Below are 93,570 nucleotides of genomic sequence, written 5' to 3' on the forward strand. Positions count from 1 at the left end.
GGAGCAACGCCCCAGGTCAGCAGCAATTTTTCAATTTGATATGCATTTTACCGCGAAGTTCACTATGGGTCATCGTTTACTTTGCAGTGCCATGCACCGTAGTATGACGGTTTGTTTTCGGGTTGTTAGCGCGAGATTATGCGATTTTCCAGATTTATCATCGGATTGACTACCAGTTTAACGTTCGCCGCCCAGGCCGCGAACGTTGATGAGTACATTAATCAGCTCCCCGCAGGCGCGAACCTCGCCCTGGTGGTGCAGAAGGTTGGCGCGCCGGCTCCGGAGATTGACTATCACAGTCAACAGATGGCGCTGCCTGCCAGTACCCAAAAGGTGATCACTGCCCTCGCCGCCCTGCTCCAGCTCGGGCCCGACTTCCGCTTTACGACCACGCTCGAAACCAAAGGTAACGTCGAGGCTGGCGAACTGAAAGGCGATCTTATCGCCCGTTTTGGCGGCGATCCGACCTTTAAGCGCCAGGATATCCGCAACATGGTTGCGGTGCTGAAAAAATCTGGCGTACAGAAAATCGATGGTAACGTGCTGATCGATACCTCCATTTTTGCCAGCCACGATAAAGCGCCCGGCTGGCCGTGGAACGACATGACCCAGTGCTTTAGCGCCCCGCCCGCCGCCGCGATTGTTGACCGTAACTGCTTCTCGGTTTCGCTTTACAGCGCGCCAAAGCCCGATGATTTAGCGTTTATCCGCATCGCGTCCTACTATCCGGTGACCATGTTTAGCCAGGTTCGCACGCTGGCGAAAGGATCCCCGGATGCGCAGTACTGTGAGCTGGACGTTGTGCCAGGCGATCTTAACCGCTTCACGCTTACCGGCTGCCTGACGCAGCGCGCCGATCCCCTGCCGCTGGCCTTTGCAATACAGGATGGTGCAAGCTATGCGGGCGCCATTCTGAAGGATGAACTGAAACAAGCGGGCATCACCTACACCGGCACGCTGCTTCGTCAGACGCAGGTCAACCAGCCCGGTACGGTCATCGCCAGCAAACAGTCTCCTCCGCTGCACGACCTGCTGCGAATCATGCTGAAAAAGTCAGACAACATGATTGCCGACACGGTGTTCCGCATGATTGGTCACGCCCGTTTCGGCGTGCCGGGCACCTGGCGCGCGGGGTCAGACGCGGTTCGTCAGATCCTCCGCCAGCAGGCGGGGATCGATCTGGGGAATACCATCGCCGTCGATGGCTCCGGCCTGTCGCGCCATAACTTGATCTCTCCGGCCACGATGATGCAGGTACTTCAGTACATTGCACAGCATGACACTGAGCTAAACTTTATTTCGATGCTGCCGCTGGCCGGGCATGACGGCACACTGCAGTACCGCGCCGGGCTTCACGCTGCCGGCGTGGACGGCAAAGTATCCGCTAAAACAGGCTCACTGCAGGGGGTCTATAACCTTGCAGGCTTCATCACCACCGCCAGCGGACAGCGCATGGCATTCGTGCAGTATCTTTCCGGCTATGCCGTCGAACCGACCGACCAGCGCAATCGTCGTATTCCGCTTGTTCGCTTCGAAAGCAGGCTTTATAAGGACATCTACCAGAATAACTAGCGATGAAACTACTTATAGTTGAAGACGATCTGTTATTGCAGGAAGGGCTGGCGCTGGGGCTGGCGAACGAAGGGTACGCCCTCGACTGTGCCGGCACCGCAGCAGAGGCGGACGCCCTGATTCAGAGCGGCGAATACAGTCTGGTGATCCTCGATTTGGGCTTGCCGGATAAAGACGGAGCCACGCTGCTCAGCCAGTGGCGACGCCGCGGTATCGCCAATCCGGTCTTGATCCTGACGGCGCGCGATGCCATTGAAGATCGTATCACCGGCCTCGACGCAGGCGCAGATGATTACCTGGTGAAGCCTTTTGCGCTCGCGGAGCTGCAGGCTCGGGTGCGAGCGTTAATTCGCCGCTATCAGGGGCATAGTGATAACTTACTGACCGACGGCGATATTACCCTGAATCTGCAAACCCAGCAGGTCTTGCGTCAGGATCAGGCCGTAGAGGTGACGCCAAAAGAGTTCGCCTTGCTTACGCGTCTGATCATGCGCAGCGGACAAACGGTGCATAGAGAGACGCTCCAGCAGGATATCTACTCCTGGCAGGACGATCCCGGCTCAAATACCCTTGAGGTCCATATCCACAACCTGCGGCGTAAGCTCGGCAAGGACAGGATCAAAACCGTTCGCGGCGTCGGCTATCGTCTGGAGAGCCAGAAATGAACAGCATGCGTCGGCGTCTGATGGTGCTGCTGGCGGTCATTCTGTTATTTTTCCAGCTGATAAGCGTCATCTGGCTATGGCATGAAAGCCGCGAGCAGATTAGTTTTCTGGTCAGTGAAACGCTGTCGGCGAAAGCCCGCAATAACCATGTTGAGAAAGAGATCCGCGAGGCAATCGCCTCTCTTCTGGTCCCTTCTCTGGTGATGGTCGGCTTCACCCTGCTCTTCTCCTTCTGGGCGGTCACCTGGATAACCCGGCCGCTGAATAAACTCCGCGACAGCCTCGCTAACCGTTCGGCCGATAACTTAACGCCGCTGCCGATGTATTCCGACATGGAGGAAATCGGCGCGGTGACGACCTCCCTGAACCAGCTTCTCGCCCGGCTGGACAATACCATTCAACAGGAGCGTCTCTTCACCGCAGACGCCGCGCACGAGCTCCGAACGCCTCTTGCCGGTATCCGGCTCCATCTTGAGCTGATGGCGCAGTCGGGCGCGCCACAGGCCGCAACGCTGATTAGCCGTATCGATCAGCTCATGCATACCGTTGAGCAACTGCTGATGCTGGCCCGTGCGGGGCAGGCAATGGCCAGCGGCCACTACGAAACCGTTAACTGGACGGAAAATATCATTGAACCGCTCGGCCTGGGGCATGAAGCCAAAGAGCATACGGTGATTTGGCCCGCTAAAAGCGCCCTCACGGTTCAGGGAGACGCCGTGCTCCTGCGCCTGATGCTGCGCAATCTGCTGGAGAATGCCGGACGCTACAGTCCGGCAGGGACAACAATTACGGTGACATTAACCGAGGTCGACGGGGGAACGCAGATTAGCGTTATCGATCAGGGGCCGGGGATTGATGAAGCGCACAGACAGTCAATTACCGAGCCGTTCCGCCGTCTTGACCAGCGCTACGGCGGCAGCGGTCTGGGCCTGAGCATCGTGCAGCGCATCGTGCAGCTTCACCGCGGCAGGCTGACGCTTGAGAATGGCGCTGAAGGCGGTTTAATCGCCAGCTGCTGGCTTCCCGCAACGCTGGAATAAAAAAGCCCCCATGATGGGGGCCTGGACAGCTGTTAGTGCTTGTAGATGAACTCGACGCCTTCTTCGTCGTCTTCATCCCAGTCATCGTCCCAGTCTTCATCGTCTTCTTCCGCTTCCAGCTCTTCGAGCTGCTGGCGGTGGTAGTCATCCCACATGAATTCGACTTTTTCAGGCTGTTTAGCTTCTTCCGCCTGAACGATTGGGTTCTCGATGATGAAGGTCATCACATCCCAGCAGAGATCTTTCACGCCAACCTGGCTTGCCGCAGAGATCAGGTAGTACTTATCTTCCCAACCCATCGCTTCAGCAATCGCTTTCGCTTTGGCTTCCGCTTCGGCTTTGTCCATCAGGTCGATCTTGTTGAAGACCAGCCAGCGTGGTTTATTCGCCAGTTTTTCGCTGTATTTTTCCAGCTCACCGACGATGATGCGCGCGTTTTCAACCGGATCGGAACCGTCGATAGGATCGATATCGATGAGGTGCAGCAGCACGCGGCAACGCTCAAGGTGTTTCAGGAAGCGAATACCCAGACCCGCGCCTTCCGCAGCGCCTTCAATCAGGCCCGGAATATCGGCGACCACAAAGCTCTTCTCGTTATCCATACGGACAACGCCCAGGCTTGGTACCAGCGTGGTAAACGGATAGTCCGCCACTTTTGGTTTCGCCGCAGAGACGGCGCGAATGAACGTCGATTTACCGGCGTTTGGCATACCCAGCATGCCCACGTCAGCCAGAAGCATCAGCTCCAGCTGCAGGTCGCGCTTATCGCCCGGCGTACCCATCGTTTTCTGACGCGGGGTACGGTTAACGGAAGATTTGAAACGGCTGTTACCCAGACCGTGCCAGCCGCCTTTCGCCACCATCAGGCGCTGACCGTGCTTGGTCATGTCACCCATGGTTTCACCGGTGCCCTGGTCAATCACGCGCGTACCGACCGGAACCTTAATGGTGACGTCTTTACCGCGTTTACCGGTACAGTCACGGCTCTGGCCGTTCTGGCCACGTTCAGCGCGGAAAGATTTTTCGAAACGGTAGTCGATCAGCGTGTTGAGGTTCTCATCCGCCTCCAGCCACACGTCACCACCATCCCCGCCGTCGCCGCCATCAGGGCCGCCACGAGGGATATACTTTTCACGGCGGAAGCTCACGCAACCATTGCCGCCATCACCAGCCACGACCAGGATCGTCGCTTCATCAACAAACTTCATTTTACTCTCCGTAACTCATTCGCCTGAGCGGGGGACTACTACAACCGCTTCATTTTTGCGCCAACGTCCCCAAAGACGATGACCAATGGCGGAATACATCGCGCCCGCAACCACGACAAACGCACCGAGATAGCCCAACAGGTTGAGCATCGGTCTGACGAAGACATCGGGCCAGGCCATTGATAACAAATCTGAAAATAACAGCGTAAACAGCGGGGTAAGCGTGATTAACGCGCTCACCTGAGCTGCCTGCCAGCGCGCCATCGCCTCGGCCAGCGCGCCATAGCCAACCAGCGTGTTGAGCCCACAAAAAATGAGGCACGCCAGCTGCCAGTCGCTAAGCTGGGCAATCACACCCGGCTTCGCTAACGGCAGCAACGCTATTGTACACAAAGTGTACAGCAAAAAGAGGATCTGCTGTGAGGCAAGTCGGCGCAATAACACCTTTTGTGCGACGCCATAGCTCACCCAGACCGTTGCTGCCCCCACACCAAAAATTACACCCCATGTGTAATCCGTCAGGCGGGTAAAAATTTCTATCAGACTGGTGTTGAAGAACATCACCAGACCGCACAACAGCATGCTCGCCCCGATAATCTGGGTACCGCGCATCTTCTCCTTGAGGATAAAGACGCTGGCAACCATCATGCCCACCGGTGAAAGCTGACCTATCACCTGCGACGCCGTGGGGCTGAGATATTGCAGGGAAGAGCTGAACAGGATGAAGTTACCGAACAGACCGCCCGTCGCGATAGCCAGCAACACCAGCCAGCGCGGTTTACGGAAGAGCCGCAGGGGAGGAAGCTTACCTTTGACGGCCAGAATGGCCCCGAGGCCGATGCTTGCCATCAGAAAGCGATAAAAGACCACCGTAGGCGGCTCCATCACTTCCAGTACCTGCTTCATTGCAATTGGCAGCGCACCCCAGCACATTGCCGTAGTGAGCGCCAAAAGAATTCCTATGCCGGCCTGCTGCTTCATGCCCGTTTTCCCTACAGAAAAAATTACCGGGTTTCCAATGTAAAAAGCCCCGCAACAGGTTGCGGGGCTTTAATCCGTTACCGGACCGAGAAAACCTTACTCAGCAACGATGCTGATGTATTTACGGTTGTTCGGGCCTTTAACTTCAAATTTCACTTTACCGTCTGCTTTAGCAAACAGAGTGTGGTCACGACCGCAACCTACGTTGTTGCCAGCGTGGAATTTGGTACCACGTTGACGAACGATGATGCTACCCGCCAGAACGGATTCGCCACCGAAACGCTTAACGCCCAGGCGTTTAGCTTCTGAATCGCGACCGTTACGTGTGGAGCCGCCAGCCTTTTTATGTGCCATTTAAATCTCTCCTCAGGTCTTAGGCGCTGATGCCAGTAATTTTCACATCAGTGAACCACTGACGGTGGCCCTGCTGCTTACGGTAGTGCTTACGACGACGAAACTTAACGATTTTAACTTTCTCGCCACGACCGTGTGCAACAACTTCAGCTTTGATAACGCCGCCATCAACGAAAGGAACGCCGATTTTGACTTCTTCACCGTTTGCGATCATCAGAACTTCTGCGAACTCAACAGATTCGCCAGTTGCGATGTCCAGCTTTTCCAGGCGAACGGTCTGACCTTCGCTTACTCGGTGTTGTTTACCACCACTTTGGAAAACCGCGTACATATAAACTCCGCTTCCGCGCACGTCCTCGTATGAATCAGAGTGCGCTATAAATATTCACAATAGGGCGCGAATATTACGCAAAACGCGAGCCTTTGACAAGTGCTACCGTCAATACATGAAGAAAAAAAACACAACACGTACGGTAACGTTTATCTGAGCCGTTTTTTCAGTACAATCAGCGCTACTATTGATAAACCGAAACCCTTCGTTACCCCATTGAAGATGGGAACAACAGGATAAAAAGCCCGGCTTTTGCGATGAATCTAGAAAAAATCAACGAGTTAACCGCGCAAGATATGGCGGGTGTGAATGCAGCAATCCTGGAGCAACTCAACTCTGACGTTCAGCTGATTAATCAGTTGGGCTATTACATTGTCAGCGGCGGTGGTAAACGCATTCGTCCGATGATCGCCATACTGGCTGCCAGAGCCGTTGGTTATCAGGGAAATGCCCACATCACGATTGCAGCGCTCATCGAATTTATTCACACGGCAACGCTTCTGCATGACGATGTGGTGGATGAATCGGATATGCGTCGTGGCAAAGCCACGGCAAACGCCGCGTTCGGCAACGCAGCCAGCGTCCTGGTGGGGGATTTTATCTATACCCGCGCCTTCCAGATGATGACCAGCCTGGGTTCTCTGAAAGTGCTGGAAGTGATGTCCGAAGCCGTAAACGTGATTGCTGAAGGCGAAGTGCTGCAGCTGATGAACGTCAACGACCCAGACATTACCGAAGAAAACTACATGCGCGTTATTTACAGCAAAACCGCGCGCCTGTTTGAAGCGGCGGCCCAGTGTTCCGGCATTCTGGCTGACTGTACCGAAGCACAGGAAAAAGGCCTGCAGGACTATGGCCGCTATCTGGGTACGGCCTTCCAGCTGATTGATGATTTGCTGGACTACAGTGCCGACGGCGAGACGCTCGGCAAAAACGTCGGCGACGACCTCAACGAAGGCAAGCCGACCCTGCCGCTGCTCCATGCGATGCGCAACGGAACGGCGGAACAGGCGAAAATGATCCGTGAAGCGATCGAGCAGGGAAATGGCCGCCATCTCCTGGAACCTGTACTGGAAACCATGGCTATCTGCGGATCGCTGGAGTGGACGCGTCAGCGTGCTGAAGAAGAAGCCGATAAAGCCATCGAAGCTCTCCAGGTTATTCCCGACAGCCCGTGGCGCGACGCACTGATTGGTCTTGCCCACATCGCCGTTCAGCGCGACCGTTAATCCCTCCTTGCTTCTCCCCGCAACCACGCCGGGGAGAAGCGAGTACACTCCAGTAAATTCCGCATTCATGTAAATTCATCGGTTTAGAGACCGCATGAATAAAGCCGTGTCTTATTCTGAATATCCCGTCAAGTAACGCGAACTTTTTAGAACAAAAGTTTGAAATGGGTATAGTAAACCCCGTCGTTTCAGAAGAAACGGCGTAGGTGAATCCGAACTTAAGGACAGCGTTATGGATACGAAGTTTATCGACTGGCACACGGCTGATATTATTGCCGCACTGCGCAAAAGAGGCACGTCACTGGCAGCAGAGTCCCGCCGCCATGGACTGAGTTCTTCAACTCTGGCAAATGCCCTTACCCGCCCCTGGCCCAAGGGAGAATTAATTATCGCGACGGCGCTGGATACGCATCCGTGGATAATTTGGCCTTCGCGCTACCACGATCCCATTACCCATGAATTTATCGACAGATCGCGCATGATTCGTCAGAGAAAAGTAAAAAAAGAACCGCAGGAATAACGCATTTTTGACAGGAACAGCAACCCCCCGGTCATCTCTGGCAGGGGGCTGCCGGAACGATTACTCGCCCTTCACACGCTCGATGTTGGCACCCAGCGCGCGCAGTTTATCTTCGATACGCTCATAACCGCGATCGATGTGATAGATACGATCCACGATCGTTGTGCCTTCCGCGATACAACCCGCCAGCACCAGGCTTGCAGACGCACGCAGATCGGTTGCCATCACCTGAGCACCTGACAGTTTCTCCACGCCATGGCAAATCACGGTATTACTTTCGATCTCAGCATGCGCGCCCATACGGATCAGCTCCGGTACGTGCATAAAGCGGTTTTCGAAAATGGTTTCTGTGATGAAGCCGGTACCTTCGGCGACCAGGTTCAGCAAGGTGAACTGCGCCTGCATATCGGTCGGGAACGCCGGATGCGGCGCCGTACGGACATTGACCGCTTTTGGACGCTGGCCGTGCATATCAAGGCTGATCCAGTCTTCACCGATTTCGATATCTGCACCCGCATCACGCAGCTTCGCCAGCACCGCATCCAGCGTATCTGGCTGTGCGTTACGACAAACAATCTTGCCGCCAGAGATCGCCGCGGCAACCAGGAAGGTACCGGTTTCGATACGGTCCGGCAGCACGCGGTAAACACCACCGCCCAGGCGCTCAACGCCCTCGATAGTGATACGGTCGGTACCCTGACCGGTGATCTTCGCACCCAGCGCCACGAGGAAGTTGGCGGTATCCACAATTTCCGGTTCGCGCGCGGCGTTTTCGATGATAGTGGTGCCTTCTGCCAGCGTCGCCGCAGACATAATGGTCACCGTTGCGCCCACGCTCACTTTGTCCATGACAATGTGCGCGCCTTTCAGACGGCCATTAACGGACGCTTTAACGTAACCTTCTTCCAGCTTGATCTCTGCGCCCAGTTTCTCCAGACCAAAGATGTGCAGGTCAACCGGACGCGCACCGATGGCGCAGCCGCCCGGCAGAGAGACCTGCCCCTGACCAAAACGCGCCACCAGCGGCCCAAGCGCCCAGATGGATGCACGCATGGTTTTCACCAGATCGTAAGGGGCAGAGAAGTTGTTCACCTTGCTGGCGTCGATCCAGACGGAACCGTTACGCTCAACTTTCGTGCCCAGCTGGGTGAGCAGCTTCATGGTGGTGTCGATATCTTTCAGCTTCGGTACGTTCTGAATTTCTACCGGCTCTTCCGCGAGCAGCGCAGCGAAGAGGATTGGCAGCGCGGCGTTTTTCGCGCCAGAAATTGTGACTTCGCCCTGGAGACGCGTTGGCCCCTGTACACGAAATTTATCCATTGTGTGCTCTCTTATAAATTCAACCGTGCTGCGGGCCTGTCGCCCTCAGCTCAAAAACCGTTTAGTTTGCGATCGCGTGCCCACTCTTGCGGGGTGAACGCTTTAATCGACAGGGCGTGGATGCGGTTATCCGCAATATATTCCATCAGCGGCGCGTACACAGCCTGCTGCTTCTTCACACGGCTCATACCGTCGAACATCTCACCCACAGCAATAACCTGGAAGTGACTGCCATCGCCAGTGACGTGGGCTTCCTGAAGGGAGAGTGCGTTCATCAGCACTGTCTGGATTTCATGATTTTCCATGGGCTCTTAATCATCTGATAGTGAAAACAAGCCAAACATCTTAGAGCAAAGTGGCGCGGTCATAAACAAGCAAAAAGCCCCGACGATGAAACTGTCAGGGCTTTAGGAAGTAACGCACTGAAAATATTAACGAGGCAGGACGTCCTGAGGCAGATTGTAGAGCTGCGCAAGGGTGACGACATTATCGCTCGCGCCGTGAAGCGTGACGCGAGCCCCCTGCTTTTTCCCTACCGCAACCAGATGGGCAAGCAGCGCCACACCCGCCGTATCCACCCGCGAGACGTCGGTTAAATCAATAATCGTCACGCCCTGCATCGCTTCATGGCGTTTGTCCCACAGTGGGTTCAGCAGATCCTGATCCAGCTCACCGGACAGCTTTAACGTCTCGCCTTCACGCGACCAGCTGAGTTGCTGTGACATTACTTCTTCTCGTCCAGGGTAATTTTCTGACGAGCAATGGACTGCAGCTGCGCGGTCAGGCCATCAATGCCTTTGGTACGCAGCAGGTCGCTCCATTCGTTCTGTTTAGTGGTGATCATGCTTACCCCTTCGGCAATCATGTCATACGCCTGCCAGTGACCGGTCTGGCTGTTTTTACGCCACTGGAAATCCAGACGCACCGGCGGACGACCGTTTGGATCGCTGATTGTCACGCGGATAGGGATGATAGTCGCATCGCCCAGCGGCTGCTCAGGCGCAATCTGATAGGTCTGACCGTGGTACATCGCCAGCGCCTGACCATACGCCTGCTTCAGGTATTCACGGAACGCGGCAAAGTACGCATCACGCTGCGCAGGGGTGGCGTCTTTGTAATAGCGGCCCAGCACCAGCGCACCCGCGTACTTAATCTGCACATACGGCAGCAGCTCCTGGTCAACGACGTCACGCAGATAATCAGGATTAGCACGAATTTTAGGCTGTTCGTTTTTAAGACGATCGAAGGTCTTCTTCGCCGCTTCGTCCATCAGTTTGTACGGGTTACTCTGATCCGCAGCATGAGCCGCGGTGAGAGGAGCGATAACCAGCATGGCAACCATTAACAGTCGTTTAAACATGAATGACTTCTCCTGATATTAATTCGCCGCACCTGGGGTCGGTGCCGCATTGGTATGGTCTTCACTCTGCGCAGGGGCATTGTCAGACTTTTTATCATCCCCTTTACTGTTGTAAAGGAACTGACCAATCATATCTTCCAGCACCATGGCGGACTTGGTGTCCTGGATAACGCTACCGTCTTTAAGGATAGTCGTTCCCAGCTCGGGGTCTTCAAAGCCGACGTTAAGCGCCAGATATTGTTCGCCCAGCAGCCCGGAAGTACGGATAGAAAGAGAGCTGGTGTCCGGAATGTGGTTATAACGCTCTTCGATATCCATCGCGACGCGCGGCAGATAGGTTTTCTCATCAAGCGTAATGTCAGTTACGCGTCCGATCACCACGCCGCCGATGCGGACCGGTGAACGCGCCTTCAGCCCGCCGATGTTATCGAAGGTGGCATAGATGCGATACGTCGGTTCGGTGCGCACTGAGGTGATATCCGCCGCTCTCAGGCAGATAAACAGCGCGGCCAGCAGCGCCAGCAGCAGGAATACACCGACCCAAATTTCATTTTTTCTCGTTTGCATGAACTCAATTCCCAAACATCAGTGCGGTGAGCACAAAATCCAGGCCCAGTACGGCCAGCGACGAATGTACGACTGTACGTGTAGTTGCGCGGCTAATGCCCGCCGACGTTGGGATTGCATCGTAACCGTTGAACAATGCAATCCAGGTGACCGTAATGGCAAAGACTACGCTTTTAATCAGGCAGTTAACCAGATCCATTCGCAGGTCAATGGCGTCCTGCATCGCGGACCAGAAGAAACCGGCATCAATGCCTTTCCAGTGCACGCCAACCAGCGAACCGCCCCAGATACCCACCGCGACGAACAGAATCGTTAACAGCGGTAAAGAGATGACCCCCGCCCAGAAACGCGGCGAGATGACGCGACGCAGCGGATCGACCGCCATCATCTCCATGCTGGAGAGCTGCTCGGTCGCTCGCATCAGGCCAATTTCAGCCGTTAATGCCGACCCCGCACGCCCGGCGAACAGCAGCGCCGCCACAACCGGGCCCAGTTCACGCAGCAGCGAGAGCGCCACCAGCATCCCGAGGCTGGTTTCTGCACTGTAGGTTGTCAGAACCAGATAGCCCTGCAGCCCAAGCACCATACCGATAAACAGACCGGAGACAATGATGATGAGCATCGACAGCACGCCGACATTATAAAGCTGCCGCACCAGCAGCGGCGCGTGCTTGCGGAATTCCGGCTTGCCGACCAGCGCGTTGAATAACATCAATCCGGCGCGCCCGAACGTCCTGATGGTTTTTATGCCACGGTGTCCGAGAGCGGCCAACGCATTTAGCAGCATGAGTGGCTTAACTCCCTATTCCCAGTAAATCGTCACGATAGTCGCCCGCCGGGTAGCGGAACGGCACGGGGCCATCTGCAATACCGTCAAGGAACTGCCGCACGCGCGGATCGCAATTTTCCTGCAGCGCCTGGGCGCTGCCGTGTGCGACGATCTTTTTGTCCGCCACAATATAGGCGTAATCGGCAATGCTCAATACTTCCGGTACATCGTGAGAGACCACAATGCAGGTGACGCCAAGCGCGCTGTTCAGTTCAGAAATGAGCTTCACCAGCACGCCCATCGTGATGGGATCCTGTCCAACAAACGGTTCGTCGAACATGATGAGATCGGGTTCTAATGCAATCGCGCGTGCCAGCGCGGCGCGACGCGCCATCCCGCCGGACAGTTCGGAAGGCATCAGCTTCGCGGCGCCCCGCAAACCGACGGCTTCGAGCTTCATCATTACCGTGCTTTTCAGCAGTTCAGGCGGCAGGCTGGTATGCTCGCGCAGCGGATAGGCCACGTTATCAAAGACGTTCATGTCGGTGAATAAGGCGCCCGACTGAAAGAGCATGCTCATGCGTTTGCGGACAGTATACAGGCGCGAGCGCGACATCTCCGGGATGTTTTCGCCATCAAAGAGGATTTCACCGCTATCCGGTGGGATCTGCCCACCAATAAGGCGCAGCAGGGTCGTTTTACCGATCCCGGACGGCCCCATGATGGCAGTGATCTTGCCACGCGGTACGGTCAACGAAATATCGTCAAATATCAATCTGTTGGCGCGAGAAAAGCTCACACCGCGAACATCGACTAAATTCGCCATCGTTTGGCTCATTTATGGTTCCTTTATTACCCTGCTCACGTTAAGGCATGCCGACTGAATCAGCCCTCAACTGCGCATTTTTACAGAATAATAGCCGTTGAGGTTAGCGAAAGCTGGCATTTGTTTTACTTTTCCGGCGCATAAAGTCAAAATTAGGAATTCGTTACGCCTCAGACTGTATGCAGTCCAGCCATTCCCGCGCGATGGACCGACGAGTATACCTGAAGAAAGGACTTTTGATGCTTTTAGCAACAGCACTGTTAATAATTGGTTTACTTTTGGTGGTCTACAGTGCTGACCGTTTAGTGTTTGCTGCATCTATCTTCTGTCGTCTGACGGGCGTACCGCCTGTCGTCATCGGGATGACCGTGGTCAGCGTGGGAACGTCACTTCCGGAAATCATCGTCTCCGTTACGGCTTCGCTGCATGGTCAGCTAGACCTCGCGGTAGGCACCGCGATTGGCTCTAATATCGTCAATATACTCTTGATTTTAGGCCTGGCCGCCCTGCTCCATCCATTTCGCGTGCATTCTGATGTTCTGCGCCGTGAATTGCCGCTAATGTTAATTGTAAGCCTGCTGGCAGGCTGCGTATTTTACGATGGGGTACTGAGCTACAGCGACGGCATTTTCCTGCTGGCGCTGGCCGTCATTTGGCTGCTGTATAGTGTTAAAATCGCCCGTCTGGCTGAGAAGCAGGGCCAGGACAGCCTCACGCGCGAGCAGGTTGCCGAACTGCCGCGGGAAGGCACGCTGCCTGTCGCCCTGCTCTGGCTTGGCGTTGCGCTGATCATCATGCCGATGGCCACGCGCATGGTCGTGGATAACGCGACGGTGCTGGCGAACTATTTCGCCATCAGTGAACTGACCATTGGGCTGACGGTGATTGCCATCGGTACAAGCCTGCCGGAACTGGCCACGGCCATTGCCGGAGCGCGTAAAGGTGAGGATGACATTGCCATTGGTAATATCATCGGTTCTAACATTTTTAATATCGCCATTGTGATGGGTCTGCCGGCCCTGATTACGCCAGGGCACTTTAATCCTCTGGCGTTCTCACGCGACTACGGCGTGATGTTATTGGTCAGCGTGATATTTGCCCTGCTCTGCTGGCGGCGGCAACGACAGATCGGCAAAGGCGCAGGCGCGCTGCTGACGGGTGGATTTATCGTATGGATGGCGATGCTGTACTGGCTCTCGCCTCTTCTCTCTGGGTAAACGGAAACGCATTATGTCGCAAATAGAATTGCAGCCGGGTTTTGACTTTCAGAAGGCAGGCAAAGAGGTTCTGGAGATTGAACGTGAAGGTCTGGCGCAGTTAGATCAGTACATTAATCAGGATTTTAGTCTGGCTTGTGAGAAGATGTTCTACTGTGCCGGCAAAGTCGTGGTGATGGGGATGGGCAAGTCCGGCCACATTGGGCGCAAAATGGCGGCCACGTTTGCCAGCACCGGAACCTCCTCCTTCTTTGTCCATCCGGGGGAAGCCGCGCACGGCGACCTGGGTATGGTCACGCCGCAGGATATCGTCATCGCGCTGTCCAACTCCGGTGAGTCCAATGAAATTCTGGCGCTGATCCCGGTGCTGAAGCGACTGCAGGTACCGCTTATTTGCATGACCAGCCGTCCAGAAAGTAGCATGGCGCGTGCAGCCGATATTCACCTGTGCGTGAAAGTGCCCAAGGAGGCCTGTCCGCTCGGCCTGGCACCGACGTCGAGCACCACCGCCGCGCTGGTAATGGGGGATGCGCTTGCCGTCGCGCTGCTGGAAGCCCGCGGTTTTACGCCGGAAGATTTCGCGCTTTCCCACCCGGGCGGTGCGCTGGGGCGCAAGCTGCTGCTGCGGGTAAACGATATTATGCACACCGGGGATGAGATCCCTCACGTCAGTAAAGAGGCCTCCCTGCGTGATGCGCTGCTGGAGATCACCCGCAAGAATTTGGGTATGACGGTGGTGTGCGACGATCTCATGAAAATTCAGGGGATCTTCACCGATGGCGACCTGCGTCGCGTGTTTGACATGGGTGTCGATGTCCGCACGCTCGGCATTGCCGATGTGATGACGCCGGGCGGTATCCGCGTGCGTCCGGGTACGCTGGCAGTGGATGTGCTGAACCTGATGCAGTCCCGCCATATCACCTCCGTTATGGTTGCCGATGGCGACCAGTTGCTGGGTGTGGTACATATGCATGATCTGCTGCGCGCAGGCGTAGTGTAATGAAGGATAAGACAATGAGTAATGCGGGTGCATCCCTTGCAACCTGTTATGGCCCGGTGAGTACCCAAATGATGGCAAAGGCGGAAAACATTCGTCTGCTCATCCTGGATGTGGACGGGGTACTCTCCGACGGCCTGATCTACATGGGCAATAACGGTGAAGAGCTGAAAGCGTTTAACGTTCGCGACGGCTACGGTATCCGCTGTGCGCTCACCTCCGGTATTGAGGTGGCGATCATCACCGGACGAAACGCTAAACTGGTAGAAGATCGCTGTGAAACCTTAGGCATTACCCATCTTTATCAGGGGCAATCCGATAAAATGGCGGCGTTTAGGGATTTACTGGGTAAACTGGCTATCGCACCGGAAAACGTGGCCTACGTCGGGGACGATCTCATTGACTGGCCGGTGATGGCTGAAGTCGGGCTGAGTATCGCCGTTGCGGATGCGCATCCGCTGCTGATCCCGCGCGCGGACTACGTTACCCACATTAACGGTGGCCGCGGTGCCGTCCGTGAAGTCTGCGATCTGCTTCTGCTGGCGCAGGGCAAGCTTGATGAGGCCAAAGGGCAATCGATATGAGTAAAACCAGACGTTGGATTATCATTTTGCTTGCGCTTGTCGCCCTGGTATTGATTGGCGTGAACCTTGCCGATCGCGACGAAACGCAAACGGAAGCGATCAACAATAACGATCCAACCTATAAAAGCGATCACAGCGACACCGTGGTCTATAGCCCGGAAGGCGCTCTGAACTATCGCCTGATTGCTCAGCATGTTGAATATTTTTCAGATGACGGTGTTTCATGGTTTACCCAGCCCGTCATGACCACATTTGATAAAGACAAAGTGCCGACGTGGTCAATTAAGTCAGATCGGGCAAAACTGACAAATGACCGTATGCTTTATCTGTATGGCCACGTTGAAGTCAACGCCCTGACCGCTGACTCGCAACTGCGAAAAATTACGACGGATAATGCTCAGATCAACCTGGTTACCCAAGACGTGACCTCGCAGGATCTGGTCACACTGTATGGCACAACATTTAATTCCAGCGGTTTGAGAATGCGCGGGAACTTACGCAGCAAAAACGCCGAGCTGATTGAAAAGGTTAGAACCTCCTATGAAATTCAAAACAAACAAACTCAGCCTTAAAGTAATTATCGCCAGCGCGATGCTGGCGACCAGTCTCCCCGCGCTTGCTGTAACGGGCGATACCGACCAGCCGATCCATATCGAGTCTGACACTCAGTCTCTCGATATGCAGGGGAACGTTGTTACCTTCACGGGTAACGTCGTCATGACCCAGGGGACGATCAAAATTAACGCCGATAAAGTGGTCGTGACCCGTCCGGGTGGCGAGCAGGGCAAAGAGATCATTGATGGTTACGGCAACCCGGCCACCTTCTACCAGATGCAGGACAACGGCAAGCCGGTGAAAGGCCACGCCTCGCATATGCACTATGAGCTGGCGAAGGACCTGGTCATCCTGACCGGAAATGCGTATCTGGAACAGCTGGACAGCAACATTACCGGCGACCAGATCACCTATCTGGTGAAAGAGCAAAAAATGCAGGCCTCGAGCGAGAAAGGCAAACGCGTTACGACCGTACTGGTTCCGTCGCAGCTGCAGGACAAAGGCAAAGGCCAGGCCCCGGCACAGAAGAAGAGTAACTAATTCGTTATGGCAACATTAACTGCAAAAAATCTCGCGAAGGCCTATAAGGGCCGCCGTGTCGTGGAAGATGTCAGTCTGACCGTCAACTCCGGCGAAATTGTAGGGCTGCTTGGCCCTAACGGTGCGGGTAAAACCACCACCTTCTACATGGTCGTTGGGATTGTGCCGCGCGATGCCGGCAACATTATCATTGACGATGAAGACATCAGCCTGCTGCCGCTGCACGCGCGCGCGCGTCGCGGGATCGGCTATCTGCCGCAGGAAGCGTCCATTTTCCGTCGTCTCAGCGTTTACGATAACCTGATGGCGGTCCTGCAAATTCGTAACGATCTGACCAGCGAACAGCGTCAGGATCGTGCCAACGAGCTGATGGAAGAGTTCCACATTGAGCATCTGCGTGACAGCCTCGGCCAGGCGCTCTCCGGGGGGGAACGTCGTCGCGTCGAGATTGCTCGCGCGCTGGCCGCCAACCCGAAATTTATCCTGCTGGATGAACCGTTTGCGGGCGTTGACCCGATCTCCGTTATCGACATTAAACGCATCATTGAACACCTGCGCGACAGCGGGCTTGGCGTACTGATCACCGACCACAACGTCCGTGAAACGCTGGCCGTGTGTGAACGCGCGTATATTGTGAGCCAGGGCAATTTGATCGCCCACGGTACGCCGCAGCAGATCCTCGAAGACGATCATGTTAAGCGCGTCTATCTTGGGGAAGACTTCAGACTCTGATAGGGTAGAGGTAACGTAACGCCGAACCGGAGAAAAATGCTCTGAACATGAAGCAAGGTTTGCAATTAAGGCTCAGCCAACAACTGGCGATGACGCCGCAGCTACAGCAGGCAATTCGCCTGTTGCAACTGTCCACGTTAGAACTTCAGCAGGAGCTCCAGCAGGCGCTGGACAGCAACCCCCTGCTGGAACAAACCGATCTTCATGACGAGGTAGACACCCAGCAATCGCAGGATACAGAAGCGCTCGACACCGCGGATGCACTCGAACAAAAAGAGATGCCCGACGAGCTTCCGCTGGATGCCAGCTGGGATGAAATCTACACCGCCGGAACCCCTTCCGGTACGCGTGCGGACTACCAGGACGATGAGCTACCGGTCTATCAGGGAGAAACCACCCAGTCGCTACAGGATTACCTGATGTGGCAGGTGGAGCTCACCCCTTTCTCCGACACCGATCGCGCGATTGCCACCTCCATTGTCGATGCCGTTGACGACACCGGCTATCTGACCGTCACCCTGGACGATATTCTGGAAAGCATGGGCGACGACGATATCGAGCTTGAGGAAGTTGAAGCCGTTTTGAAGCGCATCCAGCGTTTCGATCCGGTAGGCGTAGCCGCAAAAGATCTGCGCGACTGCCTGCTGATCCAGCTCTCTCAGTTCAGCAAAGAGACGCCATGGCTCGACGAGGCGCGCTTAATCATCAGCGATCATCTGGATCTGCTGGCAAACCACGATTTCCGCTCCCTGATGCGCGTTACGCGTCTGAAGGAAGAGGTGCTCAAAGAAGCGGTGAATCTGATCCAGTCGCTCGATCCGCGCCCGGGGCAGTCGATCCAGACCAGCGAGCCGGAATACGTGATCCCGGATGTGCTGGTCAGGAAACACAACGGCCGCTGGGTCGTTGAACTGAATTCAGACAGCATCCCTCGGCTGCAAATCAACCAGCAGTATGCCTCCATGTGCACCAGCGTGCGTAACGACTCCGACAATCAATATATTCGCAGCAATCTTCAGGAAGCGCGATGGCTGATCAAAAGTCTGGAGAGTCGAAATGATACGCTGCTGCGCGTCAGCCGCTGTATTGTCGAACAGCAGCAGGCTTTTTTTGAGCAGGGCGAAGAGTATATGAAACCGATGGTGCTGGCGGATATCGCCCAGGCCGTCGAGATGCATGAATCAACCATTTCCCGTGTCACCACGCAGAAGTATCTGCACAGTCCACGCGGTATTTTTGAGCTTAAGTATTTCTTCTCCAGCCATGTGAATACCGAGGGCGGCGGCGAAGCGTCGTCAACGGCCATTCGCGCGCTGGTGAAGAAGTTGATCGCCGCGGAGAACCCCGCGAAGCCGCTAAGCGACAGTAAGTTAACCACCCTGCTGTCCGATCAGGGTATTATGGTGGCGCGCCGTACTGTTGCGAAGTATCGAGAGTCTTTATCCATTCCGCCGTCCAACCAGCGTAAACAGCTGGTCTGACACAACCGATAAGGAAGACACTATGCAGCTCAACATCACTGGACAAAACGTCGAAATTACTGAGGCTTTACGCGACTTCGTAAACGCGAAGTTTGCAAAACTCGAACAGTATTTCGAAAGGATCAATCAGGTCTATATTGTGTTGAAAGTGGAGAAAGTGACTCATATCTCGGATGCCACCCTGCATGTTAACGGGGGTGAACTGCATGCCAGTGCGGAAGGGCAAGACATGTACGCTGCTATCGACGGCTTGATTGATAAGCTTGCGCGACAGCTCAATAAACATAAAGATAAACTGAAACAACACTAATTGTCCGGGCAGTTAACGGGTGCAGGACGGCCTGTTGTGAAACACAACAGGCCATTTGTACAGTTAGCGCTTAGGTGAAATTATGATGAACAACGATTCCGCTCTTCAACTGAGCAATGTCCTTAACCAGGAATGTACCCGCAGTGCGGTTCACTGCCAGAGCAAAAAACGTGCGCTGGAGATCATCAGTGAACTGGCCGCAAAACAGCTGGGCCTGCCGCCGCAGGTGGTTTTCGAAGCGATTCTGACCCGTGAAAAAATGGGCAGTACCGGTATCGGCAACGGCATCGCGATCCCGCACGGCAAACTGGAAGAGGATACCCTGCGTGCCGTGGGGGTGTTTGTGCAGCTTGAAACACCCATCGCTTTTGATGCTATTGATAACCAGCCCGTCGATCTCCTCTTCGCGCTGCTGGTGCCTGCCGATCAGACGAAAACCCACCTGCATACGCTGTCGCTGGTCGCTAAGCGTCTGGCCGATAAAACCATTTGCCGTCGACTGCGCTCGGCCCAAAGTGATGAAGAGCTGTATCAAATTATCACCGAAGCAGAAGGCAATCAGGATGATGCATAACCAGGAGATGGCCTTCACATCTGTTGTCCTGAGGAGAAACGGAACATGGTGCTGATGATTGTCAGCGGTCGTTCAGGGTCGGGGAAATCCGTTGCTCTGCGCGCCCTGGAAGACATGGGTTTTTACTGTGTCGATAACCTGCCGGTCGTGCTATTGCCTGACCTGGCCCGCACGCTTGCAGAGCGACAAACCTCTGCCGCCGTCAGTATCGACGTCCGTAACATGCCGGAATCGCCAGAGATCTTCGAACAGGCCATGAGCAACCTGCCTGACGCGTTCTCGCCTCAGCTGCTGTTCCTCGATGCCGATCGCAATACGCTGATTCGCCGCTACAGCGATACCCGTCGTTTGCACCCGCTTTCCAGTAAGAATCTCTCTCTGGAGAGCGCGATCGATGAAGAGAGCGACCTGCTGGAGCCGCTGCGCTCTCGTGCCGACCTGATTGTCGACACCTCTGAGATGTCCGTTCACGAGCTGGCGGAAATGCTGCGTACCCGGCTGCTGGGCAAGCGAGAGCGTGAACTGACGATGGTGTTCGAATCCTTCGGCTTTAAGCACGGTATTCCGATCGACGCGGATTATGTTTTCGACGTGCGCTTCCTGCCCAACCCGCACTGGGATCCAAAGCTGCGTCCCATGACCGGCCTGGATAAACCCGTCGCGGCCTTCCTCGACCGGCACACAGAAGTTCACAATTTTATCTACCAGACGCGAAGCTACCTTGAGCTATGGTTACCTATGCTGGAGACAAACAATCGTAGCTACCTGACGGTGGCGATTGGCTGTACCGGCGGTAAACATCGTTCGGTTTACATCGCCGAACAGCTGGCCGACTATTTCCGCTCGCGCGGAAAGAACGTTCAGTCCCGTCATCGCACGCTGGAAAAACGTAAAACATGACCGTAAAACAAACCGTTGAGATCACCAACAAGCTGGGTATGCACGCGCGCCCGGCGATGAAGCTGTTTGAGCTGATGCAGGGTTTCGATGCAGAGGTTCTGTTGCGCAATGACGAAGGCACCGAGGCGGAGGCGAACAGCGTTATCGCGCTGCTGATGCTGGACTCTGCCAAAGGGCGCCAGATTGAAGTCGAAGCCACCGGCCCTCAGGAAGAGGAAGCGCTGGCGGCGGTGATTGCCCTGTTTAACGCCGGGTTTGACGAAGACTAACGCTCGCCACGTCGGCGGGTGGCGCTGCGCTTACCCGCCCTACATTAAGTTGTTACGCTGCATAAACCCTTCTCCGCCCAGCTGATTCATCTGGCGCATGATCCACGCCTGCCGGCTTCGCACGTATCCCGATGGGGCACTGGCTTTAAAGCGGATGGGATTCGGTAAAACCGCCGCCAATAGCGCGGCTTCTGACATGCTCAGACGGCTGGCGGGCTTATTGAAATACCGCTGGGCGGCAGCTTCGACACCAAAAATACCGTCGCCAAACTCAGCGACGTTGAGATAGACGGTCAGGATCCTTTTTTTGCTCCAGATCGTTTCCATCCCCAGGGTTAACCCCGCTTCCAGCCCTTTACGCACCCAGCTTCGACCATCCCACAAAAACAGATTTTTGGCCGTCTGCTGCGACAAGGTTGACGCACCGCGCACGCGATTTTCATGGCGTTCGTTGTGGGCCAGCGCCTTCTCAATGGCCGCAACGTCAAACCCCCAGTGCTCCGGGAATTTCTGGTCCTCCGCCGCAATGACCGCCAGCCCCATAAACGGAGAAATCTCGTTCATGCTCACCCAGTCAGAGTGGGCAACATAGCCGAAATCGCCGCTGAACCAGGCGCCGAGCTGACGCTCAACCATCACGGCAGAGAACGGCACGGGCAAAATGCTGAACACCGCCAGTCCGCCGCCCCAGAACACCGCCAGCACGAGCACGATGCGCAAAAGAAGGTATTTCACCCATTTTCCAGCGGAAGCGTGTCGCCTCATTCCGTCAGCACCAGCACGCGGGCCACCAGCTTTTCAATACCGGTGGCAGCCTCAGCGATGTTACTCGCCAGCATATAGGCTGGCGTGGTGACAATTTTGTTATCTTCATCAACCACAATGTCATCAACCGGGCACGGGACGTGTTCGCCCCCCATTTCCTCGACGATCTCTGCGGTATCAATATCCGTCCCGATCGTCAGGCGCAGCGGGAAATCAAAAATCCTCGGCAGCATGGCCGGCGCGATGCAGATAAAGCCCAGCGGTTTTCCTGCCGCATGCATGGCCTGCGAAAGCGCTTTAAGATGAGGATCGATCTGGCACTCCGCCCCCTGCGCGGCAAAGGTACTGAGATTTTTGGCCGCGCCAAACCCGCCCGGCACAATGAGCGCATCAAGCTCAGTAGGGTCTGCCTGAATAAGAGGATGGATATCGCCGCGCGCAATACGCGCGGCCTCAATCAGTACATTACGGGTTTCCGCCATCGGCTCGCCGGTCAGGTGATTAATCACATCCGCCTGATTTTTATCAGGCGCAAAACAGATCGCCTCTGCCCCCTGCTTAGCCAGGGCCAGCAGCGTAATGACGGCTTCATGTATCTCAGAACCATCGTAAACACCGCATCCGCTCAGCACGACACCAATCTTTTTCATCATGACAATCCTTTTCTGCAACTTGCTGAAGCACATTAATAGTTTTGATTAAAACGCTATGCTTCACACATTTCACTGATTCATGTAACAAACCATTTAAGATTTGCTATCTTATCTGCGTGCGGCCTAAATTTTTCAGGCAGCGCCCTTTCGAAAATAACGTTTAAAAACAGGCGCAGCCACGATTTCCCTGGTGTTGGCGCAGTATTCGCGCACCCCGGTCTAGCCGGGGTCATTTTTTTCTGGCGTCGACCCAGGCTTTAAGCACCGCAACATCGTTTTGCCACTCTTGCTTCATCTCTTCAACCCAATCACCCACGTTATCTTCCCATGCAGGTAAATCAGGCGACTGAATCTGTTGACCCAGCTGCTGCAGATGGCGTAACCCAACCGAGCCGGCAGCACCTTTAATTTTATGGCCTTCTTCCACGATGCCCTTCTGGTCACGCGCCGTCAGGTTTGATTCCAGCACGCTCAGATAGCCCGGCATCATTTTTTCGAACACCGCCAGGCCGTCGGTAATCAGTTTCGGACCCACCAGATCGATGTACTGCTCCAGCATCGCGGTATCGAGTATCGTTTGGGCTTTTGCGCTATCAACAGACGTCATGGTGCTCTCCTCTTCATCGTGGGTATCCCAGAACTTTTTGATCATAGCGGTCAGAGCAGGCACCGCCAGCGGCTTGCTGAGTACATCGTCCATACCGGCATCGAGATACTCTTTTTTATCTTTCAGTACGTTCGCCGTCAACGCCACCAGCGGCGGCAGTTCGTCGGCCGCATACTGACGCGTCAGCTCACGCGAGATATCCAGCCCGGTCATATCGGGCAGCTGAATATCCAGCAGGACAAGATCGTATTCGCCCGGTTTAAACATTTCGAGCGCGGCCTTTCCGGTCATCGCGACATCCACGCTATTGCCCAGTTTTTCCAGCACGGAGCGCGCCACGATCACGTTCAGCTCAATGTCTTCCACCAGCAGGACGTGCAGGGCAGGCAGCGGCATATCGTCGTTTTCAAAGGTATCCTCTACCTCTTCCGCCACCGCTGGTGCGTGCACCGTCAGGGTGAAGGTTGAGCCTTTGCCCGGCAGGCTGGTCACGGTGATATCGCCCCCCATGCTCTTCGCCAGCCGTTTAGACACCGCCAGGCCAATGCCCGTCCCGGTCGCTGGTTTCCCGCCGTTGCTGTCCTTCACCTGGTAATACATGGCAAAGATTTTGTCCTGCTCCTCCTGCGGAATACCAATCCCGGAGTCCTCCACCTCGAAGTGCAGCATGTCACCTTCGTCATAGCGGATGCGCACCGCGACCTGTCCCTTCTGGGTAAATTTCACCGCGTTGCTGATCAGGTTCCACAGGATCTGGCGCAGACGCGTGCCGTCAGTCACCACTTTATGCGGCAGCGGCAGGTTGGGCTGCATCACAAAACTCAGCCCCTTCTGCTGCGCCTGCAGGCCGGACAGGTTTTCCAGATCGGCAAGGAAGCTGGTGAAATCAACAGGCTGGTTATCAAGCTGAACCTTACGGCGCTCCATCTTATCCATATCAATAATATCGTTGAAGATATTACCCAGCGTGACCGCTGAGACGTGGATAGTCTTGAGGTATTTTTCCTGCTCTGCGGTCAGGTCGGTATCCAGCAGAATACGGCTCAGCCCGACAATGCCGTTAAGCGGCGTACGCAGCTCGTGGCTGATGGTCGAGATGAAGGTGGTCTTGTCGCGGCTCGCGCGCTCCAGGGCATCCTGATAGCGCTTACGTTCGGTGATATCGCGGCCAAAGCCCATCAGGCCGTGGCGTTTCCCCACGCGGTCATAATAGGGCACCTTACGGATCTCAAAGCAGGCTTTGCGTCCGTCCGGGTAGTCCAGCCACTGTTCATAGGTCAGCGAGACGTTATGGCGGAAGACTTTTTCATCCGTCTCCATGACCTTGGCCGCCGCCTCTTCTGAGTAAACGTCCTGCGGCTTCAGGTGAATCAGCTGCTTCTCGCTTTTGCCGGTGAGCAGCTCCATCGCCCGGTTACAGCCGGAAAACTCTTTATCTTCGTTACGGTAGAAAACCAGATCCGGCGACGCATCGAGGAACGAGCGCAGGAAAGAGGATTGCTGCTCAAGCTGGATCTGCGTCACCTCGCGCTCTTTCATTTCGATTTTCAGCTGCTCCAGCGTGGCCTGACGCTCGGCCTCCGCCTTCTCGCGGTCTGAGATCTCCTGGTTCAGCTGCGCAATATTGTCCTTGAGCTGGACGTTGAGCTTCAGGTCGCGATCGCGCATCTCCTCCAGCTTATCGACCAGCTTCGACAGGCGCTGGCGGGACTCTTCCAGCTGTTCCACCACCACGGAAAGGAAATAGACCGCCCAGGGCGTAATAAGCAAGCCAAAGAAGATGGAGCGGATGACGTCGATACTCTCGACCTGGCCATGCAGAACCATGGTAACGGCCATTTGCACGACAATGGCCAGAACGACCAGCGCCAGCGCAAGCAGCATGGAAAAACGCACCAGCCCAAGCTTCATCATCAGGTCGACGTAATACTGGGCGAGCATTCGAATTTGCTTCATAGAGGATCCCTTCACGACGTTATCGCTCAATAATACTCAAATTCAGGGCGAGGCGTTGAAGGTTGTGAGAAAAAGTGCGGGGTGAAACAGGAGATTAGCCTCGCTCCCGGCGAACCGGAAGCGAGGAGAGGTCAATCAGGATCGCTTCAGCAGCAGCCAGAGGCTGATCAGGAGGAAGCTGGCGCTTGGCAGCAGCGCGCCAATCATCGGCGGAATGCCATACACCAGCGTCAGCGGACCGAAGATCTGGTCGAGCACGTAGAACACGAAGCCGAAGCTGATGCCGGTCACGACGCGCACGCCCATCGGCACGCTGCGCAGTGGGCCGAAGATAAACGACAGCGCCATCAGCATCATTACCGCCACGGACATCGGCTGGAAGATTTTGCTCCACATATTGAGCTGATAACGCCCCGCATCCTGTCCGCTCGACTTCAGGTATTTCACATAGTTGTGTAACCCGCTGATGGAAAGCGCGTCAGGATCCAGCGCCACAACGCCGAGCTTATCGGGGGTCAGGTTGGTCTTCCACGTACCGGTTACCGTCTGGGAACCGGCGATCTGTTTCGGATCGGTCAGGTCAGATTCATCCACCTGGGACAGCCGCCACTGCTTATGCTCGGCGTCAAACTTCGCCGACGAGGCGTGGCGTACGGACTGCAGGCGACGCTGGTCATCGAAAGCGTAAATGCTCACGCCACCCAGCTCGTCATTCCCCTTAACCCGTTCGATGTAGACGAAGTTTTTACCGTCTTTCGCCCATAAACCTTGCTGAGTCGAGAGCAGCGAACCGCCGTACATGGCCTGAGCACGATAGTTACGCGCCATCTGTTCACCCTGAGGCGCAACCCACTCGCCAATCGCCATGGTCAACAGCACCAGGGGGATCGCGGTTTTCATTACCGACAATGCAACCTGCATGCGGGTAAAGCCTGAGGCCTGCATAACGACCAGCTCGCTGCGCTGCGCCAGCATTCCCAGTCCCAGCAGCGCGCCCAGCAGGGCCGCCATCGGGAAGAAGATCTGCACATCTTTCGGCACGCTGAGCAGGGTATACATCCCCGCGCCCAGCGCGTCATAGCTCCCCTGCCCGGCTTTTTTCAGCTGATCGACAAATTTGATAATGCCGGAGAGCGACACCAGCATGAACAACGTCATCATGATGGTGGTAAAAATGGTTTTACCGATATAGCGATCGAGAACGCCAAACGCCTGCATTAGATGGCTCCTTTACGCGAGAATCGGGCACGTATGCGGCGCACAGGCACCGTATCCCACAGGTTTAATCCCAGCGCCAGTAAGATGTACAGGCTGTTGACGAACCATGTCCAGACCATCGGGTCCAGCTTGCCCTTCGCGCCGTTAGAACGAATCGAGGTTTGCAGCAGGAAATAGATCAGATAAAGCAGCATCGCCGGCAGCATAGAGAGCACGCGTCCCTGGCGCGGGTTCACCACGCTCAGAGGGACGACAATCAGCGCCATCATAAACACGGTGAAGACAAGCGTTATGCGCCAGTGGAGCTCAGCGCGCGCTCTGTCTGTATCGGTATTCCACAGGGTACGCATGTCCATTTGCTCGGTATCCGTGGGATCGAGCGCCACCGCCTGGTGGCCGATAATGGCCTGATAGTTCTGGAAATCCGTGATACGGAAGTCGCGCAGCATCGCGGTGCCTTCGAACCGGGTGCCTTTGTTCAGCGTCACGATCTGAGAACCATCTTTGCGCTGAGCAAGCTGACCGGAGTCTGCAACCACCACCGAAGGACGTGCGTTACCTTTCGGACGCAGCTGCGCCAGGAATACGTCGTTGAATTTACTGCCGTCAACGCTCTCGATAAACAGCACGGAGTTGCCGTCGGTCGCCTGCTGGAACTGCCCCTGGGCTAGCGCCGCCATGCCGGGGTTGGCTTTCGCTTCGGCCAGCACTTCGTCCTGATGACGGGAAGACATAGGGCCCGCCCACATCACATTGACCGCCGCAACGATACCCGTGAACAGCGCCAGTATCATGGCCGCTTTCACCAGGACGGCTTTGCTCAGGCCGCAGGCATGCATCACCGTGATTTCACTCTCGGTGTAAAGTTTCCCAAGCGTCATGAGCAGGCCAAGGAAAAGACTTAGCGGCAGGATGAGCTGCGCCATTTCCGGGATCCCTAAACCAAGCAGGGAAAGCACCAGATTTGTTGGAATTTCGCCGTCAACGGCCGCACCGAGGATCTTAACCAGCTTCTGACAGAAAAAAATCAGCAGCAGGATGAAGAGGATCGCCAGTTGGCTTTTGAGCGTCTCCCGCACCAGATATCTTATGATTATCACTTTAAATACGCCCGTAAAAACCCGTCTCTTTGCAGGAATTTCGCTTGTTTCATGGCTTAAACGTCATTTATTCTCTTGAGTCGTCGAAATCATCGCTAAGATTAAAACATCCAGCGGATTCACGCTTCAGGACTTTTTCTGACGTGTCGAAACCGTAGTAACGTAAGATTAACACGAAGTCACCACAACAGCGGACATGAGTTACGAAAGGTTTCAATTCTATCCGTAGCAGCCGCCGTTGTCTTTAAGATTCAGGAGCGTAGTGCATGGAGTTCAGTGTAAAAAGTGGTAGCCCGGAGAAACAGCGGAGTGCCTGCATCGTTGTGGGCGTCTTTGAACCACGCCGACTCTCCCCGATCGCCGAACAACTCGATAAAATCAGTGACGGCTATATTAGCGCCCTGCTGCGCCGCGGCGAACTGGAAGGCAAACCTGGGCAGACGCTGTTACTGCACCATGTTCCGAACGTACTGTCAGAGCGTATTCTGCTGATTGGCTGCGGCAAAGAACGCGAGCTGGATGAACGTCAGTATAAGCAGGTGATTCAGAAAACAATCAATACGCTGAATGATACCGGCTCAATGGAAGCCGTCTGCTTCCTGACCGAGCTGCACGTCAAAGGGCGTAACACCTACTGGAAAGTGCGTCAGGCGGTCGAAACCGCAAAAGAGAGCCTCTACAGCTTCGATCAGCTGAAAACCAACAAAAGCGAGCCGCGTCGTCCGCTGCGTAAAATGGTCTTTAACGTGCCAACCCGTCGCGAGCTGACCAGCGGCGAACGCGCGATCCAGCACGGTCTGGCAATCGCTGCCGGCATTAAAGCGGCGAAAGATCTCGGCAACATGCCGCCTAACATCTGTAACGCGGCGTACCTGGCCTCTCAGGCGCGCCAGCTGGCCGACGCCTACAGCAAAAACGTCATTACCCGCGTCATCGGCGAACAGCAGATGAAAGAGCTGGGCATGCACTCTTACCTGGCGGTCGGTAACGGCTCGCAGAATGAATCCCTGATGTCGGTCATTGAGTACAAAGGCAATCCATCCGAAGACGCGCGTCCTGTCGTGCTCGTCGGTAAAGGCCTGACCTTCGACTCCGGCGGTATCTCCATCAAGCCAGCCGAAGGCATGGACGAGATGAAATACGACATGTGCGGTGCGGCGGCGGTTTACGGCGTCATGCGCATGGTCGCGGAACTTCAGCTGCCCATCAACGTGATTGGCGTCCTGGCGGGCTGCGAAAACATGCCTGGCGGCCGCGCCTATCGTCCGGGTGACGTCCTGACCACCATGTCCGGCCAGACCGTTGAAGTGCTGAACACCGACGCCGAAGGCCGTCTGGTGCTGTGTGACGTGCTGACCTACGTTGAGCGCTTCGAGCCTGAAGCGGTGATTGACGTCGCGACCCTCACCGGTGCCTGCGTGATTGCGCTGGGCCACCACATTACCGGCCTGATGTCGAACCACAACCCGCTGGCGCACGAGCTGATTGGTGCCTCAGAGCAGGCCGGGGACCGCGCATGGCGTCTGCCGCTGGGTGACGAGTACCAGGATCAGCTGGAGTCTAACTTTGCGGATATGGCGAACATTGGCGGACGTCCTGGCGGTGCAATTACCGCAGGCTGCTTCCTGGCGCGCTTCACCCGCAAGTACAACTGGGCGCACCTGGATATCGCGGGCACCGCATGGCGCTCCGGTAAGGCCAAAGGCGCAACCGGTCGTCCAGTGGCGCTGCTGTCGCAGTTCCTGCTGAACCGTGCGGGTTTTAACGGCGACGAGTAATGTAAAACGCCGGGTGGCGGCTTCGCCTTACCCGGCCTACCATGCCACTCAACCGTAGGCCGGGTAAGCGTAGCGCCACCCGGCTTTGCATTTGAATCCGAATACAAGAAGCCCCATATATGAAGAATGCAACGTTCTACCTTCTGGACAACGACACCCATCAGGATGGCCTAAGCGCCGTTGAACAGCTGGTGTGTGAGATTGCCGCAGAACGTTGGCGCGCGGGCAAGCGCGTTCTGATTGCCTGCGAAGATGAACAGCAGGCCATTCGCCTGGATGAAGCGCTGTGGGCGCGCCCGCCGGAGAGTTTTGTGCCGCATAACCTGTCGGGCGAAGGCCCGCGCGGTGGCGCACCGGTTGAAATTGCCTGGCCGCAAAAGCGCAACAGCAGCGCGCGCGATATTCTGATTAGCCTGCGGATAGATTTTGCAGATTTTGCCACCGCTTTCACAGAAGTGGTAGACTTTGTCCCCTACGAAGAATCTTTGAAACAACTGGCGCGCGAACGCTATAAAGCGTACCGCCTGGCTGGTTTTAACCTGAATACGGCAACCTGGAAATAATGGAAAAGACATATAACCCACGCGATATCGAACAGCCGCTTTACGAGCACTGGGAACAGCAGGGCTATTTCAAGCCTAACGGCGACGAAAGCAAAGAGTCCTTCTGCATCATGATCCCGCCGCCGAACGTCACCGGCAGTTTGCATATGGGTCATGCTTTCCAGCAGACCATCATGGACACCATGATCCGCTACCAGCGCATGCAGGGTAAAAACACCCTGTGGCAGGCGGGGACGGACCACGCGGGTATCGCAACCCAGATGGTGGTTGAGCGTAAGATTGCCGCTGAAGAAGGTAAAACCCGCCACGACTATGGTCGCGACGCGTTCATCGACAAAATCTGGCAGTGGAAAGCGGAATCCGGCGGCACCATTACCCGTCAGATGCGCCGCCTCGGCAACTCCGTGGACTGGGAGCGCGAGCGCTTCACCATGGACGAAGGCCTGTCCAATGCCGTAAAAGAAGTTTTCGTGCGCCTGTACAAAGAAGACCTGATTTACCGTGGCAAACGCCTGGTCAACTGGGATCCAAAACTGCGCACCGCCATCTCTGACCTGGAAGTGGAAAACCGCGAGTCTAAAGGCTCCATGTGGCACATCCGCTATCCGCTGGCCGACGGCGCAAAAACCGCAGACGGTAAAGATTATCTGGTGGTCGCGACCACCCGTCCGGAAACCCTGCTGGGCGATACCGGCGTGGCCGTTAACCCGGAAGATCCGCGCTATAAAGATCTGATCGGCAAATTCGTGGTGCTGCCGCTGGTAAACCGCCGTATTCCGATTGTGGGCGACGAACACGCCGACATGGAAAAAGGCACCGGCTGCGTGAAAATCACCCCGGCGCACGACTTCAACGACTATGAAGTGGGTCGTCGTCACGCCCTGCCGATGATCAACATTCTGACCTTCGACGGCGATATCCGCGAAAGCGCAGAAGTGTACGACACCAAAGGCAACGAATCCGACGTTTACTCCAGCGACATCCCGGCGGAGTTCCAGAAGCTGGAGCGCTTTGCCGCGCGTAAAGCCATCGTGGCTGCCGTTGACGCCCTCGGCCTGCTGGAAGAGATTAAACCTCACGATCTGACCGTGCCGTACGGCGATCGTGGTGGCGTAGTGATCGAGCCAATGCTGACCGACCAGTGGTACGTCCGTGCCGACGTGCTGGCAAAACCGGCGGTGGAAGCCGTTGAAAACGGCAGCATTCAGTTCGTGCCGAAGCAGTACGAAAACATGTACTTCTCCTGGATGCGCGATATTCAGGACTGGTGTATCTCCCGCCAGCTGTGGTGGGGCCACCGTATCCCGGCCTGGTACGACAACGAAGGCAACGTTTATGTTGGCCGCAGCGAAGACGAAGTGCGTCAGGAAAACAACCTGAGCGCGGACGTTGCGCTGCGTCAGGATGAAGACGTCCTGGACACCTGGTTCTCCTCCGCGCTGTGGACCTTCTCCACCCTCGGCTGGCCTGAGAACACCGACGCGCTGCGTCAGTTCCACCCGACCAGCGTGATGGTGTCCGGTTTCGACATTATCTTCTTCTGGATCGCCCGCATGATCATGATGACCATGCACTTCATCAAAGACGAAGACGGCAAGCCGCAGGTTCCATTCCATACCGTCTACATGACCGGTCTGATCCGCGACGATGAAGGCCAGAAGATGTCCAAATCCAAGGGTAACGTTATCGACCCGCTGGACATGGTTGACGGTATCTCGCTGGAAGAGCTGCTGGAAAAACGTACCGGCAACATGATGCAGCCGCAGCTGGCTGAAAAAATCCGCAAGCGCACCGAGAAGCAGTTCCCGAACGGGATCGAGTCTCACGGTACCGACGCCCTGCGCTTCACCCTGGCGGCGCTGGCCTCCACCGGCCGCGACATCAACTGGGACATGAAGCGTCTGGAAGGTTACCGTAACTTCTGTAACAAGCTGTGGAACGCCAGCCGCTTCGTGCTGATGAACACCGAAGATCAGGATTGCGGCTTCAGCGGCGGTGAAATGACCCTGTCTCTGGCAGACCGCTGGATCCTGGCGGAATTCAACCAGACGGTGAAAGCGTTCCGCGAGGCGCTGGACAGCTACCGCTTCGATATCGCGGCGGGCATCCTGTATGAATTCACCTGGAACCAGTTCTGCGACTGGTATCTGGAGCTGGCTAAGCCGGTGATGAACGGCGGTACTGAGTCGGAACTGCGCGGCACGCGCAACACGCTGATTACCGTTCTGGAAGGCCTGCTGCGCCTGGCGCATCCGGTCATTCCATTCATCACCGAAACCATCTGGCAGCGCGTGAAGGTGATTGCCGGCATCAACGCCGACACCATCATGCTCCAGCCGTTCCCGGAATTCGATGCGGCGAAAGTGGATGAAGCAGCGTCAGCGGATACCGAGTGGCTGAAGCAGGCGATCGTGGCGGTACGTAACATCCGTGCTGAAATGAACATCGCCCCTGGCAAACCGCTGGAGCTGCTGCTGCGCGGCTGCAGCGAAGCGGCCGTTCGTCGCGTCACCGAGAACAACACCTTCCTCAAGACCATGGCGCGTCTGGAAAGCATCACCGTGCTGCCTGCGGATGACAAAGGTCCGGTTTCCGTGACCAAAATCATCGACGGTGCCGAGCTGCTGATCCCGATGGCGGGCCTGATCGACAAAGACGCCGAGCTGGCGCGTCTGGCGAAAGAAGTGGCGAAAGTCGACGTGGAAATTGGCAAAATCGAAAGCAAGCTGGCGAACGAAGGCTTTGTTGCCCGCGCGCCGGAAGCGGTCATTGCCAAAGAGCGTGAGCGTCTGGTTGCCTTCGCCGATGCGAAGACCAAGCTGATTGAGCAGCAGGCGGTTATCGCTGCCCTGTAATGCTTTACCCCTTACGCTTCAGGGCGTAAGGGGTACCCTTCCTGAAAACTCCTCGCTTGCACTCCCCTTTCTGCGGTGCTATTAACAGCAGTTATGTGTCAATTTTTGTAATGAGTAATGCTATGAGCGTGATTACCCCCGTCGCGACGACGATGCGCCGAATCGCTGAGCAGGATAACCCGGCTATCGCCGCCGTTATTCGCACCGTTTCTGCCGAATATGGCCTGACGGCTGACAAAGGCTACACGGTTGCTGACCCGAACCTGGACGCGCTTTTCCAGCTCTACAGCCAGCCTGGGCATGCCTACTGGGTCATCGAGCAGAATGGCCAGGTTGTCGGCGGCGGCGGCGTGGCGCCCCTCAGCTGCAGCGAGCCGGATATCTGCGAACTGCAGAAAATGTATTTCCTGCCAGCGGCGCGCGGGCAAGGACTGGCGAAAAAGCTGGCGCTGATCGCACTGGACCACGCGCGCAAGCAGGGTTTTACCCGCTGCTACCTTGAAACAACCGCCTTCCTCAAAGAGGCCATTGGCCTGTATGAACATCTGGGCTTTGAGCACATTGACGCGCCGCTGGGCTGTACCGGCCACGTTGACTGCGAAGTCAGAATGCTGAAAAGTCTGTAACTTTCGTTCCTGCCCTCTTCTGTTAAGCGACCGTAAACTGAATGCTCTACACTCTCAGTTCACACCATAACGGGGGAAACACGATGTCGAAGATAAAAAGCTACGCCGCACCGCAGGCGGGTGCAGAACTTGAGCTTTACGAGTACGATGCGGGCGAACTAAAAGCAGAAGACGTCGAAGTGCAGGTGGATTACTGCGGGATCTGCCACTCGGATCTCTCAATGATCGACAACGAATGGGGCTTCTCCAGCTATCCGCTGGTTGCCGGACACGAGGTCATCGGTCGCGTCGTGGCGCTCGGTAGCGCCGCGCAGGACAAAGGGCTGAAGATCGGCCAGCGCGTGGGCATTGGCTGGACGGCACGCAGCTGCGGTCATTGTGACGCCTGCATCAGCGGTAATCAGATCAACTGCCTCGAAGGCGCCGTTCCCACCATTCTGAACAAAGGCGGTTTCGCCGACAAACTGCGCGCCGACTGGCAATGGGTCATCCCGCTGCCGGACAGCATTGATATCGAATCCGCCGGTCCACTGCTGTGCGGCGGTATCACCGTCTTCAAACCGCTGCTGATGCACCACGTCACCGCCACCAGCCGCGTAGGCGTCATCGGTATTGGTGGTCTGGGCCACATCGCCATCAAGCTGCTTCACGCGATGGGCTGTGAGGTCACGGCGTTCAGCTCGAACCCGGCGAAAGAGCAAGAAGTGCTGGCGATGGGTGCAGACAAGGTGGTGAACAGCCGCGATCCGGACGCCCTGAACGCGCTGGCCGGGCAGTTTGACCTGATCATCAACACCGTGAACGTGGATCTCAACTGGCAGCCGTACTTTGAAGCGCTGGCCTACGGCGGTAACTTCCACACCGTCGGTGCGGTGATGAAGCCGCTGCCGGTTCCGGCGTTTACCCTGATCGGCGGGGATCGCAGCGTGTCGGGCTCCGCGACCGGTACGCCGTACGAGTTGCGCAAGCTGATGAAATTCGCCGGACGCACCAAAGTGGCGCCGACCACCGAACTGTATCCGATGTCGAAAATCAACGAAGCAATCCAGCACGTGCGCGACGGCAAAGCCCGCTACCGCGTGGTGTTGAAAGCGGATTTTTGATATGACAGTGCCGGGTGGCGGCTTCGCCTTACCCGGCCTACTTTCACTGCTTCGCCAATACGTTAAATACTTCCGCTACCGCGACCGCTCCCGGATCCATCACCCCATCCAGGTTTTCTTTATTCACATACGACGAACGCCCTGCCCCCGCTTTTTCCATCTTCGCCGTCGCGTCAGCACCTGCCTGCGCCGCCTTTGCCACTGCCTTAAGATCGCCTTTTCGCAGCGCCTCCAGCGCCGGCTGCAGCGCGTCGATCAGCGTGCGATCGCCGAGATCCGCGCCGCCATACTGCTTCATCTGCGCCAGCCCGCTGAGCAAGGCCTCGGGTAGCGGCTGACCATCGTGAAGCTTTTGCCCGGCCGCGGTGAAGAAGATCGACATCAGCACCCCGCTCGACCCGCCCATCACCGTCGCCAGCCGCTCGCCCACCAGCAGCAGAAGCTTAGAGACATCATCAAGCGGGAGCCCGTTCTCCTCCAGACGCTGCGCAATATCCCGCGCGCCTTGCGCAAACGTCGAGCCGGTATCGCCATCCCCCACTTTGGCATCCAGCGCGTTCAGTCGATTTTCCAGCTGGATCAGCGTGTTGGTCACCGAGGAGACATATTCCCTTACCCGCTGATTGTTCGACGGGGTATATTCCACGCGATCGTGAATGGCGCTATGCGCCACGGTGCGCAGCGGCGCAAACGCGACGGGCTTCTGCCAGCCCAGCGTCTCGACCTCAGCGTGAATCGCCTTTTCAAAGAAATCGTTGAGCTTCAGCAGCGTGAGCGAAAAGCCCTTCATGTCCAGCGCGCTCACCAGCGGCGCAGGGCCAATCAGGTAAGCGATATTCGCTTTCAGCGCCGAGTGCGCCAGCTCTTTGGTCAACAGCGCCATCTCCAGCGCCGATACGCCGCCGAGATTGTTAATCAATACCGCAAAACGCCCCTCTCCCGCCTGAGCGCGTAACGGCGTCACCAGCGTGTCGATAATGGCTTTGCTGTTCTGCGTATCCACGACGGATGCCCCCGGCTCGCCGTGAATGCCCAGCCCCAGCTCGACATGGCCTTGCCTGATACGCCCCTCTTCATCATCGCTGCCCGGCAGGTTGCACGTTTGCATCGCCACGCCCAAGCTCCAGAGGCTGTCGCAGGCCTGTTGCGCAATATCCCGCACTTCACTCAACGATTTTCCCTGCTCCGCCGCATAGCCCGCGATCTTGTGCACCAGTGCCGTACCGGCAATACCGCGCGGCTGTTTGTTATCCGGCAGGGCGATATCGTCCGCCACAATCACCATCTCCACCTTCAGGCCGTAGCGTTTGGCCTTTTCAGCCGCCAGGCCGAAGTTCAGGCGGTCGCCGGTGTAGTTTTTGACGATCAGCAGACAGCCGCGATCGCCCGTGACCGCGACGATGGCATTCAACACCGCATCCACGCTCGGCGAGGCAAACAGATCGCCACACACTGCCGCCGTCAGCATCCCTTTGCCGACAAACCCGGCGTGTGCGGGCTCGTGACCGGAGCCGCCGCCGGAGATCACCGCCACGCGGCTTTTGTCCCAGTCACCGCGTGCGACGATCCTGATGGCCGGATCGATATCAAGCTTGACGAGATTGGCGTGTGGCGCAGAAAGCAGTATGCCTTCAATGGCATCGTTGACCAGCTGTTTGCGGTCGTTAAAGAAGAATCTGGACATAGTTTCCCACTATTTTGTGAACCGTATGCAAAAGCATAGTCCGCGCTGGATAATGCGCCGCAAAGTCAGGAATTTACTCAACCAATTTGCCATCAGGTTGCCTATACTCCACCCAGGACTAAGAGAGGAAGCGCATCATGAGTACACCACTGTTAATTGCCCGGACGCTGGAAAAAGAGCTGTATCTACTGCCCGGGATGGCGAACCGCCACGGCCTGATCACCGGCGCGACCGGGACGGGGAAAACCGTCACCCTGCAAAAGCTGGCGGAGTCGCTTTCGGAGATCGGCGTGCCGGTCTTTATGGCGGACGTAAAAGGCGATTTAACCGGTGTGGCTCAGGAGGGGACGGCCTCTGAAAAACTGCTCGAACGGCTGAAGAATATCGGCATCACGGACTGGACGCCGCACGGTAACCCGGTCGTGGTGTGGGACATCTTCGGTGAAAAAGGCCACCCGGTGCGCGCCACCGTTTCCGATCTCGGCCCGCTGCTGCTGGCCCGTCTGCTTAACCTCAACGACGTGCAGTCCGGGGTGCTGAATATTATCTTCCGCATTGCCGATGATCAGGGGCTGCTGCTGCTTGATTTCAAAGATCTGCGCGCCATTACGCAGTACATCGGCGATAACGCTAAATCCTTCCAGAACCAGTACGGCAATATCAGCAGCGCCTCGGTGGGCGCCATTCAGCGTGGGTTATTGACCCTGGAGCAGCAAGGGGCCGAGCACTTCTTCGGCGAGCCGATGCTGGATATCAAAGACTGGATGCGCACCGACAGCAGCGGCAAAGGCATTATCAACATTCTGAGTGCGGAAAAGCTCTACCAGATGCCGAAACTCTACGCCGCCAGCCTGCTGTGGATGCTCTCCGAGCTCTACGAACAGCTACCCGAAGCAGGCGATCTGGAAAAACCGAAGCTGGTATTCTTCTTTGACGAAGCGCACCTGCTGTTTAACGATGCGCCGCAGGTCCTGCTGGATAAGATTGAACAGGTCATCCGCCTGATCCGCTCCAAAGGCGTCGGCGTCTGGTTTGTCTCGCAAAACCCGTCGGATATCCCTGACAACGTGCTCGGCCAGCTCGGCAACCGCGTGCAGCATGCCCTGCGCGCCTTTACGCCGAAAGATCAGAAGGCGGTAAAAGCCGCCGCGCAAACCATGCGCGCCAATCCTGCCTTTGACACCGAAGCGGCGATTCAGGCGTTAGGCACCGGTGAAGCGCTGATCTCATTCCTGGATGCGAAGGGCAGCCCGTCCGTGGTGGAACGCGCCATGGTGATCGCGCCCAGCTCGCGGATGGGGCCGGTGACCGACGATGAGCGCAACGGCCTGATTAACCACTCTCCGGTTTACGGCAAGTACGAAGACGAGGTGGACCGCGAGTCGGCGTTCGAGATCCTGCAAAAAGGGGTCCAGGCGACAACAGAATCCCAGGATGCACCTGCCGCTAAAGGGCAGTCTGTCGCGGTGGATGACGGCATTCTGGGCGGGCTCAAAGACATTCTGTTCGGCAGCACCGGTCCTCGCGGCGGCAAGCGTGATGGCGTGGTGCAGACCATGGCCAAAAGCGCTGCGCGACAGGTCACCAATCAGATCGTGCGCGGTATGCTGGGAAGTCTGTTAGGCGGTCGTCGCCGCTAAACGAGGAACCCACGGGCGGCCCAGCGCCGAACCCTGAACGCCGTTCTCCTGCAGATAGCGGTCGATTTCCACCATCCCCGTCCAGCGGTTCTCACACCACAGCGGTGCCAGAAGCGTTGGACGGCGTGCACTTGCCGAGATGCGGTGGTAAACCACTTCCGGCGGCGTGTGGCGAATCATCTCCCCTGCCGTGACCGTATAGTCTTCAAGTTCGATACCGCCTAAACGCCCGGCCTCCCAGGCTTTCGCCATGATGCTGCCCTTCACGATGTGCAGCGGGTGAAGCTTGATGCCGTCCACGCCGGTTTCAACTACCCTTTCCAGCGTTTCCAGACCATGCTGCTGGCCTTCCCCGGGCAGACCGACAATCAGATGGGAACAGACCTTCAGCCCGCGCTCGCGGGCCAGCCGCGTCGTGCGCTGGTAGCAGGCAAAATCATGGCCGCGGTTGATGCGGTGCAGGGTTTTGTCATGCGCGGTCTGCAGGCCCAGCTCCAGCCAGATCTCGTAGCCCTGCTCCTTATACTCGCTGAGCAGGTCCAGCACCGCTTTCGGCACGCAGTCCGGGCGCGTGCCCACGCACAGCCCGACAATATTGGCCTGGCTGACCGCCTGCTGGTACATGGAGCGCAGCACCTGCACTTCCGCCCAGGTGCTGGTGTAGGCCTGAAAATAGGCCAGATACTGCTTCGCGCGGTTCACCAGGCTGGCCTGGTGGGCGAGCTGCTCTGCAATCGAGTTATGCTGCTGGGCTTCGTCGGCAAAGGAGGCGACGTTACAGAAGGTGCAGCCGCCGCGCCCGATGGTACCGTCGCGATTCGGGCAGCTAAAACCGCCGTGCAGCGTCAGCTTGTGAACCTTTTGCCCGTACCGCTGCAAAAGATCCCCACCAAACATATTGACTAATTTCTGTAACTGCATAATCTGATAGACCGTCCCGAAGAAAGGGGACAAGCCTGCCACTTTTAGCCTCTGTCGGCGATGACCTGGATCAATCGCCCTGGACGGCCTTTATCTATATGAATAAATACTCAGGATTACTGCAATTTCATTCACGCCGTGCGTGATTACTTTTCCTTATGTTCTGATTGTTTTTTTTATTTATAGCGCCACCGCCGAAAAACAGTGGGTTTATGCGGGTTTGCAGCCAATGCCAGATTATTATTCTGCTCTAAAAAGGCTATTCAGCACGCTACATTGATAATACCGCTTTCATATAGTGAGTCAGATCACACTCCCCGGTGCGCTTCACGGCCTTTCAATCAATGTAAAATTAGTTAAATACCTTTTATATACAATTAGATAAGCCTGCTTTAGCACATTTTTGTATAAATAAGATTGCCATTTGACCTGTGTACCAATTCCCGATAAGTTGGAAATCCGCTGGAAGCTTTCTGGATGAGCGGCCTGCTCATCATATTTATGCAGTAATTGAGATTCCCTCTGAAGCAAGTCCTCAAACTTGTTTACCTGCGCGAAAGGATGAAAAAGAGGGCGAATGCGAGGTCCGCGTATGAAACGCAAACCCCGTCGCCATGCTCTTTCTGCGCCTGTGCGCCACGGTAAAGTTCAGAGAGAAGCCCGACGAGCCTGGGGAGGTTCACTGATATGTTGTACGATAAATCCCTTGAGAAGGATAACTGTGGTTTCGGCCTGATCGCCCACATAGAAGGCGAACCTAGCCACAAGGTAGTGCGTACTGCTATTCACGCACTGGCCCGAATGCAGCACCGTGGCGCTATTCTTGCCGATGGTAAAACCGGCGACGGTTGCGGCCTGCTGCTGCAAAAACCGGATCGTTTCTTCCGCATCGTGGCGGAAGAGCGCGGCTGGCGTTTAGCCAAAAACTACGCTGTCGGCATGCTGTTCCTGAACCAGGATCCTGAAAAGGCTGCCGCCTCACGCCGCATCGTCGAAGAAGAACTTCAGCGTGAGACCCTGTCGATTGTCGGCTGGCGCAATGTGCCAACCAACGAAGGGGTGCTCGGTGAAATCGCCCTCTCCTCGCTGCCTCGTATTGAACAGATTTTCGTTAATGCGCCTGCGGGCTGGCGTCCGCGTGATATGGAACGCCGCCTGTTTATTGCTCGCCGCCGCATTGAAAAACGCCTCCAGGACGATAAAGAGTTCTACGTCTGTAGCCTCTCTAACCTGGTGAACATCTATAAAGGTCTGTGTATGCCGGCTGACCTGCCGCGCTTCTACCTGGACCTGGCGGACCTGCGTCTGGAATCGGCCATTTGCCTGTTCCACCAGCGCTTCTCCACCAACACCGTGCCGCGCTGGCCGCTGGCGCAGCCGTTCCGCTACCTGGCGCACAACGGCGAGATCAACACCATTACCGGTAACCGCCAGTGGGCCCGCGCCCGTACCTATAAGTTCCAGACGCCGCTGATCCCTGACCTGCACGATGCCGCGCCGTTCGTCAACGAAACCGGCTCGGACTCCAGTTCCATGGACAACATGCTGGAACTGCTGCTGGCAGGCGGGATGGACATCGTGCGCGCCATGCGTCTGCTGGTTCCACCGGCATGGCAGAACAACCCGGATATGGATCCTGAGCTGCGCGCGTTCTTCGACTTTAACTCCATGCACATGGAGCCGTGGGACGGCCCGGCGGGCATCGTCATGTCCGACGGCCGTTTTGCCGCCTGTAACCTGGACCGTAACGGCCTGCGTCCGGCGCGCTACGTCATCACCAAAGACAAGCTCATCACCTGCGCCTCTGAAGTCGGCATCTGGGATTACCAGCCTGATGAAGTGGTCGAAAAAGGCCGCGTAGGGCCGGGCGAGCTGATGGTTATCGACACTCGCGTTGGGCGCATCCTCCACTCTGCCGAAACCGACCACGACCTGAAGAGCCGCCATCCGTACAAAGAGTGGATGGAGAAAAACGTCCGTCGTCTGGTGCCGTTTGAAGATCTGTCGGACGAAGAGGTGGGCAGCCGCGAGCTGGACGACAATACCCTCGCCAGCTACCAGAAACAGTTTAACTACAGCGCGGAAGAGCTGGACTCCGTCATCCGCGTGCTCGGTGAGAACGGCCAGGAAGCGGTCGGCTCGATGGGGGACGATACCCCGTTTGCCGTGCTCTCCAGCCAGCCGCGCATCATCTATGACTACTTCCGTCAGCAGTTCGCGCAGGTGACTAACCCGCCAATCGATCCGCTGCGTGAAGCACACGTGATGTCGCTGGCTACCAGCATCGGTCGCGAGATGAACGTCTTCTGCGAGGCCGAAGGACAGGCGCACCGTCTGACCTTTAAGTCGCCGATCCTACTGTACTCCGACTTCAAACAGCTCACCACCATGAAAGAGGAGCACTACCGCGCCGACACGCTCGACATTACCTTCGACGTGAACGAGGCGAGCCTCGAAGAGACGGTGAATGCGCTGTGTGACAAAGCCGAACAGATGGTGCGTAACGGCACCGTGCTGCTGGTATTGTCCGACCGCAACATCGCGAAAAACCGTCTGCCGGTACCGGCCCCGATGGCGGTAGGTGCAATCCAGACGCGTCTGGTGGACAAGAGCCTGCGCTGCGACGCCAACATCATTGTGGAAACCGCCAGCGCGCGCGATCCGCACCACTTTGCCGTGCTGTTAGGCTTTGGCGCGACGGCAATCTACCCGTACCTTGCCTACGAAACGCTGGCCCGTCTGGTAGACACCCGCGCGATCGATAAAGATTACCGCGCGGTGATGCTGAACTACCGCAACGGCATAAACAAAGGTCTGTACAAGATCATGTCCAAAATGGGCATCTCGACCATTGCCTCTTACCGCTGCTCGAAGCTGTTTGAAGCGGTCGGCCTGCATGACGAGGTCGCCAATCTCTGCTTCCAGGGCGTGGTCAGCCGCATCGGCGGCGCAGCTTTTGCTGACTTCCAGCAGGATCTGGTGAACCTCTCCAAACGTGCCTGGCTGGCACGTAAGCCGCTGGATCAGGGCGGGCTGCTGAAGTACGTTCACGGCGGCGAATACCACGCCTACAACCCGGACGTGGTGCGCACGCTGCAGCAGGCGGTTCAGAGCGGCGAATACAGCGATTATCAGCAGTACGCTGAGCTGGTGAACAACCGTCCGGCGGCAACGCTGCGCGACCTCATTGCCCTGAACCCGGGTGATGAAGCGGTCAGCATTGACGACGTTGAGCCTGCATCCGAACTGTTCAAACGCTTCGATACCGCGGCGATGTCCATCGGCGCGCTGAGCCCGGAAGCCCACGAAGCGCTGGCGGAAGCCATGAACAGCATCGGCGGCAACTCGAACTCCGGCGAAGGCGGTGAAGATCCGGCGCGTTACGGCACCAACAAAGTGTCTCGTATCAAGCAGGTGGCATCCGGTCGCTTTGGCGTGACGCCAGCGTACCTGGTCAACGCCGACGTGATTCAGATTAAAGTCGCTCAGGGTGCAAAACCGGGCGAAGGCGGTCAGCTGCCGGGGGATAAAGTTACCCCGTACATCGCCAAACTGCGCTACTCGGTACCGGGCGTGACGCTGATCTCCCCGCCGCCGCACCACGATATCTACTCTATCGAGGACCTGGCGCAGCTGATTTTTGACCTGAAGCAGGTCAACCCGAAGGCGATGATCTCCGTGAAGCTGGTGTCCGAACCGGGCGTTGGCACCATCGCCACCGGCGTGGCGAAAGCCTATGCGGACCTCATTACCATTGCCGGCTACGACGGCGGTACCGGCGCCAGCCCTCTCTCCTCCGTGAAGTACGCGGGCTGCCCGTGGGAGCTTGGCCTGGTGGAAACCCAGCAGGCGCTGGTGGCTAACGGTCTGCGTCACAAGATCCGCCTGCAGGTGGACGGCGGCCTGAAAACCGGCCTCGACATCATTAAGGCAGCTATTCTGGGCGCGGAAAGCTTCGGCTTCGGTACCGGCCCGATGGTGGCGCTCGGCTGCAAATACCTGCGTATTTGCCACCTGAACAACTGCGCAACGGGCGTTGCGACCCAGGACGAGAAGCTGCGTAAGAACCACTATCACGGTCTGCCGTTCAAGGTAACTAACTACTTTGACTTCATCGCCCGCGAAACCCGCGAGCTGATGGCGCAGCTGGGCGTGAAGCGTCTGGTGGATCTGATTGGCCGTACCGACCTGCTGAAAGAGCTGGAAGGCTTCACGGCGAAGCAGCAGAAGCTGGAACTGTCTAAGCTGCTGGAAACCGCGCAGCCGCATCCTGGCAAAGCGGTTTACTGCACCGAGAATAACCCGCCGTTCGATAACGGCGTGCTGAACGCACAGCTGCTGCAGCAGGCGAAGCCGTACGTGGACGAGAAGCAGAGCAAAACGTTCTGGTTTGATATCCGCAACACCGACCGCTCCGTGGGTGCCTCCCTCTCCGGTTATATCGCGCAGACGCACGGTGACCAGGGGCTGGCGGCGGATCCGATTACCGCCCACTTCAGCGGTACCGCGGGTCAGAGCTTCGGCGTGTGGAACGCGGGCGGCGTTGAGCTTATCCTTACCGGCGATGCCAACGACTACGTCGGCAAAGGCATGGCGGGCGGTCTGCTGGCGGTGCGTCCTCCGGTCGGCTCCGCCTTCCGCAGCCACGAAGCGAGCATCATCGGTAACACCTGCCTGTACGGCGCGACCGGCGGTCGCCTGTTCGCCGCGGGCCGTGCGGGCGAGCGTTTTGCGGTGCGTAACTCCGGTGCCATCACCGTGGTGGAAGGCATCGGCGATAACGGCTGTGAGTATATGACGGGCGGGATTGTGTGCGTTCTGGGTAAAACCGGCGTGAACTTCGGCGCAGGCATGACGGGCGGTTTCGCCTACGTCCTGGATGAAGACGGTGAGTTCCGCAAACGCGTGAACCCGGAGCTGGTGGAAGTGCTGGACGTTGATACGCTGGCTATCCATGAAGAACACCTGCGCGGTTTGATTACCGAACACGTGCAGCATACCGGTTCTTCGCGCGGCGAAGAGATCCTGGCGAACTGGCCGGCGTTCTCTGCGAAATTCGCGCTGGTTAAGCCGAAGTCCAGCGATGTTAAAGCCCTGTTGGGTCACCGTAGTCGTAGCGCAGCAGAGCTGCGCGTGCAGGCGCAGTAAGGAATTCAGATGAGCCAGAACGTATACCAGTTTATCGACCTGCAGCGTGTTGATCCGCCAAAGAAACCGCTGAAGATCCGCAAAATTGAATTTGTTGAGATTTACGAGCCGTTTTCAGAAGGCCAGGCCAAAGCGCAGGCGGACCGCTGCCTGTCCTGCGGTAACCCTTACTGCGAATGGAAATGCCCGGTACACAACTACATCCCGAACTGGCTGAAGCTGGCCAACGAGGGGCGTATTTTTGAAGCCGCCGAGCTGTCTCACCAGACTAACACCCTGCCGGAAGTGTGCGGCCGCGTGTGTCCTCAGGACCGTCTGTGCGAAGGCTCCTGCACGCTGAACGACGAGTTTGGCGCGGTGACCATCGGCAACATCGAGCGATACATCAACGATAAAGCGTTTGAGATGGGCTGGCGTCCGGACATGACCGGCGTGCGTCAAACCGACAAGCGCGTGGCGATCATCGGCGCGGGCCCGGCGGGCCTGGCCTGTGCGGACGTCCTGACCCGCAACGGCGTGAAGGCGGTGGTCTTTGACCGCCATCCGGAAATCGGCGGCCTGCTGACCTTCGGTATCCCGGCCTTCAAGCTGGAGAAAGAGGTTATGACCCGTCGCCGTGAAATCTTCACCGGCATGGGCATTGAGTTCAAACTGAACGTGGAAGTGGGCCGCGACGTGCAGCTCGACGACCTGCTGAAGGATTACGACGCCGTGTTCCTCGGCGTGGGCACCTACCAGTCCATGCGCGGGGGCCTGGAGAATGAGGATGCGCCGGGCGTCTACGACGCGCTGCCGTTCCTGATTGCCAACACCAAACAGATCATGGGCTACGGTGAAACCGCCGACGAGCCGTTCGTCAGCATGGAAGGCAAACGCGTGGTAGTGCTGGGCGGCGGTGATACCGCGATGGACTGCGTGCGTACCTCTATTCGTCAGAATGCGGCACACGTGATCTGCGCCTACCGTCGTGACGAAGAGAACATGCCGGGCTCTAAGCGCGAAGTGAAAAACGCGCGTGAAGAGGGCGTGGAGTTCCAGTTCAACATCCAGCCACTGGGTATTGAAGTGAATGCCAACGGAAAAGTCAGCGGCGTGAAGATGGCGCGCACCGAGATGGGCGCGCCGGATGCGAAAGGCCGCCGTCGCGCGGAGATCGTCGCGGGCTCCGAGCACGTGATCCCGGCCGATGCCGTGGTGATGGCGTTCGGTTTCCGTCCCCACAGCATGGAGTGGCTGGCGAAGCACAGCGTTGAGCTGGATTCACAGGGCCGTATTATCGCACCAGAAGGCAGCGATAACGCGTTCCAGACCAGCAACCCGAAAATCTTCGCGGGTGGCGATATCGTTCGCGGCTCTGACCTGGTGGTCACGGCGATTGCCGAAGGGCGCAAGGCGGCTGACGGGATCATGAACTTCCTGGAAGTGTAATACCGGCTGAACATGCGGTTTATCATCACCGCATGTTCACCTCCTCTTATTTTTCCCTCATTTAATCTCAGACTGATTCCTTCAGGCTGAGATTTATTACGCCCCATTAAATGGCGAGCCTTTATCAACGGTCCGTGATTACCTTTAAATCGTGAACGCAATCGTATATCCACAATAAAAATATAATTAAGTGTTGAAGCATAAGTTCATATAACGGAGTAATAGAAGAGCGGCGTAATATCTGCGCCGTAAACAAAAGGGATTTAAAATAATGGCTAAAAAACATGCCTATGTAGAATATCGCCCTAAATCAACGAGTGAGGATGAAGAAGTTATCCATCATGTGGTGATTGTTGACGGCGACGAGATACATACAGAGAAAACGCAGGAAAAGGCTGCCGATTGGGCTTTGGAAAAGGGTTATGCGGTCCATGTCGCCCGCGAGCGCCATCTTAAGGACTTAGATCAACCGCCACTGTTCCGTGTATATCCCTAGGGAAATGAGATGTGCTTTGTAATACTCCTTGGGATGAAAGCCTCAATGTGCGCTATTTAAAAGCCCTTCGGGGCTTTTTATTCTGCTTCTGAACATGAATGACTTTGAGAGAGCAAATACAACCGCATAGGTGAGATTTATGTCCGTCTATACCGACAATAACATTCACCGCCTTTATATATATTCAAAATAATATTCAAATTTGATATAGCTGCATTCTCTAATACGAAACGACAATAATCTTATTTAACTATATTGTGCGATCCTGCATCGGCACCTCTTTGCCGCTGATAGATTGATACTACATACGGAAATGAAGTTATGAAATTCGATAAAATCGTCACCGGGCTACTCTTTGCTATTTTGTTTTTCAGCGTCGGTAATGCTGTCGCCAAAACCAACATACTCTCCGATGCTCAGGTTAAGGATAAAATTATTGCGGAGTCTATCGCTGATTATCCCGGCGTCTGCGCCTGCCCTTTTAATCAGGCACGAAATGGCAGTTCCTGCGGGCGTCGCAGTGCATGGAGTAAAGCTGGCGGCTATTCACCCATTTGTTACCAGAATGAAGTCACTGCTGAAATGATAAAAGAGTGGCGGGAACGTAACAGCTAACCGCTATAAGCAGAAAGCAAAACAGGCCCCATGGGCCTGTTTGATTATTTAACAACGCGTAATGCGGGGCGACCACCGCGGGGCGGCGGCGGATCGTCATCCGGATCGTTGTCATCAGCATGATCCGGTTTATCTCCATCGATAATGGACATCACCGTCTCACTTTCAGTACCTGATGGCGACTCGTCATCATTCAGGCTGGCGACATCTTCATCATACGCCGCTTCCGGCTCGAACATGGTACCTGCACCGTTTTCACGGGCGTAGATCGCCAGCACCGCTGCCAGCGGCACGGAGACCACGCGCGGTACGCCACCGAAACGCGCGTTGAAGCGCACTTCGTCGTTTGCCAGCTCAAGGTTACCCACCGCACGCGGGGCGATGTTCAGTACGATTTGGCCGTCACGCGCGTATTCCATAGGAACCTGCACGCCCGGCAACGTCACATCCACAACCAGGTGCGGCGTGAGCTGGTTATCCAGCAGCCATTCATAGAAGGCGCGCAGCAGATACGGACGGCGTGGGGTCAGTTGTGACATTTCCACAGTCATTAGCCTCGGCCGAGACGCATTTCACGTTCCGGTTCAGTTAAGGATGCCAGGAAAGAGTCGCGCTCAAAGACGCGAGTCATATAGCCCTTCAGCTCTTTCGCGCCAGGACCGCTGAACTCTACGCCCAGGGTTGGCAAACGCCACAGCAGCGGAGCCAGGTAGCAATCCACCAGGCTGAACTCATCGCTCAGGAAGAACGGTTTCTGACCAAACACCGGTGCAATGGCCAGCAGCTCTTCACGCAGTTGCTTACGTGCAGCGTCAGCTTCAGAAGCGGAACCGCTGGTAATCACGTTCATCAGCGAATACCAGTCTTTTTCGATGCGCTGCATGTACAGGCGGCTTTCACCACGCGCAACAGGGTAAACAGGCATCAGCGGCGGATGCGGGAAACGCTCATCCAGATATTCCATAATGATACGGGATTCCCACAGGGTCAGCTCGCGATCCACCAGCGTCGGTACGCTTTGGCTCGGGTTGAGATCGATCAGATCCTGAGGCGGGTTATCCTTTTCCACATGCTCGATCTCAAAACTGACACCCTTCTCGGCCAGCACGATACGAACCTGATGGCTATAAATGTCAGTAGGACCAGAAAACAGCGTCATTACCGAACGTTTGTTGGCAGCGACAGCCATGAAAACCTCCAGGTATATTCAGAATTTTTACTGCTACCAGCCCAACAGGGGCCAGCCAGATGTTGTATCGCCCATCCCAGAGAAGACACATTGTTCAAGAAACGAACAAAAATCGAGTATTCACCGATATTTGGGCAGAAAATTGGATGATAGTTTACCAGATTTTGATGGCTTTGTGGTGAGGGGATTCTGGAAATGTGGAAAAAGAGAAGATATATGCATGGATATTGTGGATAACCTGCGCATTATCCATAAAAAAACCCGCCGAAGCGGGTTTTTCGCCAATCGTTCTGCGTAAGCAGAATGGATTAACGTTTGGAGAACTGTGGACGACGACGTGCTTTACGCAGACCCACTTTCTTACGTTCAACCTGACGCGCGTCACGAGTAACGAAGCCAGCTTTACGCAGTTCAGAACGCAGGGATTCGTCGTACTCCATCAGAGCGCGGGTGATACCGTGACGGATCGCACCAGCCTGACCGGAGATACCACCACCTTTAACGGTGATGTACAGATCCAGTTTTTCTACCATGTCAACCAGTTCCAGCGGCTGGCGAACTACCATGCGGGCAGTTTCGCGACCGAAGTACTGTTCCAGAGAACGCTGGTTGATTACGATTTTACCACTGCCCGGTTTGATGAAAACGCGAGCTGCGGAACTTTTGCGGCGACCAGTGCCGTAGTATTGATTTTCAGCCATTGCCTATAATCCCGATTAGATGTCAAGAACTTGCGGTTGCTGTGCCGCGTGGTTGTGCTCGTTGCCTGCGTAAACTTTCAGTTTACGGAACATAGCACGACCCAGCGGGCCTTTTGGCAGCATGCCTTTAACCGCGATTTCAATCACACGCTCAGGACGGCGGGCAATCATCTCTTCAAAGGTCGCTTGTTTGATACCACCGATGTGGCCGGTGTGGTGATAGTACACTTTGTCAGTACGCTTGTTGCCGGTAACAGCAACTTTGTCAGCGTTCAGAACGATGATGTAATCACCGGTATCTACGTGCGGAGTGTATTCCGCTTTGTGCTTACCGCGCAGGCGACGAGCCAGTTCAGTAGCCAGACGGCCCAGAGTTTTACCGGTCGCGTCAACAACATACCAGTCGCGCTGTACGGTTTCTGGTTTAGCTGTAAAAGTTTTCATTAAAAGCTTACCCAAATAATAAGTTACACGTTGGTGAACACCCAAACGTTTAGTCAGTTGAGGTTCACACGACAAAGTCCGGCAAACCTACCCCTTCGAATAGCTCATGCCGACACATAGAAAGTTTCGGGAAAAAAACCTTCTCGTAACGTGGGGTCGCAAGATTATAGAGAAGTTGAGGTCAAAGATCGACCCTTAAATGTGATTTGGAATGGGTTTTTCGGGGCGGTGGAAAATGCCGGGTGGCGGCTGCGCCTTACCCGGCCTACAAGGCTCCCTTCTCAGGGAGAGGGTGGCATTTATGGCATATGCTCCAGCTTCAGGTATTCCTCGCTCTGCATCTCCTGCAGGCGCGACAGGCAGCGCTGGAACTCAAACTTCAGCCGCTCGCCCTGGTAAATCTCATATAAAGGTTCCTCGGCGCTGACCACCAGCTTGACGTGACGCTCATAAAACTCGTCCACCAGCGCAATGAAGCGGCGGGCCTCGTTCTCCATCAGCTTCGTCATCACCGGCACATCCAGCACCATCACGGTGTGGAACAGACGCGACAGCGCGATGTAGTCGTGCTGGCTGCGGGCATCCACGCAGAGCGTCGTAAAGGAGACCGCCAGCGTTTGGTTTTCAACGCCGAGCGTCGGCAGCGGACGATGGTTAATCTCGAGCGCCGGGGCGTGCTCGCGTTTTGCCCCCGCCAGCGCCAGCCACAGTTTATCCATCTCGCGGGTGGTCTCAGCATTGAGCGGTGAAAGCCACAGGTGCGCCTGGGTCAGCGTGCGCAGGCGATAATCGACGCCGGCATCGACGTTCATAATGTCACAATGCTGCTTGATGGCGTCGATGGCAGGCAGGAAGCGTGCGCGCTGCAGGCCGTTGCGGTACAGCTCGTCCGGCGGGATATTTGACGTGGCCACCAGCGTGATACCGCGCGCAAACAGCGCCTTCATCAGGCCGCCTAACAGCATGGCATCGGTGATGTCAGACACAAAAAACTCATCGAAGCAGAGCACGTCCGTCTCCGCCTTGAACCTGTCCGCCACAATCTCCAGCGGATCGCTTTTACCCTGCAGCGCGGTCAGCTCTTCATGCACCCGCAGCATAAAGCGGTGGAAGTGCAGACGCTGTTTACGTGCGCCAGGCAGGCTCAGATAGAACATGTCCATTAGCCAGGTCTTACCGCGACCGACTCCGCCCCACATATATAAACCGCGCGCAGGCGCGTGAGCCACTGCCGCTTTTTTACCGAGCAGCCGCCCAAATGCCGCCTTTAGCCCGCCGTTCTGTTCGGCCTCCGCGGGTTTGGCCGTGAGTTCCTGATAAATCATCTCCAGACGGTTTACCGCCTCACGTTGAACGTCATCAGGCTGATGGGTGCCCTCGTTAAGGGCCAGTTGATATCGCGATGCAGGGGACAGGTTTTGCATAATCTTATTGTTATTCCTTCAATTAACGCTCACCAGCAGACGTGACTGATGAAAAAAAGGCCGTTCTACACTACGCGATGATACGTCAGGATTCCACTTCTGCAGAAATAGCGGTTATAGTGGCATTATCAGGCACAGGCAGGAGCCGAGCCAACACCCTACGGAACAACAAGACAACGGGAGAAGTTCATGACCTGGGAATATGCGCTAATCGGTTTAGTCGTCGGCATCGTCATCGGTGCTGTGGCCATGCGTTTCGGTAATCGCAAATTGCGTCAGCAGCAGTCACTGCAGTACGAACTGGAAAAGAACAAAGCCGAGCTGGAAGAGTATCGTGAAGAGCTGGTCAGCCACTTTGCCCGTAGCGCCGAGCTGCTGGACAACATGGCGACCGACTATCGTCAGCTGTATCAACATATGGCAAAAAGCTCCAGCAGCCTGCTGCCGGAAATGACCGCGGAAACCAACCCGTTCCGCAACCGTCTGGCTGACTCTGAAGCCGGTAACGATCAGGCGCCCGTTCAGATGCCTCGCGACTATTCCGATGGCGCGTCCGGCCTGCTGCGCGGCGGTGTAAAACGCGATTAATCGCACAACCTGAATTTATTTTGCGGGCGCAACGGTTGCGCCCGTCCTTTCTTGATGACCCCAGCTATCATTTAGTTAAACACCTCATTGTTCAGCGGTTTAAAATTCAATAACATCAACGTGTTTTTGGGGCCGTTTTTCCTTTATTCCAGGTTACGAGAGTCAACATCGATGAAGAAAAAAAACCAGCTGTTGAGCGCTATTGCGTTAAGTGTCGGGTTATCTCTCTCGGCGTCCGTCCCTGTCTTCGCCGCCATTCCCACCCAGGTGCCCGGCCAGGCGGCCATTCCAAGCCTTGCACCCATGCTGGAAAAAGTGTTGCCTGCGGTCGTCAGCGTTCAGGTTGAAGGCACGGCGGTACAAAGCCAACGCGTCCCTGAAGAACTGAAAAAATATTTTGGCGATGAGTCGCCCGAGCAGCAGGCACAGCCGTTTGAAGGCCTGGGTTCTGGCGTCATTATTGATGCGGCGAAAGGCTATATCCTGACCAACAACCATGTCATCAGCCAGGCCGATAAAATCAGCGTCCAGCTAAACGATGGCCGCGAATTTGATGCCAAACTGATTGGCGGCGATGACCAGAGCGACATCGCGCTGCTGCAGGTGCAAAACCCGAGCAACCTGACCCAGATTGCCATCGCGGATTCCGACAAACTGCGCGTCGGCGACTTTGCCGTTGCCGTGGGCAACCCCTTTGGCTTAGGGCAAACCGCCACCTCCGGGATCGTCTCCGCGCTGGGGCGCAGCGGCCTCAACCTGGAAGGGCTGGAAAACTTTATCCAGACCGATGCCTCAATCAACCGCGGGAACTCCGGCGGGGCATTGCTTAACCTTAACGGCGAGCTGATTGGGATCAACACGGCGATTCTGGCCCCGGGCGGCGGCAGCATCGGGATCGGCTTTGCTATCCCCAGCAATATGGCCAAAACGCTAGCACAGCAGCTGATCCAGTTCGGTGAAATCAAGCGCGGGCTGCTGGGTATTAAAGGGATGGAGATGAGCGCGGATATTGCAAAAGCGTTCAACATCAACGTACAGCGCGGGGCGTTTGTCAGTGAAGTGCTGCCTAACTCCGGCTCGGCAAAAGCGGGGATCAAATCGGGCGACGTGATCGTCAGCCTGAACGACAAACCGCTTAGCAGCTTTGCAGAACTGCGTTCGCGGATTGCCACAACCGAACCTGGCGCCAAGGTGAAGCTGGGGCTGATCCGTGACGGCAAGCCGCTGGACGTGGAAGTGACGCTGGACAAGAGCACCTCCTCCTCGGCCAGTGCGGAGCTTATCGCCCCGGCGCTGCAGGGGGCGACGCTGAGCGATGGGCAGCTGAAAGACGGTACGAAGGGCATTAGCGTCGACACCGTCGAGAAGAGCAGCCCCGCTGCCCAGGCGGGATTGCATCAGGATGACGTGATCATTGGCGTAAACCGCAACCGCGTGCAGTCTATTGCCGAACTGCGCAAGGTGCTGGAGAGTAAACCGGCGGTGATTGCCCTGCAGGTCATGCGTGGCAATGAATCCATCTATATTTTGTTGCGCTAAGCATTTGCGACCCGGACATCACCGCTGCGTGTGATGTCCGGATAACTCATGTTATGCTGCAAATCGTTCCTTTTTTAACGACACGCGCATCATGCTTTTAAAGCTCTTACGTTCTATTGTCATCGGTTTGATTGTCGCTGGCCTTCTGCTGCTGGCGCTGCCGTCATTACGTCAGTTCAATAAACTGTCGGCTCCCAGGTTCGATAGCACGGATGAAACGCCGGCCACCTATAACCAGGCCGTTCGCCGCGCCGCACCTGCCGTGGTTAACGTTTATAACCGTGGCCTGAACACCTCCGCCCATAATCAGCTTGAGATCCGCACCCTCGGCTCCGGCGTGATCATGGACGAGCGCGGCTACATTATTACCAACAAGCACGTCATTAACGATGCCGACCAGATCATCGTCGCCCTGCAGGATGGCCGCGTGTTTGAGGCCTTGCTCGTTGGGTCTGACAGCCTGACCGACCTGGCCGTCCTGAAAATTAACGCCACGGGCGGTTTGCCGGTCATTCCGATCAACCGTAAACGTACCCCGCACATCGGTGACGTCGTCCTGGCTATCGGCAACCCCTACAACCTGGGCCAGACCATCACCCAGGGGATTATCAGCGCGACCGGTCGTATCGGTTTGAACCCCTCCGGGCGGCAGAACTTCCTGCAAACCGATGCCTCCATCAACCACGGTAACTCCGGGGGGGCGCTGGTCAACTCGCTGGGCGAGCTGATGGGTATCAATACCCTCTCGTTCGATAAAAGTAACGACGGCGAGACGCCGGAAGGGATTGGCTTTGCCATTCCGTTCCAGCTGGCAACCAAGATTATGGACAAGCTTATCCGCGACGGACGCGTGATCCGCGGCTATATCGGTATCGGCGGACGCGAAATCGCTCCGATGCATACCCAGGGCGGCGGTATCGATCAAATCCAGGGCATCGTGGTTAACGAGGTGTCGCCAGGGGGGCCGGCGGCCAACGCGGGGATTCAGGTGAATGACGTCATTGTGTCGGTCAACGGCACGCCAGCGGTCTCTGCGCTGGAGACGATGGATCAGGTGGCAGAAATTCGCCCGGGCTCTATCATCCCGGTTGAAGTCATGCGCAACGATAAGAAACTGACGCTGCAGGTCACCATTCAGGAATACCCGGCAACGAACTGACAGGCATAAAAAAACGGAGCGATAAGCTCCGTTTTTTGCCGGGAGACGGTGCGTTTTACTTGTTAACGAACTCTTCGCCCAGGGTGATATCTTTCTTCAGCGTATCCAGCATGCCTTCCATCGCGTGTTGTTCAAACGCGCTCAGCGAGCCAATAGACTTACGCTCTTCGATACCGTTTTTACCCAGCAGCAGCGGCTGAGAGAAGAAGCGGGCGTGTTCGCCATCGCCTTCAACGTAAGCGCATTCAACAACGCCTTTCTCGCCCTGCAGCGCGCGAACCAGTGACAGACCGAAACGTGCAGCCGCCTGGCCCATAGACAGGGTTGCAGAACCGCCACCCGCCTTCGCTTCCACCACTTCGGTGCCCGCGTTCTGGATGCGCTTAGTCAGGTCAGCCACTTCCTGCTCGGTGAAGCTCACGCCTGGGATCTGCGACAGCAGAGGCAGGATGGTGACGCCAGAGTGACCGCCAATAACCGGCACTTCCACTTCTGTTGGCTGTTTGCCTTTCAGCTCAGCAACGAAGGTGTTGGAACGGATGATATCCAGCGTGGTCACGCCGAACAGTTTGTTTTTGTCGTAAACGCCCGCTTTCTTCAGCACTTCTGCCGCGATAGCCACGGTGGTGTTCACCGGGTTGGTGATGATCCCGATGCACGCTTTCGGGCAGACTTCTGCAATCTGCTGCACCAGGTTTTTCACGATGCCCGCGTTGACGTTGAACAGGTCTGAACGATCCATGCCTGGCTTACGCGCCACGCCTGCAGAAATCAGCACCACGTCGGCACCCTGCAGGGCAGGACGTGCATCTTCACCGGAGAAGCCTTTGATTTTAACAGCGGTCGGGATGTGGCTCAGGTCAACCGCCACACCTGGGGTTACCGGGGCAATATCGTACAGGGAGAGTTCTGAGCCTGAAGGCAGTTGGGTTTTCAGTAGTAGGGCAAGCGCCTGGCCGATACCACCAGCAGCGCCGAGGACTGCGACTTTCATCCTAAACTCCTTATTATGGTTAACTTAAGTATCTGTAAATCCGTTGCGGCGACCATAATTCAGCAGGTAAATAATTACAATTTTCGTAGCTAAAGAATTTGAGGTCACGCGACTTTATCTCTCACCAGAAGACTATCTGACGACAGAGGGCAACGCTTTAAGAGGTGGTTACAATACACCCTGCCCCGCCACCAAAACAACATCATTTTGATAACATTTAATTTACTTTTAAGCTTATTTGCGCGGCGTGACCCAGGCATGTTTTCTGATAACGAAATCTGATAAAATCACTCCCTTTCATAACATTATTTCAGCCTACCGCTCGGTAGATAATTTGCATAAAAATTCATCCACATGCATAATAATGTTGTTTCTATCGTCATATTCCGGGTGACTTATGCGAAGCTCGTCTAAGCAAGAAGAATTAGTAAAGGCGTTTAAGGCGCTACTCAAAGAAGAAAAATTCAGTTCTCAGGGAGAAATCGTTCAGGCGCTGCAGGAACAAGGCTTCGATAACATCAATCAGTCGAAAGTCTCCCGCATGTTAACCAAGTTTGGCGCGGTGCGTACCCGTAACGCCAAGATGGAGATGGTCTATTGCCTGCCGGCAGAACTTGGCGTGCCGACCACCTCCAGCCCGCTCAAAAATCTGGTTCTGGATATCGATCATAACGACGCCGTTGTGGTAATCCACACAAGCCCCGGTGCGGCACAGCTGATTGCCCGCATGCTGGACTCGTTGGGTAAAACGGAAGGTATCCTCGGCACTATCGCCGGAGATGACACCATCTTTACCACACCGGCCAGCGGTTTCTCGGTGAAAGATCTCCACGAAGCGATTCTGGTTCTGTTCGAACAGGAACTCTAAACCCCTCTCCCCGTAGCGCCGCTGCGGGGATCGTTCTACTTCCGCTGCATTTCCCCCTCTTTTCTGCTGCCCTTCACTTTAACAAATAGTGCTTTTTACCGCCCATTAACATTCATCTGGTGAATGCTAAATCAAAAAATCGCACAAAAAATCAAAAGCAGATATCCATATGATTTAATTAGATATAACCTTCAATTAAGTACAAAAAACACCCAATATTATGCAAATTGGTTATAAAAAACCGCGCAGTTAACACGTAATAACAATAGAAACCATTAGTCTGGTATTAATTTTTGCCGTTATTAGTGTATACTTGATTTTGTGATGAGGGTCACGAAACAAGACCCCACTAAAAAATTCGACGAGGTAAGAATCATGAAAATCAAAACAACTGTAGCGGCGCTGAGCGTCCTGTCTGTCCTGTCATTCGGTGCTTTCGCGGCTGACGCCATTAATGCTGACCAGGCGCAATCCCGCCAGTCCATCGGTACGGTTTCTGTCGGTGCGGTAGGCACATCACCAATGGACATGCATGAGATGCTGAACAAAAAAGCGGAAGAAAAGGGTGCGTCATCCTATCGCATCATCGAAGCGCGTTCGGGCGACCACTGGCACGCCACCGCTGAGCTGTACAAATAAGTTTTAGTAATAACTGAAAACGTAAATCTTCACTCAACGGCACCAGGCATAAAAATAGCGGTTCAACCCTTCTCGCCGTTGAGTCAAAAACCCTATTCAGGAGTAAAGACTATGAAAACTCAATTGATCATCGCAACCCTCGGTCTGGCTTCCGTTCTCTCTTTCGGTGCGAGCGCAGCCGTACAGCAGGTAAATGCCGAACAGGCACAGAATCTCCAGCGTATGGGCAGCGTCTCCGTCACGTCTGTCACCGGTTCACCGATGGATATTCGTCACGAACTTGCCGCCAAAGCTGAAAAAGCAGGCGCCAGCAGCTATCGCGTCACCGAACTGAATCAGGGTGACCACTGGCATGCCACGGCAGAACTGTATAAATAAACCCTCGTCGTATCTCATCATACGACTTGCCCCTGGCCTCATGGTCAGGGGCTTTTTTCATTCAATGCCGCGCGTTAAAGCGCAGCTGTCCTTCCAGCTCTTCTTCCGCTTCATCGAACAGCAATATCAGCGCGCCAAAGCGTCTGCGCAGCTTATCGGGCAAATGGATGAACTCAATTTCCAGCGGTAGCGGCAACTGGCTGCCGGTGACCACGTCCCACAGCGTATCCAGATTCGTCACGCTCTCCCGTTCAAGCTCAAACACCCGAATAAATTCACGGTAGAAGTCTTCCTGACTGTCAATCTCGTCAAAATCAAACGTATAGGTTTTCATTGCCAGCTACCCTGTCCAGGCGAGCGGCAGATGCCGCCCTGTTTATTATAATCCCCCGATATGCAGGGTTTTCACTTCCAGATACTCTTCCAGCCCCAGCACGGAGCCCTCGCGTCCAAGACCTGACTCTTTTACGCCGCCAAAGGGACCCAGTTCCGTGGAAACGGCGCACTCGTTAATGCCGATCATCCCACTCTCGATGGCCTGCGAAACGCGGAAGACCCGCGAGAGATTTTGGGTATAGAAGTAAGCCGCCAGCCCGTAGGGCGTGTTATTGGCGCGCTGGATGACTTCATCTTCAGAGGTGAAGCGGAAGCACGCCGCAACCGGGCCAAACGTCTCTTCTTCAGCCAGCTTCATGCCTTCATGGCAGTCGCCCAGCACGGTTGGCATCCAGAAGTTCCCGCCAAGCGGATGGGGCTTACCGCCTGCCAGCACGGTTGCGCCTCGGGCGACGGCATCGTCGACATGCTCCCGCACCTTATCGAGCGCAGAAGATTCAATTAGCGGCCCGACGACGACGCCGTCCTCAAGACCATTACCCACCTTCAGCGCCTTCACGGCATCGGCAAGTTTATTCACAAACCTGTCGTAGACGGTTTCCTGAATGTAAAAACGGTTAACGCTGACGCAGACCTGCCCGGCATTGCGGAACTTGTTGGCAATCGCTCCCTTAACCGCCGCATCAATGTCCGCATCCTCAAAAACGATATACGGCGCATTGCCCCCCAGCTCCATCGAGACCTTCTTCATGGTTTCGGCGGCGTTGCGCACCAGCGTTTTGCCGACAGAGGTTGAACCGGTAAAGGAGATTTTACGCACGTCACGGCTGGCCATGATCGCATCGCTGATCTCATGCGTATTCCCGGCCACGGCGTTGAGCACGCCGTCGGGGACACCGGCCTGTTTAGCCAGCGCAAGCAGCGCAAAGGCACTGAGCGGGGTGTTATTGGCCGGTTTGATCACCCCGGTACACCCTGCCGCCAGCGCCGGGCCTAATTTGCGGGTGAGCATGGCCATCGGGAAGTTCCACGGCGTTATCGCCGCGACCACGCCAATGGGTTCGCGGGTTGCCAGAATGCGCGAGCCGGGTTTGATTGGTGGAATAATTTCGCCGTTCGCGCGCTTGGCCTCTTCAGCAAACCACTGGATAAAGCTGGCGGCGTACTCGACTTCCCCCTCCGCCTCTTTCAGCGGCTTACCCTGCTCGGTGGTCATTAGTCGCCCGAGCCAGCTTTTATTCTCAATAATCAGTTCGTACCAGCGGTACAGAATGGCCGAGCGTTCTTTCGCGGTTTTGGCACGCCAGGCCGGGAAGGCTTTGGTCGCCGCAGCGATTGCCTCTTCGGTTTGCGCTTTACCCGCTTTTGCAACTTTAGCAATGACCTCACCGGTCGCGGGGTTCAGCACATCAAACGTCGTGTCCAGCGTTTTCCAAATGCCGTTGACCAGATAACCGGTCTGAAAAAGGATATGGTCCTGAAGCGCCTGGGTCGTCATGTGTCCTCCCTTCCTGAAATGTAAGAACGTGCTGGAATAAGTATAGCCACAAAAAAACCGACGCTTTTGGCGTCGGTTTTTTTACTTCAGTCAGTTATCCGTGAGGGCATTCTGGTAGCGATGCAGCATAAACACCAGCCGTCCTACCGGCTCGGTCACCTGAGGCGGCGCCTCCCAGTGCTTGAGCTTCTCCTGGTAGATGTCGAGCTCTTCAAGCAGCTGCGTAAAGTAACGACGCCGTTTGTCATCGCTGCTGGCAGAAAGCACATGATCGGCGGTACGACGCAGCTGGCGGTGCCAGGCCGACAGATCGTCGTTTATCGGCACGGGCGCGTTACGCAGGCGCTGGTGTGCGATGATCATGGTTAACGCCAGGCGGAACTTCGCGATATCGCCCGGGAACTTGTTCAGCAGTAAAAACAGCTGCTGATAGAGCGCGGGAAGGTGGTTCTCTTTACGGCGCGCGGTATTGGTTGTCATCGACGACACGGCCGCCGACACAAACTGATTCAACAACACGCGCCCCGTCCTTGCCTGCGAATTATCGCGAACCAGCAGAATCACCATCATTGCCAGGAAGCAGCCCACCAGCTGACCTAACGCGCTGTCGAGGAACTGGCTGAAATGGAAGGTCATCGGGTTATCCAGCACGATGATGTTAATCGTACTCGCCAGCGCCCCCAGCGATCCCAGCCGCCGCTTTTGCACCTCAATGCCGATAAAGAACGCCATCACCGCCAGGCTAATACAGAGCAGCAGCATGCTCTGCTGCGTCGACGGGATGATGACCAGGAAATAGAGCGCGCCAATCGGCAGCGCGGCAATGGTGCCGTACAGAAAATCAATGGCGACCATACGCGGGTTAGGCAGACGCATCGCCAGCGCGGTTACGACAGCAATCATCACCATTGCGCCGCTGCCGGACGTCCAGCCCGTCCACAGCCAGAACAGCGTGCCGAGCATGCAGGCGAGCGTGGTGCGCCAGAAGTTGACCATGGCGTGATGACGCTCGGCGGATTCCGCCTTGATCACCACTTCTCCCTGCAGCACCTCTTCTTCCGCCGCGCTGATTTTGGTGTTGCCGATCACGCCGCGTTTCAGGAGCAGATAGCGCGTCGCGGCGCCGACCCAGGTGTAGATGGTTACCGGCGTGTCGCGCTCCCCGGTCCAGGCAATCACCCGGCGCATGCGCTTAAGCTGCTTATGCACGTCCTGCACGGTTTCTACCGGCTCGGCAAACAGTTCGCGGAACGTATCGGTGACCGCTTCCGGCCGGGTGTTCTGAATCAGGTAGGTTTCGCATGCCTGGGTAATCAGCGTCAGAGAGACGGTGTTGAGGGCTTTCAGGCGACGATTCGCGCGGGCCCAGCGTGACGACTCCATGTTAAGGTTGCTGCGCATCCCTTCCAGCGCCTGGGTGCGGCGAACCAGCCCGCTCCAGGCTTTATCCACCTCTTCGCTGTCGCCATGCTTAATGCAGAGCTGCATCAGCTGGTACTGGGCGACAATCAGGGCATCAAGCTCACGGTCGACTTCCTGCTTGATGGAGCGCGGGGAGAACAGCAGGTCCGCGACAATCGCACTGACAATACCAATCACAATTTCGCTGCAGCGCTCTACCGCAAACTGAGGAGCGAGCAGCGGCTCGGACTGGATGGTGATGATAATAATCAGCGCGGTATAGCCCGCCAGACCCCAGGCGTAGGAGTTCTCCACCTTCACCAGAGACGAGATCCAGGTACAAAAACCCGCCCAGATGCAGCAGACCATCAGCATCAGCAGCGGGGTGCGGATCATCAGAATAATAATGGTGAGCGCCGCAAAACAGCCGATGAACGTCCCGATGATACGCAGCATCCCGCGATAGCGGATCGCACCAGAGTAAGGCTCTCCACCCGCGGCGAAGGCCGGACCCGCCGCAACAATGGCGGCCGTCAGCACTGCCCAGCGAGGCGTTTCAAGCTGGAAGTGGAAGCCGACAAACAGCGCCAGCACAATGGCGCACGCCAGCTTCACGGCGAAGCGAATGTGCTGGCTGGCGATGGAAAAAATGCCCATAGCGATTAACCAAACTCGCGCAGGCGGTGGGCAATTTTACGGAAGAACGAGTCCTGGCTGGCATCCCTGTCTTTTTCACCGGTAATCACCACCGTCGCCGTGGTCCCCGCAGGCCACAGGTTGCCCTGCTGTTCGTCCAGATGGATACGCACCGGCACCCGCTGGGCCAGACGCACCCACTCCAGGTTGGAATCCACCGTTGCCATCCCTTTGGCATCGTTCGAGCTGCTGGAGTTAGTCACCCCTGCCGCGACGCTGTCGACGGTACCTTTAAAGACGCGGTTGCTGCCCAGCGGCGTGATTTCGGCCCGATAGCCCGGACGCACGCCTTCCAGCTTGGTCTCTTCCATATAGGCAAGCACGTAGAAGGAGTTCTGCTTAACCAGCGCCACGGCGGTTGAACCACGGGTAATGAATTCCCCGGCATAGACGTTCAGGTTGGTTACCCAACCATCCGACGGGGCGCGGATCACGGTGCGCTCCAGATCGAGCTTAGCGAGATCGCGCGTGGCTTGCGCTTTCGCCAGCTGGTGCAGCACGGTTTGCAGCACGTTGTTGGACTGATCGATCTCTTCGCGGGACATGGCCTGAACGCCCAGCTGATTGCGGCGGCCTGCCTCGCGGCGTTTCTCCGAAGCCAGCGCCTGGTAATAGGCCACGTCGGCTTCCGCCTCTTCCAGCGCTTTCTGATAACGAGGCTGGTCAATGGTGAACAGCACCTGATCTTTCTTCACCAGCTGGTTATCGTGAACGTTGACCGCCGTGATAAGACCGGCCACGTCAGGAGCAATGGCCACCACATCGGCGCTGAAGCGTGCATCACGCGTCCACGGCGATTCGGTGTAATAAACCCAGGCGCGGAAAATAGCGATGAAGGCGAGGATAACCAGCGCCATGGTGATGGCAGTGCGGGAGATTTTTCTTGTTAGCGTTTTCACATCAACCTCAGACAAACATGCGCGATATCAGGTAAAACAGGCAGCAATACAGCGCGGTATTGAACAATGCAGGGTGCCAGACGAAATCGTAGATCCCGGTAGGGACCAGCACCTTACGCACCAGCCAGAAGATCGCCAGTGATAAAAGAAGCTCGAAAAATATCGGTGGGAACGACAGACCGAACACCACGATAACGGGAAACAGACTCATGTTGACCTTGATAAGAGAGAGTGCAGGCTTCAGAATTTTTTAGCGTGCGCCTTCGCAGGAGGGCAAGAAACGCCGGGCGAGAATGGCGCAGCCGTTATGTAATAAATAATATATTAACGTAACTGTTATGCTGTTATCTATAATATGTGATCTAAATCACTTTTAAGCCAGAGTGAACAATGGAACGTTTAAAACGCATGTCGGTCTTTGCCAAAGTGGTTGAACTGGGTTCGTTTACCGCCGCGGCACGCCAGCTTCAGATGAGCGTCTCATCCATCAGCCAGACGGTGTCTAAACTGGAAGATGAGCTTCAGGTCAAGCTGCTCAACCGCAGTACCCGCAGCATTGGGCTGACGGAAGCGGGTAAAATTTACTATCAGGGTTGCCGACGCATGATGCACGAAGTGCAGGACGTCCACGAACAGCTCTACGCCTTCAACAACACCCCCATTGGTACGCTGCGCATCGGGTGTTCTTCAACTATGGCACAAAATGTTCTCGCTGCCATGACTGCGGATATGCTGAAGGAGTACCCCGGGCTGACCGTCAATCTGGTGACGGGTATCCCGGCGCCGGATCTGATTGCCGACGGGCTGGATGTGGTGATCCGCGTCGGCGCGCTGCAGGATTCCAGCCTGTTCTCGCGTCGACTGGGGAGCATGCCGATGGTCGTCTGCGCCTCGAAGAGCTATCTGGCGCAGTACGGTGTTCCGGAAAAGCCTGCCGATCTCACCAACCACTCGTGGCTGGAGTACAGCGTGCGGCCCGACAATGAATTTGAGCTGATTGCCCCGGAAGGGATCTCCACCAGGCTGCTGCCGGAAGGGCGGTTTGTCACTAACGATCCGATGACCATTTCGCGCTGGCTGGTGGCCGGGGCCGGGATCGCCTACGTACCGTTGATGTGGGTGATCAACGAGATCAACAGCGGCGTGCTGGAGATCCTCTTCCCACGCTATCAGTCCGATCCGCGTCCGGTGTACGCCCTGTATACCGAAAAAGACAAACTCCCTCTCAAGGTACAGGTGTGTATTAACTATCTGACCGAGTATTTTGTGGACGTGGCGGAGCTGTTTCAGGGCATGCGCGGAAGAAGAAAGGAATAATTGATTTATCCGTGAAAGTATATGAGCGATGAATATTTCCAGGATGAATCACATCCGCATTCTGGAATATTCCCTCGTTACTATCAGGAATAGCTAATTGACACTCCTGCCGCCCGCCCATTACTTTATATGCAGTCTGTTCATCAGGCTGTTATTAATTTGTTACTGATATGAATAATAAAATGTATTCCGCAGGATGACGTTAAACAAGGAAAAGAAATGAATCTCTTTGAACAAACACCGCCTTCACGCAGGCGCTATGGGCTCGCCGCGTTCATCGGTTTAATTGCAGGTATTGTCTCCGCCTTTGTCAAATGGGGAGCCGAAGTGCCGCTTCCGCCCCGCAGCCCCACCGATTTATTCACCGGCGCATGTGGACCTGAGGAATTAATAAGGGCCGCAAGCCAGATTGACTGCTCACGTAATTTTTTAAACCCTCCCTATGTATTTTTACGCGACTGGCTGGGCGTTGTTGACCCTAACGCGGCAGTTTATACATTTGCCGGACATATATTTAACTGGGTCGGCGTGACGCATATTATTTTCTCAATCGTCTTCGCCGTAGGCTATTGTGTAGTGGCAGAAGTCTTCCCGAAAATTAAACTCTGGCAGGGTTTGCTGGCGGGTGCGTTAGCTCAGCTTTTTGTTCATATGATCTCCTTCCCGCTGATGGGGCTGACGCCACCGCTGTTCGAGCTGCCGTGGTATGAACACGTGTCAGAGATCGTGGGCCATCTGGTCTGGTTCTGGTCGATCGAAATCATTCGTCGTGACTTGCGTAACCGCATCACTCACGAGCCGGATCCGGAGATACCGCTGGGTAACTTACGTTAAAAAAAAAAAGGCGCTACATCGGTAGCGCCATTTTTTTATGCTTGGTCAGGTCAGGCGGTACCGCCCACCGTCAGGTTGTCCACCTTCAGCGTTGGCTGGCCCACGCCCACCGGCAGGCTCTGGCCCTCTTTGCCGCAGACGCCTACGCCGTTATCCAGCTTGAGATCGTTGCCGACCATCGAGATCTGCTGCATGGCTTCAATACCGGAGCCAATCAGGGTTGCACCTTTCACCGCTTTGGTCACTTTACCTTTCTCGATCAGATACGCTTCTGACGTGGAGAAAACAAACTTACCGGAGGTGATGTCCACCTGGCCGCCGCCAAAGTTAGGCGCAAAGATACCGTAATCAACGGATTCGATAATTTCCTGCGGCGTAGATTTTCCCGGCAGCATGTAAGTATTGGTCATGCGCGGCATCGGCAGGTGTGCGTAAGATTCACGGCGGCCGTTGCCCGTCGGCGCAACGCCCATCAGGCGCGCGTTGAGTTTGTCCTGCATGTAGCCTTTCAGCACGCCGTTTTCGATCAGCACATTGTACTGGCCCGGAGTGCCTTCATCGTCGATAGCCACCGAGCCGCGACGATCGCGCATGGTGCCGTCATCCACTACGGTGCACAGCTCAGAGGAGACGAGCTGTCCGATCTGACCGCTGAACACGGACGTTCCGCGACGGTTAAAGTCGCCTTCCAGACCGTGACCCACCGCCTCATGCAGCAGCACGCCCGGCCAGCCGGCGCCAAGCACTACCGGGAATGACCCCGCCGGCGCCGCGACGGCATTCAGATTCACCAGCGCCATGCGAACGGCTTCTTTTGCCCACGCGTCAGCGCGCGCTTCACCGTCGACATCGGCCAGGAACCAGTCATAGCCGAAACGACCGCCGCCGCCGCTTGAGCCGCGCTCGCGCTTGCCGTCGTCATCGACCTGCACGCTAATGGAGAGACGCACCAGCGGGCGGACATCCGCCGCGAGGGTACCGTCCGTTGCGGCCACCAGAATCAACTCATACACGCCGCTCAGGCTGGCAGAGACTTCCTGCACGCGTTTATCCGCAGCACGGGCGACCTTGTCCACGCGGCGCAGGATGTCCAGCTTCTCTTCACGGCTCATGCTCTGGAGCGGATCGATGCTGGTATAGAGCGCAGAGTGCTGCACTTCTCCCAGGGTTTTCACACGACCGTCACCGGTATCGCGCACGATGGTGCGCGCGGCCTGCGCGCTCTGCTCAAGTGCGGCAAGGCTAATCTGGTCGGCATAGGCAAAACCGGTTTTTTCCCCGCTGACGGCACGGACGCCGACGCCCTGGTCGATGTTGTAAGAGCCATCTTTAATGATGCTGTCTTCTAAAACCCAGGATTCGTGATAGCTCGACTGGAAATAGAGATCGCCGTAGTCGAGACGGCGTTCGGTCAGTTGACCAAGAATGGAGAACAGGTCCTGATGGCTCAGGCCGTTCGCTGCGAGCAAATGTTCACTTACCAGGTTCAGACTCATCGTATTGCTACTCGTTCGTTGCCGCCCGTGGCGGTAAAAAGATCGTATTTATTGAGAGTGAGGCAATTACCTGCCCACGTCAAATCATTGCTGTGCATCTTTGCGCGGCTGGCGCAGCACCTCGTTAATCTGCGGTTTATCGACCGGACCGGTAATACGGTAGCGCAGAATGGAGACCTTGCTCCACAGTGGCCCCAGCACCTTGCTGGCGGCAAATACCGCCGCACCGACAATCGGGTTCACCACAAAGGCCGCCGCAACGCCCACGCTCGCGGAAATTTCCGGCGCTACGACGGCTTCCATATCCAGCTCGCGGCGCACGAGGTTAACGGAGCCTTTCATGGCGATATCCGCCTCCAGGCCGTCCACCAGCGTGTCATCGGTATGCAGAACGCCGTCTTTGATCCAGGCCGTGCTGCGGATGGAATCGTAGTAGAAACCTTCGCTGAAGGTATCGCTGAAGTCGAAACGCAGCTTGCGCAGCAGCGCATCAAAACTCAGCAGGCGCAGGATCTGTCCGGCGCGCCCCGTGCTCACGTCGGCGATTTCACCTTTGCCGAAGCGGGTTTTCAGAATGCCGTTCAGCGAGGCTTCATCAGGCCTCCACGGGGCATCCCGCCAGTGAAGATCGTAATCGACGTCAAATGACGAGCCGCGCAGCGGCGTGGTGATGCCAAAGAAATTGGCTGCCGCATCCAGCTTGTTGCCTTTAATATCGCCCTTCAGGGACGTTCGCTGCTCGCCCGGCTTATTGACCCATTCCCCGGCGGCCGTCATGCGGCCAAAACCGGTATCAACCAGGCCGCCGGAAAGCGTAAGCGTGTTTGCCCGGATAGCGAAATCACCGTCGATACGACCGTATTTTTGCCCCCACAGCCAGCACTCCGCGCAGCGCAGCTGGAGATCGGGCCAGCCGCTAAAATCGATGCGGGAGGTTTGACCCAGCGGCGACGTGGCTGCCGGTTTGTCTTTCCCGCTCGCGGCGCTCGCCGGATTGTAGTAGAGGTAGCGGATTGCCGCCTGCCACGGCGCGCGATCGCGCATGGTCAGCGTACCGTTGATCTCTCTGCCCTGGGCCTCCACCTTCGTGCCGTTAACGACAGGCTGCGAAACAATACTCAGGTTGTTCCACTGCTGTCCGCCCAGCATCAGCGACGGTGTGCGTACGGTAATGGTTTGCGGGAACTGAGCGGTTTGATCGACATTTTGCCCAACGCCTTTCTGGAACAACGCCAGCCACTCTGCACCGTCCATCGGCGGGAGATTCAGCTCAATGCCCGCCTGCTCCGGCAGCGGCGGCGTGGAGCGGCTATCCGTTGTCCAGATGGCTTTGTCGAGAGTGAGCTTTTTGTTAAGCAGCCAGCGGCTGTTGAAGTGGTTTGTCCCGCCCGCGCTTCCGGTCAGCGCGAAGCTGTTCAGATTGCCATCGACGTTAAGCTTGACCGGCAGCGGCTGCCCGGCCTGTTTATCCAGCGGCGCAGGAAGCTGGCTGCGAAGGTTTTTCAGATCGCCGGTGATGTCGACCTTGTACTGGGCACCCGCGTGATAAGGCAGATCGATGGCCACTTTCCCCTGCCAGGCGACCGCGCCGGCCACTGACGCCTCAAGCGGCTTCGGCAGGACATCCATTCGCGCTGGCTGCCAGTTACCGTCCAGATTGACGGCCACCTGATAGGCCTTTTCGCCCTCGGTGGTGGTGAAGTCAATATTCACCGGCTGGTTAAACCAGCTGGCGGTCAGCGGCTCGCTCCTGAGGTTACCGTTCACAAAGCTAAACTGCCCGCTGAGGTTTTTCAGGGTGCTCTCAAGGGGTTTGATATACAGGCTGTTGTTCTTCAGACGGACATCACCTTTGGCGGTGGTCATCTCTCCGTCCAGCGGGATATCAAGATGTAAGCGAGCATTCACATCGCCATCAAGCTGGAGCTGCTGAAGCGTCGCGGCCAGCGACTCTTTCAGGGGGGTGTCCTCAAAGTACGGACCTACCGCCTTGCCGGGACCGCTGATGTCGGCGTCAATCAGCAGCTTCTCTTTTGAGTAGTCTGGAATGTTGGCCGTCAGGTTGCTGGCCGTTACGCCGCCCAGCGCCACGCTGTCGGACTTCATCCACAGCCCGTCATTGAGGAAGTTAAGCTCGATATCCAGGTTTTCCAGCGCGGGCCAGCCCGGCTGGAACGCGAAGGTGGCGTTGTGCAGCGGCACCAGGACCTGGAACTGGCCTTCATTATGTTTGTACGGGAAAAGATGCGGATTACCGCCGTAGACCAGCGTGGCGTTGTCCGCCTGCCCGCCCTGAATCGCACCGCTCAGATAGTCTACCAGCGCTTTGCCCATCAGGTTTTCCGGGAAATAGCGCCAGGCCTGAGAGCCGTCATCGGTACTGATCCCGGCGAGAATCCCCAGCCACGGTTCATCACCATCAGGCTGCAGATAGCGGAAGTCGCCGCGCGCGTGCACCGCTTTGGCTTTCACATCAATATGGCGGCCATCAAGCTGGAAACCCTTATCGTTGCGAAGCCAGTTCAGTACCGCGTCGCCCTGTTCGATTTCCAGCGGCGCGCGGAAGACCGTCTCGTAAGGCATTTTGGCGTTGTGCATATCTACCGTCAGCCTGCCGTTTTCGACGCTGCCTTCCAGCTTGCCGCTAAAGTGCTCCGCCCCCGGCAGCAGCTTCCACTGCTTCCAGGCAAGATCTTTCCACGTTGCCTGGAAGCGGGTTTTTTCCGTCGCCTGCAGCGGGATATCCAGCGCCAGAGCGTCTATCTGCCCGCTCGGCTGCGTTGCCAGCCAGATGTCGCCGAGGTCCGGGGAAATCTTTGCCGCCATCGAGCGCAGCCCTTCAATGGCAGCTAAATCGAGATTGCTGGCGCGGATGCGCAGCTCGTCGCTGCGTTTACTGCCCTTGCCGCCCACGTCCTGCTCCGGCATCCAGGCCAGCGTCAGCGCACCGCGCGGCCACGGCTTGCCGTCCATGGTGATGCGCGTATCCGGAATGGCAAATTGCCAGCCCTCTTTTTCCTGCGTTACGTGTGCGGTGAGGTTATCGACGGAAAGCTGATGCTGCTGTTTTTCGCCTTTCCAGCTTGCGCCCCCCTGTTTGAGCCAGATATCGCCGCTGGCAAATTCACCTTTCGTCAGGGTCAGCCAGCCTTCAAGGCTGAAGCGGGCCGTTTCCAGCTGCATATTCTGCTGGATCCAGTCGCCCAGCCACGGCTTCACGTCGACGTCGTCGGCCTGCAGCCAGACTTTGCCGTTGTTTAACAGGCCGTCATCGTCCCGCAGATCCATGCGCACCTGCATCACGCCATGCTGGCCGTTCAGGCTGGAGAGGCTCACCTGTCCTTCAGCGCGGTGTCGATTTTTGCCGTTGAGCCAGGTCAGCTGCGGGATCGCGAGTTCGGCGCGCTGGCCGGAAAGCGTAATAAAGCTCACCTCACTGTCGCGCAGATCGAAATGATCGAACTGGCGGAGGAAAAGATCGCTGAAATGGTTAGCTTCCAGTCCTTGACTATTATCACCGCCGGAGATGGGCGTATTGGTCAGAAACTGGAGCTGGTAAAAGGTGAGATCGCGGAACTGCCAGCGAAAATGCAGCAGGCTTTGCCAGACGTCCAGCGCCAGGGTCACGCGTTTGATGTTGAGGTGGCCACCGTCTTTCAGGCTGGCGTTGATGTCGCGGACATCGAGCGTCGGGCCAAAATTCTGCCAGCTAGCGCTAATCTGGCTGACGTTGACCGGCACGCCGGTAGTGGATTCGATTTTCGCCAGCAGCTGCGGACGCCAGCTGTCCAGATGCGGCAATACGAGGCGTAGCCCGCTCACGAGCAACGCGACAATCACGACCAGCGTTGCCCCTGTAAGCAATAAAATCCCCGGCAATCGCCTCACGCATCTCTCCTTGTCAGCTTTCGTCACGCAGCGTACTGCGTTTTACATCATCACGACGTCAAACTGCTCCTGGTTATAGAGCGGTTCAATTTGTACTTTTACCTGTTTGCCGACAAAGATTTCCACTTCCGCCAGCGCGTGTGACTCTTCGCCTTTCAGCGCTTCAGCCACCGCAGGGGAAGCATAGACCAGAAAACGATCGGAGTCGTAGGCGTGATGAACACGGACGATTTCTCGCATAATTTCGTAGCAGACGGTCTCAACCGTCTTTACCGTTCCGCGTCCATGGCAGGTTGGGCATTCATTACACAGCACATGCTCAACGCTTTCACGGGTACGCTTACGCGTCATTTCCACCAGCCCCAGCTGTGAGAAGCCGTTGATGCTGGTTTTCACGCGGTCTTTACTCAGCGCCTGCTCCAGAGAATGTAGCACCCGGCGGCGGTGGTCTTCATTACTCATATCGATAAAGTCGATGATGATAATGCCGCCCAGATTGCGCAGACGCAGCTGGCGCGCAATCGCCTGCGTGGCTTCGATGTTGGTGTTGAAGATGGTGTCATCCAGGTTGCGATGGCCGACAAACGCGCCGGTGTTAATGTCGACCGTGGTCATCGCTTCGGTCTGGTCGATAATCAGATACCCGCCGGATTTCAGTTCGACCTTACGCTCCAGGGCGCGCTGGATCTCGTTTTCGACATCATAGAGATCGAAGATCGGCTGACGCCCGGTGTAATGCTCCAGCAGGCCCGGCATTTCCGGAATGTATTCAGCGGTAAACTCCAGCAGGGCCTCATACGTCAGGCGAGAGTCCACGCGGATGCGGTCGAGCTGCGCATCGGCAAAGTCGCGCAGAACGCGCTGCGCCAGCGCCAGCTCACCGTAAAGCTGGTAGCGGGTCTGGTTGCGTTTTTTACGCTCCATCACTTTGGTCCAGACGCGCTTCAGGTAAGCCGCATCCGAGGCCAGATCTTCTTCGCTAATCCCTTCCGCCGCGGTGCGGATGATAAACCCGCCCTGCTCATCGCAGTAGGCGCTGACCACTTTTTTCAGACGCTCGCGCTCGCTTTCGCTCTCAATACGCTGTGAAACGCCCACGTGCGACGCGCCCGGCATAAAGACCAGATAGCGGGAAGGTAAGGTGATGTCGGTGGTCAGACGGGCGCCTTTGGTACCGAGGGGATCTTTTACCACCTGCACCATCAGATCCTGTCCCTGACGCACCAGCTCGGAAATATCGCGCACGGCAAACTGCTTTTGCTCTTCGCCCGCGACGCACTCGGTGTGCGGCATGATATCGGAGGCATGTAAAAACGCCGCCTTATCGAGTCCAATATCTACAAAAGCCGCCTGCATACCCGGTAGTACACGACTGACACGACCTTTGTAGATATTGCCTACTATTCCGCGCCGCGCTTCACGCTCAATATGAATTTCCTGAAGAATGCCACCATCAATATAGGCCACACGGGTTTCCGATGGCGTTACGTTTACCAACAATTCAGCCGTCATAATTATCCCTTCCCTCACGCAGTGAGTTAAAATTGCTCAGCAACTCATACGTTTCCACCAGCGGTAAGCCGACTACGGCGTGATAGCTGCCATGAATCTTCCTGACAAAACAGCCACCCAGCCCCTGAATACCGTATGCACCTGCTTTATCCATCGGTTCACCGCTGGCAATATACGCGGCGATGTCGTCGTCGGTAAGCACTCTGAACGTCACTTCTGTCACCACCAGGCAATCCAGCACGTGCTGGCTGTCAGCCAGCGCGACGGCGGTCATCACCTGATGCGTTTGTCCGGACATTTTGCGCAGCATGCGCGCCGCATCATCGGCGTCGCGCGGTTTCTCCAGCACTTCACCGTTAAGAATAACGATGGTATCTGCTCCCAGCACGGGAAGATCGCGTGGCACACTGGCCACGCCCGCCTGCGCTTTTTCGCGCGCCAGACGTGACACGTACTGTTGAGCACTTTCACCCTCAGCACGTTTTTCTTCAATGCCGGTCACGATGCGTTCAAAAGAGACCCCGAGCTGCGTCAGGAGTTCCTGACGGCGCGGAGAGCCGGAAGCGAGATACAAAGACGTCATAGAAACCTTTTATTGCACAGCAAACTGCTGGCGAACCTTACGCATCAGCAGGAACAGCCACGGCCAGAGCACACCGTTTACTACACTACTCCAGAACACTTCCGGTCGGAAAGAGACGTTGATCACTAAAAACTCTGCCCAGAAAACAACGATATCCGCAGCAAGCGACAACAGCATCACCACCAGGGCCTGTTGCCAGAGCGCGAGGTTGCGAAAGAGCTGGAATTTGAGTGCGACGAGGTACGCAATAATACTCATGGACAAGGCGCGTACGCCAAGCGTAGAGCCACTGATGAGATCCAGTATGGCACCCATCACAAAACCTGTGCCGACATTTACGCGATGCGGCAGGGCAAGGATCCAGTAGAGCAAAATGAGCAATACCCAGTTTGGCCGGAAAACAAGAATGTTATCCGGCCAGGGCATCACTTGAAGTAACAGCGCGATGAGAAACGAGAGCCAGATGACCCAGCGTCCCTGGCTACGATAGCTTGCCACTACTGCCCTCCCGAAGAGAGTTTAGGCGGTGGCGGCGCATCCGGCAGCGGCTGCGTTAACCCTGTTGCCGGCGCCGGAACTGGCGCAGGTGGCCCCATGGAATCCGCTGGCGGGAGAACCTGCGGCATCATCTGCATCAGGCGCTCATTCGCCACACGATGCACCTCTTCAGGCGTCATCGGGTTAGCACCGTTACGATCGGCGCCCCACAGCAGCAGCAGATAGCGCAAACGCTGTAAACCGGCGGTTGGACGCGCCTGAATAACGGTATAGGCACGCTGCGTATCCAGCTTCACCGAAGAGACCACCGCAACCGGATAGCCTTCAGGGAAGCGGCCACCCAGACCGGAGGTCACCAGCACATCGCCCACGCGGATATCCGTGTTTGCCGGCAGGTGTTCCAGCTGCAGGTCGTCCGTACAGCCGTTTCCGGCCGCAATCACGCGGATGTCGTTGCGCAGAACCTGGATCGGCAGCGCATGCGTGGCATCGCAAATCAGCAGCACGCGGCTGGTCAGTTTGGCCACGGCGACAACCTGGCCCACAACGCCTTTATCACTGATAACAGGCTGACCTTCATACACGCCGTTCACGCTCCCTTTGTCGATCACAACCTGATCGCTGTAGGGGTCGTTCACGGTCGAGATCACCTGAGTGACCATTTTCTGCTCATCCTGACGCAGCGGCGAGCCGAGCAGTTCGCGCAGACGCGCGTTTTCCTGCTTGTATTGCCCCAGCATCAGCAGTTCACTGTTTTTCAGCAACAGTTCCTGACGTAATGCCCGGTTTTCGAGTTCGAGTTGGTCGCGCGAAGACAGCGTTTGAGAAACGGAGTCGAGCAGTTCACGGGGACCATTTGAAACAAAGTAGAAAGGACTGACGGCGGTATCCATGTACGTTCTGATTTGGCTGAACGTACCGAGGCGGCTATCGGCAATAATGACCCCAAGCGCAACCAGAACCGCCAGAATGAGGCGAAACTGTAGCGATGGGCCACGGCTAAAAATTGGCTTCATAGGCTATGCGTATTCTCGCGTCAGAGAGAAAGGGTAGCAAATTGCTACCCTCTCAAACTCGACTACTCTTCGCTGAACAAATCGCCGCCGTGCATGTCGATCATTTCCAGCGCCTTGCCACCACCACGGGCGACGCAAGTCAGTGGATCTTCTGCAACTACGACAGGAATACCTGTCTCTTCCATTAACAGGCGGTCGAGGTTACGCAGCAGCGCACCACCACCGGTCAGAACCATACCGCGCTCGGAGATATCGGACGCCAGCTCTGGTGGACACTGTTCCAGCGCAACCATTACCGCGCTCACGATGCCCGTCAGCGGTTCCTGCAGTGCTTCCAGAATTTCGTTAGAGTTCAGGGTGAAACCGCGTGGTACACCTTCAGCCAGGTTACGGCCGCGCACTTCGATCTCACGCACTTCATCGCCCGGATACGCAGAGCCGATTTCGTGTTTGATACGCTCTGCGGTGGCTTCACCGATCAGAGAGCCGTAGTTACGGCGCACATAATTAATGATGGCTTCGTCGAAGCGGTCACCGCCGATACGTACGGAAGAGGAGTACACCACGCCGTTCAGAGAGATAACGGCCACTTCAGTGGTACCACCACCGATGTCCACCACCATAGAACCGGTTGCTTCAGACACTGGCAGACCCGCACCGATGGCTGCAGCCATTGGTTCTTCAATCAGGAACACTTCACGTGCCCCTGCACCCTGGGCAGATTCACGGATAGCGCGACGTTCTACCTGGGTTGCGCCAACCGGCACACATACCAGGACACGCGGGCTTGGACGCATGAAGCTGTTGCTGTGAACCTGCTTGATGAAGTGCTGAAGCATTTTTTCAGTCACGAAGAAGTCGGCGATAACGCCGTCTTTCATTGGGCGAATAGCGGCGATGTTGCCAGGGGTACGACCCAGCATCTGCTTCGCGTCATGACCCACTGCGGCCACGCTTTTCGGCGAGCCTGCACGATCCTGACGAATGGCCACAACGGAAGGCTCATTCAATACGATGCCTTGTCCTTTTACGTAAATAAGGGTATTCGCGGTACCCAGGTCAATGGACAGGTCATTGGAAAACATGCCACGAAATTTTTTCAACATACTAAGGGATAATCCTGAAAGCTGGGGCGGAAAACAAAATCCGCTTACTTTACCAACCACACGCAGCAGCGACAAGGCGCAAAAATCATCTGCAACGGTGAAAATTTGTGCAGTACGTTTCCTGATGTTACAAAATCATCCCCTGACTCCCTCAGGGCTGAGTAAACAGTAGCGTTCCCCACTGACGTTTGTAACCCGTTAAAGGTCGTTCACTGGCTTTTTGCTCGACATACTCAAAGCTACAGGCGCGATATTCTACGTGAAAACAGCGTAAACGGCAGGTCAAACAGAGTATCTTTGCAAATATTTTTTCACGTTGGTGTCAAGCGGCTGAGAGGCAGCAAAAAAATCCCCCTGACCACCCATGACGCCGCGCTCTGTTAACATCTGCCATTCGGCTCTGGACCGCACGCCCGTAGCAAATACTTGTGTTCGCGTTCCCTTGCAGGCTTCTACCAGACTCTGCACCAGCAGCTGGTTTTCCGTACGCTTCTCAATATTCCTTACCAGCCCTGGATGGAGCTTTAATAACTCGACATCCAGCTCCTTGATCCAGTCGGTACTGACCAGCGTTAAGCCTGCCTGCGTCACCGCAACACGCGCGCCCAGCGCGTTGATCAAACGTACCACCGGACGTAACCGGCTGATGTGTTGACCTACATCAGCCTCAGCAAGTTCAAAAATAATGTGTTTGCGTTGCGATTTTTCGCACTGCATTAATGTATCACGTAACCAGCGCTGGAAACGGGGACGTATTAACGACTCCACGGTCACCTGTAACGCGAGGTTTTCTTCCGGCCAGAAGGATAAAAACGGCATCAGGCGGGTAATTTGCTGGCGGTCATACTCTTCGGACAGGCCAAATTGCAGCACCATCGGCAGATATTCCGCCGAGATCACCTCTTCCGTCCCGTCAAAAATACGACACATCAGTTCACGATGATGCACGTTGCCGTTTTTCATGACCGCGGGTTTTTGATAGATACGTGGCCCGCCGCGGCTCAGCATTTGCTCAATCAACGTACGCCAGCGCACGTTGCCGCGCCCTTTTTCCGGCAGCGAGTCATCGTAAACCGCCCATCCGTTGGCCCCCTGCAACACCGCGTTGCGGGTGGCGGCTTCCGCATGCTCCATCACCTGTTCTGTCGATTGCCCGCCGCGCCAGGCGCAGATCCCCATGTGGACCATATCGTCCCTGTCGAGCATTTTGCTTTGCGGCAGCGCATCCACCGCCTTCAGCAGCTGGCTGGCGATGCTTTCCGACTCCTTCAGCGTGCGGTGCGGCAACAACACGGCAAAGTCGCTGCGGTGATAGCGGGCCAGCAGCGCGCCCGGGTAGCGCATAATAAAGGTGGAGAGCAGGTTGATCAGCGTAAAGAGATTTTCTTCCGCAACCCGCTGTCCCCAGGTGTCGCGCAGGAGATCGAAATCGGGCAGGCGAATCATCATCACGACCCCGTGCGTCCCCACTTTTTCTGAATCGTCGAGCAGCGTGGCGAGCTGATTATCAAAGAAAAGGCGGTTGTTAAGGCCGGTTTTATTATCCTGCGCCGCATAAGAGCGGATCAGCGTATCCATACGGCTGCGCTGGTCGCTGGCAAACTGGATTTCGGAGAGCAGGGTATCCAGCGCGCTGCTGGCGCGTGCCGGCCACTCGTGAACAGAGCCGCGCACCTGCGGGCCTCGTTCGCCGTTAAGGATCCTTACGGAGCGCATCTCCAGGAGTTCCTGGCCGGAGAGCTGGCGGCGCAGCCAGCGGACCGCGAGAAAAATCAGCAGGACGATAAACGCAACGGCGACGGTGAGCGGCGCGGTGGTCATCATGGAACGGAAATAGCTGGCCATCGGATCGAGGTAGACCATGCGTATGGTCATCCCCGGATTTTTAAGGGAGTGCACCGTCACTTCCCGGTACTGGCTCACTACGCCCGCAGGATGGTAGCTTCCCGAGCGTTCGTGGCTCAACACACGATGCGTTCCCTGCTGAATGTCGATCTGAACAATATCAACAGGTACCATCAACTCATCAAGCTCGCGAGTAAGCGCCGGTAGCGGCGTTGTCAGCAGGCGCGTATCAATCACCGATGCAACAGACTGTACCCGATTGACCAGCTTGTCCTGAATGGCGTTGTAAAAGCTCAAAGAACAGCCCAGAAGGGTGACAAAAATGGTAAGCCCCGTCAGCAAGGTGATAAAAGCTGAGAACTTCGTCGTTAATCGCATCCTTGAGATTACTCCGTGGGTTGATGGGGTAGCGAGTAAGCGCTAACTTGCATTTCAAATGCGGCATACTACCAAATCGGGCGTATCTGGCAATTTATTGCGTTAAATCGGCACTGCGTTTCCCTGAGCGAGTATAGTCTTCACAAATTATTTTCCAATCATCTGAGTCGAGAGGACCCCGTATGCAGGCTTTGATCTTAGAACAGCAGGACGGCAAAACGCTTGCCTCGGTGCAGGCGGTAGAAGAGCATCGCCTGCCGGAAGGCGACGTCACCGTCGACATCGACTGGTCCAGTTTAAATTATAAAGATGCGCTGGCGATTACCGGTAAGGGTAAAATCATCCGAAATTTCCCTATGGTGCCGGGAATTGACTTCGCGGGCCGGGTTCATACCAGCGAGGATCCGCGCTTCCATCCGGGCCAGCAGGTGCTGCTCACCGGCTGGGGCGTAGGTGAAAATCACTGGGGCGGGCTGGCCACACAGGCGCGCGTGAAGGGCGACTGGCTGGTACCGATGCCGAAAGGCATGGATGGCCGCAAGGCGATGATCGTCGGCACCGCGGGCTTTACCGCCATGCTGTGCGTGATGGCGCTGGAAGAGGCGGGCATCCGCCCTGAGTCGGGGGAAATTGTCGTCACCGGCGCCAGCGGCGGCGTGGGCAGCACGGCGGTCACGCTGCTGCACAAGCTGGGCTATCAGGTCGCTGCGGTGACCGGCCGTGAAAGTACCCACGACTACCTGCGCCAGCTCGGAGCCAGCCGCATTCTTGGCCGCGACGAATTCGCGGAAACCCGTCCGCTGGAAAAACAGGTCTGGGCCGGGGCGGTGGATACCGTTGGAGACAAGGTGCTGGCAAAAGTGCTGGCGCAGATGAACTACGGCGGCTGCGTGGCGGCCTGCGGGCTGGCGGGCGGATTTGCCCTGCCCACCACCGTGATGCCCTTTATTCTGCGTAACGTCCGCCTGCAGGGCGTGGATTCCGTGATGACACCTGCGGCGCGTCGAACAGAGGCATGGGAACGTCTGGTACGCGACCTGCCAGAATCGTTCTACACCCAGAGCGCCACGGAGATAACCCTTAGCCAGGCGCCGGACTATGCCAGTAAGATCATGGACAACCAGTTCCACGGTCGCGCGCTGGTGAAAATCGCCTAATCTTCAAATTTTCGTGACATATTCGCGCGAATCCCACTCCTCCGTCATGCTTAGGAAAACGCATGATGGAGGATGCCATGAAAAATCGAAAACTGACGGAAGCTGACGTAACGTCCGAGTCTGTCTTTATGCTACAGCGCCGCCAGATCCTGAAAATGCTTGGCATCAGCGCCACCGCGCTATCGCTCTCGCCTGCGGCACACGCCGACCTGCTCGACTGGTTTAAAGGCAACGATCGGCCGAAGGCCCCGTCCGGCGCCCCGCTCACCTTTACCAAACCGGCTGAATGGCAAAACAAACTGACGCTGACGCCGGAAGATAAAGTTACCGGCTATAACAACTTCTACGAATTTGGTCTGGATAAGGCCGATCCTGCCGCCAACGCGGGAAGCCTCAAAACCGATCCGTGGACGCTGAAGATTGATGGCGAAGTGGCGAAACCCCTGACGCTGGATCATCACGACCTGACCACCCGCTTCCCGCTCGAAGAGCGTATCTATCGCATGCGCTGCGTGGAAGCCTGGTCGATGGTGGTGCCCTGGATCGGCTTCCCCCTGCATAAGCTGCTGGCGATGGCTGAACCCACCAGCAACGCAAAATATGTCGCTTTTCAGACGCGCTACGCGCCGGACGAGATGCCCGGGCAAAAAGACCGGTTTATCGGCGGCGGGCTTGAATATCCCTATGTGGAAGGGTTACGCCTCGATGAAGCAATGCACCCGCTCACCCTGCTGACCGTCGGCGTATACGGCAAGGCGCTTCCGCCGCAGAACGGCGCCCCCATCCGTTTAACCGTGCCGTGGAAATACGGTTTTAAAGGGATTAAGTCCATCGTCAGCATTAAGCTCACCCGCGAGCGTCCGCCAACCACCTGGAATCTGGCGGCTCCCGACGAATATGGTTTCTTCGCCAACGTGAACCCGCACGTGGATCACCCGCGATGGTCGCAGGCAACCGAGCGGTTTATCGGTTCCGGCGGTGCGCTGGACGTAAAGCGCCAGCCGACGCTGCTGTTTAACGGCTATGCGGATGAAGTGGCCTCGCTGTATCGTGGCCTCAATTTACGGGAGAACTTCTGAGTGCGTCTAACGGCAAAACAGATCGTCTGGCTGAAGGTGCTGCTGCACCTGGCCGGGTTACTTCCTTTTATATGGCTGTTCTGGGCCGTCAGCCAGGGGCTCTTTAGCGCCGATCCGGCAAAGGACATCCAGCATTTTACCGGTCGGATGGCTCTGAAATTCCTGCTGGCCACCTTGCTCGTCTCGCCCCTGGCGCGCTACGCTAAACAGCCATTATTGATACGTACCCGTCGGCTATTAGGGCTATGGTGTTTTGCCTGGGCGACGCTGCACCTTACGAGCTATGCCCTGCTGGAGCTGGGAATTAACAATCTGGCGCTGCTTGGCCGCGAACTGGTGACGCGTCCTTATCTGACGCTGGGTATCGTGAGCTGGGTAATTTTACTGGCGCTGGCGCTAACCTCCACGCAGTATGCGCAGCGAAAACTGGGCAGGCGCTGGCAGCTGCTGCACAACTTCGTCTATCTTGTTGCGATCCTCGCGCCCATTCATTACCTGTGGTCGGTGAAAATCCTCTCCCCGCTGCCGGTCCTGTATGCACTGGCGGCCGTAGCGCTTTTAGCATGGCGTTACAAGAAGTTCCGCCAGTGGCTGCGATAGTTCGCGAAACTGTGCGTTTTCCCGCAGATTCCCCGTCAACCGCAAATCTTTTTCGGATAGCGGTTGATAATCTTCCCTGATAAGACCAGTATTTAGCTGCTAAATGCTACGAAATCGTTATAATGTGCGACCTTGGTTCGCCTGACAGCGGTTTTAAGCCTCTGAAAAGGTGACATTTGCGTTTCGAAGGTATATGTTGTTTTTTACCCGAAAATCGCAGGAGATAGCGGCATAATGACTGATAAGTTCCATATCTTAGTTTTGAACGGACCGAACCTGAACATGCTCGGCACCCGTGAGCCAGAGAAGTACGGCACGCTAACATTGAGTGAAATTGTTAACCTTCTGGGAACGGAAGCAGCGTCGCTGAATGTGGATTTGGATCATTTTCAGTCGAATGCGGAGTACGCACTCATCGACCGTATTCATCAGGCTAAAGACACTGTGGACTATATCCTGATCAATCCGGCCGCGTTTACGCACACCAGTGTTGCTATCCGCGACGCACTGCTCGCGGTGAGTATCCCGTTTATCGAGATCCACCTGAGTAACGTGCACGCCCGAGAGCCGTTCCGCCACCATTCATATCTGTCGGATATCGCTGCCGGCGTTATCTGTGGACTTGGCGCTGACGGCTATTCATACGCTTTACAGACAGCGGTAAAACGCTTGTCACAATCACACTAAACAAGAGTACGGAACCCACTCATGGATATTCGTAAGATTAAAAAACTGATCGAGCTGGTTGAAGAATCAGGCATCTCCGAACTGGAAATTTCTGAAGGCGAAGAGTCTGTACGCATCAGCCGTGCAGCCCCAGCCGCTAGCTTCCCGGTAATGCAGCAAGCTTATGCTGCGCCAGTGCAGCAGCCTGCGCTCTCCGCAGCCGTTGCGCCAGCCGCAGAAGCCGCACCTGCCGCTGCAGCAGAAATCAGTGGTCACATCGTACGTTCCCCAATGGTTGGTACTTTCTACCGCACCCCGAGCCCGGACGCGAAGGCGTTCATCGAAGTGGGTCAGAAGGTCAACGTAGGCGATACCCTGTGCATCGTTGAAGCGATGAAAATGATGAACCAGATCGAAGCAGACAAATCAGGTACTGTGAAAGCGATTCTGGTCGAAAGTGGTCAGCCGGTTGAATTTGACGAGCCGCTGGTCGTCATCGAGTAACGAGGCGAACATGCTGGATAAAATTGTTATCGCCAACCGCGGCGAGATCGCCCTGCGTATTCTTCGTGCCTGTAAAGAACTGGGCATCAAGACCGTCGCTGTGCACTCAAGCGCGGATCGCGATTTAAAACACGTATTGCTGGCGGATGAGACGGTCTGTATTGGCCCGGCTCCGTCCGTAAAAAGCTATCTGAACATCCCGGCTATCATCAGCGCCGCTGAAATCACCGGCGCGGTGGCAATTCATCCGGGTTATGGTTTCCTCTCTGAGAACGCCAACTTTGCTGAGCAGGTTGAACGCTCTGGCTTCATCTTCATCGGCCCGAAAGCCGACACCATCCGCCTGATGGGCGATAAAGTGTCTGCAATCACCGCGATGAAAAAAGCCGGCGTGCCAACCGTACCAGGCTCTGACGGCCCTCTGACCGACGACATGGATGCTAACCGTGCTCATGCTAAACGCATTGGCTACCCGGTTATCATCAAGGCGTCCGGCGGCGGCGGCGGTCGCGGTATGCGCGTTGTGCGCAGCGATGCTGAACTGGCGCAGTCCATCTCCATGACCAAAGCTGAAGCGAAAGCCGCGTTCAGCAATGACATGGTGTACATGGAAAAATACCTGGAAAACCCACGCCACATCGAAATTCAGGTGCTGGCAGACGGTCAGGGTAACGCGATCTATCTGGCAGAGCGCGACTGCTCCATGCAGCGTCGTCACCAGAAAGTGGTCGAAGAAGCACCAGCACCGGGCATTACCCCGGAACTGCGTCGCTACATCGGCGAGCGTTGCGCCAAAGCGTGCGTGGATATCGGCTATCGCGGTGCGGGTACCTTCGAGTTCCTGTTCGAAAACGGCGAGTTCTACTTCATCGAGATGAACACCCGTATTCAGGTTGAACACCCGGTAACCGAAATGATCACCGGCGTTGACCTGATCAAAGAGCAGCTGCGTATTGCAGCCGGTCAGCCGCTGTCCATCAAGCAGGAAGAAGTGGTGGTGAAAGGCCATGCGGTAGAGTGCCGTATCAACGCCGAAGACCCGAACACCTTCCTGCCAAGCCCGGGTAAAATCACGCGTTTCCACGCGCCGGGTGGCTTTGGCGTGCGCTGGGAGTCTCATATCTACGCCGGTTACACCGTACCGCCGTACTATGACTCAATGATCGGCAAGCTCATCTGCTACGGCGAAAACCGTGACGTGGCGATTGCCCGCATGAAGAACGCCCTGCAGGAGCTGATCATCGACGGTATCAAAACCAACGTCGATCTGCAGATGCGTATCATGAGCGACGAGCACTTCCAGAATGGTGGAACCAACATCCACTATCTCGAGAAAAAACTCGGTCTTAACGAGAAGTAAGACCGCTCGCGTGCGAAAAGGCCGGATTATCCGGCCTTTTTTATTTCTGGGGCCAGGAAAGCCTCATCATGTACAATCCCCGCTTTCTTCATCCACAAGGGACAAAAAATGGACAAACGTTTTGTTCAGGCCCACAAAGAAGCGCGCTGGGCGCTGTGGCTGACCCTTCTCTATCTCGCTGCATGGTTAGTAACTGCTTACTTACCGGATTCAGCCTCGGGCATAACCGGCCTGCCGCACTGGTTTGAAATGGCGTGTCTGCTGGTACCGCTGATTTTCATTTTGCTCAGCTGGCTGATGGTGCGCTTTATCTTCCGCGATTTCCCGCTGGAGGACAGTGATGCAAACTGAAATCATCACCGTGCTGGTGGTCTATCTGATCGTGGTGTTTGGCCTCTCTTTCTATGCCATGCGCAAGCGCAGTACCGGATCGTTCCTGAGCGAATATTTCCTCGGCAGCCGCTCGATGGGCGGCTTTGTGCTGGCGATGACGTTAACCGCCACGTACGTGAGTGCCAGTTCATTCATTGGCGGGCCGGGAGCAGCATACAAATATGGGCTCGGCTGGGTATTGCTGGCCATGATCCAGGTACCCACTATCTGGCTCTCATTGGGCATTCTGGGCAAAAAATTTGCCATTCTTGCCCGCCGCTATAACGCCATTACGCTAAACGACATGCTGCAGGCGCGCTATCAGAGTCGCGCGGTCGTCTGGATTGCCAGCATCAGCCTGATTGTCGCCTTCGTCGGCGCCATTGCCGTACAGTTTATTGGCGGCGCGCGCCTGCTGGAAACGGCGGCGGGTATCAAGTACGAGACCGGGCTGCTCATCTTCGGGATCACGATTGCCCTGTACACCGCGTTTGGCGGTTTCCGCGCCAGCGTGCTAAACGATACGATGCAGGGCATGGTGATGCTGATAGGCACCCTTGTGCTGCTGGTCGGCGTCATCTACGCGGCCGGTGGATTACACAATGCGGTGCAAACGCTGGAGCAGATCGACCCTAAGCTGGTTAGCCCGCAGGGTGCTGACGATATCCTGACGCCTGCATTTATGACCTCCTTCTGGGTGCTGGTCTGCTTCGGCGTTATCGGCCTGCCGCACACGGCGGTGCGCTGTATCTCTTATAAAGACAGCAAGGCCGTTCACCGCGGGATTGTGATTGGCACCGTCGTCGTTGCGCTGCTGATGCTGGGCATGCACCTGGCGGGCGCGCTGGGCCGTGCCGTGTTACCTCACCTGACCGTGCCGGACCAGGTGATCCCAACGCTGATGGTGCAGGTTCTGCCGCCGTGGGCCGCGGGCTTGTTCCTTGCTGCACCGATGGCGGCGATCATGTCGAACGTTAACGCGCACCTGCTGCAGGCTTCAGCCACTATCATCAAAGATCTGTGGCTGAGCGCGCGTCCGGCTAAACTGCATAATGAGCAAAAGCTGAAACGCATCTCCACCTGGAGCACGCTGGTGCTCGGCATTCTGATGATGCTGGCCGCATGGCGTCCGCCGGAGATGATCATCTGGCTTAACCTGCTGGCGTTCGGCGGCCTGGAGGCCGTATTCCTGTGGCCTTTGGTATTGGGTCTCTACTGGGAGCGGGCCAATGCTGCGGGTGCGTTAAGCGGTATGATCGTCGGCGGCGTGCTCTATGCCGTTCTCGCGACGTTTAAGATTCAGTACTTGGGCTTCCATCCGATTGTCCCATCGTTGCTGTTAAGTTTACTGGCGTTTGTGGTCGGGAACCGTTTCGGTCAACCCGTACCGCAGCCCGCTATGATTTCTACTGATAAATAAAGAGTTTTGCCATGCCGTGGATCCAACTAAAACTGAACACAACCGGCGCCAACGCCGAAGAGCTGAGCGATGCGCTGATGGAGGCCGGTTCGGTCTCTATTACCTTCCAGGACACGCATGACACGCCGGTCTTTGAGCCTCTGCCGGGTGAAACCCGCCTGTGGGGCGATACCGACGTTATTGGCCTGTTTGATGCCGAAACCGACATGAAAGAGGTTGTCGCGATTCTGGAGAATCATCCCCTGCTGGGCGCGGGTTTTGCGCACAAAATCGAACAGCTGGAAGACAAAGACTGGGAACGCGAGTGGATGGATAACTTCCACCCGATGCAGTTCGGCAAACGTCTGTGGATCTGCCCAAGCTGGCGCGACGTCCCGGACGAAAATGCGGTCAACGTGATGCTCGACCCGGGCCTGGCGTTTGGTACCGGCACTCACCCAACCACGTCCCTGTGCCTGCAGTGGCTGGATGGTTTGGATCTGGACGGTAAGACGGTGATCGACTTCGGCTGCGGATCCGGGATCCTCGCCATTGCCGCCCTGAAACTCGGCGCGGCTAAAGCCATTGGGATCGATATCGATCCGCAGGCCATTCAGGCCAGCCGGGATAACGCCGAGCGTAACGGCGTCTCCGATCGTCTGGAGCTCTATCTGCCGGATGCCCAGCCAAAGGCCATGAAAGCCGATGTGGTGGTCGCAAACATTCTGGCGGGACCACTGCGCGAGCTGGCCCCGTTAATCAGCGTGCTGCCCGTTGAGGGCGGTCTGCTGGGCCTTTCCGGTATCCTGGCAAGCCAGGCAGACAGCGTGTGTGAAGCCTACGCCGAGCTCTTTGCCCTCGACCCGGTGGTGGAAAAGGAAGAGTGGTGCCGCATCACCGGCCGTAAAAAATAAGCATTTGGCGTGGTCATCTGACCACGCCTTTCTCCCTCCGATAATCCTCTGTCACTCAGCCATTCTTCGGTAAAATAACCTCACAAATCATGTTGATTTGTATTATAAAAATTCACCGGAAGAATATGATGAAACACATTACAGGCAAGGCAGCGCTGCTGGCGCTGAGCATGGTTTCGGCTTCAGCATTGGCATCACACTGGAGCTACGAAGGGGAAGGTTCGCCGGAACACTGGGGTGAACTGGACGAGGCCTACAAGACCTGTCAAAGCGGGATGAACCAGTCTCCAATTAATATTGATTCGACCGCGAACGCCCATCTTCCCCCGCTACAAACCCACTACGTTGATGGCCCGGTTACCCTGACGAACAATGGCCATACCATTCAGGCAAGCGAGCAGGCGAATACCCGCGACACCCTGACTCTTGATAAGCAAACCTGGACGTTACAACAGTTTCATTTCCACGCGCCGAGCGAAAACACCGTTCATGGCAAGAAGTATGCGATGGAAATGCATCTGGTTCATAAAAATGCCAGCGGAGAACTGACGGTGGTGGCGGTCATGTTTGATAAAGGGGCCGCAAACCCGGAGCTTGAAAAGCTGTGGCGCGTGATGCCGCAGCAGGCCGAGCAGAACGTTTCCATCAAACAGGACCTTAACCTGAACTCACTGCTGCCGGGCGATAAAACGTACTGGCGCTTTAGCGGTTCCTTGACCACCCCACCGTGTTCAGAAGGCGTCACCTGGATTGTGCTTAAGCATCCCCTGACGGTGTCTGCAGAACAGCTTGAGAGATTCACCCGTACCATGCATCACGATAATAACCGGCCGGTACAGTCGCTGCATGGGCGTGTTGTGGTCGAATAAGACGCATGTTTCGCCTGACGATCATGTTCTAAAATGCGACGCAGATCGCAAAGAAGTGGGGAAATCTGCTGCTTAAAACAGCAGATTATCCCGCTTTGGCGACGCATTTATTCAGAAATGATGAGAAGTTACGGGAAATTGTAAGCGCCCATAAAATAACCATTCACGTATAACACAATGATTTAAATAGTGAATAATTTTGAACGAACAGATTCAGCGGCGATTCCTTGATCTACCGCAGTGGATTGTTCAAAGTTTGGCCTTTCATCTCGTGCAAAAAATGCGTAATATACGCCGCCTTGCAGTCACAGTATGGTCATTTCTTAACTCATGCGCATCGGACACCACCAGCTTAGAAATCGCCTGATCGCAGCCCCTATGGCAGGTATTACCGACCGGCCGTTCAGGACGCTGTGCTACGAGATGGGAGCCGGTTTAACCGTATCCGAGATGATGTCGTCTAACCCGCAGGTTTGGGAAAGCGATAAATCCCGCCTTCGGATGGTGCACATTGATGAACCCGGTATACGCACCGTGCAAATTGCCGGAAGCGTGCCTGAAGAGATGGCAGATGCCGCGCGGATTAACGTGGAAAGTGGTGCCCAGATTATTGATATCAATATGGGGTGCCCGGCCAAAAAGGTGAATCGCAAGCTTGCAGGTTCAGCCCTTCTGCAATACCCCGATCAGGTGAAAGCTATCCTGACGGCGGTTGTCAGCGCGGTGGACGTTCCTGTTACGTTAAAGATTCGCACGGGTTGGTCGCCGGAACACCGTAACTGTGTAGAGATTGCCCAACTGGCCGAAGATTGTGGCATTCAGGCCCTGACCATTCATGGACGCACTCGCGCCTGTTTGTTCAACGGCGAAGCTGAATACGACAGCATTCGGGCAGTTAAGCAGAAAGTTTCCATTCCGATTATCGCGAATGGCGACATAACTGACCCGCTTAAAGCCAGGGCTGTGCTCGACTATACGGGAGCTGATGCTCTGATGATAGGACGTGCAGCTCAGGGAAGACCCTGGATCTTCCGGGAAATCCAGCATTATCTGGACACTGGGGAGCTGCTTGCCCCGCTGCCACTGGCAGAGGTTAAGCGCTTGCTTTGTTCGCATGTTCGGGAACTGCATGACCACTACGGTCAGGCAAAAGGGTACCGAATTGCGCGTAAACACGTCTCCTGGTATCTCCAGGAGCACGCTCCAGATGACCAGTTTCGGCGCACATTCAACGCCATAGAGGATGCCAGCGTACAGCTGGAGGCGTTGGAGGCATACTTCGAAAATCTTGCGTAATGAAATAAAGAGCTGACAGAACTATGTTCGAACAACGCGTAAATTCTGACGTACTGACCGTTTCTACCGTTAACTCTCAGGACCAGGTAACTCAAAAGCCCCTGCGTGACTCGGTTAAACAGGCACTGAAGAACTATTTTGCTCAACTGAACGGTCAGGATGTTAATGACCTGTATGAGCTGGTACTGGCTGAAGTTGAACAGCCACTGTTGGACATGGTGATGCAATACACCCGCGGTAACCAGACCCGCGCTGCGCTGATGATGGGTATCAACCGTGGTACTCTGCGTAAGAAACTGAAAAAATACGGCATGAACTGATACTAATCAGTTAAATGCTTGTTTAAAAAGGCGCTACTCGGCATGGGATAGCGCCTTTTTTATTAATGTTTATACAGATGTTTATACATCTTTGTCTGAACAAACAAAAAAGCACCAGAACAATACTGGTGCTTTATAGGGGATGAACCTCTTTCAACGCCTTAATTTATCTGGCTTTCGCCACTGATAGGGTGGCGCTTCCATGCGCTGGCGGTGCCGCTGTTTAGCGGCCAAAACCATAGCTGTTTTTGTGCGGATTAATAGCCTATCTTGCCCGTTAAGTTCATGGCCCTGTAGTTCTGCCGCGACCATTATTGCTTTCTCTATTACTGCCCGATCCAGCATGCGCCCCCTCAGTTGATTGACTGGCTGCAACCTGTGAAAAGTTGCTCATTTACCGTCATAACTTCTTTCATATGCTCATACCATCCGGCAAAAATAGCTTCATCTGTACCGGGGTAAGCTGTCAGAAAGCACATAAGTATTTCGTCGGTGAGTTTGTCCTGCTGATCCCAGTCAACAATGAATTGTCTAAACAGAGCGTAAGCCTTAGCTGGGTCTCTGTTCTGCCACGTTTCGACAACGATCTCGAAAGGAGGAACGGTGTAAGTGACTTCAACTGGTAATGGCTCGTACTTCGTCGGTATCAATACCTCTCGGGTAAATACCTCACCTTCCGGCCAGAGTTGCACCTGATTTGTCAAAGCTGATCCTCCACATAGATACCCGCCGATATGATTGCACCGCCGATACGGCGCTTACCGTAAAGCAATGGTACCGGATAGCCCTGCGCGGCAGTATTAGTAACGCCACCAAACGCATACGAGGCTTTATTATCGGCACTTTGTTTGCTGGCTAAACCCGTAGGTTGAGGTGATAGCATCTGAACAACACCGCCCAAGGCCATCGCTGCGCCAAATTTATAGATAAATGGTGAAGCTGCTGCCCAGGGTGTAAAACTCAGCACAGCCCCCACTGCAATTAGCGCAGCGCCGAGAATTGTTTGCAGTACGCCAGCTTTTTTGCTCCCGATTATGACGGGAACAATTCGAATAGTCCTGTTGCCGTTCGGAAAATCGAGATCATCCTGAGTAACGTTCTTTTTGTCCACGAATACAGCGAACGTTAGCCCTCGGGCTTTGCTGGTATTCATGAATTTCTGAAAGCCGGGAATGGTGGCGGATAACGCAGTAAACGCCTCACGTGTCGGGCCAATAAGCCGCTGGTGAGTACGGCCAAAAAGTTTAGCCAGCGAGCCGCTCAGAAGGATCGTGCTCATGGTTTCATGGTTTGCTGTATTCATAGTTTTACTCCAGTCAGATACCGTTAAATGTCGCCAGCCGTTGTTTGTGGCTGTCGCTCATATCGAAAGCAAAATCCTCATGCTCAGCCTGGAAGGTGCCGAACGCCATCAGCGCAGATACCGCAGGGTCTATCTTGTTAGAGGATTTCTTTTTGTTGGGCTTAATGTTGGCGTTAGCGTCGGACTCCATCACCACGTTTCCAATCGCCCAGGCCAGAACCGGATCGCCACGGTGGCGCACCACTCTGCGATTAACGAACACCTCAAAGGATTTCGCTACCGGACTGAATTTCAGATAGGTTTGCGGGAACGGCTCCACATCGAGGCCAGCCCCCTGCAACTGGGTGCGCAAGTGTGTGGCGTTCCACGTATCAAAGCCCACCAGCCTGATATTGAATGTTTCAGCGTCGCGCAGGATATCGTCACGGATGCGGTCATAGTCGATACAGTCCCCGGGGGTGGTTCGTATCCAGCCCGCTTTTACCCACTGGCGATAGATGGCGCGGTTTTTGTTAGCAACGTTAAGTAGCTGCGCTTCGGGTAGATAGTGCCGGGTAAGAAGCCTGATCTCGCGTTCAAACGGGAAAGCGTAACTCACACTGGTAATATCGCTGGTTGAGGACAGGTCAAATCCGGCGTAACACTCCATCCCGGCCAGATCTTCTTCGGCATAATCGAGTGCACAGGCATCCCATGCCCCGGCCCCCATCCACGGAGTGGAACCCTGACACCAGATATTGAAACGCTTGGTCAGCATCTCCACCCATTGTGACGGTATACCCCGCGCTTTTTGGATGGTGGATTCCAGCTTCGCCGCGTCAACGGACACATGCAGGTTAGGGTTGGCCTTGATCCACATTTCAGGCTGCTCAACCTCGCTTTCGTCGTCCAGCTCGTAGATCAGGACAAACAGCGAATCGTTGCTCTCTTCCCCGGCCAGAATCTGACAGCAGTAGTCGTAATGCTGTTTACAGGCGGAGACAACGTTACTCCCGGCGGTCGTTATGGCGAACAAAATCGCCTCAGGACGTGCGCCCATACCCAGCTCAAGGGCGGAATAAACGCCGTTATCCGGGTGTAGGTGGTACTCATCGACAATCGCCAGGCTGGGGTTAGTCCCTTCAATGGTGGCCGCTTTCGCCGCCAGCGGCTTTAGCAGACTGTTGCTCTTCGGGAAAATGACTTTATGCGCCTGAATATTTACGCGCTTTTTCAGCGGTTTTGACAGCAGGCACATCTGGCGGGCATCGTCGAATACGATTCGAGCCTGATCCCGGCTCACCGCCGCCGTGTAGATATCCTGCTGGCCCTTCTCCATCACCAGAAACCAGTTAGCCAGCATGGCGGCCACGGTGGATTTAGCGTTCTTGCGCGGCACTTCAATAAAGGCGCTGCTGTACTTCCGGCGGCCTGACTCCCTGACCTTAAAGCCCAACAGGTTAGCAAAGGCGAACTGCTGCCACGGCTCCAGCTCGATAGGCTGGCCCCGCAGCGGGCCTTTGACGTGTGGACAGAGCCGGGAGAAGGCAATAAACCGCTCTACGGTCGCCGTATCGAACTCATAACGAGGGTCATTCATGTCTGAAAAGTACCTTTCCACGGCCTGTTTTACGCGCTTACAGGCCGGAATTTCGCCCGTTTTTATCGCATTTGCGTACTCATTCCAGACGGTCAAGCTCGTCCTCCTCTTCCGTTTCTACCGGGTTACGGCGGCGGCTTACCGGATCAAAGCCCAGCAGCGACGACATTTTAATCATGATTTTTTCAGCGTCGGCCTTTGCGCTTAGCGCTGGATTTCGACTCTCGCCGCCCTGGCTGTTCACAATGCTGAATCCACGGCTGGCAAGGTCTTCCACGGCTTTGCGGTACATCGAATAGTTGACGCAAAAAAGCTCAAGGTTGTTCCAGTCGGCGGGAGTCAGATCACCGCGTTCGGCCAGCTGCTTCGCCTTTGCTTTCCACTGCTGCGCGGCTAACTCATCAAGGTAAGCTGGCGGTTTTGGTGGTCTTGCCATAAAAATTTCTCGTTTCCATCGCGTTTTATTTTCAAAAAAATCACCGTGCGTAAAAATTTGAGGGGGCGGGTGGTTCCTCGCCCGGAGGGGTTTGTCCTGAAAACCTCCCCCACCCCGTCCATGCGCCCTGTCAGCGGTTGCGGAAGCATTCCATAAGCTCCCGGTCACGCTGGCTCATGCGCTTTGCTGCGGGCTTCGTGTGCGCTCTCTGTCTGGCTGGTTGCCATGCCTCGCGCTGCTTTATCAGCCCACTAATCAGGCGCTGCTGTTCCTGCTCAGTCATTGTTTGCCTCATAGATCCAGTCGGTGCGATGACGTGCTGCTTCTTCCTGCTCACGGAACTTACCGGCTTTACGCTGCTGCTTAGTCACCGGGTCTGTTGTAGTTGTCTTCCGGCCATGACAGGCAGCACATAACGACTGGTGATTACTGGCGGGCCAGAACAGCACATCGGCCTCACCCTCGATAGGGATGATGTGATCGACGATAGTTGCCGATGTATAGACGCCAGCCTTGAGACAGTGGACACACAGCGGATTAGCTTTCAGAAAATGACGACGGTATTCGCCCCAGCGGTTGGAGTAACCGCGCTCTGTTCGTGTACCTCTTCGGCTATCGCTTTGTCGGCGGGCATCCCGCTTATGCTCATCACACTTGCCGGATTTCACCCGCTTATTACATCCCGGCTCATTGCACCGGCGTAGTGGTTGCCACGGCATCAGTACACCCCCACATCTCGGTAGACAGACCACAACGCAGAGACAGCCATCGGTATCTCTTTGGCGTCGGTATCACCAATCATCGTGCGGTACTCGTACAGCTGAGATACGTACATCAGACAGCCAATCTTGATAGCTGGCGTAAACTCCAGCCCGTTATCAAACCGCTTGCCGATATGCTTCTGGCAGACCTCCAGCGCCGCATCGATGTACGCCTGTATCAACGTATCTTCGTAATCATCATCAATACGGCAATGCAGCTTTGCTTCATCCAGGGTGATTTCTGCTGTCATTTTTCCGTTCCTGTCTTGCAGAGAATTTCCAGCCGGGTACCTTCCGAATCAGGAATAGGAGGCCCGATAATATTGAGAGTGCTGCCAGCAAACGGGCCAGTAAGCACTTTCAGACGGTTGGCTGCGGTAATATCACGGCGGAAACGCACCCAGACGCGGATCGTCGCTTCGGCAACCTCGGCACCTGACGCCATTAATTCCCGGCCACTGATCCCCTTAACCTCAGCCCAGATGGTTTCCCCGTCTTCCCAGACCTGAACAACCTGACCGGACGGCTCCCTGTGGGTAGTGAATACGCGAATAGTGACGCGGCTTCTCAGCCCCCCAGATCTCATGCGTCACCTTCCTTGCCGTCTTTGCTGATCTTCACTTCCTGCTTCCATGCCTGGCTGAATTCGTCACCACCTTCACGCGGCGGCATCCCTTCGCGTTCGCGGGCTTCGTTCGGGTTCATGATCCCGTTCTTGATACCGCGCTCATAAGTTGCGTAACGTTCGGTTGGAGTGGCTCGAAGAAGATCGGCAGAGTCGAACTCCACCTGATAGCGGGTTCCCGGAACCGGAGAGGCCACCAGCAGCGCAGATTTGATTTGCTGCTCGAAGTTCGCCAGCCACGGGCGCATTGTCATGGTGAGAAAGGCGCGGCTTGCTTCGCTGAAATTGCTGTAGGTGCTGTTGCTGTATTCCTGCAGGAAGATGGGCGACACGTTGAACATGCGGGCAATGTCTTCAATTGTGAAGCGGCGGGATGCCAGCCATTCGGCATCCTGATTGCTCATGCCAAGCTGCTTATAATCCATTCCACCTTCGAGGATCGGTGTTTTTCCGGCATTTCTGGCGCCCTTGTAGCGCTCCAGTGCATCCATCGCCTGTTTGCCCTTCACGCTGTCGAGCCACTCTTTAGTGACCACCACGCCAGCCGCCATCATGCCATCTTTCATAATGCTGGCACCGTGTCGCTGTTGGGCCAGACCTAACCCCAGCGCCTCACGGCAGGTAGTGATAGGTGAACGTCCCAGAAAACCATCATCGGTGGAGTAACGCAGGTGCAGAATCTCTTCCTGCAGGTAGGTGCGCACAGCCCCGGTAAACGGCTCAGTAACGGTGTATTTGTACTTATGCTGGCCGATACGCTCAGGAACAACCGCCCCCGGCGCATACGGATGCAGGGATTGCGGCTGGCCGTCGCGGCCCCACTGGATCACCGCATAGGCGTTACCGTTCAGCAGACAATGGCGCATCATTGTGCGTTTAAACTGGTAAGGCGTCTGGCAGTCGTTAGGCTGCTCGTTCAGGAGAAAATCTACCGGATGATTGCTCAGCCATTCCCGCGCCTCACGCCCGTTATCGTTGCGCACGCGGTAGAGGTAGCAGGGCATTGTTGCCACCGCCTCACTGATAACTGACACGGCGTTCATGACCGCCGGCAGAGATTCCGCAGTACCCGCAGACACGTACTCGCCTGATCCGGTATTAGGAATCCCTGCCATCGCCAGAAACTCATCAATGGTCATGCTGCGCTGCTCAGAGGGTTCAGACTTACGGCCAAACGGCCAGATATTCCACATATCAGAGCCCCGCTAAATCAGCCCAGCGGCGACGGTTATCGCCAGCGCGGCGCAGTTCAGGATGTTGGGAGAAAAGCGAACGGTGCGCGATTTCCACGCCAGACTCAGGATAAGCAGGCATAGAGGTAACGGTAATCTCCCGCAGTTCGGCAGCGGTAACAGTGCGCAGGTATGGAGACTGGCCGATATCCCACGCTTCTTTAAGCGCCCGGAAACCAAAGCTCATGCCGGAGATATCCCCGCGCTCCACCAGCTCCAGCACATCATTGCCAAGCTGGGTATTCGGCGGGGTCAGCTCGAAGCGCAGCCCGGTATCATCTTCTGACAGCACCAGCGTGCCGGATTTAGTGCGGCCCAGCAGCTGGGTATAGTTATGCTCGTACAGCGCACGCACATCGCTACCGGATGCCAGGCTGTCTTTAAACGCTCCCGGCGCAAACTGCTCGCGGAACTCGTCCCAGATAATTTCTGAGAGACTGTTCCAGCGTACGGCATAGCCCACCAGCTTTTTGTTGCTGGCGCTCACTTCGGAGGTACGGATTTCAAAATCGATTGTTTTCATTACTGGACTCCACAGAGGGCAAAAAGGGGCCGCAGCCCCTTAAACGTCAAATCAGGAACCGGAGCCGGAAAGCTCAAGCACCTTGATGGCGTTGGAGTCCACCACGCCGCCGCCCAGGTATTTATCGGTATGCACCTTGTAGAAACCCGGCTCGGTGATGTTGTCAGGACGGGTACGCACGCCAGTGGTGTGATCCACGATGAAATAGCCGCGCTTGAAGTCGCCAACAGCGAGGAACGCTTTACCCGCCTCCGCATCCGGCATGGTTTCCAGATACTGAACAGGACGGCCCAGCAGCGTATCGGGAGAACCGGCAACCAGACGATCGCGCCAGATGTAATCCCCGTTGCCGTTTTTCAGCTTTTGCAGTTTGGCGGCGGTGTTGGAATTCATCACCCATACGGCGTTTTTGCGGTATTTGGCTTTCAGCTTATACAGCAGGTCGATCAGACCATCAGAGGAAACGTCAGCGGCTTCCATCTTCTCCAGCGTACCGAACGGACGGGTTTTATCGGCAGTGGCCGCGCGAGGGTAAGACAGGAAGCCTTTGGATTTTTTATCACCGTCGCCGTTCACAAAGTCGCTCTCTTCGGTAGCGGTGAAGGTGTCGGCAATTTCAGAAGACAGCCAGCCCAGAATATCCACCTCGGAGAAGTCGAGAATCTCCTGCGTGGTTTTCGGATAGGCGTAGATCGGGTTGAGTTTGATATCAACGCGCTCCATCTTCGGCGTGCTGGTTTCGGTGCGTGGTTCACCTTCGGTACCGCGATTAACGGTAGTGCCGCCCACAGATACCAGCTTCTGGTATTCGTTGGTTTTGCTCGTCTTCACCGTTGCGATGGAGCGCATCACGCTGTCATCCTGCAACTGGCGCATGATCTCTTTGTCCAGCTCAGGGATAACGGTATAACCACCGTCAGCCTGCACCAGCGTGGAGAGAGAGCGGGTATCACCTGTCATGATGTAGTGGCGTAGCTCGTCGTTGCTTACTGGCTCACCGTCAACGGAAGTACCAGGCAGATTGCGCTGATCGTCGGCGACGGCTTCAAGGCGGGTGATTTCAACTTCAAGCGCATCAGCCTGGGCGCGGAGTTCGTCGAACTTTTTGCCCTCTTCTTCGTTCAGGCTGCGCTTTTCGGTGTCGGCTTTGTCCAGCATGGAACGCATCTGGGTTTTGAGTGCGGCTTTCTGCTGGCGTAATTCGAGTAGTTTCTTCATGGAGTGGTTTCCGTAACAATTAACGTTGAGACGTGAAACCAGCGCTTGGAGGGGAGGCCGTTAAATCTTTTTCT

94 protein-coding genes are annotated in these 93,570 nt (G+C 55.9%); 46 read left to right on the forward strand and 48 right to left on the reverse strand.

The annotated features are described in order from the left end of the window. The first annotated feature begins 138 nt into the window (after nucleotides 1-138). The 3 genes from dacB to pmrB are packed head-to-tail and all read left to right on the forward strand — an operon-like array spanning nucleotide 139 to nucleotide 3,277. Nucleotides 139-1,572 carry a serine-type D-Ala-D-Ala carboxypeptidase gene (dacB, locus tag ACJBF3_RS07990; RefSeq protein ID WP_406544912.1) on the forward strand — a complete coding sequence of 478 codons (1,434 nt, stop codon included), beginning with the start codon at nucleotides 139-141 and terminating at the stop codon, nucleotides 1,570-1,572. A 2-nt stretch (nucleotides 1,573-1,574) separates the two neighbouring features. Beyond that, nucleotides 1,575-2,237 carry a two-component system response regulator PmrA gene (gene pmrA, locus ACJBF3_RS07995; RefSeq protein ID WP_024906362.1) on the forward strand — a complete coding sequence of 221 codons (663 nt, stop codon included), beginning with the start codon at nucleotides 1,575-1,577 and terminating at the stop codon, nucleotides 2,235-2,237. After that, the gene (pmrB, locus tag ACJBF3_RS08000; protein ID WP_045329739.1) at nucleotides 2,234-3,277 is read left to right on the forward strand and encodes a two-component system sensor histidine kinase PmrB; all 1,044 of its coding nucleotides are present in this window, start codon (nucleotides 2,234-2,236) and stop codon (nucleotides 3,275-3,277) included. Before pmrA ends, pmrB begins: the two co-directional genes overlap by 4 nt. A gap of 32 nt (nucleotides 3,278-3,309) precedes the next feature. Here pmrB and cgtA read toward each other — a convergent pair whose 3' ends face one another. The 4 genes from cgtA to rplU form a co-directional block, all read right to left on the reverse strand. Continuing rightward, complete coding sequence (cgtA, locus tag ACJBF3_RS08005; protein WP_023309345.1) at nucleotides 3,310-4,485, reverse strand: Obg family GTPase CgtA; 1,176 nt, start codon at nucleotides 4,483-4,485, stop codon at nucleotides 3,310-3,312. A 15-nt stretch (nucleotides 4,486-4,500) separates the two neighbouring features. Continuing rightward, the gene (locus tag ACJBF3_RS08010; RefSeq protein WP_045329737.1) at nucleotides 4,501-5,466 is read right to left on the reverse strand and encodes a DMT family transporter; all 966 of its coding nucleotides are present in this window, start codon (nucleotides 5,464-5,466) and stop codon (nucleotides 4,501-4,503) included. 96 nt (nucleotides 5,467-5,562) lie between these two features. Further along, nucleotides 5,563-5,820 (reverse strand): 50S ribosomal protein L27, encoded by a 258-nt coding sequence (gene rpmA, locus ACJBF3_RS08015; protein WP_004385076.1) that lies wholly within the window; start codon nucleotides 5,818-5,820, stop codon nucleotides 5,563-5,565. Between the two features lie 19 nt (nucleotides 5,821-5,839). Beyond that, nucleotides 5,840-6,151 carry a 50S ribosomal protein L21 gene (rplU, locus tag ACJBF3_RS08020; protein ID WP_003025032.1) on the reverse strand — a complete coding sequence of 104 codons (312 nt, stop codon included), beginning with the start codon at nucleotides 6,149-6,151 and terminating at the stop codon, nucleotides 5,840-5,842. 257 nt (nucleotides 6,152-6,408) lie between these two features. Between rplU and ispB the strand changes: the two genes are divergently transcribed. Together ispB and sfsB are read left to right on the forward strand one after the other, a co-directional pair. After that, nucleotides 6,409-7,380, forward strand: coding sequence for an octaprenyl diphosphate synthase (ispB, locus tag ACJBF3_RS08025; RefSeq protein ID WP_045329735.1), 972 nt, complete (start codon nucleotides 6,409-6,411; stop codon nucleotides 7,378-7,380). Between the two features lie 232 nt (nucleotides 7,381-7,612). Further along, entirely contained in the window at nucleotides 7,613-7,900 is a 288-nt protein-coding gene (gene sfsB, locus ACJBF3_RS08030; RefSeq protein WP_045329734.1) for a DNA-binding transcriptional regulator SfsB, read from the forward strand. A gap of 60 nt (nucleotides 7,901-7,960) precedes the next feature. On the opposite strand, the gene murA is transcribed toward sfsB, so the two are convergent. From murA to mlaF, 7 genes are all read right to left on the reverse strand, one after another. Further along, nucleotides 7,961-9,220 carry a UDP-N-acetylglucosamine 1-carboxyvinyltransferase gene (gene murA / locus ACJBF3_RS08035; RefSeq protein WP_024906358.1) on the reverse strand — a complete coding sequence of 420 codons (1,260 nt, stop codon included), beginning with the start codon at nucleotides 9,218-9,220 and terminating at the stop codon, nucleotides 7,961-7,963. A 50-nt stretch (nucleotides 9,221-9,270) separates the two neighbouring features. Next, entirely contained in the window at nucleotides 9,271-9,525 is a 255-nt protein-coding gene (gene ibaG / locus ACJBF3_RS08040; protein WP_008501458.1) for a BolA family iron metabolism protein IbaG, read from the reverse strand. A 126-nt stretch (nucleotides 9,526-9,651) separates the two neighbouring features. After that, the gene (gene mlaB, locus ACJBF3_RS08045; protein ID WP_045329732.1) at nucleotides 9,652-9,945 is read right to left on the reverse strand and encodes a lipid asymmetry maintenance protein MlaB; all 294 of its coding nucleotides are present in this window, start codon (nucleotides 9,943-9,945) and stop codon (nucleotides 9,652-9,654) included. Further along, nucleotides 9,945-10,580 carry a phospholipid-binding protein MlaC gene (gene mlaC / locus ACJBF3_RS08050; protein WP_045329730.1) on the reverse strand — a complete coding sequence of 212 codons (636 nt, stop codon included), beginning with the start codon at nucleotides 10,578-10,580 and terminating at the stop codon, nucleotides 9,945-9,947. Before mlaC ends, mlaB begins: the two co-directional genes overlap by 1 nt. A gap of 18 nt (nucleotides 10,581-10,598) precedes the next feature. After that, nucleotides 10,599-11,147, reverse strand: coding sequence for an outer membrane lipid asymmetry maintenance protein MlaD (gene mlaD, locus ACJBF3_RS08055; protein WP_045329765.1), 549 nt, complete (start codon nucleotides 11,145-11,147; stop codon nucleotides 10,599-10,601). 4 nt (nucleotides 11,148-11,151) lie between these two features. Further along, nucleotides 11,152-11,934 (reverse strand): lipid asymmetry maintenance ABC transporter permease subunit MlaE, encoded by a 783-nt coding sequence (gene mlaE, locus ACJBF3_RS08060; protein ID WP_010436044.1) that lies wholly within the window; start codon nucleotides 11,932-11,934, stop codon nucleotides 11,152-11,154. A gap of 7 nt (nucleotides 11,935-11,941) precedes the next feature. Continuing rightward, complete coding sequence (mlaF, locus tag ACJBF3_RS08065; RefSeq protein WP_024906354.1) at nucleotides 11,942-12,754, reverse strand: phospholipid ABC transporter ATP-binding protein MlaF; 813 nt, start codon at nucleotides 12,752-12,754, stop codon at nucleotides 11,942-11,944. A gap of 227 nt (nucleotides 12,755-12,981) precedes the next feature. On the opposite strand from mlaF, the gene ACJBF3_RS08070 reads away from it, so the two are divergent. The 11 genes from ACJBF3_RS08070 (at nucleotide 12,982) to npr (ending at nucleotide 20,901) form a co-directional block, all read left to right on the forward strand. Next, complete coding sequence (locus ACJBF3_RS08070) at nucleotides 12,982-13,959, forward strand: calcium/sodium antiporter (protein WP_045329726.1); 978 nt, start codon at nucleotides 12,982-12,984, stop codon at nucleotides 13,957-13,959. A gap of 13 nt (nucleotides 13,960-13,972) precedes the next feature. Then, entirely contained in the window at nucleotides 13,973-14,959 is a 987-nt protein-coding gene (gene kdsD, locus ACJBF3_RS08075) for an arabinose-5-phosphate isomerase KdsD (protein ID WP_023333606.1), read from the forward strand. Between the two features lie 14 nt (nucleotides 14,960-14,973). Beyond that, nucleotides 14,974-15,540 (forward strand): 3-deoxy-manno-octulosonate-8-phosphatase KdsC, encoded by a 567-nt coding sequence (gene kdsC / locus ACJBF3_RS08080; protein ID WP_045329722.1) that lies wholly within the window; start codon nucleotides 14,974-14,976, stop codon nucleotides 15,538-15,540. Continuing rightward, on the forward strand, nucleotides 15,537-16,112 hold the full coding sequence (gene lptC / locus ACJBF3_RS08085) for an LPS export ABC transporter periplasmic protein LptC (protein WP_032642380.1): 576 nt from the start codon (nucleotides 15,537-15,539) through the stop codon (nucleotides 16,110-16,112). Before kdsC ends, lptC begins: the two co-directional genes overlap by 4 nt. Further along, nucleotides 16,081-16,635 carry a lipopolysaccharide ABC transporter substrate-binding protein LptA gene (gene lptA / locus ACJBF3_RS08090; protein ID WP_023309358.1) on the forward strand — a complete coding sequence of 185 codons (555 nt, stop codon included), beginning with the start codon at nucleotides 16,081-16,083 and terminating at the stop codon, nucleotides 16,633-16,635. Before lptC ends, lptA begins: the two co-directional genes overlap by 32 nt. 6 nt (nucleotides 16,636-16,641) lie before the next feature. Next, on the forward strand, nucleotides 16,642-17,367 hold the full coding sequence (gene lptB / locus ACJBF3_RS08095) for an LPS export ABC transporter ATP-binding protein (RefSeq protein ID WP_023309359.1): 726 nt from the start codon (nucleotides 16,642-16,644) through the stop codon (nucleotides 17,365-17,367). A 47-nt stretch (nucleotides 17,368-17,414) separates the two neighbouring features. Next, nucleotides 17,415-18,848 carry an RNA polymerase factor sigma-54 gene (gene rpoN, locus ACJBF3_RS08100; RefSeq protein WP_045329720.1) on the forward strand — a complete coding sequence of 478 codons (1,434 nt, stop codon included), beginning with the start codon at nucleotides 17,415-17,417 and terminating at the stop codon, nucleotides 18,846-18,848. A 22-nt stretch (nucleotides 18,849-18,870) separates the two neighbouring features. Further along, nucleotides 18,871-19,158: a ribosome hibernation promoting factor gene (gene hpf / locus ACJBF3_RS08105; protein WP_008501444.1), complete on the forward strand. Its 288-nt coding sequence runs from the start codon at nucleotides 18,871-18,873 to the stop codon at nucleotides 19,156-19,158. 82 nt (nucleotides 19,159-19,240) lie between these two features. After that, nucleotides 19,241-19,732 carry a PTS IIA-like nitrogen regulatory protein PtsN gene (gene ptsN, locus ACJBF3_RS08110; protein WP_008501443.1) on the forward strand — a complete coding sequence of 164 codons (492 nt, stop codon included), beginning with the start codon at nucleotides 19,241-19,243 and terminating at the stop codon, nucleotides 19,730-19,732. Nucleotides 19,733-19,777: 45 nt separating this feature from the next. Then, entirely contained in the window at nucleotides 19,778-20,632 is an 855-nt protein-coding gene (gene rapZ, locus ACJBF3_RS08115; RefSeq protein ID WP_014885397.1) for an RNase adapter RapZ, read from the forward strand. Beyond that, nucleotides 20,629-20,901 (forward strand): PTS phosphocarrier protein NPr, encoded by a 273-nt coding sequence (gene npr / locus ACJBF3_RS08120; protein WP_003861872.1) that lies wholly within the window; start codon nucleotides 20,629-20,631, stop codon nucleotides 20,899-20,901. Before rapZ ends, npr begins: the two co-directional genes overlap by 4 nt. Before the next feature lie 39 nt (nucleotides 20,902-20,940). On the opposite strand, the gene mtgA is transcribed toward npr, so the two are convergent. The 5 genes from mtgA to lptF form a co-directional block, all read right to left on the reverse strand. Beyond that, nucleotides 20,941-21,666, reverse strand: coding sequence for a monofunctional biosynthetic peptidoglycan transglycosylase (gene mtgA / locus ACJBF3_RS08125; protein WP_045329719.1), 726 nt, complete (start codon nucleotides 21,664-21,666; stop codon nucleotides 20,941-20,943). After that, nucleotides 21,663-22,316, reverse strand: coding sequence for an isoprenoid biosynthesis glyoxalase ElbB (elbB, locus tag ACJBF3_RS08130; protein ID WP_045329763.1), 654 nt, complete (start codon nucleotides 22,314-22,316; stop codon nucleotides 21,663-21,665). Before elbB ends, mtgA begins: the two co-directional genes overlap by 4 nt. 232 nt (nucleotides 22,317-22,548) lie before the next feature. Further along, nucleotides 22,549-24,882, reverse strand: a complete 2,334-nt coding sequence (arcB, locus tag ACJBF3_RS08135; protein ID WP_045329717.1) for an aerobic respiration two-component sensor histidine kinase ArcB — start codon at nucleotides 24,880-24,882, stop codon at nucleotides 22,549-22,551. 135 nt (nucleotides 24,883-25,017) lie between these two features. After that, a complete protein-coding gene (gene lptG / locus ACJBF3_RS08140; protein WP_045329715.1) occupies nucleotides 25,018-26,100 on the reverse strand; it encodes an LPS export ABC transporter permease LptG in 1,083 nt (360 codons plus the stop codon). Then, nucleotides 26,100-27,200 carry an LPS export ABC transporter permease LptF gene (gene lptF, locus ACJBF3_RS08145; RefSeq protein ID WP_045329713.1) on the reverse strand — a complete coding sequence of 367 codons (1,101 nt, stop codon included), beginning with the start codon at nucleotides 27,198-27,200 and terminating at the stop codon, nucleotides 26,100-26,102. Before lptF ends, lptG begins: the two co-directional genes overlap by 1 nt. Before the next feature lie 266 nt (nucleotides 27,201-27,466). Between lptF and pepA the strand changes: the two genes are divergently transcribed. From pepA to ACJBF3_RS08170, 5 genes are all read left to right on the forward strand, one after another. Next, nucleotides 27,467-28,978: a leucyl aminopeptidase gene (pepA, locus tag ACJBF3_RS08150; RefSeq protein ID WP_032642395.1), complete on the forward strand. Its 1,512-nt coding sequence runs from the start codon at nucleotides 27,467-27,469 to the stop codon at nucleotides 28,976-28,978. A gap of 119 nt (nucleotides 28,979-29,097) precedes the next feature. After that, nucleotides 29,098-29,541: a DNA polymerase III subunit chi gene (holC, locus tag ACJBF3_RS08155; protein WP_008502815.1), complete on the forward strand. Its 444-nt coding sequence runs from the start codon at nucleotides 29,098-29,100 to the stop codon at nucleotides 29,539-29,541. Continuing rightward, a complete protein-coding gene (locus tag ACJBF3_RS08160) occupies nucleotides 29,541-32,396 on the forward strand; it encodes a valine--tRNA ligase (RefSeq protein WP_045329710.1) in 2,856 nt (951 codons plus the stop codon). Before holC ends, ACJBF3_RS08160 begins: the two co-directional genes overlap by 1 nt. A 122-nt stretch (nucleotides 32,397-32,518) precedes the next feature. Next, complete coding sequence (locus ACJBF3_RS08165; RefSeq protein ID WP_032642397.1) at nucleotides 32,519-33,022, forward strand: GNAT family N-acetyltransferase; 504 nt, start codon at nucleotides 32,519-32,521, stop codon at nucleotides 33,020-33,022. Nucleotides 33,023-33,105: 83 nt separating this feature from the next. Beyond that, nucleotides 33,106-34,125, forward strand: a complete 1,020-nt coding sequence (locus tag ACJBF3_RS08170; RefSeq protein WP_045329708.1) for an NAD(P)-dependent alcohol dehydrogenase — start codon at nucleotides 33,106-33,108, stop codon at nucleotides 34,123-34,125. A 43-nt stretch (nucleotides 34,126-34,168) separates the two neighbouring features. On the opposite strand, the gene ACJBF3_RS08175 is transcribed toward ACJBF3_RS08170, so the two are convergent. Continuing rightward, nucleotides 34,169-35,809 (reverse strand): dihydroxyacetone kinase subunit DhaK, encoded by a 1,641-nt coding sequence (locus ACJBF3_RS08175; RefSeq protein WP_045329707.1) that lies wholly within the window; start codon nucleotides 35,807-35,809, stop codon nucleotides 34,169-34,171. A 137-nt stretch (nucleotides 35,810-35,946) separates the two neighbouring features. Here ACJBF3_RS08175 and ACJBF3_RS08180 point away from each other — a divergent pair, with 137 nt between their 5' ends. Next, a complete protein-coding gene (locus tag ACJBF3_RS08180) occupies nucleotides 35,947-37,449 on the forward strand; it encodes a helicase HerA-like C-terminal domain-containing protein (protein WP_045329705.1) in 1,503 nt (500 codons plus the stop codon). On the opposite strand, the gene ACJBF3_RS08185 is transcribed toward ACJBF3_RS08180, so the two are convergent. After that, nucleotides 37,429-38,370, reverse strand: a complete 942-nt coding sequence (locus ACJBF3_RS08185) for a TIGR01212 family radical SAM protein (protein ID WP_102053922.1) — start codon at nucleotides 38,368-38,370, stop codon at nucleotides 37,429-37,431. The two genes, ACJBF3_RS08180 and ACJBF3_RS08185, sit on opposite strands and share 21 nt — an antisense overlap. A gap of 687 nt (nucleotides 38,371-39,057) precedes the next feature. Here ACJBF3_RS08185 and gltB point away from each other — a divergent pair. From gltB to ACJBF3_RS08205, 4 genes are all read left to right on the forward strand, one after another. Then, nucleotides 39,058-43,518: a glutamate synthase large subunit gene (gltB, locus tag ACJBF3_RS08190; protein WP_045329702.1), complete on the forward strand. Its 4,461-nt coding sequence runs from the start codon at nucleotides 39,058-39,060 to the stop codon at nucleotides 43,516-43,518. Between the two features lie 9 nt (nucleotides 43,519-43,527). After that, nucleotides 43,528-44,946, forward strand: a complete 1,419-nt coding sequence (gene gltD, locus ACJBF3_RS08195) for a glutamate synthase subunit GltD (RefSeq protein ID WP_032642411.1) — start codon at nucleotides 43,528-43,530, stop codon at nucleotides 44,944-44,946. 271 nt (nucleotides 44,947-45,217) lie between these two features. Beyond that, complete coding sequence (locus ACJBF3_RS08200; RefSeq protein ID WP_032642413.1) at nucleotides 45,218-45,442, forward strand: hypothetical protein; 225 nt, start codon at nucleotides 45,218-45,220, stop codon at nucleotides 45,440-45,442. Between the two features lie 321 nt (nucleotides 45,443-45,763). Continuing rightward, nucleotides 45,764-46,057, forward strand: a complete 294-nt coding sequence (locus tag ACJBF3_RS08205; RefSeq protein WP_045329700.1) for a hypothetical protein — start codon at nucleotides 45,764-45,766, stop codon at nucleotides 46,055-46,057. A 44-nt stretch (nucleotides 46,058-46,101) separates the two neighbouring features. Here ACJBF3_RS08205 and sspB read toward each other — a convergent pair whose 3' ends face one another. The 5 genes from sspB to zapE all read right to left on the reverse strand — a co-directional run bounded on the left by sspB (nucleotide 46,102) and on the right by zapE (nucleotide 49,815). After that, nucleotides 46,102-46,602 (reverse strand): ClpXP protease specificity-enhancing factor, encoded by a 501-nt coding sequence (sspB, locus tag ACJBF3_RS08210; protein WP_045329761.1) that lies wholly within the window; start codon nucleotides 46,600-46,602, stop codon nucleotides 46,102-46,104. 5 nt (nucleotides 46,603-46,607) lie between these two features. Then, the gene (gene sspA / locus ACJBF3_RS08215; protein WP_014885418.1) at nucleotides 46,608-47,246 is read right to left on the reverse strand and encodes a stringent starvation protein SspA; all 639 of its coding nucleotides are present in this window, start codon (nucleotides 47,244-47,246) and stop codon (nucleotides 46,608-46,610) included. A gap of 308 nt (nucleotides 47,247-47,554) precedes the next feature. Next, the gene (gene rpsI / locus ACJBF3_RS08220; protein ID WP_003860436.1) at nucleotides 47,555-47,947 is read right to left on the reverse strand and encodes a 30S ribosomal protein S9; all 393 of its coding nucleotides are present in this window, start codon (nucleotides 47,945-47,947) and stop codon (nucleotides 47,555-47,557) included. A 15-nt stretch (nucleotides 47,948-47,962) separates the two neighbouring features. Further along, nucleotides 47,963-48,391, reverse strand: a complete 429-nt coding sequence (gene rplM / locus ACJBF3_RS08225) for a 50S ribosomal protein L13 (RefSeq protein WP_032642418.1) — start codon at nucleotides 48,389-48,391, stop codon at nucleotides 47,963-47,965. A 299-nt stretch (nucleotides 48,392-48,690) separates the two neighbouring features. Continuing rightward, on the reverse strand, nucleotides 48,691-49,815 hold the full coding sequence (zapE, locus tag ACJBF3_RS08230; RefSeq protein WP_045329698.1) for a cell division protein ZapE: 1,125 nt from the start codon (nucleotides 49,813-49,815) through the stop codon (nucleotides 48,691-48,693). 189 nt (nucleotides 49,816-50,004) lie between these two features. Here zapE and zapG point away from each other — a divergent pair, with 189 nt between their 5' ends. The 3 genes from zapG (at nucleotide 50,005) to degS (ending at nucleotide 53,101) form a co-directional block, all read left to right on the forward strand. Further along, entirely contained in the window at nucleotides 50,005-50,403 is a 399-nt protein-coding gene (zapG, locus tag ACJBF3_RS08235; protein WP_008502832.1) for a Z-ring associated protein ZapG, read from the forward strand. A 171-nt stretch (nucleotides 50,404-50,574) separates the two neighbouring features. Continuing rightward, nucleotides 50,575-51,942 (forward strand): serine endoprotease DegQ, encoded by a 1,368-nt coding sequence (gene degQ / locus ACJBF3_RS08240; RefSeq protein ID WP_045329696.1) that lies wholly within the window; start codon nucleotides 50,575-50,577, stop codon nucleotides 51,940-51,942. Nucleotides 51,943-52,033: 91 nt separating this feature from the next. After that, entirely contained in the window at nucleotides 52,034-53,101 is a 1,068-nt protein-coding gene (degS, locus tag ACJBF3_RS08245; RefSeq protein ID WP_045329695.1) for an outer membrane-stress sensor serine endopeptidase DegS, read from the forward strand. Between the two features lie 55 nt (nucleotides 53,102-53,156). On the opposite strand, the gene mdh is transcribed toward degS, so the two are convergent. After that, nucleotides 53,157-54,095, reverse strand: a complete 939-nt coding sequence (mdh, locus tag ACJBF3_RS08250; RefSeq protein ID WP_045329693.1) for a malate dehydrogenase — start codon at nucleotides 54,093-54,095, stop codon at nucleotides 53,157-53,159. A 397-nt stretch (nucleotides 54,096-54,492) separates the two neighbouring features. Between mdh and argR the strand changes: the two genes are divergently transcribed. The 3 genes from argR (at nucleotide 54,493) to yhcN (ACJBF3_RS08265) (ending at nucleotide 55,980) form a co-directional block, all read left to right on the forward strand. After that, nucleotides 54,493-54,963, forward strand: coding sequence for a transcriptional regulator ArgR (argR, locus tag ACJBF3_RS08255; RefSeq protein ID WP_023309388.1), 471 nt, complete (start codon nucleotides 54,493-54,495; stop codon nucleotides 54,961-54,963). A gap of 375 nt (nucleotides 54,964-55,338) precedes the next feature. Further along, complete coding sequence (yhcN, locus tag ACJBF3_RS08260; RefSeq protein WP_045329692.1) at nucleotides 55,339-55,602, forward strand: peroxide/acid stress response protein YhcN; 264 nt, start codon at nucleotides 55,339-55,341, stop codon at nucleotides 55,600-55,602. Between the two features lie 111 nt (nucleotides 55,603-55,713). Beyond that, on the forward strand, nucleotides 55,714-55,980 hold the full coding sequence (yhcN, locus tag ACJBF3_RS08265; protein ID WP_045329690.1) for a peroxide/acid stress response protein YhcN: 267 nt from the start codon (nucleotides 55,714-55,716) through the stop codon (nucleotides 55,978-55,980). 61 nt (nucleotides 55,981-56,041) lie between these two features. Here yhcN (ACJBF3_RS08265) and ACJBF3_RS08270 read toward each other — a convergent pair whose 3' ends face one another. The 5 genes from ACJBF3_RS08270 to aaeX all read right to left on the reverse strand — a co-directional run bounded on the left by ACJBF3_RS08270 (nucleotide 56,042) and on the right by aaeX (nucleotide 61,021). After that, complete coding sequence (locus ACJBF3_RS08270) at nucleotides 56,042-56,314, reverse strand: barstar family protein (RefSeq protein ID WP_045329689.1); 273 nt, start codon at nucleotides 56,312-56,314, stop codon at nucleotides 56,042-56,044. Between the two features lie 45 nt (nucleotides 56,315-56,359). Continuing rightward, the gene (locus ACJBF3_RS08275; protein WP_045329687.1) at nucleotides 56,360-57,814 is read right to left on the reverse strand and encodes an NAD-dependent succinate-semialdehyde dehydrogenase; all 1,455 of its coding nucleotides are present in this window, start codon (nucleotides 57,812-57,814) and stop codon (nucleotides 56,360-56,362) included. Nucleotides 57,815-57,904: 90 nt separating this feature from the next. Beyond that, nucleotides 57,905-59,872: a p-hydroxybenzoic acid efflux pump subunit AaeB gene (gene aaeB, locus ACJBF3_RS08280; RefSeq protein WP_045329685.1), complete on the reverse strand. Its 1,968-nt coding sequence runs from the start codon at nucleotides 59,870-59,872 to the stop codon at nucleotides 57,905-57,907. A 5-nt stretch (nucleotides 59,873-59,877) separates the two neighbouring features. Then, complete coding sequence (gene aaeA / locus ACJBF3_RS08285) at nucleotides 59,878-60,810, reverse strand: p-hydroxybenzoic acid efflux pump subunit AaeA (protein WP_045329683.1); 933 nt, start codon at nucleotides 60,808-60,810, stop codon at nucleotides 59,878-59,880. Between the two features lie 7 nt (nucleotides 60,811-60,817). Continuing rightward, complete coding sequence (gene aaeX, locus ACJBF3_RS08290) at nucleotides 60,818-61,021, reverse strand: p-hydroxybenzoic acid efflux pump operon protein AaeX (RefSeq protein WP_003860416.1); 204 nt, start codon at nucleotides 61,019-61,021, stop codon at nucleotides 60,818-60,820. A 179-nt stretch (nucleotides 61,022-61,200) separates the two neighbouring features. On the opposite strand from aaeX, the gene aaeR reads away from it, so the two are divergent. Next, nucleotides 61,201-62,127: an HTH-type transcriptional activator AaeR gene (gene aaeR, locus ACJBF3_RS08295; RefSeq protein ID WP_032642431.1), complete on the forward strand. Its 927-nt coding sequence runs from the start codon at nucleotides 61,201-61,203 to the stop codon at nucleotides 62,125-62,127. Between the two features lie 219 nt (nucleotides 62,128-62,346). Further along, nucleotides 62,347-62,961, forward strand: a complete 615-nt coding sequence (locus ACJBF3_RS08300; protein WP_045329681.1) for a YagU family protein — start codon at nucleotides 62,347-62,349, stop codon at nucleotides 62,959-62,961. Nucleotides 62,962-63,011: 50 nt separating this feature from the next. Here the strand turns inward: ACJBF3_RS08300 and tldD are convergent, their stop codons facing one another. From tldD to csrD, 8 genes are all read right to left on the reverse strand, one after another. After that, a complete protein-coding gene (gene tldD, locus ACJBF3_RS08305) occupies nucleotides 63,012-64,457 on the reverse strand; it encodes a metalloprotease TldD (protein ID WP_047716087.1) in 1,446 nt (481 codons plus the stop codon). Between the two features lie 84 nt (nucleotides 64,458-64,541). After that, complete coding sequence (gene yhdP / locus ACJBF3_RS08310) at nucleotides 64,542-68,345, reverse strand: AsmA2 domain-containing protein YhdP (protein ID WP_045329678.1); 3,804 nt, start codon at nucleotides 68,343-68,345, stop codon at nucleotides 64,542-64,544. A gap of 42 nt (nucleotides 68,346-68,387) precedes the next feature. Then, a complete protein-coding gene (gene rng, locus ACJBF3_RS08315) occupies nucleotides 68,388-69,857 on the reverse strand; it encodes a ribonuclease G (RefSeq protein WP_008502847.1) in 1,470 nt (489 codons plus the stop codon). Continuing rightward, nucleotides 69,847-70,440 (reverse strand): nucleoside triphosphate pyrophosphatase, encoded by a 594-nt coding sequence (locus tag ACJBF3_RS08320; protein ID WP_045329676.1) that lies wholly within the window; start codon nucleotides 70,438-70,440, stop codon nucleotides 69,847-69,849. The genes rng and ACJBF3_RS08320 overlap by 11 nt, the downstream gene beginning before the upstream one ends. Nucleotides 70,441-70,449: 9 nt before the next feature. Further along, nucleotides 70,450-70,938 carry a rod shape-determining protein MreD gene (mreD, locus tag ACJBF3_RS08325; RefSeq protein WP_045329674.1) on the reverse strand — a complete coding sequence of 163 codons (489 nt, stop codon included), beginning with the start codon at nucleotides 70,936-70,938 and terminating at the stop codon, nucleotides 70,450-70,452. After that, complete coding sequence (mreC, locus tag ACJBF3_RS08330) at nucleotides 70,938-71,954, reverse strand: rod shape-determining protein MreC (RefSeq protein WP_023309400.1); 1,017 nt, start codon at nucleotides 71,952-71,954, stop codon at nucleotides 70,938-70,940. Before mreC ends, mreD begins: the two co-directional genes overlap by 1 nt. Nucleotides 71,955-72,016: 62 nt before the next feature. Further along, a complete protein-coding gene (gene mreB, locus ACJBF3_RS08335; RefSeq protein WP_000913396.1) occupies nucleotides 72,017-73,060 on the reverse strand; it encodes a rod shape-determining protein MreB in 1,044 nt (347 codons plus the stop codon). A 282-nt stretch (nucleotides 73,061-73,342) separates the two neighbouring features. After that, entirely contained in the window at nucleotides 73,343-75,283 is a 1,941-nt protein-coding gene (gene csrD, locus ACJBF3_RS08340) for an RNase E specificity factor CsrD (protein WP_047723262.1), read from the reverse strand. 182 nt (nucleotides 75,284-75,465) lie between these two features. Here csrD and ACJBF3_RS08345 point away from each other — a divergent pair, with 182 nt between their 5' ends. From ACJBF3_RS08345 to fis, 12 genes are all read left to right on the forward strand, one after another. Further along, the gene (locus ACJBF3_RS08345; protein ID WP_045329672.1) at nucleotides 75,466-76,440 is read left to right on the forward strand and encodes an MDR family oxidoreductase; all 975 of its coding nucleotides are present in this window, start codon (nucleotides 75,466-75,468) and stop codon (nucleotides 76,438-76,440) included. A gap of 77 nt (nucleotides 76,441-76,517) precedes the next feature. Further along, nucleotides 76,518-77,519 carry a protein-methionine-sulfoxide reductase catalytic subunit MsrP gene (msrP, locus tag ACJBF3_RS08350; protein WP_045329758.1) on the forward strand — a complete coding sequence of 334 codons (1,002 nt, stop codon included), beginning with the start codon at nucleotides 76,518-76,520 and terminating at the stop codon, nucleotides 77,517-77,519. After that, nucleotides 77,520-78,119: a protein-methionine-sulfoxide reductase heme-binding subunit MsrQ gene (gene msrQ / locus ACJBF3_RS08355; protein WP_045329670.1), complete on the forward strand. Its 600-nt coding sequence runs from the start codon at nucleotides 77,520-77,522 to the stop codon at nucleotides 78,117-78,119. Between the two features lie 234 nt (nucleotides 78,120-78,353). Next, a complete protein-coding gene (gene aroQ, locus ACJBF3_RS08360; RefSeq protein ID WP_045329668.1) occupies nucleotides 78,354-78,806 on the forward strand; it encodes a type II 3-dehydroquinate dehydratase in 453 nt (150 codons plus the stop codon). A 21-nt stretch (nucleotides 78,807-78,827) separates the two neighbouring features. Further along, on the forward strand, nucleotides 78,828-79,289 hold the full coding sequence (gene accB, locus ACJBF3_RS08365; protein ID WP_010436174.1) for an acetyl-CoA carboxylase biotin carboxyl carrier protein: 462 nt from the start codon (nucleotides 78,828-78,830) through the stop codon (nucleotides 79,287-79,289). Between the two features lie 10 nt (nucleotides 79,290-79,299). After that, nucleotides 79,300-80,649, forward strand: a complete 1,350-nt coding sequence (gene accC / locus ACJBF3_RS08370) for an acetyl-CoA carboxylase biotin carboxylase subunit (RefSeq protein WP_003860388.1) — start codon at nucleotides 79,300-79,302, stop codon at nucleotides 80,647-80,649. A 108-nt stretch (nucleotides 80,650-80,757) separates the two neighbouring features. Beyond that, nucleotides 80,758-81,000, forward strand: coding sequence for a YhdT family protein (locus ACJBF3_RS08375; protein WP_045329666.1), 243 nt, complete (start codon nucleotides 80,758-80,760; stop codon nucleotides 80,998-81,000). After that, nucleotides 80,990-82,441 (forward strand): sodium/pantothenate symporter, encoded by a 1,452-nt coding sequence (gene panF, locus ACJBF3_RS08380; RefSeq protein ID WP_045329664.1) that lies wholly within the window; start codon nucleotides 80,990-80,992, stop codon nucleotides 82,439-82,441. Before ACJBF3_RS08375 ends, panF begins: the two co-directional genes overlap by 11 nt. Before the next feature lie 11 nt (nucleotides 82,442-82,452). Then, on the forward strand, nucleotides 82,453-83,334 hold the full coding sequence (prmA, locus tag ACJBF3_RS08385) for a 50S ribosomal protein L11 methyltransferase (RefSeq protein ID WP_045329662.1): 882 nt from the start codon (nucleotides 82,453-82,455) through the stop codon (nucleotides 83,332-83,334). A gap of 128 nt (nucleotides 83,335-83,462) precedes the next feature. Continuing rightward, a complete protein-coding gene (locus ACJBF3_RS08390; protein ID WP_045329660.1) occupies nucleotides 83,463-84,203 on the forward strand; it encodes a carbonic anhydrase in 741 nt (246 codons plus the stop codon). A gap of 330 nt (nucleotides 84,204-84,533) precedes the next feature. Further along, nucleotides 84,534-85,499, forward strand: a complete 966-nt coding sequence (dusB, locus tag ACJBF3_RS08395) for a tRNA dihydrouridine synthase DusB (RefSeq protein ID WP_045329658.1) — start codon at nucleotides 84,534-84,536, stop codon at nucleotides 85,497-85,499. A gap of 23 nt (nucleotides 85,500-85,522) precedes the next feature. Continuing rightward, nucleotides 85,523-85,819 carry a DNA-binding transcriptional regulator Fis gene (fis, locus tag ACJBF3_RS08400; RefSeq protein ID WP_000462905.1) on the forward strand — a complete coding sequence of 99 codons (297 nt, stop codon included), beginning with the start codon at nucleotides 85,523-85,525 and terminating at the stop codon, nucleotides 85,817-85,819. Between the two features lie 153 nt (nucleotides 85,820-85,972). Here fis and ACJBF3_RS08405 read toward each other — a convergent pair whose 3' ends face one another. From ACJBF3_RS08405 to ACJBF3_RS08455, 11 genes are all read right to left on the reverse strand, one after another. Then, entirely contained in the window at nucleotides 85,973-86,164 is a 192-nt protein-coding gene (locus ACJBF3_RS08405; protein WP_047723260.1) for a hypothetical protein, read from the reverse strand. A gap of 8 nt (nucleotides 86,165-86,172) precedes the next feature. Then, a complete protein-coding gene (locus ACJBF3_RS08410; RefSeq protein ID WP_231620451.1) occupies nucleotides 86,173-86,523 on the reverse strand; it encodes a hypothetical protein in 351 nt (116 codons plus the stop codon). Beyond that, complete coding sequence (locus ACJBF3_RS08415; protein ID WP_047723258.1) at nucleotides 86,520-87,122, reverse strand: tail assembly protein; 603 nt, start codon at nucleotides 87,120-87,122, stop codon at nucleotides 86,520-86,522. Before ACJBF3_RS08415 ends, ACJBF3_RS08410 begins: the two co-directional genes overlap by 4 nt. A gap of 13 nt (nucleotides 87,123-87,135) precedes the next feature. Further along, nucleotides 87,136-88,797, reverse strand: coding sequence for a terminase large subunit (locus ACJBF3_RS08420; protein WP_047723256.1), 1,662 nt, complete (start codon nucleotides 88,795-88,797; stop codon nucleotides 87,136-87,138). Then, nucleotides 88,781-89,137 (reverse strand): phage terminase small subunit P27 family, encoded by a 357-nt coding sequence (locus ACJBF3_RS08425; protein ID WP_000113647.1) that lies wholly within the window; start codon nucleotides 89,135-89,137, stop codon nucleotides 88,781-88,783. Before ACJBF3_RS08425 ends, ACJBF3_RS08420 begins: the two co-directional genes overlap by 17 nt. A gap of 275 nt (nucleotides 89,138-89,412) precedes the next feature. Then, nucleotides 89,413-89,856 (reverse strand): HNH endonuclease, encoded by a 444-nt coding sequence (locus tag ACJBF3_RS08430; RefSeq protein WP_019077810.1) that lies wholly within the window; start codon nucleotides 89,854-89,856, stop codon nucleotides 89,413-89,415. Next, on the reverse strand, nucleotides 89,856-90,149 hold the full coding sequence (locus tag ACJBF3_RS08435; RefSeq protein WP_000123150.1) for a head-tail connector protein: 294 nt from the start codon (nucleotides 90,147-90,149) through the stop codon (nucleotides 89,856-89,858). Before ACJBF3_RS08435 ends, ACJBF3_RS08430 begins: the two co-directional genes overlap by 1 nt. Next, nucleotides 90,146-90,484: a phage head closure protein gene (locus ACJBF3_RS08440; RefSeq protein ID WP_047723254.1), complete on the reverse strand. Its 339-nt coding sequence runs from the start codon at nucleotides 90,482-90,484 to the stop codon at nucleotides 90,146-90,148. Before ACJBF3_RS08440 ends, ACJBF3_RS08435 begins: the two co-directional genes overlap by 4 nt. Next, nucleotides 90,481-91,716: a phage portal protein gene (locus ACJBF3_RS08445; RefSeq protein ID WP_047723252.1), complete on the reverse strand. Its 1,236-nt coding sequence runs from the start codon at nucleotides 91,714-91,716 to the stop codon at nucleotides 90,481-90,483. The genes ACJBF3_RS08440 and ACJBF3_RS08445 overlap by 4 nt, the downstream gene beginning before the upstream one ends. 1 nt (nucleotide 91,717) lies before the next feature. Next, nucleotides 91,718-92,278: an HK97 family phage prohead protease gene (locus ACJBF3_RS08450; protein ID WP_006178876.1), complete on the reverse strand. Its 561-nt coding sequence runs from the start codon at nucleotides 92,276-92,278 to the stop codon at nucleotides 91,718-91,720. 51 nt (nucleotides 92,279-92,329) lie between these two features. Beyond that, the gene (locus ACJBF3_RS08455) at nucleotides 92,330-93,496 is read right to left on the reverse strand and encodes a phage major capsid protein (RefSeq protein WP_063445361.1); all 1,167 of its coding nucleotides are present in this window, start codon (nucleotides 93,494-93,496) and stop codon (nucleotides 92,330-92,332) included. Nucleotides 93,497-93,570 lie beyond the last annotated feature (74 nt).

The organism is Enterobacter sp. PP-008-ECC_S150 (assembly GCF_045257065.1).
Taxonomy (GTDB): Bacteria; Pseudomonadota; Gammaproteobacteria; order Enterobacterales; family Enterobacteriaceae; genus Enterobacter; species Enterobacter chengduensis.

What these genes read in the sequence shown, in the direction of transcription:
- lptB (WP_023309359.1), top strand. Translation starts at nt 16,642, where the DNA reads ATGGCAACATTAACTGCAAAAAATCTCGCGAAGGCCTATAAGGGCCGC.
- degQ (WP_045329696.1), top strand. Translation starts at nt 50,575, where the DNA reads ATGAAGAAAAAAAACCAGCTGTTGAGCGCTATTGCGTTAAGTGTCGGG.
- ACJBF3_RS08450 (WP_006178876.1), bottom strand. Translation starts at nt 92,278, where the DNA reads ATGAAAACAATCGATTTTGAAATCCGTACCTCCGAAGTGAGCGCCAGC.
- ACJBF3_RS08415 (WP_047723258.1), bottom strand. Translation starts at nt 87,122, where the DNA reads ATGAATACAGCAAACCATGAAACCATGAGCACGATCCTTCTGAGCGGC.
- pmrA (WP_024906362.1), top strand. Translation starts at nt 1,575, where the DNA reads ATGAAACTACTTATAGTTGAAGACGATCTGTTATTGCAGGAAGGGCTG.
- fis (WP_000462905.1), top strand. Translation starts at nt 85,523, where the DNA reads ATGTTCGAACAACGCGTAAATTCTGACGTACTGACCGTTTCTACCGTT.
- sfsB (WP_045329734.1), top strand. Translation starts at nt 7,613, where the DNA reads ATGGATACGAAGTTTATCGACTGGCACACGGCTGATATTATTGCCGCA.
- cgtA (WP_023309345.1), bottom strand. Translation starts at nt 4,485, where the DNA reads ATGAAGTTTGTTGATGAAGCGACGATCCTGGTCGTGGCTGGTGATGGC.
- ACJBF3_RS08320 (WP_045329676.1), bottom strand. Translation starts at nt 70,440, where the DNA reads ATGACGTCTTTGTATCTCGCTTCCGGCTCTCCGCGCCGTCAGGAACTC.
- ACJBF3_RS08160 (WP_045329710.1), top strand. Translation starts at nt 29,541, where the DNA reads ATGGAAAAGACATATAACCCACGCGATATCGAACAGCCGCTTTACGAG.
- hpf (WP_008501444.1), top strand. Translation starts at nt 18,871, where the DNA reads ATGCAGCTCAACATCACTGGACAAAACGTCGAAATTACTGAGGCTTTA.
- ACJBF3_RS08440 (WP_047723254.1), bottom strand. Translation starts at nt 90,484, where the DNA reads ATGAGATCTGGGGGGCTGAGAAGCCGCGTCACTATTCGCGTATTCACT.
- gltD (WP_032642411.1), top strand. Translation starts at nt 43,528, where the DNA reads ATGAGCCAGAACGTATACCAGTTTATCGACCTGCAGCGTGTTGATCCG.
- kdsD (WP_023333606.1), top strand. Translation starts at nt 13,973, where the DNA reads ATGTCGCAAATAGAATTGCAGCCGGGTTTTGACTTTCAGAAGGCAGGC.
- ACJBF3_RS08070 (WP_045329726.1), top strand. Translation starts at nt 12,982, where the DNA reads ATGCTTTTAGCAACAGCACTGTTAATAATTGGTTTACTTTTGGTGGTC.
- aaeB (WP_045329685.1), bottom strand. Translation starts at nt 59,872, where the DNA reads ATGGGCATTTTTTCCATCGCCAGCCAGCACATTCGCTTCGCCGTGAAG.
- ACJBF3_RS08275 (WP_045329687.1), bottom strand. Translation starts at nt 57,814, where the DNA reads ATGACGACCCAGGCGCTTCAGGACCATATCCTTTTTCAGACCGGTTAT.
- ACJBF3_RS08345 (WP_045329672.1), top strand. Translation starts at nt 75,466, where the DNA reads ATGCAGGCTTTGATCTTAGAACAGCAGGACGGCAAAACGCTTGCCTCG.
- ACJBF3_RS08390 (WP_045329660.1), top strand. Translation starts at nt 83,463, where the DNA reads ATGAAACACATTACAGGCAAGGCAGCGCTGCTGGCGCTGAGCATGGTT.
- mlaE (WP_010436044.1), bottom strand. Translation starts at nt 11,934, where the DNA reads ATGCTGCTAAATGCGTTGGCCGCTCTCGGACACCGTGGCATAAAAACC.
- mlaB (WP_045329732.1), bottom strand. Translation starts at nt 9,945, where the DNA reads ATGTCACAGCAACTCAGCTGGTCGCGTGAAGGCGAGACGTTAAAGCTG.
- ACJBF3_RS08270 (WP_045329689.1), bottom strand. Translation starts at nt 56,314, where the DNA reads ATGAAAACCTATACGTTTGATTTTGACGAGATTGACAGTCAGGAAGAC.
- accB (WP_010436174.1), top strand. Translation starts at nt 78,828, where the DNA reads ATGGATATTCGTAAGATTAAAAAACTGATCGAGCTGGTTGAAGAATCA.
- rpmA (WP_004385076.1), bottom strand. Translation starts at nt 5,820, where the DNA reads ATGGCACATAAAAAGGCTGGCGGCTCCACACGTAACGGTCGCGATTCA.
- mreC (WP_023309400.1), bottom strand. Translation starts at nt 71,954, where the DNA reads ATGAAGCCAATTTTTAGCCGTGGCCCATCGCTACAGTTTCGCCTCATT.
- ACJBF3_RS08185 (WP_102053922.1), bottom strand. Translation starts at nt 38,370, where the DNA reads ATGCAGTTACAGAAATTAGTCAATATGTTTGGTGGGGATCTTTTGCAG.
- ACJBF3_RS08165 (WP_032642397.1), top strand. Translation starts at nt 32,519, where the DNA reads ATGAGCGTGATTACCCCCGTCGCGACGACGATGCGCCGAATCGCTGAG.
- tldD (WP_047716087.1), bottom strand. Translation starts at nt 64,457, where the DNA reads ATGAGTCTGAACCTGGTAAGTGAACATTTGCTCGCAGCGAACGGCCTG.
- lptC (WP_032642380.1), top strand. Translation starts at nt 15,537, where the DNA reads ATGAGTAAAACCAGACGTTGGATTATCATTTTGCTTGCGCTTGTCGCC.
- dacB (WP_406544912.1), top strand. Translation starts at nt 139, where the DNA reads ATGCGATTTTCCAGATTTATCATCGGATTGACTACCAGTTTAACGTTC.
- sspA (WP_014885418.1), bottom strand. Translation starts at nt 47,246, where the DNA reads ATGGCTGTCGCTGCCAACAAACGTTCGGTAATGACGCTGTTTTCTGGT.
- lptG (WP_045329715.1), bottom strand. Translation starts at nt 26,100, where the DNA reads ATGCAGGCGTTTGGCGTTCTCGATCGCTATATCGGTAAAACCATTTTT.
- elbB (WP_045329763.1), bottom strand. Translation starts at nt 22,316, where the DNA reads ATGAAAAAGATTGGTGTCGTGCTGAGCGGATGCGGTGTTTACGATGGT.
- zapE (WP_045329698.1), bottom strand. Translation starts at nt 49,815, where the DNA reads ATGCAAAACCTGTCCCCTGCATCGCGATATCAACTGGCCCTTAACGAG.
- arcB (WP_045329717.1), bottom strand. Translation starts at nt 24,882, where the DNA reads ATGAAGCAAATTCGAATGCTCGCCCAGTATTACGTCGACCTGATGATG.
- rplM (WP_032642418.1), bottom strand. Translation starts at nt 48,391, where the DNA reads ATGAAAACTTTTACAGCTAAACCAGAAACCGTACAGCGCGACTGGTAT.
- mlaD (WP_045329765.1), bottom strand. Translation starts at nt 11,147, where the DNA reads ATGCAAACGAGAAAAAATGAAATTTGGGTCGGTGTATTCCTGCTGCTG.
- ACJBF3_RS08010 (WP_045329737.1), bottom strand. Translation starts at nt 5,466, where the DNA reads ATGAAGCAGCAGGCCGGCATAGGAATTCTTTTGGCGCTCACTACGGCA.
- mlaC (WP_045329730.1), bottom strand. Translation starts at nt 10,580, where the DNA reads ATGTTTAAACGACTGTTAATGGTTGCCATGCTGGTTATCGCTCCTCTC.
- ACJBF3_RS08300 (WP_045329681.1), top strand. Translation starts at nt 62,347, where the DNA reads ATGAATCTCTTTGAACAAACACCGCCTTCACGCAGGCGCTATGGGCTC.
- panF (WP_045329664.1), top strand. Translation starts at nt 80,990, where the DNA reads ATGCAAACTGAAATCATCACCGTGCTGGTGGTCTATCTGATCGTGGTG.
- ACJBF3_RS08175 (WP_045329707.1), bottom strand. Translation starts at nt 35,809, where the DNA reads ATGTCCAGATTCTTCTTTAACGACCGCAAACAGCTGGTCAACGATGCC.
- zapG (WP_008502832.1), top strand. Translation starts at nt 50,005, where the DNA reads ATGACCTGGGAATATGCGCTAATCGGTTTAGTCGTCGGCATCGTCATC.
- npr (WP_003861872.1), top strand. Translation starts at nt 20,629, where the DNA reads ATGACCGTAAAACAAACCGTTGAGATCACCAACAAGCTGGGTATGCAC.
- mreB (WP_000913396.1), bottom strand. Translation starts at nt 73,060, where the DNA reads ATGTTGAAAAAATTTCGTGGCATGTTTTCCAATGACCTGTCCATTGAC.
- ACJBF3_RS08430 (WP_019077810.1), bottom strand. Translation starts at nt 89,856, where the DNA reads ATGCCGTGGCAACCACTACGCCGGTGCAATGAGCCGGGATGTAATAAG.
- csrD (WP_047723262.1), bottom strand. Translation starts at nt 75,283, where the DNA reads ATGCGATTAACGACGAAGTTCTCAGCTTTTATCACCTTGCTGACGGGG.
- degS (WP_045329695.1), top strand. Translation starts at nt 52,034, where the DNA reads ATGCTTTTAAAGCTCTTACGTTCTATTGTCATCGGTTTGATTGTCGCT.
- ptsN (WP_008501443.1), top strand. Translation starts at nt 19,241, where the DNA reads ATGATGAACAACGATTCCGCTCTTCAACTGAGCAATGTCCTTAACCAG.
- ACJBF3_RS08405 (WP_047723260.1), bottom strand. Translation starts at nt 86,164, where the DNA reads ATGCTGGATCGGGCAGTAATAGAGAAAGCAATAATGGTCGCGGCAGAA.
- accC (WP_003860388.1), top strand. Translation starts at nt 79,300, where the DNA reads ATGCTGGATAAAATTGTTATCGCCAACCGCGGCGAGATCGCCCTGCGT.
- holC (WP_008502815.1), top strand. Translation starts at nt 29,098, where the DNA reads ATGAAGAATGCAACGTTCTACCTTCTGGACAACGACACCCATCAGGAT.
- ACJBF3_RS08445 (WP_047723252.1), bottom strand. Translation starts at nt 91,716, where the DNA reads ATGTGGAATATCTGGCCGTTTGGCCGTAAGTCTGAACCCTCTGAGCAG.
- ACJBF3_RS08170 (WP_045329708.1), top strand. Translation starts at nt 33,106, where the DNA reads ATGTCGAAGATAAAAAGCTACGCCGCACCGCAGGCGGGTGCAGAACTT.
- rpsI (WP_003860436.1), bottom strand. Translation starts at nt 47,947, where the DNA reads ATGGCTGAAAATCAATACTACGGCACTGGTCGCCGCAAAAGTTCCGCA.
- mdh (WP_045329693.1), bottom strand. Translation starts at nt 54,095, where the DNA reads ATGAAAGTCGCAGTCCTCGGCGCTGCTGGTGGTATCGGCCAGGCGCTT.
- dusB (WP_045329658.1), top strand. Translation starts at nt 84,534, where the DNA reads ATGCGCATCGGACACCACCAGCTTAGAAATCGCCTGATCGCAGCCCCT.
- rpoN (WP_045329720.1), top strand. Translation starts at nt 17,415, where the DNA reads ATGAAGCAAGGTTTGCAATTAAGGCTCAGCCAACAACTGGCGATGACG.
- murA (WP_024906358.1), bottom strand. Translation starts at nt 9,220, where the DNA reads ATGGATAAATTTCGTGTACAGGGGCCAACGCGTCTCCAGGGCGAAGTC.
- pepA (WP_032642395.1), top strand. Translation starts at nt 27,467, where the DNA reads ATGGAGTTCAGTGTAAAAAGTGGTAGCCCGGAGAAACAGCGGAGTGCC.
- argR (WP_023309388.1), top strand. Translation starts at nt 54,493, where the DNA reads ATGCGAAGCTCGTCTAAGCAAGAAGAATTAGTAAAGGCGTTTAAGGCG.
- lptA (WP_023309358.1), top strand. Translation starts at nt 16,081, where the DNA reads ATGAAATTCAAAACAAACAAACTCAGCCTTAAAGTAATTATCGCCAGC.
- yhcN (WP_045329690.1), top strand. Translation starts at nt 55,714, where the DNA reads ATGAAAACTCAATTGATCATCGCAACCCTCGGTCTGGCTTCCGTTCTC.
- ACJBF3_RS08180 (WP_045329705.1), top strand. Translation starts at nt 35,947, where the DNA reads ATGAGTACACCACTGTTAATTGCCCGGACGCTGGAAAAAGAGCTGTAT.
- aroQ (WP_045329668.1), top strand. Translation starts at nt 78,354, where the DNA reads ATGACTGATAAGTTCCATATCTTAGTTTTGAACGGACCGAACCTGAAC.
- ACJBF3_RS08200 (WP_032642413.1), top strand. Translation starts at nt 45,218, where the DNA reads ATGGCTAAAAAACATGCCTATGTAGAATATCGCCCTAAATCAACGAGT.
- ibaG (WP_008501458.1), bottom strand. Translation starts at nt 9,525, where the DNA reads ATGGAAAATCATGAAATCCAGACAGTGCTGATGAACGCACTCTCCCTT.
- ACJBF3_RS08435 (WP_000123150.1), bottom strand. Translation starts at nt 90,149, where the DNA reads ATGACAGCAGAAATCACCCTGGATGAAGCAAAGCTGCATTGCCGTATT.
- yhcN (WP_045329692.1), top strand. Translation starts at nt 55,339, where the DNA reads ATGAAAATCAAAACAACTGTAGCGGCGCTGAGCGTCCTGTCTGTCCTG.
- msrP (WP_045329758.1), top strand. Translation starts at nt 76,518, where the DNA reads ATGAAAAATCGAAAACTGACGGAAGCTGACGTAACGTCCGAGTCTGTC.
- ACJBF3_RS08375 (WP_045329666.1), top strand. Translation starts at nt 80,758, where the DNA reads ATGGACAAACGTTTTGTTCAGGCCCACAAAGAAGCGCGCTGGGCGCTG.
- ACJBF3_RS08205 (WP_045329700.1), top strand. Translation starts at nt 45,764, where the DNA reads ATGAAATTCGATAAAATCGTCACCGGGCTACTCTTTGCTATTTTGTTT.
- gltB (WP_045329702.1), top strand. Translation starts at nt 39,058, where the DNA reads ATGTTGTACGATAAATCCCTTGAGAAGGATAACTGTGGTTTCGGCCTG.
- ispB (WP_045329735.1), top strand. Translation starts at nt 6,409, where the DNA reads ATGAATCTAGAAAAAATCAACGAGTTAACCGCGCAAGATATGGCGGGT.
- aaeX (WP_003860416.1), bottom strand. Translation starts at nt 61,021, where the DNA reads ATGAGTCTGTTTCCCGTTATCGTGGTGTTCGGTCTGTCGTTCCCACCG.
- aaeR (WP_032642431.1), top strand. Translation starts at nt 61,201, where the DNA reads ATGGAACGTTTAAAACGCATGTCGGTCTTTGCCAAAGTGGTTGAACTG.
- rplU (WP_003025032.1), bottom strand. Translation starts at nt 6,151, where the DNA reads ATGTACGCGGTTTTCCAAAGTGGTGGTAAACAACACCGAGTAAGCGAA.
- rng (WP_008502847.1), bottom strand. Translation starts at nt 69,857, where the DNA reads ATGACGGCTGAATTGTTGGTAAACGTAACGCCATCGGAAACCCGTGTG.
- ACJBF3_RS08455 (WP_063445361.1), bottom strand. Translation starts at nt 93,496, where the DNA reads ATGAAGAAACTACTCGAATTACGCCAGCAGAAAGCCGCACTCAAAACC.
- mlaF (WP_024906354.1), bottom strand. Translation starts at nt 12,754, where the DNA reads ATGAGCCAAACGATGGCGAATTTAGTCGATGTTCGCGGTGTGAGCTTT.
- pmrB (WP_045329739.1), top strand. Translation starts at nt 2,234, where the DNA reads ATGAACAGCATGCGTCGGCGTCTGATGGTGCTGCTGGCGGTCATTCTG.
- rapZ (WP_014885397.1), top strand. Translation starts at nt 19,778, where the DNA reads ATGGTGCTGATGATTGTCAGCGGTCGTTCAGGGTCGGGGAAATCCGTT.
- mtgA (WP_045329719.1), bottom strand. Translation starts at nt 21,666, where the DNA reads ATGAGGCGACACGCTTCCGCTGGAAAATGGGTGAAATACCTTCTTTTG.
- ACJBF3_RS08425 (WP_000113647.1), bottom strand. Translation starts at nt 89,137, where the DNA reads ATGGCAAGACCACCAAAACCGCCAGCTTACCTTGATGAGTTAGCCGCG.
- kdsC (WP_045329722.1), top strand. Translation starts at nt 14,974, where the DNA reads ATGAGTAATGCGGGTGCATCCCTTGCAACCTGTTATGGCCCGGTGAGT.
- prmA (WP_045329662.1), top strand. Translation starts at nt 82,453, where the DNA reads ATGCCGTGGATCCAACTAAAACTGAACACAACCGGCGCCAACGCCGAA.